Source organism: Comamonas kerstersii (genome assembly GCF_008801935.1).
Classification (GTDB): domain Bacteria; phylum Pseudomonadota; class Gammaproteobacteria; order Burkholderiales; family Burkholderiaceae_C; genus Comamonas; species Comamonas kerstersii.
The window spans coordinates 286576-398859 of the sequence record NZ_VZOT01000003.1 but is presented as its reverse complement, the minus strand read 5'-3'; the positions used below and the strand labels follow the sequence as shown (position 1 = coordinate 398859).

Sequence of the window (112284 nt, the reverse complement as noted above, 5' to 3'; positions counted from 1 at the left end):
ACGTGTTTGACGGCAAGGCATCGGTGGGGCGCAAGTTCCTGCTGGCAGGCAAGGGCGGTCTGAACCTGACGCACTCTGAAGCCTTTGAGCGCTTTGTTGAGCGCTATGGCGAGTCGCAGCCCATGCTGCAGCCACTGCTGCAGGACTTTGGCGCAGACCAGCTGCGCGCCTGGGCCGATGGGCTGGGTATTGGCACTTTTGTGGGTACCTCGGGCCGTGTATTCCCCACGGAGATGAAGGCTGCGCCCCTGCTGCGTACCTGGCTGGCACGCCTGCGTGCGCAAGGCGTGGTGTTCCATATGCGCCATCTGTGGAAGGGCTGGGACGATGCCAAACACCTTCTGATGGAAACGCCTGCCGGTGTGCAGCCTGTGCAGGCCAAGGCTACGCTGCTGGCGCTGGGCGGCGGCAGCTGGGCACGTCTGGGCTCGGACGGCAGCTGGGTGCCGCTGCTGCAGGCCAAGGGTGTGCAGGTGGCAGCGCTGCAGTCCACCAACTGCGGCTTTGATGTGGGCCAGCCTGCGGCCGCCATGCCAGAAACGGCCACCCGCCGCGCTTTCTTTGAGGCGTTGATCGGCAGCAAGTCTGCGCCGCCCAAGGGCTGGAGTGCGCTGTTCACTGAGCGCTATGCAGGCGCGCCGCTCAAGTCAGTGGCGATTCGCTTTACGGACAGTCTGGGGCGCAGCTTTGAGCGCAAGGGTGAGTTTGTGGCTACGGCCACTGGCGTGGAAGGTAGCCTGATTTATGCGCTGTCCAATTTGCTGCGCGATGAGATCTTGCTCACGGGCAGTGCTACGTTGGAGCTGGATCTGCTGCCCGCCTTCTCGCACGACAAGGTGCTGCAGGAAGTGCGCCACCCCCGTGGCTCGCGCAGCCTGTCCAACCACCTCAAGGGCCGACTGGGGCTGGATGGCGTCAAGCTGGCGCTGCTGTATGAAGTGCTGAGCAAGGAATCCATGCAGGACCCCGCCAAGCTCGCGCATGCCATCAAGGCGCTACCCATTACCGTGGTGGCAGCACGCCCCATGGATGAAGCCATCAGCACGGCCGGTGGTGTGATGTGGGCGGCCATGGATGAGCAGTTGATGTGCAAGGCACTGCCTGGCGTGTTCTGCGCTGGCGAGATGATTGACTGGGAAGCGCCCACAGGCGGCTATCTGCTCACGGCCTGCTTTGCCACAGGCGTGCGCGCGGCACGTGGTATTCAGACCTATCTGGCTTCATAACTGATAGCTGCCAGCGCTTGATGTACGGTGTTTTCAAATATATTTCTATATGAAAACCTTATGAATCAAGCGCTGGCAGCTATTTTTATAAAAGTGCTTATTCCGGAAAGCGGCTTGCTGTCTAGCTTGCCAGCAGGTTGTGGAGTGCCTGCTGCAGCTGCGGATACTGCCAGGTAAAACCAGCCTCCTGCAGGCGGCGAGGTGCTAGGTGCTGACCGCCCAGCAGCAGTACAGACATCTCCCCCAAAAGTAACCGCAATGCCCAGGCGGGTGTGGGAATCAGCGCTGGTCTGTGCAAGGTCTGGGCCAGCGTCTGCGCAAACTGCATATTGCGCACGGGCTCCGGGGCGCAGGCATTGAAGACGCCGGAGCAATCTTCACGCTGCAGCAAGCTGTCAATGATGCGGACCTGGTCATCCAGATGTATCCACGGTATCCATTGCTGGCCGCTGCCCAGTCGCCCGCCCAAGCCCATTTTGTAAAGCGGCAGCAGCCGCTGCAGCATGCCGCCATGGGCAGACAGTACCGGCGCAATGCGCAGCAGCACCACACGTACACCGAGCAGGCTGGCTTTGTGCGCCTCCTGCTCCCAGGCATCACACAGCTGGCTGCCAAAGTCTGGCTGGCTGCTGGGGCTGCTTTCATCCAGCAGCTTGTCGCCACCATCGCCATACCAGCCTGCGGCAGAGCCAGAGATCAAGACCCGTGGTGGCGTGCTCTGCTGGCGCATCCAGTCCACCAGCGTGCGGGTGAGGTCTACACGGCTGCGCCAGAGCATGTCGCGCCGCGCCTGTGTCCAGGGGCGGTCGGCAATGGGGGCGCCTGCCAGGTTGATGACGGCATCAAAAGCGGTCTGAGGTAGCTCGCTGAAGGCCTGCACGCCTTGAGCGCCGCTGCACAGCTGTGGCACCTGGCTGGGGCTGCGGCTCAAGACCCACAGCTCATGGCCTTGAGCATGCCAGTACTGGCAAAGGGCGCGGCCTATCAGGCCAGTGCCACCCGTCAGCAAAATACGCATGGGATGTTTCCTTGGAGCACGGAAGGGGGAGTTCTACCAAGCGTGGGGCATTGTTCGCATGGCCCACACAACTTGTTGTCCGTAGTGTGCCTCAGCTGTCGTGGGCGGAATATGCCCTGTGCGGAGCTGTGATCTGCAGTGGTTTGGGTGAGGCTGAAGCTCTCAGGCATTTTTGTGGATACTGCTGCGCTGAAATTTGGTACTGAGGTCTGTTGGAGCTTAAGGCGGCTTGGTTCCCTACCTGATCCGGTTGGCTGCTTCCCCATGCGAGGGGGCCTGTCAGACCCTTTTAGACCAAAGTGACACAGTGAAGTGGCACGTGGAATAGGGCTTGAGTCTCCCAAGGGGAAACTGTTTTTTGGAGGGTGATTGCTGAGCTGCCTTTGATTATGTTTCGCAGGCTATTTTTCCCTCGTGCCCGGAGCGATTGCTTCAAGTAACTCTAGGAGGTGATGGCCGTGTTTGAGGCGACGGGGGGGTGGAGAGTGGATTGGTCTGCTGTGAGCGCTGTGGCAACTGCAGTTGGTACGTGCGTTGCGCTGGGGTCGTTGTAAGCGAGTCTTATATTCGTGGACGTCATCGACGCCGTGCCGCACGCTTGGCAAAAGTTCTTTTGGACGAGGAGCTGTCAAACCTTGCTCGCTACGGGGAGGGGTGGCAAACCGTGGCATACCTAGTTGTGAGCAACTCAGTTGAGCCAGCCTATAAACAAACCCTGGATGAAACGCTGGCAACCCCGCGTCTGAAAGCCTACTTAGATAACCAAACCAATATCTCTGAAGACGTTGTTCAGGCGATGGCGACGGTAGTCTCGTTGGCAATGAGCTACCAAAGAGCTCTTAGGTTGAGGGACGTGTCAATTCTCTATGAGCCAAAGGGGCGCTACAGTTCTCACTTCGTCGCATTAACGGAAGAGATTGAAAACTTGCGTAGCCTTTTAGAGGCTAAGTCCAAAAGTTGTTGGAAATCGGTTGGTTTCTAACCGCCCTCAAACAGCCCTGCTGACATGTCCCAAAAATAGGGTGTTGACTTCTCTGCCCCCATCCACAGGAGCGGTTCAAGGACACCTTGTGTAGTTTGTACTGGCAATGCTTACGCGCCCACCTAGCACCAAGGTCTTTGGGTGCAACGATGCTTAGGTCGTAGATGCCGCTCTGGCGATGCAGTCCAATGAGGGACGCCACAGATGCATCAACGATGTCTGGATAGGACAAAGTGGCACACCAGAGTGATGCAGAAAGAACTGAAGGGGCTTGGGGATAGATAACTCTTTGATTGCCAAAGAAATCCCTGAGAGAAGTTGACAAGCCTTACCTCGGCACTGGTTTCACAGTTAGGGCTGCTTGGTTCCCCACCTGACCCGGTTGGCTGCTTCCCCATGCGAGGGGGCCTGTCAGAGATGGATTATAGGGGTGTTTGCGTCTCGAAGATGTGACATGAGCAGATAAAACTGCCTGCCCAGGGCTTGCCAGGCTGGCAGACCGTAGAATCAGCGCCTATGTCTTATCTCGTGCTCGCTCGTAAATACCGTCCCCGCAACTTCGCCGAAATGGTGGGGCAGGAGCACGTCGTGCAGGCGCTGGGCAACGCGCTGACGCAGCAGCGTCTGCACCATGCGTACTTGTTCACTGGCACACGTGGTGTGGGCAAGACCACGGTCTCGCGTATTTTTGCCAAGTCCGTCAATTGCACCGGGCCAGATGGCAAGGGTGGAATCACAGCTACGCCTTGTGGTGTCTGCCCTGCATGTACTGAAATTGATAGCGGCCGCTTTCCTGACTATATCGAGCTGGACGCGGCCTCCAACCGTGGTGTGGATGAGGTGCAAAGCCTGCTGGAGCAGGCGGTGTACAAGCCCGTGCAGGGGCGCTTCAAGGTCTTCATGATCGACGAGGTGCACATGCTCACCAACACCGCCTTCAACGCCATGTTGAAGACGCTGGAGGAGCCGCCCGAGTACCTCAAGTTTGTGCTGGCTACGACTGATCCGCAGAAGGTGCCGGTCACGGTGCTCTCGCGCTGCCTGCAGTTCAATCTGCGGCCCATGGCACCCGAGACCGTGTTTGAGCACCTGACGCAGGTGCTGGCCAAGGAAAGCATTCCCGCAGAGCCCCAGGCGCTCAAGCTGCTCTCTCGTGCCGCGCGCGGTTCCATGCGTGATGCACTGTCGTTGACGGATCAGGCCATTGCCTTTGGCTGTGGCCAGCTGCAGGAAGCAGCCGTGCGCCAGATGCTGGGCAGTGTGGACCGTGGCTATGTGTTTCGTCTGATTGGCGCGCTGTCGCAGGGCGATGGCCGTACTGTGGTGGAAACCGTGGATGCATTGCGCCACAACGGTATCTCTGCCGCTTCTACGCTGGAAGAAATGGCCAGCGTGCTGCAGCGCATGGCCGTGCTGCAGGCCGTGCCAGATATGGCGGCTGCCACCGATGCCACCGACCCGGATGCCGTGCAGATGCTGGAGCTGGCGCAGGCCATGCCTGCTGATGAAACCCAGTTGCTCTACAGCATCTGTCTGCATGGCCGCCAGGAACTGGGGCTGGCCCCCGATGAATATGCCGCCCTGACCATGGCGCTGCTGCGTCTGCTGGCTTTCAAGCCGCAGGGTCAAGCAGCTGCTACAGCACCGGCTGAAAAAAAAACACTGAATCTGCCTGAACTGCCGCCCAGTCAGCCTAAAACTGCACCACAGCCACAGCCACAGCCACAGCCACAGCCACAGCCACAGCCACAGCCACAGCCACAGCCACAGCCACAGCCACAGCCACAGCCACAGCCACAGCCTGCTGTAGTGGCTGAATCTCATCCGCAGGTGGTGGCGCAGGAGGTCGTGGTGCAGGAAATTCTTGCCGAAGCAGCGCCTGCTGCTGCAGAGCCTGTGGAGGAGGCTGCGCCAGCGGAAGTTGCCCTGGCCAAAATGGCAGCTCCTCAGGATGAACCACCCCCATGGGAAGAACTGCCGCCTGAGGCCATGGATGCGCCGCAGTCCTTCGACAGCCAGGAGCCGCCTGCGTGGGTGGATGTACCCATGGAGGCCGAGCCCTACGCCGCCGCGCCTGTGTCTGCGGCCCAGGTACAGGCATCCGCAGAGCCTGCGGCCAGCGATATGCTGCAGACTACCCCGCTGGGCGATGCCTGGTATGCCGTGGTCAAGCAGCTGGATGAGGCGCAGACCATCGTGGCGCTGGTGCGCCAGCTGGCCATGCAGGCGCAGCTGGTAGCGCGTGAGGGTGGCGTGTGGACGCTGCGTGTGCAGCGCAGCTCGCTGAACCAGACCACCACACGCGAGCGCTTGCTAAAAGCACTGTCGCAGGTGACAGACTGCACCAGCTTGCATGTGGAAAGCGGTCTGGCGACGGATACGCCTGCCCTGCGCGACAAGGCACATGCCGAAGCACGGCAGAAACAGGCCGAGGCCATTGTGCACAGCGACCCGAAGGTCCAGCACCTGGTGCAGAGCCTGGGGGCGAGCATCGTGCCCGGTAGCATTCGGCCGGTATAGGTTTAACAGCGAAGAGGTCGGCCCAAGTCATGGCACTATTGGCCTCTTTGATTTTTACGTGACACGTTCAACAAAAGGAAACCAACCATGTTCAACAAAGGACAACTTGCCGGTTTGATGAAGCAAGCTCAGGCCATGCAGGACAACTTGAAGAAGGCACAGGAAGAGCTGGGCAATATCGAAGTCGAAGGCGAGTCGGGTGCTGGCTTGGTCAAGGTGGTGATGACTTGCAAGCACGACGTCAAGCGCGTGACCATTGACCCCAGCCTGCTGGCAGAAGACAAGGACATGCTGGAAGACTTGGTGGCAGCAGCCTTTAACGCTGCCGTGCGCAAGGCGGAAGAGACCTCGAACGAAAAAATGTCCAAGCTGACCGCTGGCATGCCTGGTCTGCCCGGTGGCATGAAGTTCCCCTTCTAAGACCCGCTCACTTACATATTGCGGCACCGTTGCCCGGCCTGCTCTGAGCGCAGATCTGCGTGTGGCTGGATGGTGTGAACGGTGCCAGTCAAGCGTGCAATACATCTGAAGGGAAAGCTATGTGCTTTCCCTTTTTCTTTGGATAGGGACGATGTCAGATCTGCAACCTCTGGACCCGCTGATTCAGGCGCTGCGCCGTTTGCCCGGCGTGGGCATCAAGTCTGCGCAGCGCATGGCTTTTCACCTCATGCAGCGCGACCAGGAAGGCGCACGCGTGCTCTCGCGTGCATTGATGGAGGCGGTGGATTCGGTACAGCACTGCAGCCGCTGCAACACCTTCACGCACAACACCATCTGCCCGATCTGCGAAGACGTTGGGCGTGATGCCGCGCGCCTGTGCGTGGTGGAAACACCGGCAGACCTAGCAGCCATGGAGCGCACAGGAGCCTATCAGGGCTACTACTTTGTGCTGATGGGGCGGATCTCTCCCATGGATGGGGTAGGGGCCAAGGATATTGGCCTGCCGCAGCTGCTGCAGCGCGTGACCGATGGCAATGTGCAGGAAGTGATTCTGGCCACCAGCTTTACCACCGAGGGCGAGGCCACGGCGCATGCCATTACCGAGCTGCTGCAGGGGCGCCATGTGCAGGTGACGCGCCTGGCGCGGGGCGTGCCTGTGGGCAGTGAGCTGGAATATGTGGATCTGGGCACGATTGCCCACGCACTGGTGGAGCGCAGATAAAAGCCGCAAACGCACGCCTGTGATTTGCTGCCTTGTGTTTGCAGCTCTAAAACAACGCCCCGCGAGGGGCGGGGCGTTGTGGTCAGGTATCAGCGCAGTTCAGCGCTTTTTCTTGGTGGTGCTGCTCTTGGCTTTCTGAGCCACCTTGGCATTGGCAGGCTTCTTGGTCACAGCGGTTGAGCGCGGCTTCTTGGTCGTGCTGGCCTGCCTGTTCTTGCTGGCTTTTTGACCAGAGGTATTGGCAGCCATGCGCACGGTCTTGTAGATGCTCAATGACTGGCCCGCCTTGAGCTGGGAGTTGGTCTTGAGGGAGTTCCAGCGTGCCAGATCGGCCACGCTCACACCATTGCGGCGTGCGACGCGGGCCATGGAGTCGCCCCTGCGGACCTTGACACTGGTGCGTCGGGTGACATTGGTGACTTCGGGCGCAAAGGCAATCTTGCCGTTGTCTGCAATGTGTGAGGCCACATCACCCATGTGCTGCGAGGTGCGAGGCACCATCAGGGCAGACCCCGCCTTGATCATCATGCGCGGTGGAATGCGGTTGACGCTGCGCAGATCGGCCTCGCTCATGCCCACGCGGTCAGCGGCCTGGGCCACTGTCATGGTGCTGGGGGCTACCCATACGGTCCAGCTGGCGTACTGATCGTCGTTATAGGCTTCCAGGTTACGCTGGAAGACTTTGGCGTTGTCCCAGGGCAGCAGAATCTGTGTGGTGCCGCCGGCAAAGATGGTGGGACGATGAAACGAAGGGTTCAGAGCCTTGAAGTCTTCGAGGCGCACGTCTGCCAGACGTGCGACCAGCTCAACGTCCATGTCGCGCTTGATCTCCACCACCTGGAAGTAGGGGTGGTTCTCGATATAGGGCAGCTCAAGCTGGTACTTTTCGGGGTTGGCGATGATGTTCTTGACCGCCTGCAGCTTGGGCACGTAGTTGCGTGTCTCGTTGGGCATATTCAGCTCGGCATAGCTGGTGCCCAGGCCCTGGCGCTGGTTGCGCTTGATGGCGCGCATCACATTGCCTTCGCCCCAGTTGTAGGCAGCAAGTGCCAGCTGCCAGTCACCAAACATGCCGTAGAGCTTTTCCAGATAGTCCAGGGCAGCGCGCGTCGAAGCCAGCACGTTGCGGCGGTCATCGCGGAAGGCATTTTGCGTGAGGTCGAAGTACGAACCTGTCGCGGGCATGAACTGCCAGATGCCTGCAGCCTTGGCACTGGAGACAGCCTGCGGGTTGAAGGCACTTTCGATATAGGGCAGCAGTGCCAGCTCCATGGGCATGTTGCGCTGCTCCAGCTCTTCAACAATATGGAACAGGTACTTGCTCGAGCGGGTGGTCATGCGCTCGATGTACTCGGGCCGTGAGCTGTACCACTTTTCCTGCACCGGCACGAGTTCGTGGTCTAGGTCTGGAATGGCAAAGCCGCGGCGGATGCGCTCCCACAGATCGTGGTTGGACTCCAGGGGGACGACCTTGGAGGTGCCAGTCTTGACAGGGGTGATGGGTTTGAGTGGCCCGTCAAATTTGGCGGGTGGCGAGCTTGCGCAGCCAGCGAGCACGGTCACGCTGATGGCAAGAAGAAGATGGCGCAAGTTCATCAGAATGCGTTTTTCCATTCGCGCAGCGTGGCAAGCACACTGGCGGGGTTTTGAGGGTGGGTGTCGGGTCGAAAGCGCAGTGCGCTTTGCACGACTTGTTTAACGTCACAACGCAGAAAAGGGTTGATTGCCAGTTCCTGAGCCAGTGTGGAAGGCAGCGTGGGCAGCTGCTGCTGGCGCAGGGCTTCGCAATGCGCGCGGTATTGGAGCAGGTCGGCATTGCTTGGTTCCACGGCGCAGGCAAATTTCAGATTGCTCAGCGTGTATTCATGGGCGCAGGCCACGCGGGTGTGGCCCGGCAGCTGTGCCAGCTGCTGCAGTGAGGCATGCATCTGCTCGGGCGTGCCTTCAAACAGGCGGCCGCAGCCGCCCGAAAACAAGGTGTCGCCGCAAAACAGGATGGGAGCTTGGCCTGCAGGTTCGCAATACCACGCAATATGACCAGCGGTGTGGCCTGGCACTTCCAGTACGCGCCAGTTCAGGCCCAGCAGCTGCAGCTCGGTGCTGGCATCCACGCGGATGACGGGCTCGGGCAGGGTTTCGTAGGCTGGGCCGTAAACGGTTGCACCAGTGGCGCTGCGCAGTTTGTCCACCCCTCCTACATGATCGGCATGGTGGTGGGTCACTAGAATGGCTTGCAGTTGCAGGCCATGTGCCTGCAGTGCGGCAAGAACGGGGGCAGCGTCTCCGGGATCTACCACCAGGGCTTGTTTGCCGTTGTGCAGCAGCCAGATGTAATTGTCAGAGAACGCGGACAACGGCAGCAGATTCATGAGTGAGTCAAGTCAGAAAGAGCATCCGTGGATGGCAAAGGCTTTTGGCCGCTATCTGCTGGAATGGGAGCAGCAGCGGTGCGACGAGGCGGTGGCAGACATTTTCGGCTATCACAGTCTGCAGCTGGGCTTGCCGCAGCTGCAGGCCTTGCGGCAAAACCGCATGCCCCATCAGTGGCTGGCCATGCCCAGCATGGATTTAAACCCTGAAAGTCTAGCTTGCCAAGAGCAGTTGCAGGCGCATTTATGCTGCGCGCCTGAGGCTTTACCGTTTGCAGAGGCCAGTCTGGACCTGCTGGTGCTACCGCATACGCTGGAGCTGTGCCAGAACCCGCACGCAGTGCTGCGCGAGGCAGTGCGGGTGCTGGTGCCTGAAGGGCGGCTGCTGCTGTTCGGGCTGAACCCTTTCAGCCTGTGGGGGCTGCAGCACGGCCTGGAGCGCGTTAGGGCACCGTCGCTCAATGCCTGGCAGGGGCTTTCCTATCTGCGGGTGCGCGAGTGGCTGCAGGTGCTGGCCATGGATGTGGAGGCCGTGGACTTTGGCTGCCATGCGCCTGCCGTGGAGTCTGAGGTGTGGCTTGAGCGCTGGCGCTGGCTGGACAAGCTGGGTCACAAGGCGTGGCCTGTGCTGGGCGGTGCATACTGCGTGCTGGCAGTGAAAAAGGTGCATGGCATGCGACTGCTCGAGCCGGCATGGCGCAAGCACAAGACGGCGCCCAAGGCTGCGGCAGCAGCCGCTTGCCAGCAGGCACCACAAAGGAAAGAAATTTGAACCAAGTCGTGATTTACACAGATGGGGCCTGCAAGGGCAATCCTGGCCCTGGTGGCTGGGGGGTGCTGCTGCAGGCAGGGCCCCATCGCAAGGAATTGTTCGGCGGTGAACTGAACACCACCAACAACCGCATGGAGCTGACCGCTGTGATTGAGGCACTGCGCGCACTCAAGCGCCCCTGTGATGTGGCGCTGTATCTGGACAGCGAATATGTGCGCAAGGGTATTACGGAGTGGATCCACGGCTGGAAAGCCAAGGGCTGGAAGACTGCGGCGAAGCAGCCCGTCAAAAATGCCGAGCTGTGGCAGGAACTGGATCACCTGGTCAGCACAGCAGGCCACCGCATTGCCTGGCACTGGGTCAAGGGCCATGCAGGTGACCCCGGCAATGAAAAGGCGGATGAACTGGCGAACAAGGGCGTTGATCTGGCGCTGGGACGCATTTAATATCTCATCCAAGCTGCGGGCTCTAAAAAATAGAGCGGCTAGCGCTCAAAATTAAAGGGATTCAGATGGAAAACTATCTGAATCCCTTTGTTTTTCTGCAGTAGCAGCTTCTTTTTATGAAGCGGCTGGCAGCGTGATGCGGGTTTCCAGGCCTGGCGATGCATTGCACCAGACGATGCTACCCTGATGCAGCTGCATGATGGCGCGCACGCTGGCCAGGCCAATGCCGTGCCCTGGTAGATGCTGATGGCTGCTGGCGCGAAAGAAGTGGCTGCCCAGCCGTGGCAGAACCTCCTCAGGCACACCGAGCCCATGGTCACGCAGCAGCAAGATGACTTGCCCCTGCTGCTGATACAGGCGCACATCCAGCTGCAGCAGGCCTTCTGTATTGCCACCATATTTGAGAAAGTTGTCCAGCAGATTGGACAGCGCATTGGCCAGCAGGTGTGACTCGGCCATGACCCAGCCTTCGCAGTCCCAGTGGGTATGCAACTGTACGCCGCGCTCTACAAAAATAGGCTCGTAATACTCCAGCACGTCCTGCAGCACGGTGCGTATGGCCATGCGCTCAAAGCGCTGCTGGCCGATGCCAGACTCCACCTCAGCCAGCAGCAGCATTTTGGTGAACAGGCGACTGAGTTGCTGCAGTTCGGCCTGCGCCAGCTCCAGTTGTGCCTGGCGCAGGGCCGGTGGCCCATCCGTGGCCGCCTGAATGTGGCGTAGCGTGCGGTTCAGCGGGGTGCGCAGGTTGTGCGCCACCATGTTGGAGACGTGGCGTATGCCATGCACCAGCTGCTCGAGCTGTTCGAGCATGGTGTTGATGTCCTGCTCCAGTCGGCTGAATTCGTCCTGGTGGGCATTGGGCGGCAGGCGAAAGTGCAGATTGCCCTTGCCTGCCTGATGCATGGCGCGGCGCAAGGCAGCGGCGCGCTGGTCCATCAGGCGGCGAAAGCCCAGGGCCGCAGCCAGCGACAGCACGATGACCAGTACCAGTGCTGTGCCAGTGGCTTTGAAGTAGCGGTCGCGAATGTCGGTGAGCGGCTGCAGATCACTGCCTGCAAGCAGGTAGCGGCCATCGTCCAGCAGATGCAGTTGCACCCGGCCCATGAAGCTGCGCGTTTCCTGCTCCAGCGCTACATCCTGCAGGTGAGGGCCAGGCTGCAGTCCTGCCAGGGTGGCTACGGCATTGCCAGCCCAGACCTGGCCGTCAGCGCTTTGCAGAATCAGCACTTCGGTCTGGCTGTCGATGCCATCGGCCAGCAAGGTATCAATTTCGTTTTGCAGGCCCAGTGGACCTTGCTGCGCGTAGGTGCTCAGCAGGCGCTTGCTGGTGCGCATGGCATAGTCATCGAGCTGCTGGCTGACGCGGCCTACGATTTCCACGTAGTACACGCTGAAGATGCCTGCGAGGATGGCGAGCACCATGATGCCAAAGCCCAGTGCCAGCCGGAACGAGCTGGATTGCCAGGTATGCTGCAGGCCGTTAAGGCGTGGGGATGTCAATGCTGTACCCTACGCCGCGCACCGTGCGAATAACAGATGGCCCATTTTTGCCATCTATTTTCTGGCGCAAATGGCTGATATGGACGTCGATAATATTGGTCTCGGGCTGGAAATCATATTCCCAGATATTTTCCAGCACCATGCTGCGCGTAACAGTCTGGCCAGCATTTTTGATCAGATAAGCCAGTAATTTAAATTCACGGGTATTGAGTGGTATTTTTTCTTCGCCGCGATGTACGGTGTGTTTGAGCAAATCTATGCGTAAATTACCAAGTGTCAGTGTGTGTGCCTGCTCCTGCGCGGTGGAGTTGCTGCGGCGCATGACGGCTTCGATGCGTGCTTCCAGTTCTTCCATTAAAAATGGTTTGGGAAGATAATCATCAGCCCCTGCTTTGAGGCAGCGCACACGCTCTTCGGTTTGCCCCAGAGCGCTGACCACAATCACAGGCCACTGGTGGCCCATGGCACGCATGGCTTTCAGAATATCGAGGCCATCCACTTCATTCGGTAGCATGCGGTCAAGCAGTACCACATCCCAGGGTTGAGACAGTGCTGCTTTCAGGCCTTCGCTGCCATCGGTAATGTGGGTGATCGAATATTCAGTCGATAAAAGATTTTCGCAAATATATTGCGCAATCTCGGTATCGTCTTCAATCAATAAAATATTTTTCATGGATTGAAACCCCTGAGCAAAAAAGTGCTGCAGGGGTTGGGGGCTATGGAGCTTGAAGCTTAGCTTGGAATGTATCTTCTGCGCAGCGTGCGCTGTAAAAACTTGAAGAGGGTCCAGCACAGCATGGCGGCCGTAATGGCCAGCAGGGTAGCGCTGATGGGGCGCTCAAAAAAGATGCTGGGGTCGCCACGCGAGAGCAGCAGCGTGCGGCGCAGGTTCTCTTCCACCATGGGCCCGAGGATATAGCCCAGCAGCAGTGGCGCAGCTTCAAAGCGCAGCAGCATGAACAGATAGCCCAGAATGCCGAAGATGGCGACCATGTAGATGTCAAAGTTGTTGTTGTTGACGCTGTACACGCCCAGTGCCACGAACACCAGAATGGCAGGGTAGAGCCACTTGAATGGGATGCGCAGCAGTGACACCCAGATGCCAATGGTCGGAATGTTCAGCAGCACCAGCATGATGTTGCCAATGGCAAAGCTCACGACCAGGCCCCAGAACATTTCGGGTTGCTCGTTGATGAGCGTGGGGCCAGGCTGAATGCCGTGAATGATCAGTGCGCCCAGCATGATGGCCATGACAGCATCGCCCGGAATGCCCAGCGACAGCGAAGGCACAAAGGCAGTCTGCGCAGCGGCGTTATTGGCCGACTCTGGTGCAGAAATGCCCTGTACGGCGCCATGCCCAAACTCTTCGGGACGCTTGGCGACCTTTTTTTCTACGGCATAGGCCATGAAGGCGGCAATCGAGGGGCCTACGCCAGGCAGTGCGCCCAAGGCGGAGCCGATGACAGAACCTCGGAACATGGCGGGGTAACCGCGGTTCATCTCCTGCTTGGCAGGGATCATGGAGCGCAGCGTGACTTTCTCGACCTTCTTGGAGTCATCCTGACCGTGAATGCCGCGCACCACTTCCGAGACGCCAAACAGACCCATGGCCAGCGCCACCAGGTTGATGCCATCCATCAGTTCGGGCACATCCATGGTGTAGCGCGCAGCGCCGGAGTTCACATCTGTGCCTACCATGCCCAGCAGCACGCCCATGACCATCATGGCCAGGCCCTTGACCGGTGAGCCACTGCCCATGGAAGACGCTGCGACCAGGCCCATGACCATCATGGCGAACAGTTCAGCAGGGCCAAACTTCAGGCCTACCTCAGCGATGGTGGGTGAAAACAGAATCAGCAGGGCAAGGCCGAACATGGCCCCAAACAGGGAGGCAATGGTCGTAATGAATAAGGCAATACCAGCCTTGCCTTTCTTGGCCATGGGATAGCCATCCAGACAGGTCACCGCTGCAGCAGGCCCCCCGGGTAAGTTCATCAGGATGGACGCCGTGGAGCCGCCATACTGCGCGCCGTAGTACACCCCGGCCAGCATTACGATGGCTGCAGTGGGTGACATGTGGTAGGTCATGGGCAGCAGCAGAGAAATGGCTGCCAGTGCGCCAATGCCGGGCAAGACGCCTACGGCCGTACCCAGAAACACGCCGAAGAAGCAATACCAGAGTACCGTGGGGTCTGAGGCAACGCGCAGACCTAATAAGAGGTTGTCAAATAATTCCATTTTTTATAATTCTGGGAAAAGGGAAATAGTCATATCCAGCCCTGCCACAAAAATCAGGGAGGTAATGACGGCAATCGCAATGGCAAGCACGCCTCTGACGCCAAAATTCATGCGCTTTGGCATGGTGGCAATCAAGACGGCAATCACGGTGCTGAGGAAAACCCCCAGCATCTGCAGACTAAATGCAAATACCACCAGCGAAGCGGTAGATGCCAGCAGACTGTCCCAGTCAACTTCAATACGTTCCCCTTTTCGGAAAAAAGCGGGAACCATGATAAAAATGCCAAGCACAAATAGCACCCAGCCCAGTACCATGGGCATATAGCCAGGCCCCATACGGGCGGCTGTGCCAAAACTGTAATTCTGTGCGCCTATGGCAAAGAAAAGGCCGACGATGCAGACGAATATACCAGCAATAATGTCTCTGAAATCTCTGTTTAGCATTACACCTCCATTGTGCAGAGTGGCCTATTTTTGAATGGAGGAGAGGTGGTAATCTTTTGTGATACTACGTATACATGCTGAATGTGAAAAATAATTAATGTGGTTGGTTAATTATTTTTAATGTTTGCATGAGATTTGTTGATTTGAGCATGCAGATAATTAACTGTAATTAATGCTGAATGCCTTTGAAGGCATCAGCTTAAAGAAAAAATAATGTGCAAAGACAACAAAAAAGGCCCAACAGGGCCTTGGCGCAAGGTGGCTGCAGCCTGAGTGGCTAGATGCCTACGGGCAGCTGCTCCTCCACTTCCTGTGCGGACTGTGGGCGTGTCACGCGGCCGATTTCTTCGCCGTTGCGCAGCACGACCAGCGTGGGCCAGAGCTTGACCTTGAAGTGGCGGCCCAGCTTGCGCCCGGGGCCGTCTTCGATCTTGATGTGGGTGATGTCGCGGCGATCCTGCAGCGCGTCACGCAGCAAAGGCTGGGCACCCTGGCAGTGGGGGCACCAGTCGACGCCAAATTCCACGGCAACAGTGCCGGGCAGGTCGGCCAGGTCTTCAGGGCTGGGGGCAGGGTCGGTAAAAGCAGTCGCAAAAGGCATGGCAAAACTCCGAAGCTAATGCTGCTTTATCGCCCCATGCGGCACTGCCGTCAATCCGCAGTGTTATTTATTTTGTAGCGCCTGCAGCTCGTCCAGCGTATTGGCGTTGGCAAAGGCCTGTGGATCATCGCCCGGCAGATCAAAGCGGCACAGGGCCTGGCGGTGCTGGCTGGTCCAGGCGTCAATCTTGCGGCCGCCTTCGTGCACAAAGGTCTGCAGGCTGGGCAGCAGGCTGTGGTGCAGCAGGGCAAACACGGGCTGGGGGCGGACTTGCAGTGTGCCATCGCGGCCCACTTCAGGCCCAGCGGCAAGCACGATCTGGGCGCCTTGCTGTGCAGCCACCGCCGTCATGCGGGCAGCAAGGTCCTGTGGAAAGCAGGGGCTGTCGCAGGGCACGGTCAGCAGCCAGTCGGTGCTGCAGTGCGTCAGGCCGGTCAGAAAGCCCGCCAGGGGGCCGGCGTAGTCGGGCAGCACATCGGTGTGTACGGGCACGCCGAACTGGGCGTAGTGCTCCAGGCTGCGGTTGGCATTGAGCATGCAGTGGCCTACTTGGCGCTGCAGTCGCTGCAGGGCATGCAGAGCCAGCGGCACACCGTGAAAGGGTTGCAGCCCTTTGTCCACGCCGCCCATGCGGCTGCCACGGCCGCCGGCCAGCACCATGCCGGTGATGTCTTGGATGGCAATAGAAGCTGTGGTGCTCATGGCTTCAGCCGCCGATGTAGCTCATTTCCACGCGCTTGCGGCCTTGTGTCGCTTCCGGTGGCAGGCTGGCGCGGATTTCGGAGTAGCGGTCATTGCGCTGGCCCCAGATGTGCGCCATGGCGTTGCTGATGGTGGCGTCGTCTGCGCCGTTGCGCAGCAGGTCACGCAAGTCCCAGCCCTGGTCGGCAAACAGGCACAGGTACAGGCGGCCTTCTGTGGACAGGCGTGCACGGTTGCAGTCGCCGCAGAAGGCCTGGGTCACGCTGCTGATGACGCCAATTTCGCCCAGCGCCGGGTCGTGCTTGCCATCGGCACCTGCATAGCCCCAGCGCTTGGCGGTTTCGCCAGGGGCAGAAGGCTCCAGCTGCACCAGAGGCATTTCAGCGTGTATGAGCTGGAGCACTTCGGCCGATGGCAGGACTTCGTCCATGCACCAGCCGTTGGTCGCACCCACATCCATGTATTCAATAAAGCGCAGCGTCACGCCGGTGCCACGGAAATGGCGAGCCATGGGCAGGATCTGGTCTACGTTGGTGCTGCGCTTGACCACCATGTTGACCTTGATGTCCTGCAACCCCGCTTCGCGCGCGGCTTCAATGCCGTCCAGCACATCGGCCACAGGAAAGTCCACATCGTTCATGCGGCGGAAGGTGGCGTCATCCAGCCCGTCCAGGCTGACGGTGACACGCTTGAGACCCGCATCCTTGAGCAGCTGGGCCTTGCGGCGCAGCAGCGAGCCATTGGTCGTCAGGGTGATGTCCAGCTCCTGACCCTCCGGAGTGCACAGAGCAGCAAGCTGGGCGATGAGCTGGTCCAGGTCTTTGCGCAGCAGCGGCTCGCCGCCTGTCAGACGGAACTTGCGCACGCCGTGTGCAATGAACAGGCGTGCCAGGCGGGTGATCTCTTCGAAGCTCAGCAGTGCCTTGTGGGGCAGGTAGGGATAGGCTTTGTCAAAGACTTCCTTGGGCATGCAGTAGGCGCAGCGGAAGTTGCAGCGGTCTGTGACGCTGATGCGCAGATCACGCAGTGCGCGCGCGCGCTGATCCAGCAACTGCCCAGTGGGAGCAATATGTGCTGTATTGAGTGGCGCCTGCAGTACGCCGTACCGTTGTTCCACCACAGGGATTACGCGATCAACCATAGGGGCGAGATTGTGCCGCAAGCGCTTCGGCGCTGCTGGGGAGGGGGTTTGGTGCTGCAGGGATAGTCTTCAGCTCTGCGTGGTTTTGCAATTTTCCTGCGCAGCAGGCGGCATGGGCTGCCCTTTGCCTTCAGGCAGTATCCAGCCCACAAACTGGGGGTAGTACTGTGCGACGGCGGGGCCGTTGAAGTCCCAGCCTTTGCAGCGGCCCAGATAGGCAGGCGGCTGGTCAGGGCCGCTATCAAAGGCAGACACAATGCTTTGAAATGTGGCGGTTGCCATGCTTTGCAGCAGCTCTCGCATATGGGTGCAGCCCGCAATGCCGCCCAGATGGGTCTCAATGGCTTTGCGCCAGCCACGTGCCATGCAGCAGCCCACCATGCCTTGCATGGCATCCAGCGCTGTGGGACAGCCTTGTACAGGATGGGCATCCATCGCCGCTTCAATGGCATGGACGACCAGCTGGGTGTCCACCGTCACGCGAAGCAGCATGTGGTGAATGGGCTCGCCTGCCTTGCGCATGCCTTCTCCATTGACGCGTGGCATGTCCATGGCCTTGCTGTCTATGAGTTCGCCCTCGATGTCCCACAGGCCATCGGCGCGTTCAAAACTGCGAAAGTTCACTTGGCGGATGTGCTGCGGGGTGCGGGCAACAGTGGGTGTGGAAAGCGGCATGGGCGTGGTGTGAAAAAGCATGGTGTGCTGGCAAAGACCAGCGGCAATCTGGCCATCATTGTGGATATGGGCTGGTATGCGGTCAGTCACCAAGGTAACTTTTTATCAGCCAAATTGGCTTCTAGGGCTTATGCTACAAGCGCTGGGTGCTATGCATTTGATTTAGGACTTCGCCCTATGGACAAGCCTGTGGGCAAGCCGGACCATGCCTGCATATGCTTGTCATGTGGAGGCAGTGGCGATGAAAACCCTGGTCGATCAACTCTCGCAGTACGCGGACTATCACCGCGATGCACGCAACATCCTCACGCACTTCTTGGGTGTGCCCATGATTTTGCTGGCCGTGGTCATCGTGCTGTCGCGCCCGGCATGGGAATGGGGCGGTGCGGGGGTAGCGCTCAGTCCTGCGGTGCTGGCAGCACTGGCCGCGAGCATCTACTACATGCTGCTTGATATGCGCTATGGCCTGACCTTGGCGCTGGTGCTGGGCGTCATGCTGGCGCTGGGCGCCTGGCTGGCCCAGCAAAGTACGGCGCTGTGGCTGGGCTGGGGCGTGGGGCTGTTTGTGGTGGGCTGGATCATCCAGTTCGTGGGGCACTACTGGGAAGGGCGCAAGCCGGCTTTCTTTGATGACATCGTGGGGCTGTTGATCGGCCCATTGTTTGTGCTGGCTGAAATGGGGTTTGCGCTGGGGCTGCGCAAGGAGGTGCAGCAGGCCATCGAGCAGCGCTCCGGCCCCGTGCGTACTTCAGCGCGTGCTGCCTTGTAAATGCGGTTTGCGCGGATATTCCAGGGGTTTGAAAGAAGCGCGCAAGGGCATGCCTCTAAAATCTTCAGGTTTTCCCCCAATTGGGGGCATTTGTTTCATAACCTGATCAACCATCATGTCCTTCGAAAAACTGACTCCCGGCAAGAACGCCCCTGAAACTTTCAACGTAGTGATCGAAATCTCCGCGAATGCCGATCCTGTGAAGTACGAAGTGGACAAGGAAACAGGCTGCGTGTTTGTGGACCGCTTCATGGGCACTGCCATGCACTATCCCGTGAACTACGGTTATGTGCCCCAGACACTGGCTGGCGACGGTGACCCCGTGGACGTGCTGGTGATGACTCCCTTCCCCCTGCCTACAGGCGTGGTGGTGCCTTGCCGTGCCATCGGTATCCTGCACATGGAAGACGAAGGCGGCGTGGACGGCAAGGTGCTGGCTGTGCCTACCAAGAAGATCCTGCCTGCCTACGACAAGATCGAAAGCCTGGACGACGTCCATGAACTGACCCTGAACCAGATCGCTCACTTCTTCGAACACTACAAGGATCTGGAAAAGGGCAAGTGGGTCAAGGTGCTGGGCTGGAAGGGTATTGACGAAGCCAAGAAGGAAATCTCCGACGGCATCGCCAGCTACAACAAGGCCTGAAAAATAGATAGCGATAAAGATAAAACCTTGGTCTCAGCCTAAGGCAAACCTTTTTCTCTGTAAAAATTTGTTAATGTGCAGTCCCTGTAAAGGGCTGCACTTTTTTTTGCCTGTGTGCGGCGCGACAAGGTCTTTTTCAGGGAGATGAGATGCTTTTGGCAAACATGCGCATGGCTACCAAGCTGGGCATTGGCTTCGCTTTGGTCAGCATGCTGACCCTGCTGCTGGGTGCGGTTGCTTTATGGCAGATGCGGCACATGCATGCCAGTACGCAACTGGTGGTGCAGAACGCCATGCCCAGTGTTCTTTATCTGAGCAATCTGCGCAGTGACTGGAACCAGTTCAGGCGTGCTGAAGCCGGGGTGCTGAATGTCCAGAGCGTGGCAGAGATTGACGGTTATCAGACGCAGATACAGCGTGTGCTGCAGGAAATCCAGTCGTTGGAGCGTGCCTACCAGGCGCTGGAAGCCGACGCCCAGGAGCAGCAGCTGATGGCTCGCTACGAGCAGTTGCGTGCGCAGTACATGGAAATACACCGCAGCTTCCTGCAAGCTGCGCGTGAGAAAGACTATAACGAGCTGGAAGGCGATCTGCTGCTGGGTGACATGGTCACCAACATCTATGTAGGCGTGGCGGAACCCGTGTTCGTACAGCTGGTAGAGGTGCTGGGTGAGCTGGCGCAGCTGAGCCGAAAGGGCGCAGATGAGGCGGAGCAGCAGGTGCAGCGCAGCTTTCAGTTTGCCAATACCTGGGTGCTGCTCGGCATGGGGCTGAGCACCTTGCTGGCCATTGTGCTGGGCTGGCGCATCACCCGGTCGGTCACTCTGCCCGCCAGGCAGGCTGTCAGCGTGGCGCGTGGCATTGCCGATGGTGACCTGACGCAGCCTATCCCTCAGGCTGGCAAGGACGAAATGGGTGTGCTGCTGCAGGAGCTGGGGCAGATGCGTGACAACCTGGAGCAGGTGGTGGCGCAGGTGCGCTCCAATGCCGATGGTGTCTTCACCGCCAGCGAGCAAATCGCCAGCGGTAACCATGACCTGTCGACCCGCACGGAAGAGCAGGCCAGTGCCTTGCAGCAGACGGCAGCATCCATGGAGCAGATGGCATCGACGGCACGCCACAACGCAGAAAACGCGATGCAGGCCAATCAGCTGGCAGTCAATGCCTCCCAGGTGGCGCAGCGCGGTGGCGAGGTGGTGCAGCAGGTGGTGCAGACCATGCACGGCATTGATGCCAGCAGTCAGAAGATTGCCGACATCATCGGTGTGATCGATGGTATTGCTTTTCAGACCAATATCCTGGCGCTGAATGCTGCGGTAGAAGCAGCACGTGCTGGTGAACAGGGCCGTGGCTTTGCCGTGGTGGCGGGCGAGGTGCGTTCGCTGGCAGGTCGCAGCGCGGAAGCTGCCAAGGAGATCAAGCAGCTGATTGCTGAGAGCGTAGACCGCGTGGGCCAGGGCTCCAGTCTGGTGGCCGAAGCAGGTCACACCATGCAGGAAGTTGTGCATGCCATCCGCCGTGTGGCAGATCTGGTGGTAGAAATCAGTGCGGCCAGCCGAGAGCAGAGTCAGGGCGTGGGACAGGTGAGCGAAGCCATTGTGCAAATGGACCAGAGCACCCAGCAAAATGCAGCCCTGGTGGAGGAAAGTGCAGCTGCGGCCTCTGGTCTGCAGCGTCAGGCCAGGGATTTGGTAGAGTCCGTATCGCGCTTCAAGGTTCAGCAGCAGGCGCTGGTTCGTCAGCCGGCGGTACAGCCCGTGCAGACATCTGCCCCTATGCCAGCACCAGTCAGCATCCAGCCTGCGGCAAAGCCTGTGCAGCAGGAAAAGCCCGCGGAAGCTGTGCAGCCTGCGGTGAAGGCGGTTGCCAGGGCCGCTGCGCCAGCTCCAGCCAAACCACTGGTTACACAGACGGCTTCTGAAGACGACTGGGAAACCTTCTGACGCAGGCCGCAGACCTGCACATTCAAGACACACCCCATGCCGTGCTGGCATGGGGTGTTCTTGCATCTACGCCTGCGAAGCTGCTGGAGCTAGGGCGGTTGTGCATAAGGACTCCTGCTCCCTTGCTGTGGATCTGGGCGGAGGGAGTGATAATCCCCCCTTATTTGTAAACCGGCTGTTCTGCGCAATAGCCGCTGGCGCTGAGGCCGCAGGGCTCACACATTTCATGACCACTTCTATCTGCATCGCTCAACTCAATTTTGTGGCGGGAGACTTGAGCGGTAACGCACAAAAAGTTATCGAAGCCGCGCAGCAGGCACATGCACAGGGAGCCGCGTTGCTGGTAACGCCCGAGCTGGCCCTGTGTGGCTACGCTGCTGAAGACTTGCTGCTGCGTCCCGCTTTTCAGCAGGCCAGTGATGAAGCACTGCAGACCGTGGTGGAAGCCAGCAAGCAGTGGCCAGGGCTGACACTGCTGGTTGGGCATGCACAGGCAGTGGAAGGCAGTACATTGCGCCGCAATGCAGCCAGCTGGATTGCTAACGGACAGGTGCTGGGCACTTACAGCAAGCAGGCATTGCCCAACTATGGTGTGTTTGACGAGAAGCGTTATTTCCTGCCCGGTCAGCAGGCCGGTGTGATGGACCTGCAAGGAGTCCGTGCCGGTGTGCTGATCTGTGAAGACGCCTGGGTGCGAGAGCCTGCACAGGCGGCTAAGGCCGCTGGTGCGCAGATGCTGCTGGTGCTCAATGCTTCGCCTTGGCATCTGGGCAAGCAGTCCGAGCGCGAAGCCGTACTGGCGCAGCGTGCCCGCGAAACTGGGCTGCCGGTGGTCTATGCCCATCTTGTGGGCGGCCAGGACGAGCTGGTATTTGATGGCAGCAGCTTTGCATTGCAGGCGGATGGCACTGTGGCTGTACGTGCTCCGTCGTTCGAGCAGGCACTGGCTGAAGTGCGCTTGCAGCAGACCGCAGGCATTGTGCAGGTATCGGGTGTGGTGACTCCTGTTCAGGAGGACAACGCCTGTCTGTGGAAGGCCCTGGTGCTGGCCGTGCGCGACTATGTGGGCAAGAATCGCTTTCCCGGTGCGCTGCTGGGTTTGTCGGGCGGTATTGATTCCGCACTGGTGCTGGCCATTGCCGTGGATGCACTGGGCAAGGACAAGGTGCGTACGGTGATGATGCCTTCACCCTACACCGCAGACATCAGCTGGAAAGACGCGCAGGAAATGGCAGACCGTGTGGGCGTGCGCCATGAAGTGATTGATATTGCTCCGCAATTTGAAGCATTCAAGGCAGCATTGGCCTCGCAATTTCAAGGTTTACCTGAAGATACAACGGAAGAGAATCTGCAGGCCCGCATTCGTGGTACCTTGCTGATGGCCATGTCCAATAAGTTTGGCTCTATTGTGCTGACAACAGGCAATAAGAGCGAAATGGCTACGGGCTACTGCACGCTCTACGGCGACATGGCAGGTGGCTTTGCCGTCATCAAGGATGTATTCAAGACCCGGGTGTTTGAGCTGGCACGCTGGCGCAATGCCAATGATCCTTTTGGAACGGGTCTGCATCCGATTCCAGAACGCATCATTACGCGCCCGCCCAGCGCAGAGTTGCGTCCTGATCAGAAGGACGAAGACAGTCTGCCTGCTTATCCTGTGCTGGACGATATTGTTCGCCGTTATATGGAAAATGACGAGCCTGTTGAAGCCATCGTGGCCGCAGGTCACGACAGCGGTGACGTCGAGCGCGTGGTTCGGTTGATCCGGGTGAATGAATACAAGCGCAGGCAGGCCCCGATGGGGCCGCGCCTGACGCAGCGTTGCTTTGGTAAGGACTGGCGCATGCCGATTACCAACGGATTCAGACGCTGAAATCTGGTTTCTCGTATTGATTGATTAAGTTAAAAAATTCCACTGGAGCCTGACACCATGAAAATGATTACAGCCATCATCAAGCCATTCAAGCTGGAGGAAGTGCGTGAAGCATTGGCGGAATGTGGCGTCACGGGTCTGACCGTGACTGAAGTGAAGGGTTTTGGCCGCCAGAAGGGCCATACCGAGCTGTACCGTGGTGCAGAGTACGTGGTGGATTTTCTGCCCAAGGTGAAGATTGAGGTGGTCGTTGCTTCCGAAGATGCGGACCGCTGTGTAGACGCCATCGTGACCGCAGCGCGCACAGGCAAGATCGGTGACGGCAAGATTTTTGTATCGCCCGTGGAAAAGGTAGTGCGCATTCGCACCGGCGATCTGGACGGCTCTGCCATCTAATCGCACAGAGGCGTTGCCCATGAAAAAAGCGATCCTTTGGGATCGCTTTTTGTGTGGGTCAGATCACGTGGCGCAGGTCCTTGCTTTCTGGCACCAGTCCAGCGGACTCGACCAGGAACTGCATCAGCGCGGCAATGTCGCTGTCCGCCTTGATCAGATCCATCTGCCAGGCGCCCATGAAGCCTTGTGTGACGGTGGATTGCAGAAACTGCAGCATGCTGGTGTAGTAGTTCTCTACGTTGAGCAGGCCCACGGGCTTGTCGTGATAGCCCAGCTGGCGCCAGGTCCACACTTCAAACAATTCTTCAAAGGTGCCAATACCGCCGGGCAGGGCCAGAAAAGCATCGCTGCGCTCAGCCATCATGGCCTTGCGCTCATGCATGTTGGCGACGATGTGCAATTCAGTGCAGGACTGGTTGGCCAGTTCTTTGTCTACCAGTGCTCGGGGAATGACGCCTACCACGCGGCCGCCAGCTGCCTTGGTGGCTTCGGCCACAATGCCCATCAGACCGGTGCAGCCGCCCCCGTAGACCAGCTGACCGCCACGCTGGCCAATCCATGTGCCTACGGCACGCGCAGCTTCTGCATACACCGGCAACTCGCCAGGGCGCGAGCCACAGTACACGCAGATCGAAAAAGCAGGGGTGAAGTCAGTCATGAGAGGTTCTTGGTAGATGAAGTCAGTGTTCAGCGCTGCGATGAGGGTGTGGGCGCAGGTGCATCAATCAGACGCGTACCAGCTAGCACATCGTGCAGAAACTGGCGCTGTGGGTGAAAGCGGCTGAGCAGGGCCCAGACAGCGATCCAGCCCAGTGTGAGCACCGCCACTTCAGCCATGGGCAGATGAAACGGTGCCAGAGCAGCCAGCGGTGGCAGCAGCCAGACCCAGCATAGCGCATAACGGGCCAGTGCACGCACACGCGTGAGGGGGCGGCCATTGTTGTCTACCACCTGGATGCGCCAGGTTTTCATGGCCAGCGTCTGGCCTTTGCTCCAGAAAAACGCAAAGTACATGCCCAGCACCACGAACAGCACAGCCTGCAGTGTGCGGGGTGACAGCGGTGCGCCAAACAGCACGCCAGCTGTGCCGAGTACGATGCCGCCGACAAACACGACGCCGAACAGCAGCAGACTTTCATACAGCCAGCAGGCCATGCGGCGGCGCAGACTGGGGGCTTGCAGAGGAACGTGGGTGGTGGAAGAGGTAGGGGCAGACATGCAGGCAGGCTTATCCATCAAATGCCCCAGACAGCAGGGGCTGTTTATTGTGCCGGTGCTGGTGCGTGCTCAGGTGCTGGATCTGATTGATGCGCGTCAAGATCTTGCGCAGGTGCAGGATCTTCCGCAGGCAGTGGCGGAAGCTCCATGCTGGGCATGGATTGCGGCACGGTAATGGGCAGAGCCGTCACCTCGGGTGGCGCGGCAAACGCTGGCTGAGGATGCTCAACAGGCGGAAGCTGCAGGGCTGGGGCAGCCTGTGGTGTGGCAATGGGCTGCGTCTCCACAATCACTGGGTGTGACACAGCCGGTGTGCTGGGCGCTGGTGCTGGCTGGGGCTTGGGTACGGCAATTCTGCGCTTGGCTTTTTTGGCGGCACGTGCCTTGCGGGCTTGCTCCGCCAGGCGCTGCTTTTCCGCAGCGCTCAGTGCCTGGTATTCATCCCATTTGGTCTGCAATTCCTGTGCGGACAGGCGCTTGGTGCTCTCAAAATTCAGTCGTGCCTGGTTGCGCTGCTGGGCGCTGAGGCTGGCCCAGGTCGTCATGCGGCTGACCAGCTTGGTGCGCTCGGATTCATCCATCTTAGGGTAGCGGTCCGCCAGGACCAGCCAGCGGCGCTTGGCCAGCGCACCCATGGCGTTCCAGTGCTCGCGCAGCGGCATCAGAATCTGGCGCTGGGTTTCTGAGAGTTCGCGCCATGCGGGGCCGGATGAACTCAGGCGCAGCCGGGGGGCGTGTGTGCTGCTGCTCAAGGAGGCGTGGCTGGTGTTGTCTACCGCCATATAGGCTGGCACGGTGCTGGGGGCCATGGCCACCTGCCCCATGCACCAGATGCCACCTGCTGCCAGACCCAGCAACAGCACGCTCGCCAGACTGATGGCGAAGACAGATGTGCGGGAGCTTGTGGGGTGTTCAGCGGTCAGGGGCATGTAGTGCCAAGTGTAAAGCGGCCCGCGTCCAGTCTGAATGGAACGGGCCGCGATTGCGGTCAAGGTGTGTCGGAAACGGTTGCTTGCAGGTATTGCTGGAAGCCGGGGTCAGTATAGGCGGCAGGGGGCAGTTCACTGGTCAGCAGGGCTGCATCCACTTCGGCAATATCAACAGTGGCGCGGCTGTCCTGGTCGATGCCGATAAAGGTCAGCGCACCAGCCAGTGCCACCAGCGGCAGCGCCGTCAGCAGGCGGCGCAGCCAGATGGGGGTGTTGTCCTGCGTGGGAGCGCCCAGGCTCAATGTGCCGTCGGCATTGCCAAGCAGGCTGCTGGCTGCTTCGGTCTGGCGCACGCGCAGTGGGCTGCTTTCGCGCTTGCGAACAGACAGTGCCTGCATGCGTGCTGCGCGCAGGCGCTCAGTGACCACGTACGGCAGCTCCGCATTGGCCATGGACAGGTGCGCAGTCAGCTTACGGGCAAATTGCTCGGCCGCATGTTCATTCTGGTGCGAAGGTGTGGTCATAACTCAATTCCTTTGGCTTTGAGCGCTTTGCTCAGCGACTGGATGGCCCGGAAACAATGTGTTTTTACACTGCCTTCTGAGCATCCCATGGCCGCTGCTGTCTCGGCAACATCCATGTCTTCCCAATAACGCAGCAAGAAGGCTTCTCGTTGACGCGCAGGTAAAGATTGAATTTCATTTTCAATACTTTTTAACAATTGCATACGCTGCGTCAGCGTTTCGGCGCTTTGTGCAGTTTCTTGCCCACTGTCTGTTGCATAGGTCTGCATCCAGTCAAATTCACTGCTGTCTGGATCATCGTTATGTGCGATGTCACCCATATTTGCAAACAGTGCATTGTGCGTTTTCTGTCGGCGAAACCAGTCCAGCGTGCAGTTAGACAGGATGCGGTGAAACAGCATGGGTAGTTCCGCGACCGGCTTGTCACCATAGTGCTGGGACAGCTTGATCATGCTGTCCTGGACGATATCCAAGGCCGCTTCTTCGTCACGGACGTGGTAGAGCGCGCGCTTGAAAGCACGTTTTTCCACGCTTTTGAGGAAGTCTGAGAGCTCTTGTTCGGTGGCCAAGGCAGTAGTGCTCGATAGGTCTGGAACGCACGAAACTGCAGGTCAGGATAGAGCCCTCTGCAGAATGTGGCAAAGCGGCCATTATCGCATTACGTTGTCAAACCCCCTCAATACCGTTAGCCAAAGTCGATGTTGCAGTGCCATAATGGCTGCTTGCAATTCAAACAAAAAGGCAAACGGGTCAAGGTCCGGCGTTTACCAATTTCGCCCATGTCCTTGGTCTTAAGTCCTGAACCGATCCCACAAGGATTTTGGCAAGGGGCACCCTAGGTTTTTCGTTAGAGAAATTCACAAAGGTTGATCATGGAAATCTCCAAAGCAGAACAAGCCAGCGCAGCGGCAGCTGCTTCTCAGGCTGGTACCCAAGAGTTGATGGGTGCCGAAATCCTTGTCAAATCACTCGAAGCAGAAGGCGTCAAGCAGCTGTGGGGCTACCCCGGCGGTGCAGTGCTGTACATCTACGACGCGCTGTACAAGCAAAACGGCATCGAGCACGTGCTGGTGCGCCATGAGCAGGCGGCGGTGCATGCGGCTGATGGCTATGCCCGAGCGACCGGCGATGTGGGCGTGGCGCTGGTGACATCCGGCCCCGGCCTGACCAATGCCGTGACTGGTATTGCTACTGCTTATACCGATTCGATTCCTCTGGTGGTGATCAGCGGCCAGACTTCCACGGCAGCGATCGGCACCGATGCATTCCAGGAATGCGACACCGTGGGTATCACCCGCCCCATCGTCAAGCACAACTTCCTGGTGAAAGATGTGCGTGACCTGGCCCTCACCATGAAGAAGGCCTTTCACGTGGCGCGCACTGGCCGCCCTGGCCCTGTGGTGGTGGACATTCCCAAGGACGTTTCTTTCAAGAAGGCGCCTTACAGCGGCTATCCACAGTCGGTGGAAATGCGCTCCTACAACCCCGCGAAGAAGGGCCACTCCGGCCAGATTCGCAAGGCGCTGCAGTTGCTGCTGAGCGCCAAGCGCCCCTATATCTATACCGGCGGCGGTGTGCTGCTGGGTAATGCCTGCCAGGAGCTGCGTACCTTGGTGGACATGCTCGGCTACCCCGTGACCCATACCCTGATGGGGCTGGGCGCATACCCTGCCAGCGACCGCAAGTTCCTGGGCATGCTGGGCATGCACGGCACGATCGAGGCCAACAACGCCATGCAGAACTGCGATGTGCTGCTGGCCGTGGGCGCACGCTTTGATGACCGCGTGGTGGGCAACCCCAAGCACTTCATGTCGGTAGAACGCAAGATCATCCACATCGACATTGATCCTTCCTCGATCTCCAAGCGTGTGAAGGTGGATGTGCCTATCGTGGGTGACGTCAAGGACGTGCTGACCGAGCTGATCGCCATGATTAAGGAAGCCACGACCCGCTCCGACGAAGGTGCGCTGGCACAGTGGTGGAGCCAGATTGAAGCCTGGCGCAGCCGTGACTGCCTGCAGTTTGACCGCAGCAAGAAGGATGTGATCAAGCCCCAGGCCGTGGTGGAAACGCTGTGGAACATGACCAAGGGTGAGGATGTGTACATCACGTCTGACGTTGGTCAGCACCAGATGTGGGCGGCACAGTTTTACCGCTTTGATGAGCCACGTCGCTGGATCAACTCCGGTGGTCTGGGCACCATGGGTGTGGGCCTGCCTTACGCCATGGGCATCAAGCTGGCCAAGCCTCAGGCGGAAGTCTTCTGTATCACGGGCGAAGGCTCGATCCAGATGAACATCCAGGAGCTGGCTACCTGCCGCCAGTACAACACGCCTGTCATCATCTGCGCGCTGAACAACCGCTTCCTGGGTATGGTGCGTCAGTGGCAGGAGATTGAATACTCCGGTCGCTACTCCAGCAGCTACATGGACTCGCTGCCCGACTTCGTGAAGCTGGCTGAAGCCTATGGCCACGCCGGCATTCTGGTGGAAGACCCCGCCAAGGTGGAGTGGGCCCTGCAGGAAGCACGCCGCATTGCGCGTGAAGAAAACAAGTGCGTGTTCCTGGACTTCCGCACCGACCCCACGGAGAACGTGTTCCCCATGGTGCAGGCCGGCAAGGGTATCACGGAAATGCTGCTTGGTCCTGATGATCTGTAAAAACCATAGCTGCTAGCGCTTGCTGGCAGCGGTTTTGCAAATCATTTCATACGCAAAAGCAGATTTAATCTGCGCTAAGCGCTCTCAAATTTGACGAATCTATTGTCCACCAAGCCCGCAGCTTACCGGTTGCGGGGGAGGGTGGCGAAAAGAGGAATCTGGACATGAAACACATCATTGCCGTGCTGCTCGAAAACGAGCCCGGAGCCCTGTCGCGCGTGGTGGGCCTGTTCTCGGCCCGTGGCTACAACATCGAGTCCCTGACCGTAGCCCCCACGGAAGACCCCTCGCTGTCGCGCATGACGATTCAGACCACGGGGTCGGATGACATCATCGAGCAAATCACCAAGCACCTGAATCGCTTGATTGAAGTCGTCAAAGTGGTGGACCTGACCGAAGGTGCCTACACCGAGCGTGAACTCATGATGGTCAAGGTGCGCGCCGTGGGCAAGGAGCGCGAAGAGATGAAGCGCATGGCGGACATCTTCCGCGGCCGCATCATCGACGTGACCGAAAAGAGCTATACGATCGAGCTGACGGGCGACCAGTCCAAGAACGATGCCTTCCTGCAGGCCATCGACCGTACTGCGATTCTGGAGACCGTGCGCACCGGCGCATCCGGTATTGGCCGTGGCGAACGCATCCTGCGTGTGTAATGCGCAGACGTCAGACACTGAATTTTCACAACCCTACAACCCCTATAAGCAACTGGAGCCAACTATGAAAGTTTTCTACGACAAAGACTGTGATCTGAGCCTGATCAAGAGCAAGACTGTGGCCATCATCGGCTACGGCAGCCAGGGCCACGCCCACGCACAAAACCTGAACGACAGCGGCGTGAAAGTCATTGTCGGTCTGCGCAAGGGCGGTGCTTCCTGGGACAAGGTGGGCAAGGCTGGCCTGACCGTGATGGAAGTGGATGAAGCGGTGAAGGCTGCAGACGTGGTCATGATCCTGCTGCCCGACGAAAACATCCCCGAGGTGTACAAGAACAACGTTGAGCCCAACATCAAGCAAGGCGCTGTGCTGGCTTTCGCTCACGGCTTCAACGTGCACTACAACCAGGTGGTGCCCCGCGCTGACCTGGACGTGATCATGGTGGCTCCCAAGGGCCCTGGCCACACCGTGCGCTCCGAATACCTGAAGGGCGGCGGCGTACCTTCGCTGATCGCTGTGTACCAGGACCGCTCCGGCAAGGCGCGTGACATCGCTCTGTCCTACGCTTCTGCCAACGGCGGCGGCAAGGGTGGCATCATCGAGACCAACTTCAAGGAAGAAACCGAAACTGACCTGTTCGGCGAGCAAGCCGTGCTGTGCGGCGGTGCCGTGGAGCTGGTGAAGATGGGCTTCGAAACCTTGACCGAAGCTGGCTACGCGCCTGAAATGGCCTACTTCGAGTGCCTGCACGAGCTGAAACTGATTGTGGACCTGATGTACGAAGGCGGCATTGCCAACATGAACTACTCCATCTCCAACAACGCGGAGTATGGCGAGTACGTGACTGGCCCCGAAGTCATCAACGAAGAGTCTCGCAAGGCCATGCGCAACGCTCTGAAGCGCATCCAAAGCGGTGAATACGCCAAGATGTTCATCAGCGAAGGTCGCCTGAACTATCCTTCGATGACTGCACGCCGTCGCCAGAACGCCGATCACGCCATCGAGCAAGTGGGCGGCCAGCTGCGCGCCATGATGCCCTGGATCGCCAAGAACAAGCTGGTGGACCAGACCCGCAACTAATCACCGTTGCCAGGCTGCTTGTCGCAGCCTGCTGCAAAAGGCCACTGCGCAGGCAGTGGCCTTTTTCTTTGTATGGCTGTAAAGCAGTGGCGCTACACTGCATGGCAGTACTCGGTCCCCATGGATGCGGGCTGCGTAAAATACTATGGTTTTAATAGCTGCCCAGCTGCTGCGCTGGCAGCGAACTGGAGGTGCATTGCATGCATGACAGCAAAGACGCCCAAGCAGGCGAAAACGGCGTGGTGGTGCGCAAGCGACGCAAGGGCATTTACATACTGCCGAATTTGTTTACCTTGGCTGCGCTGTTTGGTGGCTTCTATGCCATCGTGATGGCCATGAATGGCCGGTTTGATCTGGCGGCCTACGGCATTTTCTGTGCCATGGTGCTGGATGCGCTGGACGGTCGCGTGGCGCGCATGACCAATACGCAAAGCGCATTCGGCGAGCAGATGGACTCGCTGTGCGACATGGTGTCCTTTGGCGTGGCGCCTGCCCTGGTGGCCTACGAATGGGCGCTCAAGGGACTGGGTCGCTGGGGCTGGATTGCCGCCTTTGTGTACTGCTCGTGCGCAGCGCTGCGTCTGGCACGCTTTAACGTGAATACCGGCGTGGTCGACAAGCGCTGGTTTCAGGGCCTGCCTTCGCCTGCCGCCGCCGCGCTGGTCGTTGGCTTCATGTGGGTGCTCAATGACTTTGGCGTGGTGCGCGGCGAAGACGGCATGATCACCTGGGTGCAGATGATGTGGGTGATGTTCTTCCTGACGCTGTACTCGGGCCTGACGATGGTGACCAACGTGCCTTTCTACAGCTTCAAGGATGTGAACATGAAGCGCAGCGTGCCGTTTGCCGCCATCATCCTGATCGTGCTGGCCATCGCCATCATCAATATTCATGCGCCTACCGTGCTGTTTGCGGTGTTTGCCGTCTATGGCTTCAGTGGTTACGCGGTCTATGTGGTGCGCAAGACACGTGGTCAGCAGACCAGTGTGATCAGTGTTTCCAAGGACGAGCCCGAAGAGCGCGGTCTGCATCATTAGTAATCATGCGTAAAAACGCATATACATCTTGAAGTGAACTGTGCTAGAGTTGTTCGCATGAATTACCTGTCGCTAGCTCTACTACTATCTTCCATGTCCAACGGGCAGGTTTAGTAGCGCGCGCGTACACACACCCTACATCCAAGGCCCGTAGCTCCAGCGACGGGCCTTTTTTTGTTTGGGTTGCTGGGGACCAGGCCAAATTTTCTTGAATCACGAAAGAGAGCTCCTATGTCGATGTTGCAGAACCCCGCAAGCAAGTACCGTCCTTTTGTACCTGTTCGTCTGACTGACCGTACCTGGCCTGACGCAACCATCAGCAAGCCCCCCGTCTGGTGTAGCGTGGACTTGCGCGACGGCAACCAGGCGCTGATCGAGCCCATGGATATCGAGCGCAAGATGCGCATGTTCGAGCAGCTGGTCAAGATCGGCTTCAAGGAAATTGAAGTGGGCTTTCCTTCTGCTTCGCAGATCGAGTTCGACTTCATGCGCAAGCTCATCGAGGAAAAGCGCATTCCTGATGACGTGACCGTGCAGGTGCTGACCCAGGCACGTGAGCATCTGGTGCGCCGCACTTTTGAAGCCCTGGAAGGTGTACCCCGTGCCATTGTTCACCTGTACAACGCGACAGCACCTGTGATGCGCCGCGTGGTGCTGGGCATGAGCGAAGACGAGATCGTGGAGCTGGCGCGCAGCAATGCCCAGCTGTTCAAGGACATCGCAGCGGAATACCCTCAGACGGACTGGACTTTCGAGTACTCGCCCGAGATGTACTCGGACACCGAAGTGGAGTTCTCCAAGCGCGTGATCGACGCCGTGACAGAAGTCTGGCAGCCCACACCTGATAAGAAGTGCATCATCAACCTGCCCACAACCGTCGAGCACTCCAGCCCCAATGTGTTTGCCGACATGGTGGAGTGGACGCACCGCAATATCGAGCGCCGTGACTCCATTGTGCTGTCCGCGCACCCCCATAACGACCGCGGCACTGGCACAGCGACTGCCGAGATGGCCTTGCTGGCCGGCGCAGACCGTCTGGAAGGCTGCTTGTTTGGCAATGGCGAGCGCACCGGCAACCTCGACGTCGTGAACGTGGCCTTGAACATGTACATCCAGGGCGTGCATCCGGGTCTGGACTTCTCGGACATCGACGGCATCCGCGCAACGGTGGAGTACTGCAACCAGCTGCCTGTACACCCCCGTCACCCCTATGTCGGTGAGCTGGTCTACACCTCTTTCTCGGGCTCGCACCAGGATGCGATCAAGAAGGCCTTTGCTGCACGCAAGGAAGGCGACATCTGGGATATGCCTTACCTGCCGATCGACCCCAAGGATCTGGGCCGCAGCTACGAAGCCGTGATTCGTGTGAACAGCCAGTCCGGCAAGGGCGGTATCTCCTACTTGCTCGAAGCTGAGTATGGCCTGCAATTGCCACGCCGTCTGCAGATCGAGTTCTCGCAGGTGGTACAGCAGGAAATGGATGCGCTGGGCACCGAGTTCACGGCCCCTGATTTGTGGAACATCTTCCGCAAGGAATTTGGCCTGGATGCGCAGCAGGCACCTCAGTACCGCATTGAGGAAGCTGATGGTGTAATGAATCTGACGGCCAAGCTCCAATGGAATGGTCAGGAGCGCGTGCTGCAAGGCAAGGGTACCGGCCCTATCGACGCCTTTGTGCAGGCGCTGTCTGAAGCCACTGGCCACAGCGTGCGCGTGATGAACTACTCGGAGCACGCAGTGGGTGAAGGCGCCAGCGCACAGGCCGTTGCCTATGTGGAAGTGCGCGTGGACGACAGTCACACCGTGTACGGCGTGGGCATGGATGCCAACATCGTGTCGGCCTCGATTCGCGCCATTTTGTCGGGTGTGCGTCGCGCGGTGCCTGTGCAGACGCAGGCTGCCTAAACACTCCAGAGCCAGCGGCTTTTGCGCCTGAGGTGCAAGGGCCGCCCGGCTGCAGACTTGCCAGATGGTGCAAAAGATCTGGCCTCCCAGCGGCATCAGACTTGTAAAGTTTGATGCCGCTTGCTTTGTGTGCTCTCAAATAATTGAAAATGAGTGCTAACTACATGATGCAAACGGTACTGTCACGCCTATAATTTCGTGAATTACTGCAAAAAGGTCGCTTTTCCCGTAAATAAAAAGACTTTTTTAAAGTAGGGGTGAACACGTCTTTGTTATTTGTAGTTCGGAGCACCGCTGCATGCACTACCGATCCTTTTTTGCATCTCAACGGATCGCCAGATTGCTGGCTTTCGTCACTTTGAGTTGCGCTCTGGCTGCACCAGCCGCAAACGCAGCCAATACAGCTCCTACCAAGAAGCCAAGCAGCAGCGCATCTGCCAGCAAAGCCAAGAAAACGCCTAACAAGCAAGCGGCTGCCAAAAAGTCGACCACAGCCCAGAAAAAGGCTGCAGCGCAAAAGAAAGCCGTAGCGCAGAAAAAAACTACAAGTACCAAAAAGGCACAGGCTGCACGCTTGAGCAAGGCCAATGCCAACAAGAAAGTCGCGCGCAAGAACGCAACGGCTACGCGTGCAGTGAAGGCTGCTGCTGCCGGTGCTGCTGCGGTGGCGGTGGCGCGGCCTTCCTTTGGTCAGCTGGCGGGCCTGCATAAGGTGTCTGACCCGCTGGAACTGAAGTCCAGCGTGGCACTGGTACTGGATCAGGACACCAAAGAAGTCCTGTTCAGCAAGAATGACCACGCCGTGCTGCCCATTGCCTCCATCACCAAGCTGATGACCGGCTTGCTGATTGCAGAGGCGGGTCTTCCCATGGATGAGGTGTTGACCATCACCCAGGACGACGTGGATACCGAAAAGAACAGCAGCTCACGTCTGCGCGTAGGCGCAAAGCTGACGCGTGGTGAGATGCTGCATCTGGCGCTGATGTCCAGTGAAAACCGCGCAGCGCATGCGCTGGGGCGCACCTATCCCGGTGGCCTGCAGCACTTTGTGCAGTTGATGAACAACAAGGCCAAGCTGCTGGGCATGGCCGAGACCCAGTTCGTGGAGCCAACAGGTCTGTCCAGCCGCAACCAGTCCAGCGCGCATGATCTGGCGACGCTGGTGAATGTGGCGCATGCCAATCCCGTCATGCGTGAGTTCTCCACCACGCCCAGCCGCACAGTCACTGTGGGCAATCGCGTGCTGCAGTTCAACAATACCAACAGCCTGGTCAAGAGTGAGCGTTGGGAGATCGGCTTGCAAAAGACCGGCTATATCTCTGAAGCGGGCCGCTGCCTGGTGATGCAGACCGAGGTTTCAGGGCGCAAGCTCATCATGGTGTTCCTCGACTCCATGGGGAAATACAGCCGCCAAGCCGATGCCGAGCGTGTGCGCCGCTGGCTGGAATCTGGCCATACGCTGACAGCCAGCCGCTGATCCGAAGAGCCGCGTCTCAAAAAAGGGAGCGGCTAGCGCTGATGAATTGAGCTTTTCCGATATGAATATATTGGAAAGCCTGATTTCACAAGCGCTAGCCGCTCTTTTTTATGCAAAGAAAAGCCGCTGAAGGCATGCCTGCAGCGGCTGGAAAGAATTGGCGCGGCGTACTGGGATCGAACCAGTGACCCACAGCTTAGAAGGCTGTTGCTCTATCCGACTGAGCTAACGCCGCCGCTTTCGGTCTCAATCCTCAATCATACCGTGACTGAGACCGACTTTCGGCTTTGTGCTGCTCAGTCTTCGTCAAAAACGATCTGGGGCAGGGCTACGACACGGGCGACTTTGCTCAGGTCTTTGAGGACGCCTGCGCTATAGAAGCTGTAGGGGGTGTCGGGCTCCAAGGCTGCCGCTGCCAGGTAGGCCAGTGGCTGGTTCATGCTGACGTAGTAGCTGCCGGGAGGCGCTTCAAAACTGTTGCGCTGCAGGGCGACGGCGTCATTGGCTTCGCTGGCCTGATACGTTTCCGCATCCAGGCTGGAAAGCTCAGCCACACGCTGCACGTTCACGCCCAGCATGCCCAGTCGCTCGACGGCAGGGATGGCATCGGCAGACAGCCAGTAGCCGCAGGCATGGCTGCGGGCGCGGGACTGGCTCAGCTGCAGGCTGTCGCTCCAGACCACGGGTTGCTGGCGCAGCTGGGCTGTGTCCATGTCCACCACGGTGATGTCACGCTGGCCGATGGTGGGCTGCGCCTGCACGGTCAGCTTGCCACGGCAGGCCTGCGATGCGATGTCGCGCATCACAAAGGTGTCTACTGCCTTCAGATTGTCTGCATGGCTGGCGGCGCTTTGCAGCACGGCATTCATGGCTTGCACATGGCCGTGCACACGGCGCTGCACGTGAATGCGGCGCAGATCACTGCCTCGGCTGTCTGTCACCATGCTGGCCATGTTTTTCAGACTGGAAGCATTGCTCAGCGTGGTTGGGTTGATGCTTGCCATGGCATAGCCGTTGTCAGCGTTCTCGTCGGCAGCCTCAAAAGCCCAGTCCACGCGCAGACCGGCCTGCTCCAGTGCGTGCAGGGCAGGCTGGTGCACCCATTCGCGCGCAGCCTTGGTGATGAATTCGTGGCCGTTGGGAGTCACCGCATATTGCAGCCCCATATCGTTGGCACGCACGGCATTGAAGCGCTGGCGTGTGGGCTCGATGGCGGCAAACTCTCCGGCATCCAGCATGACGCTGGGGTGGTAGTCGCGCGCCAGCTTGGCCAGAAAGCGTGCTTCCGGTGTCTGCAGCGCCAGGTGGTCCTGGGTCAGGTCAGTGCCGTCGGCCGTGGTGGCTGTTCCGTTGGCAAAGCCATCAGGGTTGGCACGGGGCACGAGGATGATGTTGATCTTGTCGAGCAAAGGGGCCAGCAGGCCGCCGTCACCCAGCTCCTTGGCAATGGCCAGGGTAGCTTCGGTGGCTGCTGCATCCGTGCCTTGCTGCGCTGCCACGATCATGACCGTGGGGCGGCCGCTGTCTTCCAGCGCCTGCGGGCTGATGGATGTTCCCTTGGTTGCCACCAGTGCATGAATGGGCGAGCCACTTTGTGCGTTGCCACTACTCAGCAGGCCCAGGCGTACATTGCCGTTGAGGCTGGCTGCGCTGAGCTCGCGCAGCAGTTCGGCCAGTTCGCTGTTTGTGGTGAACTGCAGGCGGCTGTCGGAAAGGCCTGGTGTGCTGTAGCGCTCCGCAGGATCAGGGAAAAGCGCTGCCACGGACGCACTGTAGGGCAGAGCCTGCACATGGGTGTTGCTGGCAATGGGTGCCACGCTGATCACGGGCGCGTCAGGGGCTGTAGCGGTGGGGGCTGGTGTGCTGGTTGAGACAGGTGCAGTGCTGCGTGGCGTCCACTCTGGCAGCGGTGTGCTGGTGCAGGCTGTCAGTGCCAGTACCGAGCCAGCCAGCAGCCAGCGTGATGCGTGTGAGTAGAGAGCGTGACCTGTGCGTTCCAGAGACGGCGCAAAGACGGTGGCGTGGTGCTTGGTCATGGTGCTGTATCCGTAGAAAACCGAGAAAAGAAGCCCTGCGTTCGCGATGGCGCACTGGCTTTGCGGGCGGCGTAGCCCTGATGTGTGCATCTTACGAGGCATGCCACAGCATCAGGGCTGCCGCAGATGTGGCTTAGCGGTTGAAGCCGCCGCCGTTGCCACCACGACGGTTGTTACCGCCGCGGAAGCCTCCGCCGCCATTGCCGCCACGGAAGCCGCCGCCATTGCCACGGCGTGGGCGCTCCATCATCAGGTCAATGCTGGTCAGTGTGGGGTCAGGCTGGCCGCTGCTGTGCGAGCGAGGCGCACGGGTGACAGGGTTACCCAGCTGGGTGCCCAGGTGTGCATTGGGGCGTGGTGGCTGGTCTTCAAAGCGGCTCAGCGGTTCATCGCCATACGCATTGCGTGCGGGACGTGGCGCGCGTGCAGGACGTGCGGGCTGGCTTTCTGCGGGGGCAGCGCTGCGTGGATTGTCACGCGAAGGACGCTGGCGCGAGCGGTTATAGCCCTGGCCATTGCGGCGGCGAGGTTGTGCATCGCGCTCCGTGCGTTCGCCAGCGCCTTGCTCGGCTGGCAGTGCGACGGCTGCATCTGCAGACTGGATGTCTGCTGTCTGCTCAAAGCTGGTGGCATCGCTCTGGCGATGGCGAGGTGCCATGCCTTGGCGAGGTGTGCGGCGAGGGCCGTTGCCGCGACGAGGGGCCTGCTCCAGTGAAGCGCCGTTTTCTGCATCAGGTGCAGCAGCTTCACCACGTGGATTGCGGCGACCACGGCCAGCGCGCTCACCCTGGGCAGCCTTGGTGGAGCGGATGCGTTCCATCATCTCCTGGCGTGCAGCACGTGCGGCAGCCTGCATGACTTCGCGGCTGGGTGGCTTGCCAGCGCCGCCCCAGATCGTCTGGCGGCCCATGGCGATGGGCTCTGCCTTTTCACCAGGCTCAGGGCCAAATTCAGGCATGGGAACGACGGGGATTTCCTGCTTGGTAAAGCGCTCGATCTCCATCATGAAGCCTTCTTCGTCCATGCACACCAGGTTCACGGCATAGCCTTCCCGACCGGCGCGGCCGGTACGGCCAATGCGGTGCACGTAGTCTTCGGGTACGTTGGGGATTTCGTAGTTCACTACGTGTGGCAGCTCGTCGATGTCAATGCCACGTGCAGCAATGTCGGTGGCCACCAGCGCGCGCAGCTCGCCGGTCTTGAAGCCCAGCAGTGCCTGTGTACGTGCACTCTGGCTCTTGTTGCCGTGCAGAGCCATGGCAGAGATGCCGTTCTGGGTCAGGAACTCAGCCACATGGTTGGCGCCGAACTTGGTGCGCGTGAACACCAGTACCTGGCTCCAGTTGTTCTCGCGGATGATGTGCAGCAGCACATCCTTTTTCTTGTTGCGGCCCACAGGGTGGATGACCTGCTTGATGCGCTGCACCGTGGTGTTGCGGGGTGTGACCTGAATGCTCTCAGGGTTCTTGAGCAGGCCGTTGGCCAGGGCGCGGATTTCATCGCTGAAAGTGGCGGAAAACAGCAGGCTCTGCTTGTTCTCGGGCACCAGGGCCAGCACCTTCTTCACGTCGTGGATAAAGCCCATGTCCAGCATGCGGTCGGCTTCGTCCAGCACCAGCACTTCTACGCTGGACAGGTCCATGAAGCCTTGCTGCTGCAGGTCCAGCAGACGGCCGGGTGTGGCCACCAGAATGTCTACGCCCTTGTTGATGCGGTCGATCTGGGGCTTCATGCCGACGCCGCCAAAGATCACGGCAGAGGTGACGTCCAGATACTTGGCGTAGGAGCGGATGTTTTCTTCAATCTGCGCAGCCAGTTCACGGGTAGGAGTGAGGATCAGGGCGCGAATGCCACCTGCTGGGCGCTGTGTGCCGCCCTGTGTGAGGCGATGCAGGATAGGCAGCGAGAAGGCAGCGGTTTTGCCTGTGCCGGTTTGCGCACCGGCCAGCAGGTCTTTGCCTGTCAGCACAGCAGGAATCGCTTGTGCCTGAATGGGGGTTGGGTTTTCGTAACCCTGTTCCAGCACCGCTTTCACAATGGCGGGTGCCAAGTTCAGTTCTTCAAATGTCATTGTTGTCGATTACGCCCATCCGGGCGCAGGGTATCAGCCTTTCGCAGCAACCGGGGGGTGCTGAGCCAGTCGTAGGCGGATGAGATTCACAGGAGTTGGGAGCCGGATCGCTTGGGTTGGCGAGTGGGGTCCCCAGCTGAAATGCTGATGTCAAGGGGTAACTGGAGCCCCTGACTAAGGATATTGTCGCATGCGGAGATAATCAGTGGTTGGGGCGCGTGTGAACTAAGCGCCAAATTTTTATTTTTCACAAGAATTTGTTGACAAAAACATGGCTCAATACGTCTTTTCGATGAACCACCTGTCCAAGACTGTGCCGCCCAAGCGCCAGATCTTGAAGGACATTTCGTTGAGTTTCTTCCCGGGCGCCAAGATCGGCGTGCTGGGCCTGAACGGCTCTGGTAAGTCTTCGCTGCTGAAGATCATGGCGGGCGTGGACAAGGAGTTCGAAGGCGAAGCCATCCCCATGCAGGGACTGTCTATCGGCTATCTGCCGCAGGAGCCACAGCTCAACCCTGAGCACACCGTGCGTGAAGCGGTGGAAGAGGCCATGGCAGAGGTGAACAACGCCCGCAAGCGTCTGGACGAGGTCTACGCCGCCTATGCAGAAGAAGATGCTGACTTCGACGCCCTGGCTGCCGAGCAGGCAAAGCTGGAAGCCATCATTGCTGCTGCAGGTACTGACTCCGAGCACCAGCTGGAAATCGCGGCTGACGCGCTGCGCCTGCCACCATGGGATGCTGTGATCGGCAAGCTCTCCGGTGGTGAAAAGCGCCGCGTGGCCCTGTGCAAGCTGCTGCTGTCCAAGCCTGACATGCTGCTGCTGGACGAGCCTACCAACCACCTGGACGCCGAATCCGTGGAATGGCTGGAGCACTTCCTGCACCGCTTCTCTGGAACTGTGGTGGCTATTACCCACGACCGCTACTTCCTGGACAACGCCGCTGAGTGGATCTTGGAACTGGACCGTGGCCATGGCATTCCCTACAAGGGCAACTACTCCGAATGGCTGATCCAGAAGCAGAACCGTCTGGAGCAGGAGCAAAAGGGTGAAGAAGCACGCGCCAAGGCCCTGAAGAAGGAGCTGGAGTGGGTGCGCCAGAACGCCAAGGGTCGCCAGGCCAAGTCCAAGGCGCGTATTGCACGCTTTGAGGAATTGAGCGATTACGAATACCAGCGCCGCAACGAGACACAGGAAATCTTCATTCCTGTGGCCGAGCGTCTGGGCTCCAAGGTCATCGAGTTCAAAAATGTGTCCAAGGCATTTGGCGATCGTCTGCTGATCGACAACCTGTCCATGAACATTCCTGCAGGCGCGATCGTCGGCATCATCGGCCCTAACGGTGCCGGTAAGTCGACCCTGTTCAAGCTGATCGCTGGCAAGGAACAGCCTGATTCCGGTACGGTGGAAATCGGCCAGACCGTCAAGCTCGCCTACGTGGACCAGTCGCGTGACAGCCTGGCTGACGAAAAGACCGTGTGGGAAGACATCTCCGGTGGTCTGGACATCCTGAACATCGGCAAGTTCCAGATGGCTTCGCGTGCCTACGCTGGTCGCTTTAACTTCAACGGTCAGGACCAGCAGAAGAAGGTGGGCATGCTCTCCGGTGGTGAGCGCGGCCGTCTGCACCTGGCCAAGACCCTGATTCAGGGCGGCAACGTGCTGCTGCTGGACGAACCCTCGAACGACCTGGACGTGGAAACTCTGCGTGCCCTGGAAGATGCGCTGCTGGAGTACGCTGGTACCGTGCTGGTGATCTCCCACGACCGCTGGTTCCTGGACCGTATCGCCACCCACATTCTGGCTGCCGAAGGCGACTCGCAGTGGGTGTTCTTCGACGGTAACTACCAGGAATACGAAGCTGACAAGAAGCGTCGCCTGGGCGAAGAGGGTGCTGCACCCAAGCGCTTCCGCTACAAGGCACTGAAGTAATTCGTGCGATAAGCGCTGACTGACAGAAGGCTCCTTCGGGAGCCTTTTTTGCGACCGGATTGCGCACGAGCAGGGGGCTCGTCAATCCAGTGGTTTGGGAGAAACCCCGAATCGGAAAATGAGACACTGCACCTACATTGAAAAATTGACCTCAATCAAAAACAGATAGGGAGCATTTTTCAATGACAGTGTTTGTTTCACGCCGTCGCCTGGCACAACTGGGCGTTGGCCTGCTGGCTGCCAGCACCATGGCGGTTTTTGCGCAGGACAGCTATCCCACCAAGCCCGTGCGCATTGTTGTTGGTTTCTCTGCAGGTGGCACGACCGACGTGGTGGCACGCATCATGGCCAAGGAACTGACGGAACGTCTGGGCCAGCCTTTTGTGGTGGAAAACCGTCCCGGTGGCGGCAGCAATATTGCGACCGAAGCCGTCAAGGCTGCACAGCCTGATGGTTACACCCTGCTGTTTGTGGCGGTGACCAGTGCCATCAACCAGACGCTGTATCCGAACGTCAAGTTTGATCTGAATCGTGACTTTGATGCGGTGGCGTTGGGTGCCAAGGTGCCCAATATTCTGGTCGTCCACCCCAGCGTGCCGGCGAACAATGTGCCGGACTTCATTGAGTGGGCACGTGCCAATAATGACAAGATTGCCTATGCCTCTTCGGGCAGTGGCACTTCCATCCACATGGCGGCCGAAATGTTCAAGGTGCGCACAGGCCTGAAGACCCAGCACATTCCCTACAAGGGCAGCGCTCCCGCGGTGACCGATCTGATCGGTGGGCAGGTGCAGTTCATGTTTGACAACATGCCCGCCTCCTGGCCGCATGTGCAGTCTGGCAAGCTCAAGGCGCTGGCAGTGACGACCAAGAACCGCTCGGCTTCTGCGCCCGATGTGCCCACGCTGGAAGAAAGTGGTGTGGCGCCGTTTGATGTGACTTCATGGTTCGGTCTGATCGCTCCGAAGGGCACGCCCAAGGAAGTGATTGAGAAACTCAACCAGGCCATGAACGCGGCGTTTGACAAGCCCGAAGTACAGCAGGCCTATGCCAAGCTGGGTGCCGTGGCGCAGAAGAATACGCCACAGGATTTCAGCCAGTTCATCGCGCAGGAAATTGAAACCTGGGCGCCTGTGGTCAAGGCATCAGGTGCGACTGTGGATTGATGCATGTAATGGGTTGATGCTTTATTTTTAGGAGCGGCTAGCGCTTGATACTGCTTGGCTTCCTTATGAAAAACATTGGAAATCAAGGATTTATCAGCGCTAGCCGCTCTTTTTTATGAAGCTTTTTGCCAGTCTGTCCAGCTGGGCAGGCGTGCTTCACCGGCGACTTCCACAGACTGCGCCAGCAGCACGGCACGCGCGGTGGCTACGGCCACGGCTTCGGCCGCCAGTGTGGAGAGCGTCATCATGCCCAGCGTCTTGCCGGACTGGCCGGTGGCCAGGGCAAACAAGGTGTCGCCATCGCTCATGGTGTGTACCGGATTGATGGCGCGGGCCAGTCCATCGTGCGCTGTCACGGCCAGCCGGTGGGCCTGGGCTTTGGTGAGGATGGCGTCGGTGGCGACCACGCCAATCGTGGTGTTGCTGCCAGCCAGTATGGGCAGGGGCTCTTCACCGCGCAGCAGGGCATCACGCGCGTTGAGCAGCTGCTGACCATCGGCCGTGCGCGCACCGGCAATCAGTGCACCGGTGTAGGGGTTGAATACATCACCCAGCGCATTGCAGGCCACAAGTGCCCCGACGGTCACGCCGTGCACGCTGAAGCTGGCAGTGCCAATGCCTGCTTTCATGGCGCGGTGCCAGCCAAAAATCTTGCCGATCACTGCGCCGGCACCCGCGCCCACCGTGCCTTCAGCGGGGTGTGCGTGGCTGGCGGCCTGGCAGGCGGCATAGCCTGCTGCGGCATCTGGGCGGATACGCATATCGCCCAGCTTTACATCAAACAGCACAGCGGCTGGCACCAGTGGAATGCGGCCCACGCCAATGTCCAGACCTGCCCCTTGTTCTTCCAGCCAGCGCACTGCGCCCGTGGCGGCGTCCAGCCCCCAGGCGCTGCCGCCCGAGAGCATGACGCCATGCACCTGCTGCACCAGATTGCTGGGGTGCAGCAGATCGGTTTCACGCGTGCCGGGCGCTGCGCCGCGCACATCGACACCGGCCGCAGCCCCTTCCGGACAGAGCACCACACTGCAGCCAGTAGGGCGGCGCGTGTCGGTGAAATGACCGACGGAGATGCCTTGAACCTGTGCGATATGGCCGCTGTGCTGCAAAAGTACGTCGTGCATGGAGTGACTTCCAAACGGAGGCTGGGTGGATTTATTCGGAATCTGAATAAACAGCTTTCAAAACAGTATTTAGGGTTTGCCTGCACTGCCCCCATACTGCCATACCATCAACAGACTGTGCAGGCCGCCATTGTGGCGCAGGGCACACCATTGTTTTTAAGGGAGTATGCATGTCTGATCGCGTTGCTTTGAAGGCTGGCCGTCGTGCCGTAGTTGCAGGTGCTTTGCTGGCATTGGCTGGTGTGATGGCTGTACCTGCCATGGCGCAGGACGCTGCCAAGAAAAATCTGCTGATCGGTGCGACCGCTGGCTCGAACTATGACCTGCTGCAAGAAGGCATCGTGCCCCAGCTCAAGGCACAGGGCTATACCGTCAAGCTCATTGAATTCAATGACTATGTGCAGCCCAATCTGGCGCTGGCTGATGGCTCGCTGGACGCCAACTTCTTCCAGCACCGCGCCTACTTTGACCAGTTCACCAAGGATCGCAAGCTGGCCCTGACGCCCATCGTGCAAGGCCCTGTGGCTCCTATGGGCGTGTATTCCAAGAAGCACAAGAGCCTGGATGGCGTCAAGACCGGTGCCAGCGTAGCCTTGCCCAACGACCCCAGCAATCTGGCACGTGCCCTGCTGGTGCTGGAGCAGGCTGGCTGGGTCAAGCTCAAGCCCGGTGTGAACCCCGCGCGGGTGTCGGAGCTGGATCTGGCTGAAAACAAGTACAAGCTCAAGTTCCTGCCGCTGGATGCAGCCCAGCTGCCACGCGTGCTGGAAGATGCGGACTTTGTGGTGGTCAACGGCAACTTTGCCATCTCTTCGGGCCTGAAGCTGGAAGAGGCCGTGGTGCTGGAAAAAACGCCTGATCTGTACCTGAACGTGGTGGCCGTGAAGACCGGCAATGAAAACACCCAGTGGGCCAAGGATCTGGCAGCCGCCTACCGCTCTGACGCCTTCAAGCAAGTGGTGGACACCAAGTTTGTGGGCTATATGAAGCCTGCTTTCCTGCAGTAAGCCGCTCTTGCCCAGCCTTGCGCAGCCGTGATTCAGGCTTGGGCAGTGGTTGAGGCGCATGTACCAAGAAGCTGCCTGCGGGCAGCTTCTTTGCTTGCGGGCAGTGTCTGAGGCGGCCTAGTGTCCTGTCCCGCTGATACGTGAGCAAAGTCGATGCAGCTTTTCGAGGATCGAATCTGCGGTGGCGGTCCACTTGAACGGCTGGCAGTTCGCGTTGTGGGTGGCGACGAAGTGATCGATGCGCTGGACGAGTTGCTTGACGCTGGTGAAGCATGGCTTGCTCATGCCTTCGGTGTTCATCCACCATGCCGAGCGCAATGGTCTGATGGCGCCGCTGGGGCAATGGGTGCTGGAGCAGGCATGCCTGCAGCTGAAAAAGTGGCAGAAAGACCCGGTGATGGCGCAGCTGGAACTGGCCGTGAACGTGAGTCAGACGCAGTTCAGGCAGGACAGCTTTACGGCCGATGTGCTGCGTGCTGTGCAGCAGCATGGCATAGAGCCACGGCGTCTGGAGCTGGAACTGACCGAGACGCTGATGGCGCTGAACATGGACGATCTGCAGCACAAGATGCAGTTGCTCGAGCGCAGCGGCCTGCGTTTTTCGCTCGATGACTTCGGAACGGGGTTTTCATCGCTGCACTGGCTGAGGCAGCTGCCCCTGCCCCTGCATACGCTCAAGATTGACCGTTCGTTTGTGTCTGACCTGCCGCATGACAACAACAGTGCGGCCATTGTGAAAACCCTGCTGGGGTTGGCGCAGAGCATGGAACTGAAGGTGGTGGCCGAAGGCATAGAGCAGGATGCGCAGCAGGCTTTTCTGATGGAGCATGGCTGTCCACGCTTTCAGGGGTATCTGTACAGCAAACCGCTGCCGTTGCAGGAGTTCGTGAGCTTTGTGCGCAAGCACAACCTTTCTGCGTCACTGCAGACTTCTCCAGAAGGTATCACCAGCGGCACAGCGCAAGTGAAGTCGCCCGTGACCGCGCCATAAAAAATGAAAAAAGCGCCTGGGCTTGTGGCCTCAGGCACTTTGGGGGATTTGCAGAAGCTTCAGGCTCAGCCGCGCAGGGCGGTCAGCACTTCGTCCAGCATCTTCTTGGCATCGCCAAACAGCATGCGGTTGTTGTCCTTGTAGAACAGCGGGTTGTCCACACCAGCGTAGCCGGACGCCATCGAGCGCTTCATCACGATGGTGTGCTTGGCCTTCCACACTTCCAGCACGGGCATGCCAGCGATGGGGCTGGTGGGGTCTTCGGCCGCCGAGGGGTTCACGATGTCGTTGGCACCAATCACGATGACTACGTCGGCATCCGGGAAGTCCTCGTTGATTTCGTCCATCTCCATGACGATGTCATAGGGCACCTTGGCCTCGGCCAACAGCACATTCATGTGGCCGGGCATGCGACCCGCCACAGGGTGGATGGCGAACTGCACCTGGACCCCTTTTTCACGCAGGGTCTTGGTGATTTCAAACACGGTGTGCTGGGCCTGGGCCACAGCCATGCCATAGCCAGGCACGATGATGACGCGCTTGGCATCGCGCAGCATCTCGGCGGTTTCCTGGCTGTTGATGGGCACTACTTCGCCCTGGGGCTGTGCGGCAGCGCCAGCGGCTGCCTTGGGGGCGCCAGAGCCAAAACCGCCCGCAATCACGCTGATGAAGTTGCGGTTCATGGCGTTGCACATGATGTAGCTCAGGATGGCACCGGAGGAGCCCACCAGCGCGCCGGTCACGATCAGCAGGTCATTGCTCAGCATGAAGCCGGTGGCTGCTGCGGCCCAGCCGGAGTAGCTGTTGAGCATGGACACCACCACGGGCATGTCTGCACCGCCGATGGCCATCACCATGTGAATGCCGAACAGCAGGGCGATCACGGTCATGATGATCAGCGCAGGCATGCCAGCTTCTACGGAAGGCGCGTTGATGAATTCACGGCCAAAGTAGATCACGACCAGCAGCGCCACCAGGTTCAGCCAGTGGCGTGCAGGCAGCAGCAAGGGCTTGCCGCCGATCTTGCCGTTGAGCTTGCCAAAGGCAATCAGGGAGCCGGAGAAGGTCACGGCGCCAATCAGAATACCCACGTAGATTTCCACTTCATGGATGATTTTTTCTGCGCCTTCCAGATGCAGCGATGTGTCCACATAACTGGCAAAACCCACCAGACAGGCGGCTAGGCCGACCAGGCTGTGCATCAGCGCGACCAGCTCGGGCATCTGGGTCATCTTCACGACCTTGGCGGCATAAATGCCAATGCCACCGCCAATGACCAGGGCCGCCACGATCCAGGCAATGCCGTCCGTGGTGACGCGCGGGCCGAACACGGTCGCCAGGATGGCAATCGCCATGCCCAGCATGCCAAAGAGATTACCCCGGCGCGAGGTTTCTGGGTTGGACAGACCGCCCAGACTCAGGATGAACAAAATGGCCGCTCCCAGATAGGCCATGGTTGCAAGACTTTGAGACATTGAAATGCTTCCTTCTTATCGTTCTTCTTACTTGCGGAACATGGCCAGCATGCGACGGGTCACGGCAAAGCCACCGAACATGTTGATGGCCGTGAGCACCAGTGCGGCAAAGGCCAGCCAGGTAATCAGGCTGTCAGGGCGGCCATCGGTGCCTGCGGCGGGCGAAGCAATCTGCACCAGCGCGCCAATGGCGATGATGGAGGAGATGGCATTGGTCACGCTCATCAGCGGCGTGTGCAGCGCAGGCGTGACGTTCCACACCACCATGTAGCCAATAAAGCAGGCCAGCACGAACACGGTGAAGTGGCCCAGGAAGGCCTCGGGCGCATAGGCACCGACGAACCAGAAAGCGACGGCAGCGATGGCGAAAATGATGGCCAGTGTCTTGGCAGGCAGCGGGCCGGTGCTGCCGTGACCATGGGCGGACTTTTTCTCGGCAGCAGCAGGCGCTGTGGCAGGCTTGGGCGCAGGGGCAGGCTGAGTTTTGAGTGGTGGCGCTGGCCAGGTGATGGCGCCGTCCTTGATGACCGTCAGGCCACGGATGGCATCGTCTTCCATGTTCACGAAAGCCTTGCCGTCCTTGGCCTTGCACAGCTCTTCGATCAGGCGCAGCAGGTTGGTGGCGTACAGCGTGGACGACTGCTTGGCCAGGCGCGAAGCCAGGTCGGTATAGCCAATGATGGTCACGCCATGGCGTACTACGGCTTCATCGCGCACCGTCAGTTCACAGTTGCCGCCTTGCTCGGCCGCCATGTCTACGATGACGCTGCCGGGCTTCATGCTCTTGACCATCTCTTCGGTGATCAGGCGTGGCGCAGGCTTGCCGGGGATCAGGGCCGTGGTGATGATGATGTCGGCATCCTTGGCCTGGCTTGCGTACATCTGGCGCTGTGCTGCCTGGAAACCCTCGCTCATCACCTTGGCGTAGCCACCACCGCCGGAGCCGTCTTCTTCGTAGTCCACCTTGATGAACTCGCCGCCGAGCGACTTGACCTGGTCGGCCACTTCGGCACGTGTGTCGTTGGCACGCACGATGGCGCCCAGATTGGCGGCAGTGCCAATGGCAGCCAGACCGGCTACACCGGCACCCGCGACGAACACCTTGGCCGGAGGCACCTTGCCCGCAGCGGTGATCTGACCGTTGAAGTAGCGGCCAAAGGCGTTGGCCGCTTCAATCACGGCGCGGTAGCCTGAGACACCGGCGGTAGAGGTCAGCGCGTCCATCTTCTGCGCGCGGCTGAGCGTGCGGGGCAGGCAGTCCATGGCCAGCACGGTGGCTTGCTTGTCGGCCAGTTGCTGCATCAGCTCGGGGTGCTGGGCAGGCCAGATGAAGCTGATGACGGTGGTGCCAGGTCGAATCAGCGCCACTTCTTCGCTGCTGGGGCCGCGGACCTTGAGCACGATGTCCGCAGCTGCCCACAGCTCGGCGGCGCTGCCCACGACGCTGGCACCTGCGGCGCGGTAGCTGTCGTCGCTGAACTGCGCTGGCTCGCCAGCACCGCTTTCGATGACGACTTCAAAGCCCAGCTTGATCAGCTTTTCCACCACCTCGGGCACGGTAGCTACGCGCTTTTCCAGGGGAAACGTTTCCCGAGGCACGCCAATGCGCTGGGGCGTGGAGTGAGGGGCGTCAGTCATGGGTAGACCTCCAGAATTTTGTAAACGTTGTCAGGTGCGCGTCATGGCGCGCAAGAATCCTGCGTATCGCGGATGCCTTCTTATGCGTAACTCGCATGAAGTCATGCAAGCATTCCTTGGGCGCATCCTACAAGCCTTTGTCACCGTGCTTTCGGATGGTGCCTATCTCGTTTGGATGCACTGTTTTGAGGCGCGACATGCAAAAAATGAACAGGATTTGTGCATTTCTCTCGTAAATGCACTGTTTTGGAAATGCTTTTGGGGTGTTTGCACCATGCATGTGCAAGCACTCGCTTGTGGTGACTGCGATGTATGCATTATCTAAACAAGATGTATCAATGTCTTTGTTGCGACAATTGAAGGCCTTTTGCCGCGTTCGCAGACCTGGGAAATGCCCTGTGTTGGGGCAGGGCGGCAACGACTTAGCTGAGATAGCAAAAAGCTGAGAGTTTTTTATTGGTTGGATTCGCGGGCAGAACACGGGATACTTTGCGCACCATTTTGGTGCTTGGGTTGAAGCACCAGTTTTGCAACGGAAGAAAGTACTTGGGCCGCCTTCGGGCGGCCATTTTTTCAAGTGCGGGCTTTTAAGTCCGGATGCGGGTCTGCACTTCCGCTTCCAGAATGGCGAACGCACGCCACTCCATGGCCTGCAGTTGTTCAGTGACGGTCATGGGCAAATCCCGCGTCAGCACGGCAGCGCCCAGGTCACTGAGCAGTGCGTTGCCCGTGGTGGGTTCATACAGGATGTTGTGGGCGTAGATGTCACCATGCACGATGCCGTGGGCGTGCAGATGGGTGATGGCGCTGTGCACGCACTCCAGCAGGCGGGTGGCAGTCTGTGGGCTGAAATGCGTGTCAGGCGCATAGACATCGCGCGTGCAGCTGGTAAAGCTGGGTGGTCCGGCCAGATTCACATATCCGGTGGGAAGCAGTGGCAGCGCCATGGCAAGCTTGCCTTCAGGGTGGCCATGCACGGCGGCTAGCGGTGTGAGCAAGTGGGGGTGAGCCCCGGCTGCCAGCCCGGCTGCCAGTTCTGACTGCGGCGTGCCATCACTGGTGGCCAATGCCTTGAACACTTTGAGAGCCAGCGGCTGATGGCTGCCTTTGACCGTGGCGCGGTAGATGTGGCCGCTGGCACCTTCACCCAGCAGTTCATGCAGTTGCAGATTTTGATAAAAAATGGCCGTTTGTGCAGATGCAGCAAGCGTTGATAGCTCACTTTTTTGTGTCATGGGGTTGCCTGCCACTGCAGGCCAGGCCAGTGCAGGCAGCGTGAGCAGGCTGTCTGGCAGTGTGGTGAAGCAGTTGCTGGCGATGCGCAGCAGCTCCAGACGCGTGCAGCCAGACAGATCGGGCAGTGCATGCAGCTGGTTGCACGAGAGCATGAGCTTTTGCAGCCGTGGGCGTTGGCCCAGGCTGTCGGGCAGCTGGCTGATCTGGTTGTCGGTCAGAATCAGCCAGCGCAGCCGGGGTGGCAGGCTGTCTGCGGGTACATGCTGAATCTGGCAGGCCTTGAACCCCACCATCTCCAGCTGCGGGCACTGGCCGAGCACACGGGGCAGTTCGGTGAATGGGTTGCAGGAGGCAAACAGAATGCGCAGCTGTGGAAAGTGCGCCAGTTCATTGGGTAGGGCCGTGAGCTGGTTGCCGGACAGGTCCAGGATTTCCAGCGTGTCAGCCAGATCCAGCAACTGGCGGGGGAAGTGGCTGAGGCCCAGATGGGTCAGTCGTACATGGCGCGCACCAGCCAGCGCGCCGCTTTCTAAGTCTTCAAGGGTATGCATGCGGGCGCCAGTGTAGTGCGGGCGCCAGATGGCTTAGCGGTAGCTGGTAAAGACCGAGGTGCTGACGCCGCTGCCCAGCATGCGCTTGGTCACGAGGAGTACGTCATAGGGGTCCTTGCGGCCGCCATAGACGGCGCCGTCCATGCCAGGGCTGCCAATGGGCATGCCAGGCACGGTAATGCCGAGCGCCTTGGGCTTTTGCTGCAGTAGCTTGTGCACATCGGCTGCGGGCACATGGCCTTCGACCACATAGCCTCCCACCAGCGCCGTATGACAGGAACCCAGCTCTGGCGGCAGCCCCAGCTTGGCGCGCACGGCATTGTTGCCGCCGTGGTGGATCTGTACGGCAAAGCCATTGGCTTGCAGATGATCAATCCAGTCTTGGCAGCAGCCGCAGCTGGGGTCTTTCCAGACCTCAACCGGGATGCGTGAGGGGGAGGCAGCCCACAGCGACGGAGCGACCAGTGCGGCTGCAGCAGCCGTGGCATGCAGCAAAGCGCTGCGGCGGGACAGGGATGTGTGTGCAGTCATGAGCGGATTCTCGCAGTTGTGTGCAGGTCTGTACTACGCGGCAGATCAAGCATGGGTAGATATTCAGCCTCCGTAGCGACCAGGGCGATGGTTCATGGAGAGGACCTGGTTCAGCGTCAGTGCTGCTACGACAGACCACAGGGCACGTTCCAGATCCACGATGAAAAAGGCGCTGAGCAGGACCAGGCAGTCCAATGTCATCTGCACATAGCCAGCACGCCAGCCGCAGCGCTCCTGCAGATACAGCGCCATAATGCCAAAGCCACCCAGGCTGCAGCGGTGGCGAAACAGCACCAGCATGCCCATGCCCATGAGCATGCCGCCAACGAGGGCGGCATAGGCGGGCTGCACCATGTCAATGTGGACATAGTAGGACTGCAGTTCAGACGTCAGCGACAGCAGCCCCACCGCGGCAAATGTCTTGAGCGTAAAGGCCAGGCCCATCTTGCGAATCGCCAGCCAGTAAAAGGGCAGGTTCAGCACAAAAAACCACAGACCAAAACTCCAGTCGGTCGCGTAGTCCAGCGCAAATGCCAGACCTGCCATGCCACCTGTCACCAGCCCTGCCTGCTTGAACAGGATCACGCCGACCGAGACCAGCAGCACACCGGTCAGTATGGCTGCCGCATCTTCCAGCGGCGTGTGTGGCAGAGGCTGGGGCGGGGCGGAAGGGGCAGAGGCGGAGCGCATGGTTGGTGGAGTATTTTTTTGAGCGTCAATCGGTAAAAGCGCGAGGATTATGCAACCCCAACTGCGATTGCGCTCGTTTTTTGTGTGCTTATCCGATGCGGCGCAAGCGCAGCCCGTTGGCTACCACCAGCAGGCTCACGCCCATGTCTGCCAGTACCGCCAGCCACATGCTGGCGCTGTCGGCCAGCGCCAGTCCAAAAAATGCAGCCTTGATAGACAGGGCCAGTGCAATGTTCTGCCACAGCACCACGTGTGCGCGGCGAGACAGTTCAATGGTGGCGGGAATGCGGCGCAGGTCGTCGTTCATGAGCACCACGTCTGCGGTTTCCATGGCCATGCCCGTGCTGTGTGCGCCGCCCATGGCAAAGCCCATGTCGGCCTGCGCCAGCGCAGGTGCATCGTTGATGCCATCGCCCACCATGCCGACTGCGCCTTGCTGCTGCAGGGCTTGTAGCTGCTGGAGCTTGTCCTGCGGCAGCAGACCGCCCTGAGCCTGTGTGATGCCTGCCTGCGCTGCAATGGCACGCACCGCATCGGGATGGTCGCCACTGAGCATGACGGGTGTAATGCCCATGGCCTGCAGCTGGGCTACAGCTTCTGCAGCTTCGGGGCGCAGGCGGTCGGCCACGGCAAACAGGGCCAGGACCTCGGTGGCGGTTGCCAGCAGGCTGACGCTGCGGCCCTGCTGGGTGTGGGCGGTGATGGCAGCCTGCAGTGCGGGGCTGTCCAGCTGCTGCTCCTGTGCCCAGCGCAGATTGACCAGGTAATAGGTCTGGCCCTGAATGCGGGCCTGCACACCACGGCCTGGCAGGGCCAGCAGTGCTTCAGCCTCGCTGCTGGCAGTGATCTGCTCTTGCAGCCCCAGCGCAATGGCTCGGGAGACCGGGTGGTCAGAGCGCGATGCCAGGCTCCATGCCAGTTGCATGGCCTGGGGTGCAGGTACGGTGGTCGTCAGCAGCTGCCAGTCCACCAGCGCAGGCTTGCCGGTGGTGAGTGTGCCGGTCTTGTCCAGCGCAACGGTACGCAGCAGGCGTGCAGCTTCCAGGCTGCTGCCGCCTTTGAGCAGCACACCCTGGCGCGCTGCGCTGGTGAGGGCGCTGACCACGGTGACTGGTGTGGACAGCACCAGTGCACAGGGGCAGGCAATCACCAGCAAGGCCAGGGCCTGGTAGATGGCGTTCAGCCAGCCCCAGCCCCAGAACAGCGGTGCGATCACTGCCAGGCCAATGGCCAGCAGCATGACGATGGGGGTGTAAATAGCGGCAAACCGATCGACAAAACGCTGGGTCGGGGCCTTGCGGGCCTGTGCCTGCTCCACGGCGCGGACGATGCGCGCCAGCATGGAGTCCGCCGTGGCGGCTGTGACCTGCACCTGCAGCTCGGCTTCCTGGTTGATGCTGCCTGCCCAGACGGCATCGCCCGGGGCCTTGTCTACGGGCACGCTCTCACCGGTGATGGGTGCCTGGTTCACGCTGCTGTGGCCAGCGGTGATGCTGCCATCCAGCGGAATGCGTGCACCCGGAGCCACGCGTACCGTGGCGCCAGCCGGTACTTCGGCCGTGGGCATGGTGATGCTGCTGCCATCGGACTGCACCACCTGCGCTGTGTCGGGGGCCAGCTGCAGCAGCGCGCGGATGGCCAGCCGTGCGCGGTCCATGGCCTGGTCTTCAATGCGCTCGGCCGCGGCGTACAGGGCCATGACCATGGCAGCCTCGGGCCACTGGCCAATCAGAAAAGCGCCGGTTACGGCCACGGCCATCAGGGCATGGATGCCCAGCTGCAGCCGCCACAGGCTTTGCAGGCCAGATTTGTAGACCCCCAGGCCGGCCAGGCCAATGGCCAGCACGGCCAGTGCCATGCCTGCGTAGTGCAGGGCCGGGTACTGCGGGGTGAACCAGTGCGCCGCTTCGGCCAGCAGCGCCAGCATCAGCGCCGCGCTGATGCGGGGCCAGCCGGGCAGTACGCCGTGGTCGTGGCCGTGGTCGTTCGCATCTGCATGGGAGTGTGCATGTGCATCGTCGTGCGCATGGGCTTGAGAGGTGCAGCAGGGGAGGTGTTTGTCGTTCATGTCATGATTGGAAAGTTGAAAGTCACTTCAAGGTCAAGCCCCATGACAGCATTGCGCATAGGAGAAGCGGCACAACGCACCGGCGTGTCGGCTGCCAATATTCGCTACTACGAAAAACAGGGCCTGCTGGCACCGGCCATGCGGCAGGAAAACGACTATCGCCTCTATACCGAGGCCGATCTGCACCGGCTGCGCTTTATCCGCATGTGCCGAGCCATGGACATGTCGCTGGACGAGGTGCGCATCCTGCTGGCGCTGGACGGGCAAAAGCCTGATGACTGCCATGCTGCCACGGCCACCATCAGCGCCCACCTGCAGCATGTGCGGCAGCGGCTGGCGGAGCTGCGTGCGCTGGAAAAGGCGCTGCAGTCCCTGAAAAACCTGTGCGATGGCAGGCAGCCGCACTGCAATCTGATTGCAGCCCTGCATGCCCAGGCCGAGCAGGACACGCGGCCTGAGCCTGGCACGCAGGTCAAGCGGCATGTGTGAGCGCAGCTTGAATGCTTTCAAAATAAAAGCGCCTTGCGCTTGAAATACGAGCATTTCAAATAGAAAACTATTTCAAATACAGTAGGGGTGAGCGCAAGCCGCTCTACTTTTTAATTTTTGAACCCGTCTGCCTGGCTGGCACGGGAGAAAGAGAAGACATGCAGGACATGGATTGGCGTGGCGTGCGAGCCATGGTGTTTGATATGGATGGCACTTTGCTCAATACCGAGCAGGTCATCGTGCATGCTGCCAGCCAGACCCTGGAGCACCTGGGCCATGGCCCTTTGCCCGAGGGCTATCGCATGCCCAATATGTTTGGCACGGCGGCTGATCTGATGGCCGATGTGCTGATTGACCGTGGCGTGCCGCTGCCGCCCACCGGGCGTGCACAGCTGGGGGCGCTGTTCGAGCGCTTTTATGCCGAGCGCCCAGCGGGCAGTGCACCGCTGTATGAGGGCGTGCGCGAATGGCTGCAGTACGTGCACGAGCGCGGCATTGCCCTGGCTGTGTGCACCAACAAGCAGTACGACCTGGCCATCCATGGTCTGGAAGCAGCGGGCATCTTGCCCTTGTTCGATGCCGTCACCGGGCGTGACACCTGCGGTATACCCAAGCCTGCGCCAGACCCACTGCTGCATACCCTGTCGCAGCTGCATGTGCCGCCGCAGGATGCGCTGTACTTTGGCGACACCCATGTGGATGCAGCCTGCGCGGATGCGGCCGGTGTGCGCTTTGTGTGGTTTTCCGCAGGCTTTGGCACGCCACGGGTGCGTGAGTATCCGCAGGCGCTGGCATTTACGGACTACCCATCGCTGCAGCAGCTGGCCAGCTTTTAAGAACGGCTGCCAGCAGCACAACCCGCGCAAGGCGGGTTGTGTGTGAGGAAAGACCTGAGGCTTTTTTGGGGAGGCTCAGCGCCAGGTTGGCTCAGGACCTCGGTAGCCCAGTGCCTGCGAAATTTCATAGGCCGTGCTCTGCAGCTTGGGCAGCCAGCCTTCGTCCAGGCGATCAGCGGGGGCGGAAATCGACAGGGCGGCAATCAGCTTGGCCTGGTCGTCATAGATGCCAGCGGCCATGCATCGCACGCCCAGCTCCAGCTCCTCGTTGTCGTAGGCGACGCCGGTGTCGCGAATCTTTTGCAGCTCGCGCTCCAGCACAGGCAGCTGGGTGATGCTGTTGTGCGTATTACCCGCCAGACCCGTGCGCATGGCGTAGGCGCGCACACGCTGGGGCTCATCGACGGACAGGAACAGCTTGCCGTTGGAGGTCAGGTGCAGCGGTGCATGACTGCCAATGGCGCGCACCACCTGCATGCCCGAGCGCTCGCTGTAGGCACGCTCCACATAGACGATTTCATCACCCTGGCGCACGCTGAGATTGACGGGCTGCTGGATCAGCTTGTGCAGCTGGCGCATGCCGGGCAGTGCGGTTTCGCGCACGCTCAGGCGGGCCTTGACCAGATTGCCCAGTTCCAGAAAGCGCATGCCCAGGCGGTAGCTGCCGGATTCCGGGCGGTCTACGAAGCGGCCTGCAGCCAGATCATTGAGGATGCGGTGGGCGGTGGAGGGGTGCAAACCCGTCTTCTCGCTGATTTCCTTGAGCGACACGGCTTCTTCACGGGCGGCCAGAACGTCGATCAGGACAAACATGCGCTCTAGCACTTGAACACTGGGTTTGGCGGGCGTGGTGTCGAGATCGTTTTTCTTCATGTGAAATCCAAGACAAGATGGCCGGATTCTAGCCTCGTGCTACGGGTGTTGGATACATCTGTGGCGTTGGGGGTGCACGGCTTGTGCGCAGCTCAGGGTTTGTTCATACGCTGCCACTGCCTGTCGCGCAGCACCTCGTGGGGGTGAAACAGTGCCTTGTAGCGCATCTTGGGGGACTGCTCAATCCAGTAGCCCAGGTAGGCATAGGGCAGGCCCAGGCTGCGCGCATAGGCAATCTGCCACATCACGTTGAAGGTGCCGTAGCTGGCCTGTGCATCAGGCTCGTAGAAGGTGTAGACCGCAGACAGGCCGTCTTCCAGGTAGTCGATGATGGAGACCATGCGCAGCGCGCCATCTGCCGTGGGGTCGCGAAATTCCACCAGCCGCGTCTCGACACGGCTTTGCAGCAGGAACTGCGTGTACTGCTCGGTGTTGTCCTGGTCCATGCCGCCGCCGCTGTGGCGTGCATGCTGGTAGCGCTGGTACAGCGCATAGTGCTCGGGCGAAAAATGCAGGTTGTGCACCGTGGCCTGCAGATGCTGGTGCTGCCTGTAGGCGCGGCGCTGGCTGCGGTTGGGGTGGAATTCCTGCGCCAGCACACGCAGAGGCTGGCAGGCCTGGCACTGGCTGCAGTAAGGCCGGTAGGTAAACATGCCACTGCGGCGAAAACCGCGTGCCACCAGCGCCGAGTAGACCTCTGACTGAATCAGATGGCTGGGCACGGCAACCTGCGAACGGGCCTCCAGCCCTGGCAGATAGCTGCAGGGGTAGGGGGCTGTGGCATAGAACTGCAATTGGTAGTGCGGCAGATCGTTGAGCTGCGTCATGCGTATCAAAGGGAGATACCGAGTCGCTCCCAGTATATGGGGTGCAGTTGCCAGTCCATGGCTGGGTGCTGCTGCTGGCGAGCAGCTTCTGCCAGAAATTCGGCACGGGGGCGCTCGCGGGCACCCAGTGATGCCAGATGTGCTGTCGCCTGCTGGCAGTCGATCTGCGTGGCCCCATGGTGGCGGCACAGGGCCACCAGTGCAGCAAGGGCGATTTTGGATGCATCGCTCACATGGGCAAACATGGACTCCCCATACACGGCCTGGCCGAGCGCCACGCAGTACAGGCCGCCGACGAGCTGGCCATCGATCCAGGTTTCTACGCTGTGGGCCAGACCCTGCGCGTACAGACCGCAATAAGCGTCGATGATGCTGGGCACGATCCAGGTGCCATCCTGCCCCGGGCGTGCGGTGTTTGCACAGTGCTGCATGACCTGGCGAAAGCTGGTGTCGATGCGCACTTCACAGCCGGGTGTGCGCAGAAACTTGCGTAGCGTCCTGCGTAGTGAGGGGTGCAGGCGGAATTCCTCGGGGCACAGCACCATGCGTGGGTCGGGTGACCACCAGAGGTTGGGCTGTCCGGGGCTGAACCACGGAAAAATACCGTTGCGGTAGGCCTCCTTCAGGTGCTCAGCATCGAGTGTGCCGCCGGCTGCCAGCAGGCCAGGCATGGGGCTGTCATCCCCCCAGGCAGCTTCGACGGGAGGGAAGGGATCATCGGCATCGAGCCAGGTCAGTGCTTGCATTACTTGATAGAAAATCTTGGTAGAGAGCGTTGATAGGTGTGTACTTACATCAATGGATAAGGTCATTGCTGCGTCAATGCAGAGCAGTTCCTACAGTGGGTGCTGTCCTATGGGGACATGGCAGCAAATCAAAAATAGCTATGGTTACAGCAGTGACAACACATTATGTGGAATGGCAGTGTTGCCAGCGGATACCAAGGAGGTTTAGCCATGGGTTGGAAACATCTTTTCAGCAGAGAGCCGCGCTATATCCGGCGTACCCGTGGCTATTTGCAGGAAGCGCGACTGGCCATGCTCGAGCACCGCATCGCTGCCGAGCATTACCAGGCGTCGGCTGATATGTATGCAGAACGTGCCCGCCGCCTGGAAGAAGAAATCGCAGCCTGGGAAGCAGAGCACCAGTCGCATGATGAGGTGGCTGAAAGCGCATCGGTTGGGCTTGGCAAGCAGGTCAGTACAGCGTGTACAGAGACGGAAGGCGCTGGTGCCAGCAGCACGCCTGCCAGCGTTGGCATGATCCGGGCTGCGTAGACCACCGAGCAGCTGGAGTGCTGTGTGCGCTGCTGGCAAAGGGCGGCTTCAGGCCGCCCTTGTGTTTTCTGGACTGCTGCTTGCTGTTAGATGACCGCAGGGGTGCGGCGCATGCGCTCGGCAGCCTCTTTGCTGCAAAGGGCTTCACTGTACAAAAAGCCCTGTCCTATGGTGCAGCCCGCTTCCAGCAGCATGCGGCGGTGTGTGGCTGTTTCCACGCCTTCGGCCATCACGTCCAGACCCAGGTTGGGGCCCAGCTGGGCAATGGCCTGAACGATGGCGTAGATGGTGCTTTCCTGCTCCATGCGGTGGACAAACTCGCAGTCAATCTTCAAGGCGTGGACAGGGGAGTCGCGCAGGTGGGTGAATGAGGAGTGGCCGGTGCCAAAGTCATCGAGCGCAATGCGCACGCCTGCCGCTTTCAGCTGCTGCGCTGCACGCACCACAAAGGCTGCACCGCGGTTTGCCAGCATGTGCTCGGTGATTTCTACTTCTATCCAGTGCGGAGCGACGTTGTATCGGGCCATGCGGCTGAGCAGACGTTCTGCATAGTCATCCGGCAGAAATTCCACGGGTGCGGCATTGATGGCCACAGGCACCAGCGGCAGGCCCTGCTGTGACCACTGCGACAGATCGCTCAGCACCTGGTTCTGGGTAAAGTCTGCAAGCTGTGTGGCCAGCTCATAGTCGCCGAAGGCCTCAGCGTGTCGTTGACGTGCTTGAAGTGGTCCAGGTCCAGCAGCAGGCCGAGCATGTGGTCGTCAGCATGTGACTTGTTCAGCAGGTAGGCCAGGCGCTGCTTGAGCGCGCGGCGATTGGGTAGCCCGGTGAGTTCGTCGTGGTCTGAAGCAAATCGCAGGCGTTTTTCTGCCTCGCGCTGCAGGGTCACATCACGCGAGACGCACAGAATGCCTATGGTCCTGCCGTCCTCACCCTTCATGGGGGTGAGGATGTTGTCCCAGTGCTGAGGCTTGCCGCCAGCCACACTCAGGCCTGCAAAGCGCGCATTCTTGCCCTGGCGTGCTGCCTGGAGTGCACGCATGCCGCGTGGCCGTATCTCTGGTGGCAGCAGATCCAGCCACTTAATACCAAATTGGCTCTCGTTTTCAGCCTCTCCAAGCGCAATACAGCCCGAGCGGTTCATATGCTTGGGGGAGCCATCGGGGCGCAAAATCTTGATGCAGTCCACGCTCACGTCGAGCATGCAGGTTTGCAGCATGCTGCTTTCGTGCAGGATGGCCTGGCGCAGCACGCGCTCGTGGATGTCGGTAAACGACAGCAGTGGCACTGCCTGTGCGTGCTATGAGGGATAGCGGCACAGCGCCAGCACCCAGCGGTAGTGCTCGTCATGGCGGCGCAGGCGCAGCTGCGCTTCAAAGGTTTTTTGCGCTTGAACGCTTTGCTGCCATTGCTGGCGTGCTGCGGCCTGGTCTTCGGGGTGCACCAGCTCCAGCCAGTCCTGTGGAGCATGTCCGCCGGTGTACTCACGCCAGGCCAGGTTGCCGTGCGGCTGCCCATCCTGGCGCATCCAGACCATGTGCGGCAGTTCATCCAGCACAGCGAGGTGATCTGCGCCAGAGCGGGCAGACACGCTGGCGCTGTGGCTCGATGACTGCGCTGCGTCATCAGTGTGCGGTGTCGGGGGAGTGCTTGAAGTACATGCCTGGTTCCATCGTCTCAGGGTGCGCTGCAGGGGGTGCAAGCTTTGCACAACAGTCGTCTGGAGTATCGGCGACTGTGCGGGTGGGCATTGTCAGCCAAGAGGCAAAGCGATTTACCAAGAAAAAAGCCAAGCATTGTGAACAATGCTTGGCTTTATCTTTTGGCTCCCCGACCTGGGCTCGAACCAGGGACCTGCGGATTAACAGTCCGTCGCTCTACCGACTGAGCTATCAGGGAATATTTCGGTGTTGCCTTGGTTTTTGAATTGCAAGGCTAGCAATTGTGGCTCCCCGACCTGGGCTCGAACCAGGGACCTGCGGATTAACAGTCCGTCGCTCTACCGACTGAGCTATCAGGGAACATTTTGGTGTTGCCTTGGTTTTTGAATTGCAAGGCTAGCAATTGTTGGCTCCCCGACCTGGGCTCGAACCAGGGACCTGCGGATTAACAGTCCGTCGCTCTACCGACTGAGCTATCAGGGAACATCTCGGTGTTGCCTTGGTTTTGAAATTGCAAGGCTAGCAATTGTGGCTCCCCGACCTGGGCTCGAACCAGGGACCTGCGGATTAACAGTCCGTCGCTCTACCGACTGAGCTATCAGGGAATATTTCGGTATCAACCTGCACCTGACAAGGCAAGTGCAAATCAAAGCAAATTGTTGGCTCCCCGACCTGGGCTCGAACCAGGGACCTGCGGATTAACAGTCCGTCGCTCTACCGACTGAGCTATCGGGGAACAAGACCGAGATTATATACGTGGATTTTTGACTGTTTGCCTAGTTTGCAAAAAAAGTGAAGCGGAATGCGCTCAGACAGGCTCGGGGCGCAGCCATAGCCAGACCAGCACCACCGCCATGCAGCTGCTGGCCAGCACCTGTGCCCACAGGGGGGCGGGTGCAATCCACAGGATGATGGCGCACAGTGCCATCATGGCTGCCGCACTGTATTTGGCGCGCCGGCTGACATAGCCGCCTGCCGCCCAGTTCTGCAGCATGGGGCCAAACAGGCGGTGCTGCCACAGCCAGACATGCAGGCGCGGAGAGCTGCGCATGGCGGCCCAGCTGGCAATCAGAATAAAGACCGTGGTCGGCAGGCCCGGGATGAAAACGCCTGCGATGCCCAGCCCCAGTGAGGTGACGGCCAGTGCACGCAGCAGCCAGCGGGTGTACCAGCGCCGGGCGATAGCGGGCGCGGGAATGGGCGTAGGGCTGGCAGTGGTTGCAGGCTCGGGAGGCTGAGGCATGCAGCTATTGTGCCTGTGCAAGGCTTGAAGGGGCGGAGGCGCTTTAGAATTGCTCCTGAAATGCAAGCTGTTAGCGCTCGCAATACAAGGGATTGCTATTCATAGATATTGAAAATTCAGCAGGGATAAGCGCTGGCAGCTATGAAGTTGTGAGTTTCGCCGACAAAAAAGGCCTGCAAAGCAGGCCATGATAAGCAAGGGAGTGTGCCTCTACTGCTTGCTGGCAGCGGCAGTCTCTGCGGATTTTTTGGCTTGCTCGGCGCTGCTCTTGCCGATCTTTCCCATAAAGAGTGTGGTGAAGTAGCCTGCCATGATGATGATAATCAGGATCACAACCAAGCTCATCAGACCATAGTCGGTGGAGATCAGTTCGTTCAACAACTTCATAGCCAAATCCTTCGCAAACAGTCGTAGGTGGATGGGATGTGGTCACTATTGCGTGTGCAGGCAGGTTGGCGTTTGCGAAACATCAAAGGTGAACGGCCTGCACTTTGCGCTAGCGCAAGCACCTGGGCGTAATGCCTGCACACTTCTTGCTGGGCAGATGCCCATTGGCTTTCAATCGTGTGAGATTTATTGATGCTTGAACCTTCCAACGTGACCCATGTCGTGCAACTGGCGGTAGCCCCTGTGTTTTTTCTGACGGCGGTGGCCGGCATGATCAGTGCCGTCGCTGGACGCCTGGCGCGCATCATTGATCGCGCACGGGTGCTGGAGGACAGGGTGCGCTCCAGCCAGGACGAAGCTGTGATTGAGCGCGGCCTGCGCGAGCTGGAATATCTGAGCAAGCGCGGCCGTATCTCCAACTGGTCCATCGGGCTGCTGACCCTGTGCGGTTCTCTGATCGGGCTGACCATCGTGCTGCTCTTTGTGGGGCAGGCGTGGATGGCGGCAGGCCACCACGTGGCGGTGGTGTCCTTTCTTGCGGGGGTTGTGTCTTTTATTGCGGCGCTGGGCTGCTTCATGTGGGAGACGGTGCTGGCCACCCATTTGCTGAACTTCAATGTGCTCAAGGCCGGGCGCGAATTGCGGCCATGACGCAGTAGCTGACCCCAATGAACCAGGGCCTGACAGTGTGTCAGGCCCTTGTTGTTTGCAGCTGCGCTTTACGAGCGGGTGTCGGTCTTGGGGTCTATGGGGTCCAGCCAGGACTGGGCCGCATTGATCACGCATTGCGTCAGGCGCTCCAGCCCGGCCTGGGCATTGCGTGCATGTGCCCAGTACAGTGGCACAGAAATACCGCTGTGAGGTACCAACTCCACCAGCGTGCCGTTTTCCAGGTGTTCCTTGATCAGCACCGTAGGGTGCATGCCCCAGGCAATGCCGGAGAGACTTGCGCGCACAAAGGCGTGGGCGGAAGGTACCCAGTGGCGTGGCGGTGTATTGCGTGCAGCAACGCCTTGCTGGTGCAGCCATTTGTCCTGCATGGCGTCTTTGCGGTCATAGGTCAGCATGGGGGCTTGCGACAGCGTCTGCGGGGTCACGCCAGTTTCCCCAAAATAGCGGGCCATGAATTCCGGGCTGGCTGCAGCCACGTAGTGCATATTGGCCAGTGGCCAGATATTGCAGCCGGTGATGTGGCTGGAGGTGGCCGTCACGGCAGCCATCACATCGCCTTCCTTGATGCGCTTGGCGGTGTGGTCCTGGTCGTCAATGCTGATGTCCAGCAGCTCATTGCCACCCTGGGTGAAGTCGGCCATGGCATCCACAAACCAGCTGTTGAGCGAGTCGGCATTGACCGCGAGCTTGAGCGTGGGGCGTGCCACCTGACCTTCGGGAACAAGTTCGGGGTTGTTGCGGCGCAGCTCGTTTTCCAGCAGGGCGACCTGCTCCACATGCAGGCACAGGCGGCGGCCGGCTTCCGTGCCCGTGCAGGGGGAGCCACGCATGACCAGCACCTGACCCACGCGCTCTTCCAGCAGCTTGATGCGCTGGGAGATGGCCGAAGGGGTGACGTGGAGTTTGCGCGCCGCGCGCTCGAAGCTGCCTTCGCGCAGCACAGCGGCCAATGCTTCCAGTCCAGCGTAGTCGAGCATGTTAGTAAAACTTAATTTGATAGAGGTTTTTTAATTTTACTTATGTTTGCAAGCCTTTGAGAATCAGGGGCATGTGGAATGCAAATATGACGGCTGCGTGGCTGGCTGGATTTACCGTATGTTTTTCGCTGATCATCTCGATCGGTGCGCAAAACCTGTATGTGCTGCGTCAGGCCGTCAAGGGCCAGCACGTGCGTGCCTGCGTGGCCTGGTGTGTGATCTCTGACGCTGTGCTTATTGGCCTGGGTGTGGCGGGCATGGCCAGCTTGCTGGCGCGCCACCCAGACTGGGCCTGGTGGCTGGGCATGGGAGGCGTGCTGTTTTTGCTGGGCTATGGCCTGTTTGCCCTGTGGCGCATGGTTACAGCGCCTGATGCGCAGGTGGTGGCTGATGGTGGCCAGGTCGCATCGCGCGGGCTGCTGGGCGTCATCAGCACGCTGGCCGTCATTACCTTGCTTAATCCCCATGTCTATCTGGACACTGTGCTGCTCGTGGGCTCCATTGGTGCACGCCAGGAAGGGCATCTGAAGTGGCTGTTTGTGCTGGGAGCAGCCTGCGCCAGCCTTGCGTGGTTCGGATTGCTGAGCTTTGCGGCCCAGCGCATGCGCAGTCTGTTTGCCAGACCAGCGGCGTGGCGGGTGCTCGATGGCCTGACCGGCGTGATGATGTTGACCCTGGCCTGGTGGGTCTGGCAGGGGCTCTAAAGCCGCAGCACAGCAGAGCGCTTAGTTCAGGCGCGCCAGCACTTCCAGCAGATTCCACTGGTTGCCCAGGATCTGGTAGTGCGCGGTTTCGCCGCTCTTCTGGCTCACCCCTTCAATGATGACGATATTGCCCTGAGTGATGGCCTTGGTCAGCAAGGGCTTGATCTTGTCGTACTGGTGGCGCTCTGCCACATCGCCACGAAACGCCAGCAGGCGTTCACTGTTGGTTTGAACGTGTTGCTGGTATAGCGCCAGGGTGCGGCTGCGCGTGACTTCGCTCATGCCTTGGGTGATGGCCTTGTCCAGAGGAATGGGGGTGTCGCTCATAGGGCGGTGGGTGTCTGCAAAATTTGAATAAGAAGCCTGAATCATGACAGCATAAATTTGCTGCAAATTAAACTTCTTGTTTCAAATTTGGCATGTTTGCCATGTCTCAAAGGGCAGGCTGTTTTCGCCACAAAAAAGCGCTGCCCGTGGGCAGCGCTGGGTGTCAGGAACGGTGTGCGTGCGGATCAGAACGCAGGTACTACAGCGCCCTTGTACTTTTCTTCGATGAACTTCTTGGTCTCGGGCGAGTGCAGCGCCTTCATCAGCTTGGCGATGTCGGCACCATCCGCGCGGTCCTTGCGGGCGGCCACGATGTTGGTGTAGGGCGAATCAGCGTCTTCGATGAACAGCGCATCCTTGGTGGGGTTGAGCTTGGCTTCGATGGCGTAGTTGGTGTTGATCAGGGCCAGGTCCACATCATCGAGTGCGCGGGGCAGCAAAGGCGCTTCCAGTTCTTTGAACTTGAGCTTCTTGGGGTTCTTGACGATGTCCAGCGCCGAAGCGGTCAGGTTGCTGGGGTCCTTGAGCTCGATCAGGCCTTGCTTGGCCAGCAGCAACAGGGCGCGGCCACCGTTGGAGGGGTCGTTAGGAATGGCGATGGTGGCGCCGTCCTTCAGCTCAGCCGCGCTCTTGACCTTCTTGGAGTAGGCGCCAAAGGGCTCTACGTGCACCTTGCCGTTAGGCACTTGCACCAGGCTGCTCTTGCGGTCCTTGTTGTAGCTGTCCAGATAGGGCTGGTGCTGGAAAAAGTTGGCGTCCAGCTGCTTGTCTTCGACGGCGGCATTGGGCTGTACGTAGTCACTGAATTCACGCACCTGCAGTTCAATGCCTTCGGCCTTGAGCTGGGGCTTTACGAAGTTCAGGATTTCTGCGTGGGGCACGGCAGTAGCGGCCACCTTCAGAACGTCAGCAGCGTGGGCAGAGAGGGCTAAAGTGGCAATGGCCACGGCAGTCAGGGTCTTCTTCAACATGATGGTTTTCAGTTCCTGTGACAGAAAAAAAGCGCGTTACACCAAGCCCTGAAAGCACAATGACGCTAGCAGGGAAGGCTTCAAGTGTAGCGGCGCAGCGCAGCCTGCCAACTAATTTTTGTGAATTTGGTTATAAGGAAAGTGGTTTTTATGCGATATCTGGCGATTGGAGCGCGGAGTGACGCCTGAAGATCTGGAAAAACTGGTCACCACCCGCATGCCTTTTGGCAAGTACCAGGATCGGCTGATCTGTGATCTGCCCGGCAACTACCTGGCATGGTTTGCACGTGAAGGCTTTCCGCCGGGCTCTGTGGGCCGTCTGCTGGCGTTGATGCATGAGCTCGATCACAACGGCCTCAAGGGGCTGCTGGAGCCACTCAAGCGCAGGCCTTGAAACCACAACGCCCCGCGGCGTATGCCTGCGGGGCGTTGTGGTTGGAGCTTGTGGCGCCAGCCAGATTACATGGCAGCAGCGCGCGCAGCTTCAGCCTTGGCCTTGGCTTCGTCCAGCTTCTTCTGCAGTTCGGCAGCTTCGGCTTCAGCAGCCTTGGCTTCGGCTTCCGCCTTGGCCTTGGCTTCTGCTTCGGCCTTTGCCTTGTCGTCAGCATCGCTGCCGCTGAAAGCGCCAGCAATGGCGTTACCAGCCACGGTACCCACAACAGCACCGGCTGCGGTGGCAGCCATGGTGCCCATCAGGCCAGAGCCTGCGGGTGCAGCAGCAGCGGCGGGGGCAGCAGGTGCTGCGGCGGCTGCAGGAGCACTTGCGGGGGTGGCAGGAGTAGCAGGCTTGGCAGCAGCTGTGGGTGCAGGTGTTGCTGGCTTGGCTGGGGCCTTGTTGATGGCAGCGGGACGCACCGACTTGCCACCACCCATGCGTTTGGCATGGGCCAGGCTAGGCGCGGCCAGTGCGGCGATGGTTACGGCGATCACAGAAGCGGTGGTGCGGAAAGAAGTGTTCACTGCAGTTCCTGAAAAGAGGAGATCGAAAAAAAGTGATGTCATGGACCGGACCATGCATGGCATGCCGGAGGTCTTTGTGACATGGGGGCTCAGAAGTCAATTGCAAGCCAGAAGTTCCCAAAATTTTGCAGGTCCGTCTGGCTGAAAAGATCTCGCACAGGTGTGATATGAGTGTTTATTAGCGGTGCGAGCGATACATTGTAGACACAGCCTATGGCCGCTCCATAAAAAATAGCTGCCAGCGCTTGAGAATCAATACTTTGAATATGATTAATGTTCAAAGTCCAGTATTCATCAGCGCTGGCAGCTATTGTTTTAGGTGTTTCAGTAGCAGGCTTACTGCAGGATTTCCAGCAGACGGTCCAGGCCACCTTCATTGATGCAGACCTTGGCTTCCGCACGCACGCGGGGCTTGGCGTGGTAGGCCACGGACAGGCCCGCAGCCTGCATCATGGGTATGTCATTGCTGCCGTCGCCCACGGCAATGCACTGCTCAGGCTGGATGCCCAGCAGGCAGGCGACTTCCAGCAGTGTGCGGCGCTTTTCCGCACCGTCGCAGATATCGCCCCAGGGCTGCTCGACCAGGCCACCGGTCAGCACGCCGTCCTTGATCTCCAGCACATTGGCGCGCACAAAGTCGATGTCCAGCAGGCCGCGCACATGCTCTGCAAAGAAGGTAAAGCCACCAGAGACCAACAGCACCTTCAGGCCTGCGGCCTTGGCTGCCTTGACCAGTGTTTCAGCGCCGGGCGAGAGCTTCAGGCGCTCGGTCAGCACGCGCTGCATGTCTGCCTCGGTCACGCCAACCAGCTTGCCCACGCGCTGGCGCAGACTGTCCTTGAAGTCGGTGATTTCGCCGCGCATGGTGGCTTCGGTAATGGCTGCGACTTCTTTCTTCTTGCCAGTGGCATCTGCGATTTCGTCGATGCACTCAATCGTGATCAACGTGGAGTCCATGTCAAAAGCAATCAGCTTGTAGTCGCTGAGCTTCTGGGGCGCAGTGATGTTCTGGATGGTCAGACCGGGGGCAAATTCGGTGGAAGCAGGCATGGAGGGCAAAGAGCTATGGGTTGCACAAGCAGCCCCGGGCCTTGTGGAACGGGGCAACGGAAGAATTATCAGCCGGATTGCAGTGCCAGGAAGTGCAGCGGTGCATAAGCTGCTGCATCCCAGCTTTGCTGGCGCGCCGCAAGGTGCTTCTCTACCGCCTTGCAGTTCGACGCAGGTCACAAAGGCAGGAGAAAACCGCCTATATCCAGCCACTCCCGGAGAAAGACGAACTGTATCTGACCGTAAACTCGCGCCCTCAGAAAAAATCTCTGGCGTTTGGTCCAGAGAGTGCTACGGTTTCACAAGGACACTGAATGCGGCCTGCTTCATTACCTGCAGACGAAGAACAACGCGTACAAGCACTGGTCAGCACCGGGTTGCTCGATAGCGCTGAAGAGAAGCGGTTTGAGCGGCTTACCAAGCTGGCGCAGCAGGTGCTGCATGTGCCAGTGGCGCTGGTTTCCCTGGTAGATGCGAAACGGCAGTGGTTCAAGTCCCATCAGGGGCTGGAGGTGTGTGAAACACCGCGTGATGTGTCTTTCTGTGCCCATGCCATTCTGGATGGCGAGATTCTGGAAATTGAAGATGCCCGCGCTGATGAACGCTTTGCGGACAACCCCTTGGTCGTTGGCCCGCCGCACATCAGGTTCTATGCCGGAGCGCCGTTGTCCACACAGGATGGCTACCGGATTGGCACGCTGTGTGTGATTGCTGATACCCCCCGCCGGCTGACGGCTGAAGAGCGCTGCATTCTGCGAGGCCTGGCTGATTGCGTGGAAGCCGAAATTCACAACATCGACCTGCTACGCCAGAGCCAGGCGCTGCAGATGACCCAGAAGCTCAATGAGGTCATCAGTCAGGCGCAGTCACAGTTCATTCAGGAGGATGCACGCCGCCAGGCTTTTGACAGTCTGCTGCATGGCCTGCTGCAGCTGACAGACAGCGAATATGGCTTTATTGGCGAAGTGCGCTATCACGCGGATGGCACGCCTTTTCTGAAGACCTACGCCATCACCAATATTGCCTGGAGCGAGGAAACACGTGCTTTCTACGAAAAGCACGCACCGCAGGGCCTGGAATTTATCAATCTGCAGTCACTGTTCGGTGCTGCACTGCTGCAGCGTGAGCCGGTGATTGTGAACCACCCCAGCACAGACCCCTGGCGTGGAAAACTGCCCGCAGGGCACCCGGCACTCCATGCTTTTCTTGGTGTGCCGGTCATGCAGGGCAGTGTAATGCTGGCCATGTTTGGCCTAGCTAACCGGCCAGGCGGCTACAGCAAGAAGCTGCTGGACTACCTGGAGCCGCTGGTACGCACCATCGGGCAGCTGGTCACGGCAATGCGCATTCACCAGAAGCAGCACCAGGTGGAGGCTGAGCTTTCGCGCCTGTCCCGTGTGGCCAGCGAAACCACCAACGGTGTGGTCATCACCGATACCGCAGGCAATGTGCAATGGATCAACGATGGCTTTACCCGCATGACGGGCTATACGCTGCCGGAGCTGATTGGCAAGAAGCCTGGCCAGATACTGCGGGATCCGGCCGTCGAGACAGAAGCTGCCGCCACCATGCGTGACGCGCTGGCGCGTGGCGAAGGCTTTGAAGTGGAAGTGCAGAACTACAAGAAAGACGGCAGCGCTTACTGGGTACGCATCAGCTGCTCGCCCATGCGCGGTGACAGTGGGCAGCTGCAAGGCTTCATGGCCATTGAGTCCGACATTACGGCGCAGAGAAAAGCCGAGCAGGAGCTGCGCCAGTTCCGCGACACGCTGGACCAGACGCTGGACTGCGTCTACATGTTTGATGCCGAAGATCTGACCTTCTTCTATGCCAACGAAGGGGCCTTGAAACAGGTGGGCTATGACAAGTCAGCGCTGTTCACCATGCACCCCTACGACATCAAGCCCTATTACACAGAAGCGGATCTTCGCGAAGCATTGCAGCCCTTGCTCGATGGCAGCCAGCGCGTGGTGAGGCTGGATACCATGCACAGCCACAAAAATGGCCAGCTCGTGCCGGTGGAGGCATTTGTGCAGTACGTGGTCAACGATGAGCGGCCGCACTTTGTGGCGATTGTGCGTGACATTACCGAACGCAAGCAAAACGAAGAACGTCTGCGCCATCTGGCCACGCACGATGCACTGACTGGCCTGCCCAACCGCAGCCTGTTTCTGGAACGTCTCACACAAGAAATTCAAAGCGCTGAAAGCGAGCATTCCTGCTTTGGCGTGCTGCTGCTGGACCTGGACAACTTCAAGGTGGTCAATGACAGCTTTGGCCACCATCAGGGCGACTACCTGCTCAATGAACTGGCCCAGCGCCTGAGCCGATCCCTGCGCGCAGGGGACACGGTGGCGCGGCTGGGCGGTGATGAATATGCAGCCATTTTGGTGAATGTGCATGAGGAGGAGCCGCTGCGGCTTGCCGCCGAGCGCATGCTTCAGGTGGTCAGTGAGCCCGTCTTGATCCATGGCCAGGAATTTACGCCCTCGGCCAGTATTGGCTACCGCATGTACTCGGAGGATGTGAAAGACGCTGCCACCTTGCTGCGCCATGCCGATGTCGCCATGTACGCGGCCAAAGCTGCCGGGCGCGGCACAGGCATGGCTTACTGCGTGGATATGGGCGCTGTCTCGAACGAACACATGCACATTCAGGCGCGCCTGCGCTCTGCGGTGGAAAAAGGTGCATTCAAGCTGTTCTACCAGCCGCAGGTAGAGACGGCGACAGGCCGCATCGTTGGTGCCGAAGCCCTGCTGCGCTGGGATGACCCGGAGCTGGGTCCTGTCTCACCAGGCCGCTTTATTCCGGTGGCAGAAGCCTCGGGCCAGATTCTGCCGCTGGGGGAATGGGTGCTGGAAACCGCATGCCGCCAGATTGCACAGTGGCATGCAATGGGTATGGACCTGCAGGTGTCCATCAACCTGTCTCCCTACCAGTTCCGGCAGGAAGACCTGGTGCAAAAAATCCGTTCTGCCTGTGAGCGCCACCACTGCCCTGTGCACTTGCTGGAGCTGGAAATCACCGAAAGCGCCGCCATGCAAAGCCCGGAGCTGACCAACTACCAGCTCTGTACGCTGGCGCAGGCGGGCTTTTCATTGGCGCTGGATGACTTTGGTACCGGCTATTCCTCGCTGGCCCGCCTGGGGCGGCTGCATGTGAACAAGCTGAAAATCGACCGCAGCTTTATTGTCGAAATTCCGGGCAGCAAAATGTATGAAACCCTGGTGCGCACCACCATCAGCCTGGGTCAGGAAATGGGGATGCAGCTGATTGCGGAAGGCGTGGAAACCGAAGCGCAGCGCCAGTTTCTGGAGGCCAATGGCTGCTTTGCCTATCAGGGCTGGCTATTTAGCAAGGCCGTGCCCGCTGACGAGTTTGTGGGTCTGGTGCAGAAGGTCAATGGCGGGCGGGAGTTATTGCAGGAGGGGTAAGGCAGGGGATTTTTGAGTGTTGAGTGTGGTGAGGGGCGGGAATCGAACCTCTGCAGTCTTTTTTGAGGGCAGAGGCCGGTTCGTCGCACCGGCGGGCGAGGTACTTTTTGTGCGCGACAAAAAGTACCCTTCGCGCTTGTGCGGGGCGGAACTCATATTGCGAAGCAATGTGAGTGGAGACCAAAAAGCGCGTCTGCGACACTGCCCGGCGAAACTCTCTTCGCTCCTACGTCGCTCCGCTCAGGCAGCCGCCGGAAATTTGATTTTTTATTTTGATCACGCGCGACGCTTGCGCGCGCGGGGTGGTAGCAAGCGGCGTCGCTCTGTTTGAAAGCCTGCTCTCGACCCAAACCGGAAGTTCGTCTTGCACCAAAGCGGTCATTCAGCCCGTACCCGGTGCCCACAAAAAAGCACCAAGGACATGACTCCCTAGTGCTCTAAAAAGCCAGCGGCCATCAATTACTGCCAGCTATAGGCGCAGCTTTCGCTGCATTGCAATCGTCACGCCATCACTAGCGGCGCATGTACAGGCCGAGCGCTGTAAAGCCCAGCCCCATCACCGACAACAGCAGCCGCTCCCACAGTTCGCCAAACAGCGGCACCGGTGTGGGAGTTGCAGGAGCCTCCAAGCCGCTGTCACGTTAATGCTTTAAGTCTGTACCACTGTGGGCACTCATGGTGAACTAAGCCGCCTCCGGCATGAAGACTGCCTACGTCCAAGTTATTGTTCTGGCCTCGTTATGGGCAAACGCATTGCCACTCGCCGCTCGACTGGGAGACCGTGAGCAGCCTCGGCACTCAGCGCATCTCGAAGATGCAGGACGGGGTTCATCACGGGTTTGAACCCGAATTTTGCATACGCCGGCGCACACCACGGAACATCTTTAAAAGTCGTCAGCGTCAGCGCAGCCAAGCCGGTCTCCACCGCATATTGGTAAGCGCTGCGAAGCAGTCCCGTGCCAACACCTTGTCGTTGCCAATCGCCATGAACAGAAAGCTCCCATATGTGAAGCTCATGATTCAAAACTTCGGCATTCAAAAATCCGACCAGGTTGTCCTGCGATGTCTCAGCGACCCAAACGCTTCTCTTGAGAATGAGCCGCTCATGTTCAGCCCGCGCGATGACCTGGCCAGCTGCCAGCCAATCCAAATGGGGGATAGCTCGATAGAGCTCGCTGGCGGACTTTTCGATTCGCGGCAAATATGCCGCGTCCTCAAGGGTGGCAACACGAATGAACATGTGGGCGGAAATGACCGGTCAATTGGAAGGCTGCACCCGCGCCAGTGAACCAGGCACTTTAGTGAGGTGCAGTCCTCCACAACGATTGTGGGGTAGCATCTGCACGCAAACTGTACAGATGCTCTTGGTCAGTCTATCGCTTGACCGCACTCAGATAACGGAAGCCGCCGCCTGCAATCTGAAAGCCATCTCTGCGGCCCGCGAAATAGCGGGCGTTGAGTTCTGTCGGCCCCAAGTCTTCATCGACTTCAAAGCCCGCAAATGACAGCAGTTCACGCATGCGCTCCGGCGTGCAAGATGATTGCCACGGCTCGCCTCCCGCAGCCATCATGCTGGCCGTGAACTGCATCATGACTCGCTCCACAGGATGCAGTTGGGCCTCATCCAGGCGGTAGTCCAGCGTAACGGTGGAGCCTGGAGCAAGTTGCTGTAACGCAGCAATCTCGCGCTCAACCACATCGTTGCAAAGGTAGACGAGCACCCCCAGCACAGACAGGCTGACAGGCTTGGCAAGGTCTGCTCCACCTGCGAGAAGACCATCAACACTGGTCATCTCCCGCAAATCGGTGGCTACATAGCGCAGGCTTGCGGGCTGAGCCCATCCGTTGTCTGTATAAAGGTCTGTCTTCCATTTCTGCATTGAAGGCTGGTCCAGTTCAAACGTGGTGACGGCAGGAAGCGTGGACGCACTGCGCAGTGCCCATGTATCCAGACCTGCCCCGACTACGCCGTATTGCACAGTCCCGTTGGCAATGGCTTTCAGCAAATAGTCTTCCGCGAATCGTGAGCGGGCTACGATGCCCGCCCGCATGGAGCGTGACGGGACATCGTTTTGCACCATTGGTTCGCGCATCAGTGATGCAGCATTGGCGCTTCCCAAAGACGCTATGGCGAAGGGGTCCTTGAATACCAGGTCGCTTTCGAGAATCTGGTGCGCTGCTCGTGAAGTGGCGACACGCATGGCCGAGGGGCTTGGACAGCCAGTGAATTTCATTGGAATACTCCTGTTGTTAGTTCAACGAAAGGAGTACTTTCAGGCCTGACGTAACGTCAGGGTCAAGAGGCAGCAGCTTCGAGGTATGCCCTCAGCTGTGGACCAACAAAGTGACCGAGCGCCAATATGGGCTCCGAGGTATAGGCCTGCTTCAGCTTGACCGCAAGCGACATATCCTGCGCTACGGTTCTAAGAGCGTGTTTGCGATCTTGTTTGTCCCGACAACCTGGTGTGTGAAAAGACAGAAATACGCCAGCGACATTAGCCGTGAGAAGTTTGCAGAAATTGAGCCAGAGTTGCGCAAGGTACGCCGCAGGACCAAGCCTGCCACGCTTGATTTGTATGAGGTGTTTTGCGCAGTGCTGTACTTGCTGAGAACCGGTTGCCAGTGGCGCTATTTACCCCCTGACTTTCCCAAATGGCAAAGTGTTTATGCCTATTGGCGCAAATGGAGCAAGCCCGACGAACATGGCATCAGTGCCTTGGAGCGGGCACTTAAAAAATCGGGTTGGCGTGGCCCGACGCAGGCAGGGGCGCAGCGAATCGAGCACGCTCGTGATTGTTGATGCGCAAAGCGTCAAAAACACGGACACTGCGGGCTTTAAGGGCTATGACGCGGGCCAGAAAGTCTCGGGCATCAAGCGCCATATTGCGGTGGACACACTTGGCCTGCCTCATGCCATTGCGGTGACGACAGCCAATGTGACAGATCGCCAAGGTGCTTTGCAAGCGTTTGAGCGCTGCAAGGCTTCTTTGAGTGCAGTTCAGGGGGGACTCACCGATGCGGGCTATACCGGCAACCCCTTTGCCATGGGCGTCAAGCAGTTGTTGGGCGAGCATGTGCAAGTGCAGATTGCAAAGCGCAGCGAGCTTCACAGATTTGAGGTAATGCCCAAACGCTCGATAGTTGAGCGAAGCTTTGCATGGCTAGAGAAGAATCGACGGTTATGGAAGAACTGCGAACACTGGCTCAACACCAGCTTGCAGTTCATTCACTTGGTCTTTGTTGCTCTGCTTCTACGAAGATCGTAAACACGTTCTGACAGCGTTCGTTCTACAGCGGTCACCAGTTCCCGCAAGGGTTTTTCTCCTGCCAGTCTAAGAATGGGGGCTGTTTGCTCGCTAAGCCAACGTTCATGCTGCGCACGGCTTCTCCCACTAAATAGGGGATCGTCATAACTCGATGACCATTCTCGAAACTCCAAATGTGTCTTGTGCATGTCGCCTCGCGGACATATGCGATTTCCGTGCCGTGTAGCTTCACGCTCATCCAGGCGTTGAAGACGGATATGCGCAGGGGTGTAAATGAACACAATCAAATCCACGGCATGGATCAGTGTGTCTCCCCATCCCATAAACGAGCCGGTCAACACCCATCCTTCAGCTTCCTTTTGGCGAGTTGCTATCAACCTCACTCGGTCTTCGGGAGCACGCTTGACCGTGTACGGCGGATCGGTAGGCATCCAATAGAAGTCATCTACGTCTATTTGCGGTACTTCCATTCGCCGCGACAATGCCGCCCCAAGGGTTGAAACCCCCGAGCAGGATGCACCGACTATGTAGATCTTAGGTGTATCAATCATCCTTTCTCCTTCACTACTAGTTGCTGCGGTATGACTTGGCCGACGCTTTGCTCTGGCTAGGTCATACCACCTTGGCGCCTGTCGTCACTGCACAGCCCTTACGGGCTTATCCATCCGCATCCCTCCTCCGCCCTTTTCTACGGTAAGGGAACGAGACTCTTTCTGTCGTCAGGGCCAACACGTTTTCCGTTGCAGGAGAAGAAATGCATGCAGAGCAACAAAAGAGCAGATCAGACAGTTTCTCCGAAGACTCTGGCTGTCGTCACCGCAATGGCATGAGGCAGGCCAAGTGTGTCCACCGCAATATGGCGCTTGATGCCCGAGACTTTCTGGCCCGCGTCATAGCCCTTAAAGCCCGCAGTGTCCGTGTTTTTGACGCTTTGCGCATCAACAATCACGAGCGTGCTCGATTCGCTGCGCCCCTGCCTGCGTCGGGCCACGCCAACCCGATTTTTTAAGTGCCCGCTCCAAGGCACTGATGCCATGTTCGTCGGGCTTGCTCCATTTGCGCCAATAGGCATAAACACTTTGCCATTTGGGAAAGTCAGGGGGTAAATAGCGCCACTGGCAACCGGTTCTCAGCAGGTACAGCACTGCGCAAAACACCTCATACAAATCAAGCGTGGCAGGCTTGGTCCTGCGGCGTACCTTGCGCAACTCTGGCTCAATTTCTGCAAACTTCTCACGGCTAATGTCGCTGGCGTATTTCTGTCTTTTCACACACCAGGTTGTCGGGGCAAACAAGATCGCAAACACGCTCTTAGACGCCACATGCCAGATTTCTTCGTGCCAATGCGGCCCGATGGGATCGAAGGAATCTGCGGCCCTTTCACATGAGCTGACGTCGGCATTGCACTGAGTAGCCTCGAAATTTCCTCAGGCACTAGTTCGTCACCCATGATGCGCAACGTTGCCACAGACCGTTCGAGATGAACCATTAGTGAAGCCTATTCAGATTGACGAAGGACCGCTGTTGGCTCCATTGTGCCCGTGGAGCGAATGTCGGGTCATGGCCGAACGCAGACACTCCCCCAATCACCACCGCACCCCAACCTATTTCTTCCCATACAAATACAAATCATCCGACCAGGTCGCCAGCCATTCCGGCTTATAGGCCACAAATACGGCGCAGAGCATGCCGGTAATTACGGCATCCCCCCAGGCCATCAGCCAGCGGGCAATCTGGCTCAGGTCTTCGTGCACACCGGGCAGGGCGTGGCCCAGTGCGGCAGAGAGCAGGCCAGCGGCAAACAGGCTCAGCAGCGTGCCCACAAAGCCACGGCCAAAGATATAGACAAAGATGCGTGTGCCCAGCCAGCGGCGCAGCAGCACGCCCCAGAGCATGGCGAAGGTGGCGGGGATAAGGCCGTGCCACACGGTCAGGCGCAGGGCTTCCGTGGCTTCCAGCGCAGGTGAAGCCAGCCAGGCAATGGCTCCGACAGCGCACAGCGTGGGGATGGCCAGCGGCCAGCCCAGGCACAGCATGACCAGGCATGCACCGGACCACTGCATCTGCAGCGGCATCTGGTGCAGCGTAGGCAAGGCCCATAGCCAGGGCAGCATGACCAGCGTGGCCAGCAGCGGCGTCCATAGTGGGGAGATATCGCCATGCGCTTGCGTGACCAGTGGCTTGCGGTGGGCCAGCAGCCGCCAGGGGCGCATGAGCAGGGCAGTCAGCAGGGCAATAACAAGAAGGGCAATTTCCAGCATGAGGCGATTGTGCGCGCGCCGCAGTGGTTTGCACCACCTGTGGCCACAGGTGGTGCATGTCTTGCATCAAGCCTTCAGCGGTGTGCCCAGGCTGCGCAGCACATCGCGCACCATCTGGGCGCGGGCCTTGGGGTCGGGCAGCTCGCGCTCAATGCGCAGCTTGTCATTGCCTGCCAGTTTGATGTGCTTGTTCTTCTGAATCAGGCTGATGATCTGCATCGGGTCAATCGGCGGATTGGGCTTGAAGGTGATGTTGATCACCCCTGGCGCTGCATCCACCTTGGCAACGCCATAGGGCTCAGACAGCACACGCAGGCGGTGGGTGTCGATCAGGGTCTGCGCCTGTGGGGGCAGCTTGCCAAAGCGGTCCACGATTTCTTCGAGCAGGTGGTCAATCTGGTCTGTGGTCTTGGCGGTGGCCAGCTTTTTGTAGAGCGACAGGCGCAGCTGCACATCGCCACAGTAGTCGTTGGGCAGCAGGGCTGGCGCGTGCAGATTGATTTCCGTGGTGGCTGCCATGGGCGAGAGCAGATCAGGCTCCTTGCCGTTCTTGAGGCTGCGTACGGCTTCGGCCAGCATTTCGTTGTAGAGCTGAAAGCCGATTTCCATCATGTTGCCACTCTGGTTTTCGCCCAGCACTTCACCCGCGCCGCGAATTTCCAGGTCATGCATGGCCAGGTAAAAGCCACTGCCCAGCTCTTCCATCTGCTGGATGGCTTCCAGGCGCTGCTGGGCCTGCTTGGTCAGGCCTTCTACGTCCGGCACCATCAGGTAGGCATAGGCCTGGTGGTGGCTGCGGCCCACGCGGCCACGCAGCTGGTGCAGCTGGGCCAGACCGAACTTGTCGGCACGGCTGATGACGATGGTGTTGGCCGTGGGCACGTCAATACCGGTTTCGATGATGGTGGAGCACAGCAGCACGTTGTAGCGCTGGGCCACAAAGTCACGCATGACGCGCTCCAGCTCGCGCTCGGGCATCTGGCCGTGGGCCACGGCAATGCGTGCCTCGGGCAGGATGGCTTCCAGCGCCTGGCGGCGGTTTTCGATGGTCTCCACCTCGTTGTGCAGAAAGTAGACCTGGCCGCCACGCTTGAACTCACGCAGCACGGCTTCGCGGATGACGCCCTGGCTTTCGCTGCGCACAAAGGTCTTGATGGCCAGGCGGCGCTGCGGTGCAGTGGCAATCACGGACAGATCGCGCAGGCCTTCCAGCGCCATGCCCATGGTGCGCGGAATGGGGGTGGCTGTGAGCGTGAGCACATCCACCTCGGCACGCATGGCCTTCATGGCCTCCTTGTGGCGCACGCCAAACCGGTGTTCCTCGTCAATGATGAGCAGGCCCAGATCCTTGAACTTCACGGAGCTGGACAGCAGCTTGTGCGTGCCAACCACAATGTCCACCGAGCCTTCACCCAGCCCCTGGAGTGCGGCATTGACCTCCTTGGTGGTGCGAAAACGCGAGACTTCCGCCACCCGGATGGGCCACTTGGAGAAACGGTCCACCAGCGTCTGGTAGTGCTGCTCGGCCAGCAGGGTGGTGGGGGCAAGGAAGGCCACCTGCTTGCCGCCCATGGCAGCCACAAAGGCGGCGCGCAGGGCGACCTCGGTCTTGCCAAAGCCTACATCGCCGCAGACCAGACGGTCCATGGGCTGGGGGCTGAGCATGTCGTGAATCACGGCATGGATGGCCGCCTTCTGGTCAGCCGTTTCTTCAAAGCCAAAGTCTTGGGCGAACTGCTCGTAGTCCTGCACATTCAGACGGAAGGCATGGCCTTCACGCGCAGCGCGGCGGGCGTAGATGTTGAGCAGCTCGGCGGCTGCATCGCGCACCTGCTCGGCAGCCTTGCGCTTGGCTTTTTCCCACTGGTTGCTGCCCAGGTTGTGCAGGGGTGCAGATTCGGGGGTGACGCCGGTGTAGCGGCTGATGTGGTGCAGCTGGCTGACGGGCACATAGAGCACGGCATTCTTGGCGTATTCCAGGTGCAGAAACTCCTGCAGCGCAGGCGTGCCGTCTTCGTTCTTCTGCCCCACATCCATGTTCACCAGGCCGTGGTAGCGGCCGATGCCATGCTGGCTGTGTACGACCGGGTCGCCGACTTTCAGCTCGGACAAGTCCTTGATCAGCGCGTCCACATCGCTGACCTGTTCCTGCTTCTTGCGCCGGCGCGTGCTGCCGGAGGTAGAGGCAAACAGCTCGGTCTCGGTAACAAAGTCAATGCCCGTTTCCACCCATGCAAAGCCGCGCATCAGGTTGGAGGTGGCAATGCCCAGGGGTTCGCTGTCTTCACCCTGAAATTCCGCCAGCGAGTCAAATGCAGGCGGGTTCAGGTGCGAAGAGCGCAGAAAGTCCAGCAGGCTTTCACGGCGACCATCGCTTTCAGCCAGCACCAGCACACGGCGGCCTGCGCTGCGCACATGGGCCTGCAGGCGCTGCAGCGGGTCTTCCGCACCGCGTACCACGGACAGGTCAGGCAGGGTCTGGAACCAGGCGCTGTCTGGCACATCGTCTACCTTGGGGCGCAGGGCCAGCTGTGGGTAGGGCTTGGCGCAGGCGTAGAACTGCTCGGCGTTCAGAAACAGGGTTTCGGGTGGCAGTGCAGGGCGCTCCGGGTCGCCCTGCACCAGGCGATAGCGTTCCCTGGTGTCCTGCCAGAAGCGCTGGAAGGCAGGCTCCAGCTCGCCATGCAGCACCAGGGTGGCATCCTCGCCCAGGTAGTCGAACACCGTGGCGGTGTCGTCAAAGAACAGCGGCAGGTAGTACTCAATACCGGCCGTGGCAACGCCCGCACCCATGTCCTTGTAGATGCGGCTGCGTGTGGGGTCGCCTTCCAGCAGTTCGCGCCAGCGGTGGCGGAATTTGGCGCGGGCATCCTCATCCATGGGGAATTCGCGCCCGGGCAGCAGGCGTACCTGAGGCACGGTGTCCTGGCTGCGCTGGGTGTCCGGGTCAAAGGTGCGGATGGTGTCGATCTCGTCATCGAACAGATCCACACGGTAGGGCACGGGCGACCCCATGGGGAAGAGGTCAATCAGCCCGCCGCGCACGGCATATTCGCCGTGGCTGACCACTTGCGAGACATGCTGGTAGCCCGCCAGCGTCAGTTGGGCCTTGAGCTTGGCTTCGTCCAGCTTCTGGCCTTGCTTGAACTCAAAGGTGTAGCCCGCCAGAAAAGACGGAGGGGCCAGTCGGTACAGCGCCGTGGTCGCAGGCACCAGCACCACGTCGGCACCGCTTTCATGGTCACGCTGGCGAATGCGCCACAGCGTAGCCAGGCGCTCACTGATCAGATCCTGGTGTGGAGAGAAAGTGTCGTAGGGCAGGGTTTCCCAGTCAGGGAACAGGGCCGTGCGCAGCTCGGGCGCGAAGAAGGCCATTTCGTCGATCAGGCGCTGCGCATCGCTGGCATCAGCAGTGACGATGACCGTCAGGCGGCCAGCGCTTTTTTCGCGTTCGGCAAGACGTGCCAGCAGCAGTGCATCGGCACTGCCAACGGGCATGGGCAGGGCAAAACGTTTACCGGGCGAGAGTTTGGGCAAGTCCATGGGCGCAGAAGTTTCTGAGTGCGACAGGCGCAGAGCCTGCAAAAAGCGCGGGAATGTGACCAGCTGCCGCTGGAGCGAAGCCGTCGATTTTAGAATGCGGCGCATGACTGACTTGCTAGCCGCCGCCAATGTGCCATGGTCCGCGCAGGGGCGTTTCTGGGGCCTGATTCCGTGTGCCGGTGTTGGTGCACGCGCCATTCCTGCGGGTGCGCCCACGCCCGATCTGCCCAAACAGTACCACCCCGTTGCCGGGCAGCCTCTGGTGCTGCATACGCTGGCGGCGTTCGCTGGTGTGCAGCGTCTGGCGGCAACGCTGGTGGCGGTGGCTCCGCGCGACCAGTTTCTGGACAGCTATGCCAGTCCATCCTGGTTTCATGTGCCGTGCGGTGGCGCAACCCGGGCCGACACCGTCATGGGTGGCCTCAAGGTGTTGCTGGCGCGTGGTGCCGCAGAAGAGGACTGGGTGCTGGTACACGATGCAGCGCGTTGCCTGGTCACCTCGGAGCAGATTAACCAGCTGATCGATGCCTGCCAGAGCGACAGCGTAGGCGGCCTGCTGGCACACAAGCTGCCTGATACGCTCAAAGCTGCCATGATGGAAGACGGCAGCGCACGTGTGGCAGCCACCGTAGACCGCAGCGACAAATGGCTGGCACAGACGCCGCAGATGTTCCGCATTGGCGTGCTGCTGCAGGCGCTGCAGCGCATGGGGGCTGCAGCGACGGATGAGGCCAGTGCCATGGAAGCCATGGGCCTGCGGCCCAAGCTGGTACCTGGCGGTGCGCAGAACTTTAAAGTGACCTATCCCGATGACTTTGCCCTGGCCGAAGCCGTGCTGCAGCAGCGCAGGCAGGTGGCGGAGCAGGTTGTTTCGAATTAATCATCAAATTGGCCGCAAACCCGCAAGGGTACTGCGCAAATAGCTATGAATTTTCGTATTGGCGAAGGCTGGGACGTACATGCTCTGGTGGAGGGGCGCAAGCTCATCATTGGTGGTGTAGAGATTCCCCACGACAAGGGGCTGCTCGGTCACTCCGATGCTGACGTGCTGCTGCACGCCATCACAGATGCCATCCTCGGTGCGGCCGGAATGGGTGATATTGGCCGCCACTTTCCGGACACGGCCGTGGAGTTCAAGGGGGCAGACTCGTTCGTGCTGCTGCAGGAAGCCGCGCGCCGCGTGCGTGAAAAAGGCTGGGAGTTTGGCAATATCGACAGCACTGTGATTGCCCAGAAGCCCAAGCTGGCACCACACATTCCCGCCATGCAGCAGCGCATTGCTGAGGCAGTGGGGATCAGTGTGGAGCAGGTCAACGTCAAGGCCAAGACGGCAGAGAAGATGGGTCCGGTCGGTGAGCTGCAGGCCATGGAAGCCAATGCCGTGGCGCTGATCTACAAGCCCTGAAAAATATAGCTGTCAGCGCTTGCTGTATCTTTCCTGGAGGCACTTTTGATGCATAAAAAAGCCCTGTGTGCCAGATGGCATGCAGGGCTTTTTGTTGGGTGAGCCTGGCTCAGATGGTGTTATCAGGCGGCAGGTGGCGCTTGACCTGGGGGCGCTGCAGGCGGTGCTTGGGGTCCTGGCCGGTGGGCACATCGGTCACACGCTGCAGCTGGATGTTGGCTGCAAGACCGCCGCCGTTGGCATTGGTGATGGTGAAGATGCCGCCCATGCGCTGCACGGTGCGGTCCACGATGGACAGGCCTAGACCCGCACCCGCTGCCGCCGTGCGTGCAGAGTCACCACGGAAGAAAGGCTGGGTCAGCCGTGCCAGCTGGTCGGGCGGCACACCGGGGCCGTGGTCGCGGATGCGCATCAGCACCCAGTTTTCACGGGTCTTGAGCGTGATGTCCACATAGGTGGTTTCGGTGTCCACGGTCTTGCCGTAGCGGCGGGCGTTTTCCAGCAGGTTGGAGATCACGCGGGCCAGTTCGATCTCGTCCGCCATGACATAGATGTCATCCGGAATCGACATGCTGATCTGCAGCTCGCGGTGGTTCTGCACGGCATAGACGCAGGACGACACCACAGCATGCAGGTTCACCACGGTGAGCGAGACAAAGTCAGGCCGTGCGTAGTCCAGGAATTTGTCGATGGTCGCATCCAGTTGCACGATGTCGGCCACCATGTGCTGGCGGGCAATATCGTCATGCACGCTCATTTCCGTTTCCAGGCGCAGGCGTGCCAGCGGGGTGCGCAGGTCGTGCGAGATGCCGGCCAGCATCACGGCGCGTTCCTGCTCCAGCTGCGCCAGTTTTTGCGCCATGCGGTTAAAGCCGATGTTGACCTCGCGAATCTCACTGGTCACCGCCTCTTCGTCGAGGTGGCTGGCCGCAAAGTCGCCATCACGCACGCGGTTGGCGGCATAGCTCAGCTGCTTGAGGGGACGGTTGATCAGTCGGGCAATCACGGCTGCGCCTGCCAGCGACAGAATGCCCGCCGTGCTCAGCCAGATCAGCCAGGTGCGGCTGCTGGCGGTGGTAAAGCGTGATTGATCGAGCAGCAGCCAGTTGGGGTCGTTGTCGATGGTGAAGCTCACCCACAGGCCAGGTTCGCCATTGACGCTGCGCGCCAGAATGGTGTCTTCGCCCAGGCGTGAGGTCAGCAGCTCATCCAGGCGCAGGTTCAGTTGCGTGGGCGGCAGCTCTTCAAAACTGTCGGAAGGCTCACGGGGGCGAATAAGCACGCCTTCCTGGTCTGCCATGGTCTTGATCAAGGAGACGCGGGCGATGGCATCCGAGTGCTGCAGCGCTGCGCGGCTCAGACTCACCAGAGAGGCAATCTGCTGTGCCGTCTGCAGCGTGCGCGGGTCAAACTCCAGGGCGCGCAGGGTCTGCAGCCAGGCCAGGATGCTGCCCAGCAGCAGCAGTGCGAGAAGGAAAAAAGTGCGCCAGAAAAGGTTCAGGCCCACACGAGCGTGTTTGCTGGACTTTTCCGGTGCGTCACTGCTTTCACTGGCTGGAGTGCTTTCAGCAAACATAAAGAGACGGGAGAAGAGGGCAGAGGGCGCACGAGGCGCCTTGGGAGAGAACAAACCAGAAAGTTTAGTTGGTGCCGTCTGGAACGAACACGTAGCCTACACCCCAGACAGTCTGGATGTAGCGTGGAGCGGCAGCGTCTTCTTCGATCAGCTTGCGCAGGCGCGAAACCTGTACGTCCAGGCTGCGGTCGAAGGGCTCAAACTCACGGCCACGGGCCAGCATAGCCAGTTTTTCGCGCGACAGTGGCTGGCGGGGGTGGCGCACCAGTGCCTTGAGCATGGCGAATTCGCCTGTCGTCAGTGGCAGCTCTTCGCCGTTCTTCTGCAGCACGCGGGTGCCCAGGTCGAAAGTGAAGGGGCCAAAGCTGACCACTTCGTTGTCGCCCGAGGGTGCGCCTGGCGCTTCCACCGGGGGGCGGCGGCGCAGCACGGCGTGAATGCGCGCCAGCAGTTCGCGTGGGTTGAATGGCTTGCCCAGGTAGTCGTCAGCGCCGACTTCCAGACCCACGATGCGGTCCACATCTTCGCCCTTGGCTGTGAGCATGATGATGGGCGTGCGGTCGTTGGCGGAACGCAGACGGCGGCAGATGGACAGGCCGTCTTCACCGGGCATCATCAAATCCAGCACGATGAGGTCCACGGTCTCGCGCAACAAAATGCGGTTGAGCGCCTTCCCGTCTTCTGCAATCATGACCTCAAAGCCTTCCTGCGTCAGATAGCGGCGCAGCAGATCACGGATGCGTGCATCATCATCAACGACGAGGATCTTGTCGGTACGGTTTGTGGTTGTGGGCATGGATATTCCCCCTTGTCCAATTTGTAACAGAGCTAATTCTGACCAGCTTGGCGCAAAAAATTCCGCTTTTTGTCATTGTTTGACACAGTGTTACATGTCTTTCGAAAAGACGAAAACAGATTTCGCGGAAAAAAAGCCTTTGTCTGTCATGCTTTAGCGGTGTTTGCAGGCGTTTGAGTGCCTGCTTCCATGAAAAGGAGTTCCTCTATGTCTTTGGGTCGAATGTCCGCAAGTTTTTTGCGCCAGCCACGCCGTGTGCTGATGACCGGAGTGATCACGATGGCCGCTGCAGCGGGCGCAGGTACTGCAGCCCATGCCCAGCAGGCAGAGCCATTGCGCAATGTGGTGCAGCTGTCGGCATCGGGCAGTGTGGAAGTGGATCAGGACTGGCTGCAGATGCAGCTGTCTGCTGTGCGTGAAGGCAGCAGTGCTGCGGTTGTGCAGCAGCAGCTCAAGCAGGTGGTGGAGGCGGCGCTGCGCAGCCTGCAGCCTCAGGCGCAGGGTCAGGACATGCAGGTACACAGCGGCAGCTTCGGCGTGTACCCACGCCAGGATGATCAGGGCAAGATCAAGGGCTGGCAGGGTCGCGCCGAGGTGGTGCTGGAGGGCAGAGACTTTGCCCGCATCAGCCAAGCTGCGGCACAGGTGCAGGACATGGCGGTCTCCAGCATGGGTTTCGGACTTTCCAGAGAAGGTCGCCAGAAGGTGCTGGAGCAGGCACAGGCCGATGCTATTGGCCAGTTCAAGCAGCGCGCGAGTTTTTTGGCCAAGCAGTTTGGGTTTTCAGGCTACACCCTGCGTGAGGTCAATGTGAACACGCAGGACGGCTTCTACGCCCCCCGCATGCAGCGTGCAGGTCTTGTCATGGCCGTGGCGGAGAAAGCCGACATGGCCTCTCCCGTGCCTGTAGAGGCAGGCAAGGAACAGGTGACGGTACAGGTGTCTGGCTCCATCCAGTTGCATTAAAAAACATAGCTGTCAGCGCTTGCTGAACGGGCGCTGGAAGCCAAAAAGCCTCTGAATTGCTTCAGAGGCTTTCTGTCATGGATGCAGGTTGGGCGTGCGGTGAGGGCCTTACTGCGCGGCCCAGCCGCCATCCATATTCCATGCTGCGCCGCGCACATTGGCGGCTGCTTCTGAGCAGAAGAACACGGCCAGTGCACCCAGCTCCTCGGGCGTTGTGAAGCGCATGGAGGGTTCTTTTTCACCCAGCAGCTGTTCGGTCGCGGCTTCTATGCTGATGCCGCTGGCAGCTGCCTTGGCCTCGACCTGTTTTTGCACCAGCGGCGTCAGCACCCAGCCGGGGCAGATGGCATTGCAGGTAATGCCGGTGGTGGCGGTCTCCAGTGCAGTCACCTTGGTCAGGCCGACCAGGCCGTGCTTGGCAGCGACGTAGGCAGATTTCTGGGCAGAGGCAACCAGACCATGGACGGAGGCGATATTGATGATGCGCCCCCAGTTGGCTGCTCGCATGGCAGGCAGGGCCAGGCGTGTGGTGTGAAAGGCGCTGGAGAGGTTGATGGCCAAAATGGCATCCCACTTCTCGGGGGGGAAATCTTCCACGGCGGCGACGTGCTGGATGCCTGCGTTGTTCACAACAATGTCGATGCGCCCGAAGCGCTCGGCACCAAAGGTCATCATGGCTTCAATCTCGGCAGGCTTGCTCATGTCTGCTCCGTGGTAGTCCACGGCAATGCCGTGCGCGGCTCCTGCTGCCTTGACTTCTGCAATGGCTGCCTCGCTGTCTCCAAAACCGTTGAGAAGAATGCTGGCACCCTGGGCTGCCAGCGACCGGGCAATCCCCAGGCCGATGCCGCTGGTGGAACCTGTGACCAAAGCAGTTTTGCCTTTGAGCATATGAAAGCCTCCGCTGAATATGAATTAGGATGGATGTATCCATTTTCATGGCACCACCGGAAATCGCCTACCCATGATTGAACCTACGCTGAAATACGTAACCTGCCCTGGCGCGGCAGCGCAAGGCGGCGGCAGCCATGAAATGGCGTACTGGGAGTGGAACCAGACCGAAAATCCCGCGCATCCGCATGTGATCATGTGTGTGCACGGTCTGACACGCCAGGGCCGCGACTTTGATGTGCTGGCGCGCAGTCTGAGTCAGCATGCCCGCGTGATCTGCCCGGATGTGGCAGGGCGCGGCAAAAGTGACTGGCTGGCGGATCCCGTGCAGTACGGCATGGCGCAATATGCGCAGGATATGCTGGCCTTGCTTACGCAGCTGCATGCCCAGGCTCCGGTGCTGCGGCTGGACTGGGTGGGCACCAGCATGGGAGGGTTGATTGGCATGGTGATCGCAGGCAGTCCAGAGCTACCCCTGCCTGTGCCAGTGCGGCGTCTGCTGCTCAATGATGTAGGCCCTGTGCTGGCCTGGCCTGCCTTGCAGCGCATTGCCTGCTATGTAGGCAAGACGGGGAGCTTTGACAGCCTGCAGCAGGGCGCAGATGCGCTGCGTACGATTTCCGCAGGCTTTGGACCGCACACGGATGCAGACTGGCTGGCGCTGTCGCGCCCCATGCTGCGCCAGAGGGAGGATGGGCGCTGGACGCTGCACTACGACCCCGCCATTGCAGTACCGTTTCAGCAGCTCACACAGCAGGCCTCTGAGCAGGGCCAGGCACTATGGTGGTGCCTGTATGACCGTATCAAGGCACAGACTTTGCTTGTTCGTGGTGCACAGTCAGACTTGCTGACATCTGAAACAGCACGGGACATGCAGCAGCGTGGACCTCTTGCACAATGTGTGGAACTTGAAGGCGTGGGTCATGCCCCCACCTTTGTGGCGAATGACCAGGTGGTCATCGCACGGAATTTCTTGTTGGGTGATGAATGAAAAAAGAGCAAAAACAATGGTTGCGTAAGCTGCAGGCGCTTACGTCTCGAATGGACGGAGGACTGACATGCGCAGCGTGACATCATTGCCCCCAACAACTGGAGAAGACGGAGCCGTACCAGCGACACTTCAGCCCTCTGCCATCAGTGGTGAGCTGCCTCATCTGCTGGCTGCAACGGCCGGAGCCATTCCTGACCAGGTAGACGCGCTGCGCCGCGCCCGTGCGTTTGCCGAGCCGTTGCTGGTTGGGGAAGAGCTGGCATCGGGCGAGAACACGCTGGCCCACGCAGACGCCACGGCGGCCATTGTCAAAGGCATTGGTGGCTCGGAAGCCATGCAGGCCGCCTGCTATCTGGTCTATGCCAGCATGCACCTGAACAAGCCTCTGGAGGTACTGACCAAGGCCTTTGGTGCCAACTTTGCGCAGCTGGCGGTGGAAACCACCAAGCTCATGCACTTTCAGCAGCAGGCGCGCGCCGGTGACAGCAGCCTGCGCGTGGATGACCCCGCCACGCAGACCGAAACCGTACGCAAGATGCTGCTGGGCTTTTCGCGTGATGTGCGTGTGGTGCTGCTGCGCCTGGCTTCGCGCCTGCAGACGCTGCGCTGGTATGCCGCCAGCAAGCGGCCAGTTTCGCCCAGCATGGCCTATGAGGCGCTGCATGTGTTTGCGCCGCTGGCCAACCGTCTGGGGATCTGGCAGATCAAATGGGAGCTGGAAGACCTGTCCTTCCGCTTTCTGGAGCCAGACACTTACCGCGACATTGCCAAGCTGCTCGACGAAAAGCGCGCCGAGCGTGAGGTCTACATGGAGCAGCTGCGCATGCGGCTGGAAGCCGATCTGTCTGCCTATGGCATCAAGGCCACGGTGTCTGGCAGACCCAAGCACATCTACAGCATCATCAAGAAGATGCGTGGCAAGTCGCTGAACTTCGACCAGCTGTTTGATATTCGCGCCCTGCGTGTGGTCGTGCCTACGGTCAAGGATTGCTATACGGCACTTTCCTGGGTGCATGAACATTTTCAGCCCATTGAGTCGGAGTTTGACGACTACATCGCCAAGCCCAAGCCCAATGGCTACCAGTCGTTGCACACGGTGGTGCGTGACCCGCAGGGGCGGGCGATTGAAATCCAGATCCGTACCCAGGCCATGCACGACCATGCAGAAAACGGGGTGGCGGCACACTGGGCATACAAGGAAGCAGGCACCAAAGGCTATGCAGGTGTCAGCGCCACGGGTGAATACGATGCCAAGATTGCCGTGCTGCGCCAGCTGCTGGCCTGGGGCAAGGATTTGTCGGAGACGCCTTCGCACCGCAGCCTGTTTGACGACCGCATCTATGTACTCACGCCGAATGCGGCGGTGATCGAGCTGCCGCAGGGCGCAACGCCTGTGGACTTTGCCTATTCCGTGCACACCAACCTTGGCCACCGCTGCCGTGGTGCACGCGTGGATGGCAATATGGTGCCGCTCAATACCGCGCTGCAAAGTGGTCAGACCGTGGAAATCACCACGGTCAAGGAAGAGCGCCCCTCACGCGACTGGCTCAACCCCGAGCTGGGCTACCTGGTCAGCAACCGCGCCAAGGCCAAGGTTCGCGCCTGGTTCAATGCCCAGGCCACACACGAAACCATCACGCGTGGCCGCGAGTCGGTAGAAAAACTGCTGCAGCGTGAAGGCAAGACGGCCATCAAGCTGGAAGACCTGGCCACGCAGCTGGGCTTCAAGTCGGCCGATGCGCTGTTTGAAGTGGTGGGCAAGGACGAATACTCGCTGCGCAATATCGAAGCCGTGCTGCGCCCGGCCGAGCCTGAGCAGCCCGAGGAAAGCATTCAGGCCATGGTGCGCAAGCCTCGCGCCAACAATCCTGCGCACAAGGGCAGCGTGCTGGTGGTCGGGGTGGATTCGCTCATGACGCAGCTGGCCAAATGCTGCAAGCCTGCACCGCCTGACGATATCCGGGGCTTTGTGACGCGCGGCAAAGGCGTGAGCGTGCACCGCAGCGATTGCAGCAACTTCCGCGAAATGGCAGCGCGCAATGAAGAGCGTGTGATTGATGTGGCCTGGGACAGCCCCAAGAGTGAAAAGCACACCGCTGTCTATCCGGTCGACGTATCGGTGGAAGCCACCGACCGCCAGGGCTTGCTGCGCGATATCTCGGATGTGTTTGCCAAGGAAAAGACCAATGTCATTGGTGTGCAGACCCAGTCCGTCAAGGGTACGGCGTGGATGACATTCACGGTGGAGGTCTCGGATTCCGGTCGCCTGAACAAGGTGCTGGGCATTGTGGCCACCGTTCCCGGTGTGCGTGCAGCGCGCAGGCGCTAATTTTTGTACTTTTTCTGAAACGTCAGAAAACGGTGCTACAATCGCAGCTTCTGATGATTCAGGCGCGTAGCTCAGTTGGTTAGAGCACCACCTTGACATGGTGGGGGTCGTTGGTTCGAATCCAATCGCGCCTACCAAACAACGCAGGCATTAACCAAGCCTGCAAAAAGAAGTGCCACACTGCAAAGTGTGGCATTTTTTTTCCGTCTCAGAACTTCACACCTGCAAGCAGTGCCTGTTCTGCGGAACAGCACGGGCATTTGCGCATGGGCTGGCCGCATGCCCTGAGCGGCCAGCCAGTCTTTTAGTGACTCTCAATCCCCAGAAATTGAAACGGCGCCGTTGCCTGGAACTGTGGCGTTGCATTGCCAGCGTAGGTGTGGCTCTGGTTGTGGCCCAGGTCCAGTTTCATGACCTTGCCGGTTTTTTCGCTGAAGTCCAGGGACTTGAGGTCTACCCAGAAGGTGTTCGGGGTGAGGGCGGAGTCAAAGAAATACAGCTTGCGCTGGTGGTCAAACACGGTACGCCAGCGTGTAGACGAGATGTTGGGCTCTTCCGGCGTGGTCAGGCCGTAGGGCACGGAGACATTGCGGATCACGCTCAGCACGCTGGCCAGCGCCAGATTGGGATCTTCGCTTTTAGGCACTGCATTCACATAGAAAGAGGCGCGTGCAAAGCGGTCAGCGGCGCGGTTGGTGCCGGGTAAGAACGTGGTGCCACCTACCGCCTGCCAATATTTGTTGACGGCCAGCTGCTGATCAAAGGTGGGAGAGTTGGTCATCACCTGATAGTCACGGCTGTGGTGTATGACCTGCTTGCCATCGATGTATTCAATGATGGCGCTGTCCCCGCTGGAGTCGGACATGGACAGGTGCAAGGTGGTCAGCCGATTTTCACCGGGGATATTGTCGGTGACGATGGTGAAAGGTTCTTTGGCCAGTGCATCGACTGCTTCCCGCACCGTGGCAAAGTTGTCCAGCACATACTGCGCCCAGGCTGCAATCGTCAGGCCTGGTTTGCTACTGGCATCGAATGCGGGGTATTGAGACTCCACGAGCCACAGCAAGTTGGCGTTCAGTCCGGCTTCATTGACGCCATCGGTGGTGGAAATGTCGTAGCCAGAGGTGATGACACTGCCATATCTGGAGGTCCACTGCAGCGAGTTGGCACCTGTCTGCCCATTGCGCTGCATGCCGCGAGGCAGTACCCAGAGGTTGCTCACAATGTCAGTCTTCCAGTCCATGGAGCGGGCTGTGACGATGTGCCCGTTGACACCGTGGTAGACAAGGCGGGTACAGGCCCAGGCGCTGGAAGCGGCTGCGGTGCATGCAATGCCAAGAAGACAGGCAGCAAGCTGTGGGCGGATGGTTGGCATTTTCATGGCGCGGCTTTGGTCATTGATGGGATGAGAGTGCGTCACGATAGCTGAATCTGCCCGCAACTACCGCAGCAACTGCCGCGATCTGGTGTAAGACGCCGTGCGCTTTGGGGCTGTGCAGGATGCTCGAGCGGGCCACCTGCGGCCGAAAGCGGCACGCAGGCCAGTTGGTCCGGCTCACATCTTGGATGGCAGGGCTGTGACGATTTGCGGGAAGTACCACAGCATGACCAGCGCCAGCACCATGAGCAAAAAGTAGGGAGCGCAGACCTTGGCGATGTAGGTGATCTGCTTGCCCGTCATGCTTTGCAGCACAAACAGGTTAAAGCCCACGGGTGGGGTGATCTGGGCGGTTTCCACGGTAATCACGAGGAAGATGCCAAACCACAGGGGGTCAATGCCTGCGGCCTGAATGATGGGCAGCACCACGCTCATGGTCAGCACAATGGTGGAGATGCCATCGAGGAAGCAGCCAATGAGAATGTAGAACAGGCCCAGCACCACGATGAGCATGGCAGGTGACAGGTTCAGGCTGCCCACATATTCCGCCAGCTGGCGTGGCAGGCCAATGTAGCCCATGGACAGGGTCATAAAGGCAGCGCCCGCCAGAATCAGGGCGATCATGCAGTACAGGCGCGTAGCGCCAAACAGCGAGGCCTTGAAGCTGTCCCAGGTCAGCGCCTTTTGCGAGGCAGATACCACCAGCGCACCAACCACACCAATCGCAGCCGCTTCGGTGGCCGTGGCAAAGCCGGTATAAATGCTCAGAATGACACTGCCAATGAGCAGCACTACGGGGATCAGATGGCGGGCTTCATACAGCTTCTGGCGCAGGCTGGTGCTGGCATCGGCCTTGGGCACTTTGTCGGGGTTGAGCAAGGCCCAGACCATGATCCAGCCGCCAAACAAGGCAGCCAGCAGCAGGCCTGGCAGTACACCAGCCATGAACAGCTTGGAAATCGACAGCTCGGCAGATACGCCATAGACGATCAGGATGATGGATGGCGGAATCAGCAGCCCCAGCGTGGCAGGGCCGCCCAGTGAACCAATGATCTGCGCCTCGGTGTAGCCGCGCTTTTTCAGCTCTGGAATATTGATCTTGCCTACGGTGGCGCAGGTGGCGGCCGACGAGCCTGAGACCGAGGCAAAAATGGTGCAGCCAATCACATTGGTGTGCAGCAGTCGGCCGGGCAGAGCGTTGACCCAGGGCGCCAGCCCCCGGAACATGCTCTCTGACAGGTTGGTGCGGTAAAGAATCTCGCCCATCCAGATGAACAGGGGCAAAGCCGTGAGCGTCCAGCTGCTGGCAGAGCCCCAGATGGTCATTGCCATGGCATCACCTGCCGCACGGGACGTGAAGAACTCCATGCCAAACCAGGCTACGCCTGCCAAAGTCAGACCGACCCAGACACCACCGCTGAGCAGCACCAGCAGCACTACGACCAGAGCCACACTGGCGAAAATTTCATTCATGGTGGGCATCCTCCAGGCTGCGAGGCTTACGCTGGCCGGTGACTTCCAGCACCAGCTCGTCGCAGAAGGCGATAAAGAAAATCACGGTGCCTACGGCCATGAGCATCTGGGGAATCCACAAAGGGGTGGCATCAATGCCGATGGAGATGTCATCAATCTCCCAGGATTGCCACACCAGGCGGCAGGCATAAAAGGCCAGAAAACCAGCAAGCATGGTGGCAATCAACAGGGCGGCGACTTCGAGTGACTTCAGAGCTTTGCCCTTGAGCATGCCCAGAAACAGGGTGACGCGAATGTGCTCGCCAGCCTTGAGCGTGCTGGCCAGGGCCATAAAGCCCGCTCCGGCCATGGCATAGCCTGCATAGGCATCGGTGCCGGGTGCAGAAAAACCGAAGGCGCGGCTCAGAATGGTCAACAGCACCATCAGCAGCACGCCAACCATGGAAATACCTGCCAGCCAGGCGCTGGCCGCATACAGACCGTCAAGGAATCTGCGCATCAAAACCATCCTTCCATAGCCTGTGGGGGCTATGCCATGTGACGCAGCAGTGCACGCGTCACATGGCTGCCTTCATTACTTGCCGGTTTTGTAGGTGTCCAAAATGGCCTGGCCGTCTTTGCCAGCCTTTTCCAGCCATTCCTTGATGACCACTTCACCGACCTTGACCAGATCGGCCTTGAACTCAGGAGATCCTTCCTCCACGATCATGCCGCCAGCCTTGAGGGTTTCAATGGACTTGGCATCCACTTCGCGCGAGGCTTTCCAGCCGCGCTCCTCGGCTTCGGTAGCTGCCTTGAGCACGGCTTCCTGCTCTTCTTTGCTCAGTGCATTGAAAGCCTTTTTGCTGACGGTGACAGCATTTTTTGGAATCCAGGCCTGCACGTTGTAGTAGTGCTTGAGGTTTTCAAACAGCTTGTTGTCAGCACCTGTGGCGCTGGACGTGATCAGCCCTTCGATGACGCCAGTGGCCAGAGCCTGAGACAGCTCGGCTTCCTGAATGGTCACAGGCTGGGCGCCGACCAGTTCACCAATGCGTGCGGTGGTGGGGGAGTACACGCGCCACTTCATGCCCTTGAGGTCTGCGGCCGAGTTCACAGGCTTTTGGGTGTAGATGCCTTGCGGAGGCCAGGCCACGGAATACAGCAGGACTTGCCCCTGCTTGTCCAGCAGCTGCTGCAGCGCAGGCTTCTGGGCCTGGTAGAGCTTGTAGGCATCGTCATAGCTGCCGACCAGGAAAGGCAGGCCATCGGCGCCAAAGATCGGGGCTTCGTTCTGGAAGCTCACCAGAAAGAACTCGCCCATCTGCGCATTGCCAGTCTGCACGGCACGCTTGATCTCGGGCATCTTGAACAGCGAGGCACCAAAGTGCGGGGTGATCTTGAGTTTGCCCTGTGTGGCTGCTTCCACATCCTTGACGAACTGTTCATTGTTCTTGGAGTGAAAGTTATGGGCTGGGTAGGCAGTTGCGAAATCCCACTTGGTCTGGGCTGCTGCAGTGCCTGCAAAGCCCACGCTGGCAGCCAGCGCAGTGGTTGCGATAAAGATTCGACGCTTCATGGATGACTCCTTTCGGGGTGGATGAAGGTGGTCGGACGCAACGCTGGGCGCAATGGCAGTCCACCACGGGTTCTCAACACTCAGGCAAATCGCGTGCCAAAAGTAGCACCCTCTTTGAAAGCCAGTCATCAGGGATTTCAACGATATGAACTATTTGTGGGTGATGTAGTTTTATGTTGTTGGTTTGGAGTTGAAAGATTGTTCAACCAGATTTGGTGCATTGTTCGGTTTTTGCCAGCTTCTGGTGCATGGAATGCACTGTGCTGGCTCAGCTCATCTGGCGGGCATAGACCGCCAGCACCATGCGTTCGGACTGCACCAGATAGGTTTCCAGTTCACGCGCTGCGGCGGCAGTCTGGCCTTCCATGAACATTTGCAGCAGCCGTGCGTTCAGATCGACGTACGGGGCATGCAGATATTCCGGGTCGTCCAGCATGCCAAAGGCCAGGCGCAGTTCAGCGGCCAGGTCTTCGAACATGGCGGACAGGCGTTCACTGTCGCTGAGCCCCACGATGGCGGCATGGAAGGCCATGTTGGCTGAGCCCACGCTGCGCCAGTCCTTGGTATCGCGGGCCTGCTGGGCACTGGCTACGGCATCGCGCATGCGCTTGTGGGCGGGGTGCAGCGGCCAGGCTTTTTCCAGGGACTGGCATTCGATGAGGCGGCGCACGCGGTAGATGTCGATGATGTCGGCAATGGACGGAACCACCACGGACACACCACGGTTGGGCTCGTGATGCAGCAGCCCTTCCTTGATGAGGATGCGAAACACCTCTCGCAAGGTGTTGCGGGAGATGTCCAGCTGCTGGCTCAGCGCGGCCTCAGACAGGCGCTGACCGGCCCGCAGCTCACCCTGGATGAGCATCTGGCGCACAGTGTTGGCCACGGTGTCTGTCAGGCTGGTGGCAGTGGTTCGGGTGGTGAAGTGGCGGGATGGCATAGGTGAGCTGGTAAGAAACTTGCTTTTTGATTGTTGAACAATCAGTGGAAGCTGATGGACGGAAAGGATACAAGATGGACATCAACAGCGATCTGGGTGAAAGCTTTGGCGCGTGGCGCATGGGCGACGATGCCGCCATGCTGGACATCGTGACCAGTGCCAACGTGGCCTGTGGTTTTCATGCCGGAGATCCCGCCGGCATTTTGCAGACCCTCAAGCACGCGGCGGCCAGAAATGTGGCTGTAGGTGCGCATGTGGCCTATCCCGATCTGGTGGGCTTTGGCCGCCGCAATATGGACCCCAGCAGTGCCGAACTGGTCGGTGATGTGATCTACCAGATTGGTGCGCTGCAGGGGCTGGCACGGGCGGCTGGCACGCAGGTGCGCTATGTGAAGCCGCATGGCGCGCTCTACAACACCATTGCCCACGATGCGCGGCAGGCGGGTGACGTGATTACGGCGATTCAGGCCATTGACCCTTCGCTCACCTTGCTGGCACTGGCCGGTGCGCCCCTGATTCAGTGGGCGCGTGAACGTAGTCTGCGCGTGGTGGCAGAGGCTTTTGCAGACCGGGCCTATAACGACGATGGTTCGCTGGTCTCACGCCGTCTGCCTGGGGCTGTGCTGCATGACCCGGATCAGATTGCCGAGCGCATGCTGCGGCTGGTGGAGACGGGCGAGCTTGTCTCCATCACCGGCAGGCGCATTCAGCTGCAGGCAGACTCCATCTGTGTGCATGGCGACAGCCCCGGGGCGGTGGACATGGCGCGCCGCATCCGTGCGCGCCTGCAGCAGGCTGGTGTGGCGCTGCAGCCCTTTGTGAGCATGGCATAAGGGGCGGCGCATGCGTTTTCTGCCAGCCAGCGACCGTGCCCTGCTGCTTGAACTGCAGGATCTGCAGCAGACCATGTCGGTCTATCGCCATGTGGCCGCGCAGCAGCTGCCGGGTATGGAGGACCTGGTGCCTGCAGCGCGGACGCTGCTGGTGCAATTTGACCCGTACACCATGTCGGCAGCTGAGCTGCGCACGCAGCTGCAGCTATTGGCCGAGCAAGCATTGCAGCGCGAACAGCTGGCTGTAACGGGGCAGGGGCGGCTGGTGGAAATACCCGTGCACTACACCGGCGAGGATTTGCCCGAAGTGGCCGAGCTGCTGGGAATGACGGTGGCGCAGCTCATTGAGTGCCACACCGCCCAGCCTTATGACGCAGCCTTTGCCGGTTTTGCACCGGGTTTTGTCTATCTGTCGGGCGGAGCCAATCTGCAGGTGCCACGCCGCAAGTCGCCGCGCACACGGGTGCCTGCAGGCGCTGTGGCGCTGGGCGGCAGCTTCAGTGCGGTCTACCCCAGTGCCAGCCCCGGCGGCTGGCAGCTGATTGGTGTGACCGATGTTCCCATGTGGGACTTGCAGCGTGCCGAGCCTGCTTACATCCAGCCCGGCTTTCGCGTGCAGTTTGTCGATGCGGCGCGCAGCCCGGTCACAGTGTCTTTGCCTGCGGCCAAAAAATATGAACAAAAACAGCCTCTAGCGCAGATACAGCAAGCGCTGCCAGCTATAGAAATTGTTTCTATAGGTCTGCAGACGCTCATGCAGGATGCGGGGCGGCAGGGCCTGTCGGGCTTGGGCATCTCTGCGTCTGGTGCACTGGATCTGCCCGCCATGCACGCGGCCAACCGGCTGGTGGGCAATCCGGTGGATGCGCCCGTGCTGGAAAACCTCATGGGTCAGCTGCAGCTGCGCAGCCACGGCGTGACCACGCTGGCGGTGACGGGGGCGCAGGTAGATGTGACCGTGCACAGCGCACAGGGCGCGAGCTGGCCGGTCAGCAGCCATGCGCCCATCGCGCTCAATGATGGCGATCGCCTGCAGCTGCATGCACCTGCTGCCGGTATGCGCTGCTATGTGGCGGTGCGCGGTGGTTGGCAGGTCGAGCCGGTGCTGGGCAGCTGCGCCACAGATACGCTGGCCCAGGTGGGGCCGCCTGCATTGCAGGTCGGGCAGCATATCGCTGTGGGCCATGCTATTGCTGCGAATCAGTTGTGTGCGGTAGAGCTGGGCGGCTTAGCGCAGCCTGCACTGCCACGTGCGGGAGAGCTGGTCACGCTCGATGTCGTACTGGGCCCGCGCACGGACTGGTTTACGCCTGCTGCAGTGCAGACCTTTCTGGCGCAGGAATGGAGCGTCACACCGCAGAGCAACCGTGTCGGCATTCGCCTGCAGGGTGCACAGGCGCTGGAGCGTGCACAGCACCAGGAATTGCCCAGCGAAGGCACGGTCACTGGAGCCATCCAAGTGCCAGTCAATGGCCAGCCCGTCTTGTTTCTGGCAGACCACCCGCTGACGGGAGGCTATCCCGTGATCGCGGCCGTCGCCAGCTATCACCTGCCACTGGCCGCGCAGATTCCCGTGGGCTGCCGCATTCGCTTTCGGGTGGTGGAAAGCTGCCTGGCAGCCGCTGAAAGAAAGGATTTGGAATGATTCGCAAAGTGTTGATTGCTCATCGGGGTGTTCATCGCAATGGCTGCGCAGCAGCCTGCGATGTCGCGCGCCCTTCACTGGCACTTCCTTCCCAGGATAAGGAGCGCACATGATCCGCAAAGTGTTGATTGCTAACCGGGGAGAAATCGCAGTACGTGTCGCCCGTGCCTGCCGTGACTATGGTGTGGCCTCGGTCGCGGTCTATGCAGACCCTGATGCCGATGCCCTGCATGTACGCGCGGCCGATGAAGCCTGGGCGCTGCACGGCGTGCGCCCGGCTGATACCTATCTGGACATCGCCAAGCTGCTGGACATTGCCCGGCGCAGCGGGGCCGATGCCGTACATCCTGGCTACGGCTTTCTGTCTGAGCGGGCGGAGTTTGCACGCGCCGTGATGCAGGCGGGGCTGACCTGGATTGGCCCGCGGCCTGAAACCATAGAGGCGCTGGGCGACAAGGTGGCGGCACGCAAGATTGCACGGCAGGTGGGCGCGCCGCTGGTGGCTGGCACGGCAGAGCCTGTGCAAAGCGCCGAAGAAGTCATGGCCTTTGCCAGAGCGCATGGCCTGCCCATTGCCATCAAGGCCGCGTTTGGCGGCGGTGGTCGTGGCCTGAAAGTGGCCTGGAAGATGGAGGAAGTGGCCGAGCTGTATGACTCTGCCGTGCGCGAGGCCACAGCAGCTTTTGGCAGAGGGGAGTGCTTTGTGGAGCAGTTTCTCGACCGCCCGCGCCATATCGAAGCCCAGGTGCTGGCCGACCAGCATGGGCAGGTGGTGGTGCTGGGCACGCGCGACTGTTCGCTGCAACGCCGCAACCAGAAGCTGGTCGAAGAAGCGCCTGCCCCTTTCCTGACCGATGCGCAGCGCACCAGCATCCACCGTGCGGCCCAGGCTATCTGCGCTGCCGCAGGCTATGTGAGCGCGGGCACGGTGGAGTTTTTGCTCAGCCGCACGGGGCAGGTTTCCTTTCTGGAAGTCAATACCCGGCTGCAGGTGGAGCACCCCGTGACGGAGGAAACCACGGGTGTGGATCTGGTGGTGGAGCAGCTGCGCATTGCCGATGGCCTGCCGCTGTCTTTGACCGAAACGCCTGTGCCGCGCGGGCACAGCATTGAGTTCCGCATCAATGCCGAAGACCCGGGGCGCGGCTACCTGCCCACGCCGGGGCGCATCGAGCACTTTGCAGCCCCCAGCGGCCCCGGTGTGCGGCTGGACAGTGGCGTGGCCGCTGGCAGCGTCATCCCCGGCAGTTTTGATTCACTGATGGCCAAACTCATTGTGAGTGGTGCCACGCGCGAGCAGGCTTTGCAGCGCGCACGCCGGGCACTGGCGGAGTTTCAGATCGAGGGCGTGGCCTCTGTGCTGCCGTTTCACCGGGCCGTGGTGCAAGACCCCGCCTTTACGGCTGAGCAAGGCTTTGGCGTACACACGCGCTGGATAGAAACCGAGATGCAGCAGGACTTTACCGCCGCCCTGCGCCCTGTGCCTGTGCAGGAGCAGCCACTGCAGCGCACCTGGGTGGAAATTGATGGCAGGCGCGTCACGCTGGGCCTGCCTGCCAGCCTGCTGCAGGGTGTGGCGCAGACGGCTACCTCGGCACCTGTGAGTACCACAGCAGCAGCCGTGCAGGATGGCGATGTACTGGCCCCCATGGCGGGCAGCCTGATTGCCTGGAAAGTGGCAGAAGGGGAGACCGTAGACGCCGGGGCCGTGATTGCCGTGATGGAGTCCATGAAGATGGAAAGCCCCATCACCGCGCCACGTGCTGGGCGTGTGGCGCAGCAGGTCGTAGCTGGCAGCAGTTTGCAGCCGGGACAGGTGATTGCGCGGATGGGCTAGACCGAAAAGTTGCCGTGCTACTGCAGCGTAGTGCGTGCCAGCGGGAAGGCCTGCAGCAGGTGCTGTGCGCCTTCAATTTCCTGCAAGTCAGGGAAAGGGCGGACATGGCAGGTACGGCGGCCATCGGGCAGTTCGCGGATCAGGTGAAAGACGGGCAGCACAAAGTTGCGTGCGCGAATCAGCACCAGCAGGGCCGGGCGGGGCAGGGTCTGGCTGTCTGCATTGGGCAGCCGTGTCTCCTGCACACAGACGGTGTAGTGCGGCAGCAGCCCGTGCTCGCGTGCAATGTGCTGCTGGATCTTGGAGCCTTCCTGCAGCGCATCCGTGAGGTATTGCGCCAGCAGCTGATCGGCATCACTGCGCCCCAGCAGCTCGGCCATGAATTCACCATCCACCTCGGCCACATGCATCTGGGCCAGGCAGTCGTCGGCCGCTGCGGGGCTGACCAGGTAGGCTGCTGCAGGCACGCTTTCGCCTGCATCAATACGGCTGGCAGCCTGAGCCGCCAGGCTGTGATGCAGGTGTTTGAGGATGTACCAGGTGTTCCTGTCGAGCAGGGGCATAGTGAGGCCAGGGAAAAGACAAGGAGCGAAATTACACAACGAATGTGAGGGTGGTGCAGACAGGGGGCTGAGATAACGTGGTGCGCCGTGCAAGTTTGCTGACCAAGATCATGTGAAAAATATACGCAAATGCACGTGGTTTCTGCGTTGATAGCTCATCTTTTTAATAAGATGGAGGACAGTTGGTGGCTAGGGTTAGTGCTGCAATGCAGCCCTGAGGCCGCTCTCTACAATGGAACCCTCGCATCCGCCCCGTACTTCTTGATTCAGCCACGAGAAATTGCCGATGACCGCACAAGACACCACTTCTTCTTCGACTCCCAGCAATCAGCGTGTCATCAAGAAATACCCCAACCGCCGCCTGTATGACACTGCCACTTCGACCTACATCACACTGGCCGAGGTCAAGCAGCTGGTGATGCAGCATGAAAACATCGTGGTCAAGGATGCAAAGACGGGTGAAGACCTCACGCGGTCGATCTTCCTGCAAATCATCTTGGAAGAAGAGGCCGGTGGCGCCCCCATGTTCACCGAAGCCATGCTGGCCAACATCATTCGCTTTTACGGCCACACCATGCAGGGCCACATGGGCAGCTTTATCGAGAAGAACGTGCAGATGTTCACGGACTTCCAGAACAAGATGGCGGACCAGGCCGGGGGCGTGGATGCCTGGGCCAAGATGGTGCAGATGTCCAACCCGCTGATGAACGCGAACTACGCCGAGCAGATGCAGAAAATGCAGGAGCAGATGCAAAAGCAGACCGAACAGATGATGAGCATGTTTGGCCTCAAGCGCTGAAGGCGGGGGCCAGCACCAGCCACGGGCCGCAAGGCCCGTTTTTTATGCACTGCAAACGCTGCGTGCCGGGCTATGGGCTCTGGTGCAGGCATGAAAACATGGGGCTGGCTAAAATCGCCCTTTGATTTCGCCGGCCGGAGCAACTTCAGGCATCCGCGCGCAGGCCCTGCGCATCAGGCGCAATCCCCACACGCATTCACACAATGACAACCGAAAACAGCGCCCCCAAGGTGGGCTTTGTGTCTCTGGGCTGCCCCAAGGCACTGACTGACTCTGAACTCATCCTCACGCAGCTCAGCGCTGAGGGCTACCAGACCTCCAAGACCTTTGAAGGCGCGGATCTGGTGATCGTGAACACCTGCGGTTTTATTGACGATGCCGTCAAGGAAAGTCTGGACACCATTGGCGAAGCCCTGTCGGCCAACGGCAAGGTGATCGTGACCGGCTGCCTGGGTGCCAAGGCAGGCAAGGAAGGCGGCTCCATGGTCGCCGAAGTACACCCCAGCGTGCTGGCCGTGACCGGCCCCCACGCCACGCAGGAGGTGATGGATGCGGTGCACCAGCACCTGCCCAAGCCCCATGACCCCTTTGTGGATCTGGTGCCTGGCAGCTTTGGCGATGCAGGCATCAAGCTCACGCCCAAGCACTACGCCTACCTGAAGATTTCCGAAGGCTGTAACCACCGCTGCACTTTCTGCATCATTCCTTCGATGCGCGGCGATCTGGTCTCGCGCCCGATTGGTGATGTACTCAAGGAAGCCAAGGCGCTGTTTGAAGGTGGCGTCAAGGAACTGCTGGTCATCAGCCAGGACACCTCTGCCTACGGCGTGGACGTGAAGTACCGCACGGGCTTCTGGGACGGCAAGCCTGTCAAGACCCGCATGCTGGAACTGGCCGACGAGCTGGGCAAGCTGGCGCAGCAGCACGGCGCCTGGGTGCGTCTGCACTACGTCTATCCGTACCCCACCGTGGATGCACTGATCCCGCTGATGGCCGAAGGCAAGATCCTGCCTTATCTGGACGTGCCACTGCAGCACAGCCACCCCGATGTGCTCAAGCGCATGAAGCGCCCCGCCTCCGGTGAGAAAAACCTGGACCGCATCCGCGAATGGCGCAAGATGTGCCCTGAGCTGGTCATTCGCTCCACCTTTATCGCAGGCTTCCCCGGCGAGACCGAAGAAGAATTCCAGCACCTACTGGACTTCATCCGTGAAGCCGAAATTGACCGCGCGGGCTGCTTTGCCTATAGCCCCGTGGAAGGCGCTACAGCCAACGAGCTGCCCGGCATGCTGCCCGAGGAAGTGCGTGAAGAGCGCCGCGCCCGTTTCATGGCCGTGGCCGAAGAAGTCTCCACCCAGCGCCTGCAGCGCCGCGTGGGCCAGGTCATGAAGGTGCTGGTCGACAAGGCCGTGGGCCTGGGCAAAAAGGGCGGCGTGGGCCGTACCTATGCCGACGCGCCTGAGATTGATGGCGTGGTGCACATCCAGCCCCCTGAGAAGGCCAGCAAGACCTACAAGACGGGCGACTTGATCAGCGTGCGCATTCTGGGCGTGCAAGGCCACGATCTGGTGGGTATTCCTGTCTAAAAATATAGCTTTTAGCGCTGGTAAAACAAAGGTTTGAAGATGATTTATATCTGAAACTGTTTATTTACAAGCGCAAAGCGCTATCAAAACAAAGGCTTCCTGTGGGAAGCCTTTGTTGTTTCTGACTGCGGTAAAGCCCAGGTGGAGCGTGGTTGTACCTTGAAGGCACAAAGCGTAAATTGATAACAATTGTAAAATTTTGAGCCTGTGAGGCACTCACGACAAAAGCCAACACATCGCGCTTATTCGCAAATCCAGCAGACGCACTGTCCGCTGCCTCTGGACAGACAGGCTCGTACGCCAGCAGCGCGTGTCCATGGTCTGTCTGTGCCCTGTCTTCTCCACGCTAGATGCATCAAGGAGCTTTCCTTCAGGGAAAGCACCGTGGCACAGCTGGATCAGGTGACCCAGCAAAATGCAGCGCTGGTGGAAGAGGCTGCCTCTGCCGCAGACAGCCTGAACCATCAGGCCCGTCAGCTGGTGCAGGCGGTTTCTACCTTCAAGCTGGCCTCATAAAGCCCATCTGCTCTATTGCAAAGAAAGCTCCCTTGTGGCGCTTTCTTTTTGCCCGTCATGTGAGAAAGCGAGCAACTGGCGGGTAAACATTGGGCTATTCGTCATGGCTTTGACATAACTACAACGCCTGTGTAGGACAGCATCGTTCACTGTGCACCGTGCCTGCCGTTGGGACAGGCAGCATCCCATAATCGAGAACAGCAACTTTGATTCGGAAGGAGTGGAAGATGGAAATGAATAACTCACCTGTGAACATGCTGCAGCAAGCCGTGGGGCGCAGCTGGTGGCTGATTTTGCTGTTCGGCGTGGTGGCTGTGCTGTTTGGCATCATGGCCATCGTCAACCCTGTGGGCATGGGGGCCAGCCTGACCTGGGCCATTGGTGTGCTGGCCATTGCTGAAGGCGTGGTGGGGCTGATTGGGCTGTTCACCAGAGATGCCCCGGCGTCCAAGGGCTGGATGCTGATCTACGCGCTGATCTCTCTGGCCTTTGGTGTCATGGCCGTGCTCAACCCCGTGTCGATGGCAGAGGCCATGGTCTGGGTGGCTGCCGTGTGGTTTGTGGTGTTTGGTGTAATGCGCATCGTGTTTGCTATCCGCGTGCGCAAGGAAATCGACAACGAATGGATGCTGATCATCAGCGGCTTCATGGGCGTGGCGCTGGGCGCATTGCTGCTGATTGCACCGATCGCCGGTGTCATCGTGGGCGTGATCTGGATTGGCGTGGTCGCCCTGATCTACGGCGTGCTGCAGATTGTGGCGGCGCTGAAGCTGCGCAAGCTGGTCAAGGCTTGAATATGGTTTTGATAGCTGCTAGTGCTTGATACATAAGCCCTGGTGCCACTTTTAATCATAAGGATCTGCACCTTGCTGTGCAGATCCTTTTTCTTTGGTGGCGGCATGACCGTAGTGCCATGCCCATGCGCAATGTGCTGATGAAACAATCAGTAGCCGCGTAGCTGGTTGTACGCAGCAATCTGCTCTGCAGTCAGAACGTCCATCATCGAGAGGTGGTAGCGCAAATGGGTCTCTCGCAGCTTGCCCTGTGCAAGCGCTGCCTTGGTCACTGCGGCAGAAACCGCTTCAGGCGTGGCCTGCTTGTCGCGGAACAGGGTGTCCAGTGCTCTTTCCGCTTCAATGACTTCCAGCCCCGCAGCCTTGGCCTGGGCTTCCATGTCTGCAAACAGCTGCTGGGTACGTGTGGCCTGCTCGTCAGTGAGTTGCAGCTCGGCAGCCAGTTCCAGGGTATGTGCAGGGCCGGGGTAGCCATTCAACTCGGCAGGCATGGCCAGTGCCATGCACTTGCCTGCTTGGAGGCCTGCTATCTGCTCCTCTGAAAGCGCTTTAATGGCGCGGTTTTGCATGCCTGCATAAGGACTGCTGTGTGCAGCATGGTGGCCGTGATGCCCATGGTGCTGCGCCATGGCAGGCGTGCTCAGTGCAGCCAACAGTACCAGGGAAAGGGCGGGGATGATTTTCATAAGAACCCGCTTTCAGAATGGATGAGCAGCTTATATGACAGCCAGCCTGCAAGGATGTTCCCGTAAGCTTCTTTGCAGAAACGTTCCGTGCCTGAAGGCCGTGATTGCAAACCGACTGAGTCAGGGTGACTGTTGTGGCATGTGTTGAAACTTCCCGGACCTGCCAATGCAGAACTATGCTTTTTTCAAGACTTTGCTATGGACAGTCAGCACGACCACAGAAAGTATCAAAAGCATGGCAATCACAATGCTGGTTACTGCAGTGAATGACGATTCAAACGCCTGCATGGCACCGATGAGCATAGTTTGCAATCCGTCGTGTTTCATCGCAAAGGCCAATGCTTCGTCAAGACTGCTGCCCGCCATGGCTCCAATGCCGTTGCTGCTGGTATGAGCGACATACACCGCAGTCATCAGAGAGCCAAAAATGGTCACCCCAAAGCCTCCCCCAAACTCATAGGCCACACCTTCTACAGATCCAGCCATCCCTGCACGGTCCTCAGAGACGTTGCTCATCACCATTGCGCCTGATGCAGTCAGGCTTGCGCCGATTCCAACTCCACACAAAGCAAGGGATGCGATTTGAATCAAGGTATTGGTGTTGTCGATGATGAGGTATCCGAACATGCCAACGGCACACATGACTAATCCAGCAGCAATGACGCGTAGAGCACCGATACGCCCAACAAGAGCGCCTGCCAGTGGGCCCGCTATGAAGGAACCTAAAGAAATGGGCAGCACAAAAGCGCCGGCTTCTAAAGGACTTTTTTCAAGTACCAACTGCAGACGTTGGCTGAGCACAAGCTCAAAACCAACGAGGGTCATGGAAGCCACAAAGGCAATCAAGATGCCTGTAGCGATAAGGGGAGTCGAAAGTAGTTGGAAGTCAATCAGAGGGCGCTCAAGACGCAGCTGACGGCGCACGAATATGGCCAAAGTGACAACTCCAAAGACCAGTGTGCTGAACGCTAAGGGTGCATGGCTATCCGGCTTGGCGAACTCTTTGATTCCATATGCCAAAGCGATAATGCCAACCATGCTCAGCAGGCAGCTTGGAATGTCAATGGTGATGCTGGAATTGCCGGCCTTGCGAGGAACCAGATACCAAGCCAGTACAACACCTACTGCAATGATGGGGACATTGATAAGAAAGACAGATCCCCACCAAAAAAACTCCAACAAAGCGCCTCCGAGCAATGGGCCAACCGCAGCTCCGCTTGAGGCGACAGATGCCCAGATGCCGATAGCAAATGCCAGCTCTTTAGGATCTTGAAAAGTGGTGCGGACAATGGCAACGGTCGACGGCATCATCGCGGCACCGCCAACTGCAAGCAATGCGCGTGCAGCAATCAAGACATTTGCACTTGGTGCAAAGGCAGCTATCAATGAAGCGACTCCAAATATCACCATGCCAAAGATAAATACCCGCCGATGGCCTAGACGATCACCGAGTGCCCCCATGGCAGGCATCAGTCCAGCCATCACCAAAGAGTAAGCATTAAGAATCCACAGCTTTTCCGAGGCGGTGGTGTGCAAAGCCTGAGCCAAACTTGGCAATGCGGTGTAGAGCACCGTCATGTCGATGACGACCAAGAATAAGGCTGTGGACACTACTGCAAGCGTCAGCCACCGAGCTTGTGACTTCATTCAAACCTCTGAAACAATTAAAATACGATCGTATTGTAATGCGGTCGTATTTTAATTGCATGGAGTTAGCGCATGGGAAGAAAGCCATCTATTGAAAAGACACAACTCCTGGAGGCTGCAGAGCAGATCATTCGCACACGCGGAGCTGCAGCACTCTCATTTGATGCAATCGCAAAAATGGCGGGAGTCAGCAAGGGAGGGGTGCAAGGCGCTTTTGGAAGCAAAGAAGCACTGATACATGCACTCTTTGAGTACCTTGATGGAGAGCATGATGCACTTTTCAAAGCTTCGGTCAGCCGGGGAGCGTCAGCAGTTGACGCCTATGTAGACGCGGTATTGAGTGTTGATAGCAGCATTTCTCAGCGCGTCGCATCACTGTCGTTAGCCATTACGCAAGAGCCGGAAAGTCGAACTTACGTAAAGAGCTGGTACGCAGAGACTTTCCAAGGGCTTTCGGCTGAAACGATTGAAGGGCGCGCAGAGATTCTGAAACTGTGCGCCCTGGAAGGTGCCATGATGATGAAATCTATGCAGCTCCTGCCACTGACAGAAGCTGAATGGGCTTCAGTTCTGGCTGAACTAAAGAACGGTTAATTGCTATGGAGGCTGATCAGTCCAGCTGACTGTATATTGCCCTGTGCGCCATGGAATCAATACCTGTTCAATAGACAGACGCCTTTTTACGCAACGTAATCAACCATCAAAAAGGCCTCCACATGGGAGGCCACAGAACAGATCGTTAAATCTGGCTATTCCCCCAGATACGCCGCCCGCACCTTGGGGTCATGCAGCAGTTCATGCGCTGGGCCTTGCAGCGTGAGTTCGCCGGACTCCAGCACATAGCCGCGCTGGCTGGCTTCCAGGGCCAGGCGGGCGTTTTGCTCAATCAGCAAGATGGTCACGCCCTGGGCGGAGATGTCCTGAATCACTTCAAAGATCTTGTCCACCATGATGGGGGCCAGGCCCATGGTGGGCTCGTCGAGCAGCAGCAGCTTGGGCTTGGAGAGAATGGCACGACCCATGGCCAGCATTTGCTGCTCGCCGCCAGAGAGCGTGCCTGCGGTCTGTTTGCGACGCTCGGCCAGGCGCGGAAAGCGCGCATAGACCTGCTCGACATCCTGCGCAATGGCAGCTTTTTCGCTGCGGCTGTAGGCGCCCATGTGCAGGTTTTCTTCAATCGTCAGCTGCGGGAAGATGCCACGCCCTTCGGGCACCATGACCAGCCCCTGGCGCACCATGGCGTGTACGGGCTGGCCAGCCAGGCTCTGGCCCTGGTAGTGGATGCTGCCAGCGGCCAGCGGAACCAGTCCGCAGATGGCACGCAGCGTGGTGCTCTTGCCTGCGCCATTGGCACCGATCAGGGCGACCAGTTCGCCCGGGTACACCTGCATGCTGAGCTGGCGCACGGCACGGATGCCGCCATAGGCGACATCGACATGGCGTACGTCCAGCATGGGGGTGGAGGAGGGGGCTGCTGTCATCTTGCACTGCTTTCCTGGTTGGGCTGGGACAGTTCGGGGTGCAGTACCGGGTCTTGCGCCGCACCTTTGCCCAGATAGGCTTCAATCACGCGCGGGTCGCGCTGTACTTCGTGGGGCTGGCCGTAGGCCAGCACCTGACCGTATTCGAGCACCAGCACGCGGTCGCACATGTTCATGACCAGCTTCATGTCGTGCTCGATGAGCAGCACGGTGATGCCGTCACCGCGGATTTTTTCAATCAGGTTGCGCAGCACCACGGTTTCGGACGGGTTCATGCCTGCGGCAGGTTCGTCCAGCGCCAGCAGCGAGGGGCCGGTCGCCAGCGCACGGGCAATTTCCAGACGCCGCTGGTCGCCATACGACAGTGAGGATGCCACCTCATTGGCCACATGGGCGATGCCCACATACTCCAGCAGCTCCAGTGCACGCGCTTCGATGCGGGCCTCTTCCTCACGGGTAGCGCGGTTGTGGCTGATGGCTCCCCACAGCCCCGCCTTGGTGCGTAGATGCTGGCCGACCATGACGTTTTCCAGCGCGGTCAGGGCCGAGAACAGGCGAATGTTCTGGAAGGTGCGGGCCAGGCCTTTTTCTGCAATCTGGTGGGGCTTCAGGCGCGTGAGCTCCACCCCACCAAACAGGCAGCTGCCGGATTCGGGGATGTACAGCGCCGTCATCACATTGAACAGCGTGGTCTTGCCTGCACCATTGGGGCCGATGAGCCCAAAGATTTCGCCCTTGCGGATTTCAAAGCTCACATCCTTGAGGGCCTGCAGCCCGCCAAAGCGTTTGCTCAGCCCCTGGGCGATGAGCAGGGGCTCGCGTGGGGTGGTGGTCTGGGGGGCAGCGGTCATGCTTGTTGCTCCTTCACAGATTTGACTTCACGCTTGCGCACCTGCGAGGGCCACAGGCCTTCGGGGCGGAAGATCATCACGGCCACCAGGGCCACGCCAAACAGCAGCATGCGTATGGCGTCAGGGTCTACCAGCACTTCACCAAACAGGGTTTGCTGAATGGGCACGACCACGTTGCGCAGCACCTCGGGGAAGATGGATAGCAGCAGTGCCCCAGCCACCACACCCGGCACATGGCCCATGCCGCCCAGCACCACCATGCACAAAATGGCGATGGACTCGCTCAGGCCAAAGCTCTCAGGGCTGACAAAGCCCTGCATGGAGGCAAACAGGCAGCCCGCTGCACCGCCAAAGCTGGCCCCCATGCCAAAGGCCATGAGTTTGATGGTTCGGGTGTTGATGCCCATGGCCTTGGCGGCGATTTCATCCTCACGCACAGCCTCCCAGGCGCGGCCTACGCGCGAGTTCTGCAGACGTATGCAGATAAAGATGATGAGCAGCACCAGCGCCATGAGCACGTAGTAGTACTTCTCAGGCCCGGTGATGCGAAAACCCAGAATGGTCTCTGGCCTGCCCAGTGCCCACTCGCCGATCTTGATGGTGTCGATGCGGTTGATGCCTTGCGGGCCGTTGGTGATGTTCACGGGTGCATCGAGGTTGTTCATGAAGATGCGGATGATCTCGCCAAAGCCCAGTGTCACGATGGCGAGGTAATCCCCCCGCAGCTTGAGCACCGGAAAGCCCAGTGCTATGCCAGCCATAGCAGCCAGGGCAATACCCACGGGCAGAATCACCCAAAATGGCAAATGCAGATTGAAGTGCGGGGAGGCCAGCAGTGCCCACACATAGGCACCTACGGCGTAGAAGGCGATGTAGCCCAGGTCCAGCAGACCGGCAAAGCCCACGACGATGTTCAGCCCCAGCGCCAGCATCACATACAGCAGGGCAAAGTTCAGAATGCGAATCCAGCCTTGCCCGGCCGTAGCCCCCAGCAAAAAGGGCATGACCAGCAGCACCAGGCCGATGGCAAAGGCGCCCACCCAGACCTTGGCAGGTGTGCGTTTCTTGGAAGCAGTGATGTGGCTCATGCGCGGTCTCCTTGGCGCTCGCCGAGCAGGCCGGAGGGGCGGAAAATCAGCACTACCACCAGCACGATGAAGCTGAATACATCCTGGTAGTGGCTGCCAAAGACGCCGTTGGTCAGGTCGCCCACATAGCCGGAGCCCAGGGCTTCAATCAGCCCCAGCAGCAGACCGCCCAGTACGGCACCACCCAGATTGCCAATGCCGCCCAGCACGGCGGCAGTAAAGGCTTTGAGGCCCAGCATGAAGCCCATGGTGTACTGGGCTACGCCGTAGTAGCTGGTAATCATCACGCCTGCGATGGCGGCCAGGGCCGAGCCAATCAGAAAGGCGGCAGAAATCACGGTGTTGATGTTCACGCCCATCAGACCTGCCACTTCACGGTTCTGTGCTGTGGCGCGCATGGCCATGCCCAGACGGGTTTTGTGCACAAGCAGCAGCAGCGCGACCATGATCAGGGCCGAGCCCAGCATGATGGTGATCTGCAGCAGGCTCAGGCGTGCATCACCGATCTGGTAGACCACGGGCTCGATGATGTGCGGAAAGTTCAGATAGTTGCGGCCCCAGAACATCATCGCCACGTTCTGGATGATGATGGACACGCCAATCGCGGTGATCAGCGCAGCGAGCCGGGGCGCACGGCGCAGCGGACGGTAGGCAATGCGCTCTGCCGTCCAGCCCAGGGCCATGCAGACGGGAATGGAGATCAGCAGCGCCGCAGCAATGGCGACAAAGGCGGAAACGTCACCATAGTGACCTACCAGTGCCACCACCACGCTGGTGGCAATCATGGCGCCCACCATGACTACGTCGCCGTGGGCAAAGTTGATCAGGCCGATGATGCCGTAGACCATGGTGTAGCCCAGCGCCACCAGCGCATACACGCTGCCAGCGGTCAGGCCGTTGATGATTTGTTGGAGAAAGATGTCCATGACGGTCGCGCCTTGCGGCGAGGTCAGATGGAGAAAGCAAGTGCGTTGGCCGCGCATGCCGAAAAACAAACCGACCAACCCTTCGTTCACAGGCAGTGAAGTGTTGGTCGGCAGAAGCCTTGTTTATTTGGCGGAATCCACAATGGTCTTGACCTCTTCCCACTTGCCGTTCTTGACGGTGTAGATGGTCACAGCCACTTCGTTGAGGTCGCCGTTCTTGTCGTAGGCAATATTGGCGCTGGTGGCACCGCTGCGCTTCAGACCGGCCAGCTTGGGCAGGTACTTGTCGGTCTTGGCGGAGCCGGCCTGCTCCATGGCAGTGATCATGTTCCAGGCACCGTCATAGGCGTAGGGCGCATACACGCCGGGCTCAGCCTTGAAGCGGGCCTTGTAGGCCTGGGCAAACTGTTCGCCCTGGGCCATGGTCTTGAGCGGCACACCAGCCAGCGAGGCATAAGTACCGTTAGCGGCTTCACCAGCCAGCTTCAGGAAGGTGTCGCTGCGGGTCATCTCGCCGGACACCAATGGCAGGGTCAGGCCCAGTGTGGCCATCTGGCGGCGCATGGGGCCAGACTGTGCGTCCAGGCCACCAAAGAAGATGGCGTCCGCTCCCTTGGCCTTGATGCTGGTCAGGATGGCAGTGAAGTCATTGGCCTTGTCGGTGGTGTATTCACGGGCCACGATTTCGCCCCCGGCGCGCTTGACAGCGGCAATCACCTGATCGGCCAGGCCCTGACCGTAGGCCGTGCGGTCATCAATGATGGCAATCTTCTTGGCCCCCAGGTCCTGAACCATGAACAGGCCCACGGCAGCACCCTGCTGGGTGTCGCTGGTCATCATGCGGAAGGTGGTGTCGTAGCCCTGCAGTGTGTATTCGGGCGAGGTGGCCATGGCGATCTGGGGAATGCCAGCTTCGTTGTACACGCGCGAAGCAGGAATCGTGGTGCCGGAGTTGAAGTGGCCCAGCATGCCGTTGACGCCTTCGTCTGCAATCTGCTGTGCCACCTGCACGGCGGTGCGGGGGTCCGCCTGGTCGTCCTTGGAGACCAGTACAAACTTGGCGGTGTCACCGTCCAGCTTGATGCCCTTGGCATTGGCTTCTTCCAGCGCCAGCAGCAAGCCGTTGCGCATGTCTTCGCCGTAGTGGGCCTGGGGGCCGGTCAGTGGTGCTGCAAAGCCCAGACGGACGGTGGTTTCAGCCTGTGCTGTGCCCATCAGGCCGCCAAAGGCGCAGGCCAGTGCCACGGTCTTTGCCAGCGTCTTGAGATGATGTTTTTCTTGCATGCTGCGTTCTCCTTGGATCGGTTAGGGGGAAGCCGGACTGTAGAGAGACAAGCCGGCCAGAGGAATGCGGACTTAACCCACCATCATCAGACTGGCGTTGCCGCCTGCCGCCGTGGTGTTGGTGGAGATGCTCACTTCTCGCAATAAATGTTCCTGCCGGTAGTGCTCTCCGTGGCGAATTTCTTCCGTGGTCAGTCCCTGCACCAGCAGCAGTGGGCCATTGCGTGTGCTCAGCTGCTGCTGCAGGGCCAGCAGGGCGTCGGTATCGCTCTCTACGAGCGCCGCCTGCACAGGCAGCTCGGCCAGCGTCTGTTCTGTCGCCCAGTGCAGTGCGGCCTGCTGTGCCTGCGCGTTGTCCGCTTGCCAGTTGCACACCAGGGTGTGCAGGAAAGGGCTGTCCTGCAGCAGCATGGTGTTGCCCGTCTTCTGGCAGGCCTGCCACTGGGCTTGCAGACCGTCTACGGTCTGGGGCATGCACCAGACCAGGCCACGGGGGCGCAGCAGGTACTGGTCGGTTTCGCCCGTGGGACCGTCGAGCATGAGCTGTTGCCCGGCCTCTATCTGCAGGCTGTGTGTGCCCTGTGCCGTGGGAATGGGCAGCTGCTCCAGCGCAGGTGCCTGGGCCAGCATGCGGAACAGGTACAGCGGGCCGCCCGCCTTGGGGCCGGTGCCTGACAGGCCTTCGCCGCCAAAGGGCTGCACACCAACCACGGCGCCGACGATGTTGCGGTTCACATAGATGTTGCCGGCATGGATGCGGCCAGACAGGCGGGCCACGGTTTCATCCAGGCGCGTATGCACGCCGAAAGTAAGGCCAAAGCCCAGGGCGTTGATCTGGTCGATGAGCGCATCCACGTCTTCCCGTGCATAGCGCAGCACGTGCAGCACGGGGCCAAAGACTTCGTGGCGAAGATCCTGTACCTGGCTCACCTCAATCAGCGTAGGGGCCACAAAGTAGCCATTGCGGCATTCCGGTGGCAGCTTCAGGCGGATGACCTTATGGCCCTTGTCCTGCATGGCAGCTACGTAGGCTTCAATGTCGGCCATGGCCTGCGGGTCAATGACGGGGCCTACGTCGGTGCACAGCTGGTCCGGGTTGCCTGTGCGCAGCTCCTGCATCGCGCCTTGCAGCATGTGCAGCACATGGTCTGCGCTGTCTTCCTGCAGGCACAACAGGCGCAGGGCAGAGCAGCGCTGACCTGCCGAGTCATAGGCAGACTGCAGTACATCGCCCACCACCTGCTCGGCCAGGGCCGAAGAATCCACCACCATGGCGTTGATGCCGCCAGTCTCGGCAATCAGTGGCACAGGCTTGCCATGGCTGCCCAGGCGCTGAGACAGCGTGCGGTGAATGTGCTGGGCCACGGGGTGGGAGCCGGTAAACACCACGGCGTCGGTATCAGGATGGGCCACCAGTGCCTGGCCGACGGTTTCGCCTTCGCCGGGCAGCAGTTGCAGCGCATGGGCAGGAATGCCAGCCTGGTGCAGCAGCTCCACGGCCTGCGTGGCAATCAGGCAGGTCTGCTCGGCAGGCTTGGCAATCACTGCATTGCCCGCAGCCAGCGCCGCGGCAATCTGGCCGGTAAAGATGGCCAGCGGGAAGTTCCAGGGGCTGATACAGACCACCACGCCGAGCGGGCGGTGTGAGTCGTTGTTGAGGTACTGCTCGGCCTGGCGTGCGTAGTAGCGCAGAAAGTCAATGGCTTCGCGCACTTCGGCAATGGCATTGGGCAAGGTCTTGCCTGCCTCGCGGCACAGCAGGGCCATGAGCGGCTGCATCTGTGCCTGCATCAGATCGGCTGCGCGGCTCAGTGCCTGTGCACGGGCGGTCACGGGCGTGGCCTGCCAGATCAGGGCGGCGTGCCGGGCCTGCGCCATGGCGGTGGCCACTTCGGCAGCCGTGGCCATGCGCACCTCGCCGATGACATCCTGCACATGGGCCGGATTGCGCACGGGCTGGGCGGGCAGGTGGGAGCCGTGGGGAGCGGCTGCGTGGATGGGCTTGACGCTGCTGAGCAGCGCTGCAGACAGCGAAGCCAGGCGCTGCTCATTGCTCAGATCCAGCCCGCTGGAATTGCTGCGGCCCTGCGCAGCGTAGAGCGCAGCTGGGCTGGGGATGCGGTCATGCGGACGGCCCAGTGGTGTGATGGCCTGTGCGGCAGCCACAGGGTCTGCCACCAGCTGGGCAATGGGCACGCTGTCGTCGCCAATCTGATGCACAAAGGAGCTGTTTGCACCGTTTTCCAGCAGGCGGCGC

Annotated in this window: 103 protein-coding genes, 7 tRNA genes, 1 other RNA gene and 3 pseudogenes (2 of these 114 cut by a window edge); 44 read left to right on the top strand and 70 right to left on the bottom strand. The window is 59.6% G+C overall.

Annotation, left to right across the window (positions count from 1 at the left end):
- On the top strand, positions 1-1226 hold the 3' portion of the coding sequence (locus F7P80_RS07220) for a TIGR03862 family flavoprotein (protein ID WP_151043643.1). The gene continues 109 nt to the left of window position 1, outside the view; the window shows 1226 of its 1335 coding nt (coding positions 110-1335); its start codon lies off the left edge, out of view; the stop codon is at positions 1224-1226.
- A 121-nt stretch (positions 1227-1347) separates the two neighbouring features.
- Here F7P80_RS07220 and F7P80_RS07215 read toward each other — a convergent pair whose 3' ends face one another.
- Positions 1348-2244, bottom strand: coding sequence for a TIGR01777 family oxidoreductase (locus F7P80_RS07215; protein WP_077344525.1), 897 nt, complete (start codon positions 2242-2244; stop codon positions 1348-1350).
- Between the two features lie 598 nt (positions 2245-2842).
- Here F7P80_RS07215 and F7P80_RS07210 point away from each other — a divergent pair.
- Positions 2843-3226, top strand: coding sequence for a hypothetical protein (locus F7P80_RS07210; RefSeq protein ID WP_151043641.1), 384 nt, complete (start codon positions 2843-2845; stop codon positions 3224-3226).
- 317 nt (positions 3227-3543) lie between these two features.
- Here F7P80_RS07210 and ffs read toward each other — a convergent pair.
- An RNA gene (gene ffs, locus F7P80_RS07205) (signal recognition particle sRNA small type) lies at positions 3544-3639 on the bottom strand.
- A 103-nt stretch (positions 3640-3742) separates the two neighbouring features.
- Here ffs and dnaX point away from each other — a divergent pair.
- The 3 genes from dnaX (at position 3743) to recR (ending at position 6908) form a co-directional block, all read left to right on the top strand.
- Complete coding sequence (gene dnaX, locus F7P80_RS07200; protein WP_151043639.1) at positions 3743-5746, top strand: DNA polymerase III subunit gamma/tau; 2004 nt, start codon at positions 3743-3745, stop codon at positions 5744-5746.
- A gap of 87 nt (positions 5747-5833) precedes the next feature.
- Positions 5834-6166, top strand: coding sequence for a YbaB/EbfC family nucleoid-associated protein (locus F7P80_RS07195; RefSeq protein ID WP_054064915.1), 333 nt, complete (start codon positions 5834-5836; stop codon positions 6164-6166).
- A 151-nt stretch (positions 6167-6317) separates the two neighbouring features.
- Entirely contained in the window at positions 6318-6908 is a 591-nt protein-coding gene (gene recR / locus F7P80_RS07190) for a recombination mediator RecR (RefSeq protein ID WP_151043637.1), read from the top strand.
- 99 nt (positions 6909-7007) lie between these two features.
- On the opposite strand, the gene F7P80_RS07185 is transcribed toward recR, so the two are convergent.
- Together F7P80_RS07185 and gloB are read right to left on the bottom strand one after the other, a co-directional pair.
- Positions 7008-8504 carry a transglycosylase SLT domain-containing protein gene (locus tag F7P80_RS07185; RefSeq protein ID WP_151043699.1) on the bottom strand — a complete coding sequence of 499 codons (1497 nt, stop codon included), beginning with the start codon at positions 8502-8504 and terminating at the stop codon, positions 7008-7010.
- Positions 8504-9277: a hydroxyacylglutathione hydrolase gene (gene gloB / locus F7P80_RS07180; RefSeq protein WP_058879600.1), complete on the bottom strand. Its 774-nt coding sequence runs from the start codon at positions 9275-9277 to the stop codon at positions 8504-8506. Before gloB ends, F7P80_RS07185 begins: the two co-directional genes overlap by 1 nt.
- A 31-nt stretch (positions 9278-9308) precedes the next feature.
- Here gloB and F7P80_RS07175 point away from each other — a divergent pair, with 31 nt between their 5' ends.
- Both F7P80_RS07175 and rnhA read left to right on the top strand, forming a co-directional pair.
- Positions 9309-10049, top strand: coding sequence for a class I SAM-dependent methyltransferase (locus F7P80_RS07175; protein ID WP_151043697.1), 741 nt, complete (start codon positions 9309-9311; stop codon positions 10047-10049).
- Entirely contained in the window at positions 10046-10495 is a 450-nt protein-coding gene (rnhA, locus tag F7P80_RS07170) for a ribonuclease HI (protein ID WP_054064919.1), read from the top strand. The genes F7P80_RS07175 and rnhA overlap by 4 nt, the downstream gene beginning before the upstream one ends.
- A gap of 114 nt (positions 10496-10609) precedes the next feature.
- Here rnhA and F7P80_RS07165 read toward each other — a convergent pair whose 3' ends face one another.
- From F7P80_RS07165 to F7P80_RS07130, 8 genes are all read right to left on the bottom strand, one after another.
- Positions 10610-11998 carry a sensor histidine kinase gene (locus F7P80_RS07165; protein ID WP_151043635.1) on the bottom strand — a complete coding sequence of 463 codons (1389 nt, stop codon included), beginning with the start codon at positions 11996-11998 and terminating at the stop codon, positions 10610-10612.
- The gene (locus F7P80_RS07160) at positions 11979-12671 is read right to left on the bottom strand and encodes a response regulator transcription factor (RefSeq protein WP_151043633.1); all 693 of its coding nucleotides are present in this window, start codon (positions 12669-12671) and stop codon (positions 11979-11981) included. The genes F7P80_RS07165 and F7P80_RS07160 overlap by 20 nt, the downstream gene beginning before the upstream one ends.
- 59 nt (positions 12672-12730) lie before the next feature.
- Positions 12731-14236, bottom strand: a complete 1506-nt coding sequence (locus tag F7P80_RS07155; RefSeq protein WP_058879602.1) for a tripartite tricarboxylate transporter permease — start codon at positions 14234-14236, stop codon at positions 12731-12733.
- 3 nt (positions 14237-14239) lie between these two features.
- Positions 14240-14680: a tripartite tricarboxylate transporter TctB family protein gene (locus tag F7P80_RS07150; RefSeq protein WP_151043631.1), complete on the bottom strand. Its 441-nt coding sequence runs from the start codon at positions 14678-14680 to the stop codon at positions 14240-14242.
- A gap of 277 nt (positions 14681-14957) precedes the next feature.
- The gene (locus F7P80_RS07145) at positions 14958-15281 is read right to left on the bottom strand and encodes a thioredoxin family protein (protein WP_151043629.1); all 324 of its coding nucleotides are present in this window, start codon (positions 15279-15281) and stop codon (positions 14958-14960) included.
- A gap of 63 nt (positions 15282-15344) precedes the next feature.
- Complete coding sequence (gene mobA / locus F7P80_RS07140) at positions 15345-15983, bottom strand: molybdenum cofactor guanylyltransferase MobA (protein WP_151043627.1); 639 nt, start codon at positions 15981-15983, stop codon at positions 15345-15347.
- Between the two features lie 4 nt (positions 15984-15987).
- On the bottom strand, positions 15988-17124 hold the full coding sequence (gene moaA, locus F7P80_RS07135) for a GTP 3',8-cyclase MoaA (RefSeq protein WP_151043625.1): 1137 nt from the start codon (positions 17122-17124) through the stop codon (positions 15988-15990).
- A gap of 69 nt (positions 17125-17193) precedes the next feature.
- On the bottom strand, positions 17194-17799 hold the full coding sequence (locus F7P80_RS07130) for a DUF2889 domain-containing protein (RefSeq protein WP_054064927.1): 606 nt from the start codon (positions 17797-17799) through the stop codon (positions 17194-17196).
- Positions 17800-18040: 241 nt separating this feature from the next.
- On the opposite strand from F7P80_RS07130, the gene F7P80_RS07125 reads away from it, so the two are divergent.
- The 5 genes from F7P80_RS07125 to F7P80_RS07105 all read left to right on the top strand — a co-directional run bounded on the left by F7P80_RS07125 (position 18041) and on the right by F7P80_RS07105 (position 23426).
- Positions 18041-18568 carry an Mpo1 family 2-hydroxy fatty acid dioxygenase gene (locus tag F7P80_RS07125; RefSeq protein ID WP_054064928.1) on the top strand — a complete coding sequence of 176 codons (528 nt, stop codon included), beginning with the start codon at positions 18041-18043 and terminating at the stop codon, positions 18566-18568.
- A 115-nt stretch (positions 18569-18683) separates the two neighbouring features.
- Positions 18684-19214 (top strand): inorganic diphosphatase, encoded by a 531-nt coding sequence (gene ppa, locus F7P80_RS07120; RefSeq protein ID WP_151043624.1) that lies wholly within the window; start codon positions 18684-18686, stop codon positions 19212-19214.
- 149 nt (positions 19215-19363) lie between these two features.
- On the top strand, positions 19364-21157 hold the full coding sequence (locus F7P80_RS17280; protein ID WP_151043622.1) for a methyl-accepting chemotaxis protein: 1794 nt from the start codon (positions 19364-19366) through the stop codon (positions 21155-21157).
- A gap of 226 nt (positions 21158-21383) precedes the next feature.
- Positions 21384-23030, top strand: a complete 1647-nt coding sequence (locus F7P80_RS07110) for an NAD+ synthase (RefSeq protein WP_151043620.1) — start codon at positions 21384-21386, stop codon at positions 23028-23030.
- Positions 23031-23087: 57 nt separating this feature from the next.
- Positions 23088-23426 carry a P-II family nitrogen regulator gene (locus tag F7P80_RS07105; RefSeq protein WP_054064932.1) on the top strand — a complete coding sequence of 113 codons (339 nt, stop codon included), beginning with the start codon at positions 23088-23090 and terminating at the stop codon, positions 23424-23426.
- A gap of 58 nt (positions 23427-23484) precedes the next feature.
- On the opposite strand, the gene F7P80_RS07100 is transcribed toward F7P80_RS07105, so the two are convergent.
- The 5 genes from F7P80_RS07100 to F7P80_RS07080 all read right to left on the bottom strand — a co-directional run bounded on the left by F7P80_RS07100 (position 23485) and on the right by F7P80_RS07080 (position 26666).
- On the bottom strand, positions 23485-24084 hold the full coding sequence (locus tag F7P80_RS07100; protein WP_151043618.1) for an LOG family protein: 600 nt from the start codon (positions 24082-24084) through the stop codon (positions 23485-23487).
- Positions 24085-24113: 29 nt separating this feature from the next.
- Complete coding sequence (locus tag F7P80_RS07095) at positions 24114-24581, bottom strand: RDD family protein (RefSeq protein ID WP_054064962.1); 468 nt, start codon at positions 24579-24581, stop codon at positions 24114-24116.
- A gap of 107 nt (positions 24582-24688) precedes the next feature.
- On the bottom strand, positions 24689-25573 hold the full coding sequence (locus F7P80_RS07090) for a DUF3106 domain-containing protein (RefSeq protein WP_151043616.1): 885 nt from the start codon (positions 25571-25573) through the stop codon (positions 24689-24691).
- Between the two features lie 59 nt (positions 25574-25632).
- Positions 25633-26097 (bottom strand): DUF3619 family protein, encoded by a 465-nt coding sequence (locus F7P80_RS07085; RefSeq protein ID WP_151043614.1) that lies wholly within the window; start codon positions 26095-26097, stop codon positions 25633-25635.
- Positions 26094-26666, bottom strand: a complete 573-nt coding sequence (locus F7P80_RS07080; RefSeq protein WP_151043612.1) for an RNA polymerase sigma factor — start codon at positions 26664-26666, stop codon at positions 26094-26096. The genes F7P80_RS07085 and F7P80_RS07080 overlap by 4 nt, the downstream gene beginning before the upstream one ends.
- 303 nt (positions 26667-26969) lie before the next feature.
- Between F7P80_RS07080 and F7P80_RS07075 the strand changes: the two genes are divergently transcribed.
- The 6 genes from F7P80_RS07075 to pbpG all read left to right on the top strand — a co-directional run bounded on the left by F7P80_RS07075 (position 26970) and on the right by pbpG (position 34913).
- Positions 26970-28757 carry an acetolactate synthase 3 catalytic subunit gene (locus F7P80_RS07075; RefSeq protein ID WP_151043610.1) on the top strand — a complete coding sequence of 596 codons (1788 nt, stop codon included), beginning with the start codon at positions 26970-26972 and terminating at the stop codon, positions 28755-28757.
- A gap of 164 nt (positions 28758-28921) precedes the next feature.
- Positions 28922-29413: an acetolactate synthase small subunit gene (gene ilvN, locus F7P80_RS07070; RefSeq protein ID WP_042413352.1), complete on the top strand. Its 492-nt coding sequence runs from the start codon at positions 28922-28924 to the stop codon at positions 29411-29413.
- A 64-nt stretch (positions 29414-29477) separates the two neighbouring features.
- The gene (ilvC, locus tag F7P80_RS07065) at positions 29478-30494 is read left to right on the top strand and encodes a ketol-acid reductoisomerase (RefSeq protein ID WP_054064937.1); all 1017 of its coding nucleotides are present in this window, start codon (positions 29478-29480) and stop codon (positions 30492-30494) included.
- Between the two features lie 200 nt (positions 30495-30694).
- On the top strand, positions 30695-31531 hold the full coding sequence (pssA, locus tag F7P80_RS07060; RefSeq protein WP_054064938.1) for a CDP-diacylglycerol--serine O-phosphatidyltransferase: 837 nt from the start codon (positions 30695-30697) through the stop codon (positions 31529-31531).
- Between the two features lie 237 nt (positions 31532-31768).
- On the top strand, positions 31769-33436 hold the full coding sequence (gene leuA, locus F7P80_RS07055; protein ID WP_151043695.1) for a 2-isopropylmalate synthase: 1668 nt from the start codon (positions 31769-31771) through the stop codon (positions 33434-33436).
- A 298-nt stretch (positions 33437-33734) separates the two neighbouring features.
- Positions 33735-34913: a D-alanyl-D-alanine endopeptidase gene (gene pbpG, locus F7P80_RS07050; protein WP_054064940.1), complete on the top strand. Its 1179-nt coding sequence runs from the start codon at positions 33735-33737 to the stop codon at positions 34911-34913.
- Positions 34914-35071: 158 nt separating this feature from the next.
- On the opposite strand, the gene F7P80_RS07045 is transcribed toward pbpG, so the two are convergent.
- The 3 genes from F7P80_RS07045 to F7P80_RS07035 form a co-directional block, all read right to left on the bottom strand.
- Positions 35072-35148, bottom strand: a tRNA-Arg gene (locus tag F7P80_RS07045).
- A 61-nt stretch (positions 35149-35209) separates the two neighbouring features.
- Positions 35210-36949, bottom strand: a complete 1740-nt coding sequence (locus tag F7P80_RS07040; protein WP_054064941.1) for a M14 family zinc carboxypeptidase — start codon at positions 36947-36949, stop codon at positions 35210-35212.
- Positions 36950-37082: 133 nt separating this feature from the next.
- Entirely contained in the window at positions 37083-39020 is a 1938-nt protein-coding gene (locus F7P80_RS07035) for a DEAD/DEAH box helicase (RefSeq protein WP_151043608.1), read from the bottom strand.
- Between the two features lie 271 nt (positions 39021-39291).
- Between F7P80_RS07035 and ettA the strand changes: the two genes are divergently transcribed.
- Together ettA and F7P80_RS07025 are read left to right on the top strand one after the other, a co-directional pair.
- Positions 39292-40953: an energy-dependent translational throttle protein EttA gene (gene ettA / locus F7P80_RS07030; RefSeq protein ID WP_054064943.1), complete on the top strand. Its 1662-nt coding sequence runs from the start codon at positions 39292-39294 to the stop codon at positions 40951-40953.
- A gap of 248 nt (positions 40954-41201) precedes the next feature.
- Positions 41202-42119: a Bug family tripartite tricarboxylate transporter substrate binding protein gene (locus tag F7P80_RS07025; protein WP_428840857.1), complete on the top strand. Its 918-nt coding sequence runs from the start codon at positions 41202-41204 to the stop codon at positions 42117-42119.
- 113 nt (positions 42120-42232) lie between these two features.
- On the opposite strand, the gene F7P80_RS07020 is transcribed toward F7P80_RS07025, so the two are convergent.
- Complete coding sequence (locus F7P80_RS07020) at positions 42233-43243, bottom strand: P1 family peptidase (RefSeq protein WP_151043604.1); 1011 nt, start codon at positions 43241-43243, stop codon at positions 42233-42235.
- 170 nt (positions 43244-43413) lie between these two features.
- Between F7P80_RS07020 and F7P80_RS07015 the strand changes: the two genes are divergently transcribed.
- Positions 43414-44250 carry a MetQ/NlpA family ABC transporter substrate-binding protein gene (locus tag F7P80_RS07015; protein ID WP_151043602.1) on the top strand — a complete coding sequence of 279 codons (837 nt, stop codon included), beginning with the start codon at positions 43414-43416 and terminating at the stop codon, positions 44248-44250.
- A 117-nt stretch (positions 44251-44367) separates the two neighbouring features.
- On the opposite strand, the pseudogene F7P80_RS07010 reads toward F7P80_RS07015, so the two are convergent.
- Positions 44368-44520: pseudogene (locus F7P80_RS07010) on the bottom strand (IS630 family transposase); the annotation flags it as partial.
- Here F7P80_RS07010 and F7P80_RS07005 point away from each other — a divergent pair.
- Complete coding sequence (locus tag F7P80_RS07005; RefSeq protein ID WP_151043600.1) at positions 44489-45241, top strand: EAL domain-containing protein; 753 nt, start codon at positions 44489-44491, stop codon at positions 45239-45241. The pseudogene F7P80_RS07010 and the gene F7P80_RS07005 sit on opposite strands and share 32 nt — an antisense overlap.
- Before the next feature lie 65 nt (positions 45242-45306).
- On the opposite strand, the gene pntB is transcribed toward F7P80_RS07005, so the two are convergent.
- The 6 genes from pntB to F7P80_RS06975 form a co-directional block, all read right to left on the bottom strand.
- Complete coding sequence (pntB, locus tag F7P80_RS07000; protein ID WP_151043598.1) at positions 45307-46716, bottom strand: Re/Si-specific NAD(P)(+) transhydrogenase subunit beta; 1410 nt, start codon at positions 46714-46716, stop codon at positions 45307-45309.
- 27 nt (positions 46717-46743) lie between these two features.
- Positions 46744-48354, bottom strand: a complete 1611-nt coding sequence (locus F7P80_RS06995; protein WP_151043596.1) for a Re/Si-specific NAD(P)(+) transhydrogenase subunit alpha — start codon at positions 48352-48354, stop codon at positions 46744-46746.
- A 587-nt stretch (positions 48355-48941) separates the two neighbouring features.
- Positions 48942-50141: a leucine-rich repeat-containing protein kinase family protein gene (locus F7P80_RS06990; RefSeq protein ID WP_151043594.1), complete on the bottom strand. Its 1200-nt coding sequence runs from the start codon at positions 50139-50141 to the stop codon at positions 48942-48944.
- A 33-nt stretch (positions 50142-50174) separates the two neighbouring features.
- Positions 50175-50672 carry a DUF411 domain-containing protein gene (locus tag F7P80_RS06985; protein ID WP_054064951.1) on the bottom strand — a complete coding sequence of 166 codons (498 nt, stop codon included), beginning with the start codon at positions 50670-50672 and terminating at the stop codon, positions 50175-50177.
- Between the two features lie 63 nt (positions 50673-50735).
- Entirely contained in the window at positions 50736-51362 is a 627-nt protein-coding gene (locus F7P80_RS06980; protein ID WP_151043592.1) for a YitT family protein, read from the bottom strand.
- Between the two features lie 88 nt (positions 51363-51450).
- Entirely contained in the window at positions 51451-53430 is a 1980-nt protein-coding gene (locus tag F7P80_RS06975; RefSeq protein ID WP_151043590.1) for a heavy metal translocating P-type ATPase, read from the bottom strand.
- Positions 53431-53472: 42 nt separating this feature from the next.
- Here F7P80_RS06975 and F7P80_RS06970 point away from each other — a divergent pair, with 42 nt between their 5' ends.
- Both F7P80_RS06970 and F7P80_RS06965 read left to right on the top strand, forming a co-directional pair.
- Positions 53473-53919: a MerR family transcriptional regulator gene (locus F7P80_RS06970; RefSeq protein ID WP_054064953.1), complete on the top strand. Its 447-nt coding sequence runs from the start codon at positions 53473-53475 to the stop codon at positions 53917-53919.
- Between the two features lie 158 nt (positions 53920-54077).
- The gene (locus F7P80_RS06965; protein WP_054064954.1) at positions 54078-54755 is read left to right on the top strand and encodes an HAD family hydrolase; all 678 of its coding nucleotides are present in this window, start codon (positions 54078-54080) and stop codon (positions 54753-54755) included.
- Between the two features lie 75 nt (positions 54756-54830).
- On the opposite strand, the gene F7P80_RS06960 is transcribed toward F7P80_RS06965, so the two are convergent.
- The 3 genes from F7P80_RS06960 to aat all read right to left on the bottom strand — a co-directional run bounded on the left by F7P80_RS06960 (position 54831) and on the right by aat (position 57201).
- Complete coding sequence (locus F7P80_RS06960; RefSeq protein ID WP_151043586.1) at positions 54831-55628, bottom strand: IclR family transcriptional regulator; 798 nt, start codon at positions 55626-55628, stop codon at positions 54831-54833.
- A 92-nt stretch (positions 55629-55720) separates the two neighbouring features.
- Positions 55721-56455, bottom strand: a complete 735-nt coding sequence (locus tag F7P80_RS06955; RefSeq protein WP_054064956.1) for an arginyltransferase — start codon at positions 56453-56455, stop codon at positions 55721-55723.
- Positions 56456-56460: 5 nt separating this feature from the next.
- A complete protein-coding gene (gene aat, locus F7P80_RS06950; RefSeq protein WP_151043584.1) occupies positions 56461-57201 on the bottom strand; it encodes a leucyl/phenylalanyl-tRNA--protein transferase in 741 nt (246 codons plus the stop codon).
- A 210-nt stretch (positions 57202-57411) separates the two neighbouring features.
- On the opposite strand from aat, the gene F7P80_RS06945 reads away from it, so the two are divergent.
- Complete coding sequence (locus F7P80_RS06945) at positions 57412-57732, top strand: hypothetical protein (protein ID WP_151043582.1); 321 nt, start codon at positions 57412-57414, stop codon at positions 57730-57732.
- An 86-nt stretch (positions 57733-57818) separates the two neighbouring features.
- Here F7P80_RS06945 and F7P80_RS06940 read toward each other — a convergent pair whose 3' ends face one another.
- The 10 genes from F7P80_RS06940 to F7P80_RS06895 form a co-directional block, all read right to left on the bottom strand.
- A complete protein-coding gene (locus F7P80_RS06940) occupies positions 57819-58376 on the bottom strand; it encodes an EAL domain-containing protein (protein ID WP_249041403.1) in 558 nt (185 codons plus the stop codon).
- Entirely contained in the window at positions 58370-59020 is a 651-nt protein-coding gene (locus tag F7P80_RS06935; RefSeq protein ID WP_151043578.1) for a PAS domain-containing protein, read from the bottom strand. The genes F7P80_RS06940 and F7P80_RS06935 overlap by 7 nt, the downstream gene beginning before the upstream one ends.
- 12 nt (positions 59021-59032) lie before the next feature.
- Positions 59033-59323: a PAS domain-containing protein gene (locus F7P80_RS06930; protein ID WP_151043576.1), complete on the bottom strand. Its 291-nt coding sequence runs from the start codon at positions 59321-59323 to the stop codon at positions 59033-59035.
- A 232-nt stretch (positions 59324-59555) separates the two neighbouring features.
- A tRNA-Asn gene (locus F7P80_RS06925) sits at positions 59556-59631 on the bottom strand.
- 46 nt (positions 59632-59677) lie between these two features.
- Positions 59678-59753: transfer RNA gene (locus F7P80_RS06920), tRNA-Asn, on the bottom strand.
- Between the two features lie 47 nt (positions 59754-59800).
- Positions 59801-59876 (bottom strand) — tRNA-Asn (locus F7P80_RS06915).
- 46 nt (positions 59877-59922) lie between these two features.
- Positions 59923-59998: transfer RNA gene (locus tag F7P80_RS06910), tRNA-Asn, on the bottom strand.
- 55 nt (positions 59999-60053) lie between these two features.
- Positions 60054-60129: transfer RNA gene (locus tag F7P80_RS06905), tRNA-Asn, on the bottom strand.
- A gap of 72 nt (positions 60130-60201) precedes the next feature.
- Positions 60202-60636 (bottom strand): YbaN family protein, encoded by a 435-nt coding sequence (locus F7P80_RS06900; RefSeq protein ID WP_151043574.1) that lies wholly within the window; start codon positions 60634-60636, stop codon positions 60202-60204.
- Positions 60637-60846: 210 nt separating this feature from the next.
- Positions 60847-61023 carry a DUF3149 domain-containing protein gene (locus F7P80_RS06895; RefSeq protein WP_077344541.1) on the bottom strand — a complete coding sequence of 59 codons (177 nt, stop codon included), beginning with the start codon at positions 61021-61023 and terminating at the stop codon, positions 60847-60849.
- A gap of 192 nt (positions 61024-61215) precedes the next feature.
- Here F7P80_RS06895 and F7P80_RS06890 point away from each other — a divergent pair, with 192 nt between their 5' ends.
- The gene (locus F7P80_RS06890) at positions 61216-61674 is read left to right on the top strand and encodes a DUF2721 domain-containing protein (RefSeq protein ID WP_054066251.1); all 459 of its coding nucleotides are present in this window, start codon (positions 61216-61218) and stop codon (positions 61672-61674) included.
- Positions 61675-61742: 68 nt separating this feature from the next.
- Here F7P80_RS06890 and F7P80_RS06885 read toward each other — a convergent pair whose 3' ends face one another.
- Positions 61743-62672: an HTH-type transcriptional regulator ArgP gene (locus F7P80_RS06885; protein WP_054066252.1), complete on the bottom strand. Its 930-nt coding sequence runs from the start codon at positions 62670-62672 to the stop codon at positions 61743-61745.
- Positions 62673-62743: 71 nt separating this feature from the next.
- On the opposite strand from F7P80_RS06885, the gene F7P80_RS06880 reads away from it, so the two are divergent.
- On the top strand, positions 62744-63376 hold the full coding sequence (locus F7P80_RS06880) for a LysE/ArgO family amino acid transporter (RefSeq protein WP_054066253.1): 633 nt from the start codon (positions 62744-62746) through the stop codon (positions 63374-63376).
- 21 nt (positions 63377-63397) lie between these two features.
- Here F7P80_RS06880 and F7P80_RS06875 read toward each other — a convergent pair whose 3' ends face one another.
- Complete coding sequence (locus tag F7P80_RS06875) at positions 63398-63703, bottom strand: hypothetical protein (protein WP_151043572.1); 306 nt, start codon at positions 63701-63703, stop codon at positions 63398-63400.
- A 185-nt stretch (positions 63704-63888) separates the two neighbouring features.
- Positions 63889-64674 carry a MetQ/NlpA family ABC transporter substrate-binding protein gene (locus F7P80_RS06870; RefSeq protein WP_054066255.1) on the bottom strand — a complete coding sequence of 262 codons (786 nt, stop codon included), beginning with the start codon at positions 64672-64674 and terminating at the stop codon, positions 63889-63891.
- A 178-nt stretch (positions 64675-64852) separates the two neighbouring features.
- On the opposite strand from F7P80_RS06870, the gene F7P80_RS06865 reads away from it, so the two are divergent.
- Positions 64853-65068, top strand: a complete 216-nt coding sequence (locus tag F7P80_RS06865) for a DUF3820 family protein (RefSeq protein WP_054066274.1) — start codon at positions 64853-64855, stop codon at positions 65066-65068.
- A 65-nt stretch (positions 65069-65133) separates the two neighbouring features.
- Here the strand turns inward: F7P80_RS06865 and F7P80_RS06860 are convergent, their stop codons facing one another.
- The 3 genes from F7P80_RS06860 to serB are packed head-to-tail and all read right to left on the bottom strand — an operon-like array spanning position 65134 to position 66684.
- A complete protein-coding gene (locus tag F7P80_RS06860; protein ID WP_151043570.1) occupies positions 65134-65676 on the bottom strand; it encodes an ABC transporter substrate-binding protein in 543 nt (180 codons plus the stop codon).
- A gap of 47 nt (positions 65677-65723) precedes the next feature.
- Positions 65724-66005: a hypothetical protein gene (locus tag F7P80_RS06855; RefSeq protein WP_151043568.1), complete on the bottom strand. Its 282-nt coding sequence runs from the start codon at positions 66003-66005 to the stop codon at positions 65724-65726.
- Positions 65971-66684 (bottom strand): phosphoserine phosphatase SerB, encoded by a 714-nt coding sequence (gene serB, locus F7P80_RS06850; protein ID WP_151043566.1) that lies wholly within the window; start codon positions 66682-66684, stop codon positions 65971-65973. Before serB ends, F7P80_RS06855 begins: the two co-directional genes overlap by 35 nt.
- 314 nt (positions 66685-66998) lie before the next feature.
- Between serB and F7P80_RS06845 the strand changes: the two genes are divergently transcribed.
- Complete coding sequence (locus F7P80_RS06845; RefSeq protein ID WP_151043564.1) at positions 66999-70118, top strand: EAL domain-containing protein; 3120 nt, start codon at positions 66999-67001, stop codon at positions 70116-70118.
- Positions 70119-70839: 721 nt separating this feature from the next.
- On the opposite strand, the gene F7P80_RS06840 is transcribed toward F7P80_RS06845, so the two are convergent.
- Together F7P80_RS06840 and F7P80_RS06835 are read right to left on the bottom strand one after the other, a co-directional pair.
- Positions 70840-71358 (bottom strand): GNAT family N-acetyltransferase, encoded by a 519-nt coding sequence (locus F7P80_RS06840; RefSeq protein WP_151043562.1) that lies wholly within the window; start codon positions 71356-71358, stop codon positions 70840-70842.
- A gap of 133 nt (positions 71359-71491) precedes the next feature.
- Positions 71492-72352 carry a class I SAM-dependent methyltransferase gene (locus F7P80_RS06835; RefSeq protein WP_151043560.1) on the bottom strand — a complete coding sequence of 287 codons (861 nt, stop codon included), beginning with the start codon at positions 72350-72352 and terminating at the stop codon, positions 71492-71494.
- A gap of 233 nt (positions 72353-72585) precedes the next feature.
- Between F7P80_RS06835 and F7P80_RS06830 the strand changes: the two genes are divergently transcribed.
- Positions 72586-73384 (top strand): IS5 family transposase gene (locus F7P80_RS06830; RefSeq protein ID WP_428840856.1). Its coding sequence is split into 2 segments (ribosomal slippage): positions 72586-72857 and positions 72856-73384, totalling 801 coding nucleotides; the frame shifts between segments, so codons are not numbered across the junction.
- On the opposite strand, the gene F7P80_RS06825 is transcribed toward F7P80_RS06830, so the two are convergent.
- The 4 genes and pseudogenes from F7P80_RS06825 to mfd all read right to left on the bottom strand — a co-directional run bounded on the left by F7P80_RS06825 (position 73345) and on the right by mfd (position 79188).
- Complete coding sequence (locus F7P80_RS06825) at positions 73345-73935, bottom strand: ATP-binding protein (protein ID WP_151043558.1); 591 nt, start codon at positions 73933-73935, stop codon at positions 73345-73347. The genes F7P80_RS06830 and F7P80_RS06825 overlap by 40 nt on opposite strands.
- Positions 73936-74183: 248 nt before the next feature.
- A pseudogene (locus tag F7P80_RS06820) lies at positions 74184-74655 on the bottom strand (IS5 family transposase); the annotation flags it as partial.
- Between the two features lie 333 nt (positions 74656-74988).
- Positions 74989-75645: a hypothetical protein gene (locus F7P80_RS06810; RefSeq protein ID WP_151043554.1), complete on the bottom strand. Its 657-nt coding sequence runs from the start codon at positions 75643-75645 to the stop codon at positions 74989-74991.
- 66 nt (positions 75646-75711) lie between these two features.
- Complete coding sequence (gene mfd, locus F7P80_RS06805; RefSeq protein ID WP_151043691.1) at positions 75712-79188, bottom strand: transcription-repair coupling factor; 3477 nt, start codon at positions 79186-79188, stop codon at positions 75712-75714.
- 103 nt (positions 79189-79291) lie between these two features.
- Between mfd and ispD the strand changes: the two genes are divergently transcribed.
- The gene (gene ispD / locus F7P80_RS06800; RefSeq protein ID WP_151043552.1) at positions 79292-80068 is read left to right on the top strand and encodes a 2-C-methyl-D-erythritol 4-phosphate cytidylyltransferase; all 777 of its coding nucleotides are present in this window, start codon (positions 79292-79294) and stop codon (positions 80066-80068) included.
- 45 nt (positions 80069-80113) lie between these two features.
- Positions 80114-80593: a 2-C-methyl-D-erythritol 2,4-cyclodiphosphate synthase gene (ispF, locus tag F7P80_RS06795; RefSeq protein WP_151043550.1), complete on the top strand. Its 480-nt coding sequence runs from the start codon at positions 80114-80116 to the stop codon at positions 80591-80593.
- Positions 80594-80702: 109 nt separating this feature from the next.
- On the opposite strand, the gene F7P80_RS06790 is transcribed toward ispF, so the two are convergent.
- Both F7P80_RS06790 and ompR read right to left on the bottom strand, forming a co-directional pair.
- Positions 80703-82169: a sensor histidine kinase gene (locus tag F7P80_RS06790; RefSeq protein WP_151043548.1), complete on the bottom strand. Its 1467-nt coding sequence runs from the start codon at positions 82167-82169 to the stop codon at positions 80703-80705.
- 64 nt (positions 82170-82233) lie between these two features.
- Positions 82234-82965 carry an osmolarity response regulator transcription factor OmpR gene (gene ompR, locus F7P80_RS06785; protein WP_054066264.1) on the bottom strand — a complete coding sequence of 244 codons (732 nt, stop codon included), beginning with the start codon at positions 82963-82965 and terminating at the stop codon, positions 82234-82236.
- Between the two features lie 207 nt (positions 82966-83172).
- Here ompR and F7P80_RS06780 point away from each other — a divergent pair, with 207 nt between their 5' ends.
- Positions 83173-83931, top strand: a complete 759-nt coding sequence (locus F7P80_RS06780) for an SIMPL domain-containing protein (protein ID WP_249041402.1) — start codon at positions 83173-83175, stop codon at positions 83929-83931.
- A 108-nt stretch (positions 83932-84039) separates the two neighbouring features.
- On the opposite strand, the gene F7P80_RS06775 is transcribed toward F7P80_RS06780, so the two are convergent.
- Positions 84040-84822 carry a 3-hydroxybutyrate dehydrogenase gene (locus tag F7P80_RS06775; RefSeq protein ID WP_054066265.1) on the bottom strand — a complete coding sequence of 261 codons (783 nt, stop codon included), beginning with the start codon at positions 84820-84822 and terminating at the stop codon, positions 84040-84042.
- 73 nt (positions 84823-84895) lie between these two features.
- On the opposite strand from F7P80_RS06775, the gene F7P80_RS06770 reads away from it, so the two are divergent.
- From F7P80_RS06770 to F7P80_RS06760, 3 genes are all read left to right on the top strand, one after another.
- Positions 84896-85813 (top strand): alpha/beta fold hydrolase, encoded by a 918-nt coding sequence (locus F7P80_RS06770; protein WP_151043546.1) that lies wholly within the window; start codon positions 84896-84898, stop codon positions 85811-85813.
- Positions 85814-85880: 67 nt separating this feature from the next.
- Positions 85881-88142 (top strand): RelA/SpoT family protein, encoded by a 2262-nt coding sequence (locus F7P80_RS06765; RefSeq protein ID WP_151043543.1) that lies wholly within the window; start codon positions 85881-85883, stop codon positions 88140-88142.
- Positions 88143-88202: 60 nt separating this feature from the next.
- Positions 88203-88279, top strand: a tRNA-Val gene (locus F7P80_RS06760).
- Between the two features lie 167 nt (positions 88280-88446).
- Here the strand turns inward: F7P80_RS06760 and F7P80_RS06755 are convergent.
- From F7P80_RS06755 to F7P80_RS06735, 5 genes are all read right to left on the bottom strand, one after another.
- Positions 88447-89517 carry a linear amide C-N hydrolase gene (locus F7P80_RS06755; protein WP_417034212.1) on the bottom strand — a complete coding sequence of 357 codons (1071 nt, stop codon included), beginning with the start codon at positions 89515-89517 and terminating at the stop codon, positions 88447-88449.
- A 180-nt stretch (positions 89518-89697) separates the two neighbouring features.
- Entirely contained in the window at positions 89698-90993 is a 1296-nt protein-coding gene (locus F7P80_RS06750) for a TRAP transporter large permease (RefSeq protein WP_077344565.1), read from the bottom strand.
- Positions 90986-91492 carry a TRAP transporter small permease gene (locus F7P80_RS06745; RefSeq protein ID WP_151043539.1) on the bottom strand — a complete coding sequence of 169 codons (507 nt, stop codon included), beginning with the start codon at positions 91490-91492 and terminating at the stop codon, positions 90986-90988. The genes F7P80_RS06750 and F7P80_RS06745 overlap by 8 nt, the downstream gene beginning before the upstream one ends.
- A 75-nt stretch (positions 91493-91567) precedes the next feature.
- Complete coding sequence (locus F7P80_RS06740) at positions 91568-92551, bottom strand: TRAP transporter substrate-binding protein (RefSeq protein ID WP_151043537.1); 984 nt, start codon at positions 92549-92551, stop codon at positions 91568-91570.
- Positions 92552-92819: 268 nt separating this feature from the next.
- The gene (locus tag F7P80_RS06735) at positions 92820-93491 is read right to left on the bottom strand and encodes a GntR family transcriptional regulator (RefSeq protein ID WP_151043534.1); all 672 of its coding nucleotides are present in this window, start codon (positions 93489-93491) and stop codon (positions 92820-92822) included.
- A 74-nt stretch (positions 93492-93565) separates the two neighbouring features.
- On the opposite strand from F7P80_RS06735, the gene F7P80_RS06730 reads away from it, so the two are divergent.
- From F7P80_RS06730 to F7P80_RS06720, 3 genes are all read left to right on the top strand, one after another.
- Positions 93566-94324 carry a LamB/YcsF family protein gene (locus tag F7P80_RS06730; protein WP_151043532.1) on the top strand — a complete coding sequence of 253 codons (759 nt, stop codon included), beginning with the start codon at positions 93566-93568 and terminating at the stop codon, positions 94322-94324.
- A 10-nt stretch (positions 94325-94334) separates the two neighbouring features.
- A complete protein-coding gene (locus F7P80_RS06725; protein WP_151043530.1) occupies positions 94335-95969 on the top strand; it encodes a 5-oxoprolinase subunit B/C family protein in 1635 nt (544 codons plus the stop codon).
- A gap of 112 nt (positions 95970-96081) precedes the next feature.
- Positions 96082-97806, top strand: a complete 1725-nt coding sequence (locus tag F7P80_RS06720; RefSeq protein ID WP_151043687.1) for an acetyl/propionyl/methylcrotonyl-CoA carboxylase subunit alpha — start codon at positions 96082-96084, stop codon at positions 97804-97806.
- Between the two features lie 17 nt (positions 97807-97823).
- Here the strand turns inward: F7P80_RS06720 and F7P80_RS06715 are convergent, their stop codons facing one another.
- On the bottom strand, positions 97824-98369 hold the full coding sequence (locus tag F7P80_RS06715; RefSeq protein ID WP_151043528.1) for a hypothetical protein: 546 nt from the start codon (positions 98367-98369) through the stop codon (positions 97824-97826).
- A gap of 286 nt (positions 98370-98655) precedes the next feature.
- Here F7P80_RS06715 and phaR point away from each other — a divergent pair, with 286 nt between their 5' ends.
- The 4 genes and pseudogenes from phaR (at position 98656) to F7P80_RS06700 (ending at position 102064) form a co-directional block, all read left to right on the top strand.
- A complete protein-coding gene (gene phaR, locus F7P80_RS06710; protein ID WP_151043526.1) occupies positions 98656-99168 on the top strand; it encodes a polyhydroxyalkanoate synthesis repressor PhaR in 513 nt (170 codons plus the stop codon).
- Between the two features lie 203 nt (positions 99169-99371).
- A complete protein-coding gene (gene rimO / locus F7P80_RS06705) occupies positions 99372-100754 on the top strand; it encodes a 30S ribosomal protein S12 methylthiotransferase RimO (protein ID WP_151043524.1) in 1383 nt (460 codons plus the stop codon).
- 384 nt (positions 100755-101138) lie between these two features.
- A pseudogene (locus tag F7P80_RS17275) lies at positions 101139-101270 on the top strand (hypothetical protein); the annotation flags it as partial.
- A 227-nt stretch (positions 101271-101497) separates the two neighbouring features.
- Entirely contained in the window at positions 101498-102064 is a 567-nt protein-coding gene (locus F7P80_RS06700) for an HdeD family acid-resistance protein (protein ID WP_207291223.1), read from the top strand.
- A gap of 149 nt (positions 102065-102213) precedes the next feature.
- On the opposite strand, the gene F7P80_RS06695 is transcribed toward F7P80_RS06700, so the two are convergent.
- Positions 102214-102750 carry a Spy/CpxP family protein refolding chaperone gene (locus F7P80_RS06695; protein ID WP_151043522.1) on the bottom strand — a complete coding sequence of 179 codons (537 nt, stop codon included), beginning with the start codon at positions 102748-102750 and terminating at the stop codon, positions 102214-102216.
- A gap of 174 nt (positions 102751-102924) precedes the next feature.
- Complete coding sequence (locus F7P80_RS06690; protein ID WP_151043520.1) at positions 102925-104397, bottom strand: MFS transporter; 1473 nt, start codon at positions 104395-104397, stop codon at positions 102925-102927.
- Between the two features lie 72 nt (positions 104398-104469).
- Between F7P80_RS06690 and F7P80_RS06685 the strand changes: the two genes are divergently transcribed.
- Complete coding sequence (locus F7P80_RS06685; protein WP_151043518.1) at positions 104470-104991, top strand: TetR/AcrR family transcriptional regulator; 522 nt, start codon at positions 104470-104472, stop codon at positions 104989-104991.
- Between the two features lie 155 nt (positions 104992-105146).
- Here F7P80_RS06685 and F7P80_RS06680 read toward each other — a convergent pair whose 3' ends face one another.
- The 6 genes from F7P80_RS06680 to putA all read right to left on the bottom strand — a co-directional run.
- Positions 105147-105878, bottom strand: coding sequence for an ABC transporter ATP-binding protein (locus F7P80_RS06680; RefSeq protein WP_151043516.1), 732 nt, complete (start codon positions 105876-105878; stop codon positions 105147-105149).
- Complete coding sequence (locus tag F7P80_RS06675; protein ID WP_054065534.1) at positions 105875-106729, bottom strand: ABC transporter ATP-binding protein; 855 nt, start codon at positions 106727-106729, stop codon at positions 105875-105877. Before F7P80_RS06675 ends, F7P80_RS06680 begins: the two co-directional genes overlap by 4 nt.
- Positions 106726-107817, bottom strand: coding sequence for an ABC transporter permease subunit (locus F7P80_RS06670; RefSeq protein ID WP_058880262.1), 1092 nt, complete (start codon positions 107815-107817; stop codon positions 106726-106728). The genes F7P80_RS06675 and F7P80_RS06670 overlap by 4 nt, the downstream gene beginning before the upstream one ends.
- Entirely contained in the window at positions 107814-108665 is an 852-nt protein-coding gene (locus tag F7P80_RS06665; RefSeq protein ID WP_428840855.1) for a branched-chain amino acid ABC transporter permease, read from the bottom strand. The genes F7P80_RS06670 and F7P80_RS06665 overlap by 4 nt, the downstream gene beginning before the upstream one ends.
- Positions 108666-108866: 201 nt before the next feature.
- A complete protein-coding gene (locus F7P80_RS06660; protein ID WP_420809988.1) occupies positions 108867-109958 on the bottom strand; it encodes a branched-chain amino acid ABC transporter substrate-binding protein in 1092 nt (363 codons plus the stop codon).
- A gap of 141 nt (positions 109959-110099) precedes the next feature.
- Positions 110100-112284, bottom strand: the 3' portion of a protein-coding gene (putA, locus tag F7P80_RS06655) for a trifunctional transcriptional regulator/proline dehydrogenase/L-glutamate gamma-semialdehyde dehydrogenase (protein WP_151043512.1). The gene runs 1652 nt beyond the window's last position; only the last 2185 of its 3837 coding nucleotides appear in the window; the start codon falls outside the window, past its right edge; its stop codon occupies positions 110100-110102.

Bases quoted from the DNA above. Each gene is read 5' to 3' on its own strand.
- F7P80_RS07215 (WP_077344525.1), bottom strand. From the start codon at position 2,244: ATGCGTATTTTGCTGACGGGTGGCACTGGCCTGATAGGCCGCGCCCTT.
- dnaX (WP_151043639.1), top strand. From the start codon at position 3,743: ATGTCTTATCTCGTGCTCGCTCGTAAATACCGTCCCCGCAACTTCGCC.
- F7P80_RS07195 (WP_054064915.1), top strand. From the start codon at position 5,834: ATGTTCAACAAAGGACAACTTGCCGGTTTGATGAAGCAAGCTCAGGCC.
- recR (WP_151043637.1), top strand. From the start codon at position 6,318: ATGTCAGATCTGCAACCTCTGGACCCGCTGATTCAGGCGCTGCGCCGT.
- F7P80_RS07185 (WP_151043699.1), bottom strand. From the start codon at position 8,504: ATGAACTTGCGCCATCTTCTTCTTGCCATCAGCGTGACCGTGCTCGCT.
- gloB (WP_058879600.1), bottom strand. From the start codon at position 9,277: ATGAATCTGCTGCCGTTGTCCGCGTTCTCTGACAATTACATCTGGCTG.
- F7P80_RS07175 (WP_151043697.1), top strand. From the start codon at position 9,309: ATGGCAAAGGCTTTTGGCCGCTATCTGCTGGAATGGGAGCAGCAGCGG.
- F7P80_RS07160 (WP_151043633.1), bottom strand. From the start codon at position 12,671: ATGAAAAATATTTTATTGATTGAAGACGATACCGAGATTGCGCAATAT.
- F7P80_RS07155 (WP_058879602.1), bottom strand. From the start codon at position 14,236: ATGGAATTATTTGACAACCTCTTATTAGGTCTGCGCGTTGCCTCAGAC.
- F7P80_RS07150 (WP_151043631.1), bottom strand. From the start codon at position 14,680: ATGCTAAACAGAGATTTCAGAGACATTATTGCTGGTATATTCGTCTGC.
- F7P80_RS07145 (WP_151043629.1), bottom strand. From the start codon at position 15,281: ATGCCTTTTGCGACTGCTTTTACCGACCCTGCCCCCAGCCCTGAAGAC.
- mobA (WP_151043627.1), bottom strand. From the start codon at position 15,983: ATGAGCACCACAGCTTCTATTGCCATCCAAGACATCACCGGCATGGTG.
- moaA (WP_151043625.1), bottom strand. From the start codon at position 17,124: ATGGTTGATCGCGTAATCCCTGTGGTGGAACAACGGTACGGCGTACTG.
- F7P80_RS07130 (WP_054064927.1), bottom strand. From the start codon at position 17,799: ATGCCGCTTTCCACACCCACTGTTGCCCGCACCCCGCAGCACATCCGC.
- F7P80_RS07125 (WP_054064928.1), top strand. From the start codon at position 18,041: ATGAAAACCCTGGTCGATCAACTCTCGCAGTACGCGGACTATCACCGC.
- ppa (WP_151043624.1), top strand. From the start codon at position 18,684: ATGTCCTTCGAAAAACTGACTCCCGGCAAGAACGCCCCTGAAACTTTC.
- F7P80_RS17280 (WP_151043622.1), top strand. From the start codon at position 19,364: ATGCTTTTGGCAAACATGCGCATGGCTACCAAGCTGGGCATTGGCTTC.
- F7P80_RS07110 (WP_151043620.1), top strand. From the start codon at position 21,384: ATGACCACTTCTATCTGCATCGCTCAACTCAATTTTGTGGCGGGAGAC.
- F7P80_RS07105 (WP_054064932.1), top strand. From the start codon at position 23,088: ATGAAAATGATTACAGCCATCATCAAGCCATTCAAGCTGGAGGAAGTG.
- F7P80_RS07100 (WP_151043618.1), bottom strand. From the start codon at position 24,084: ATGACTGACTTCACCCCTGCTTTTTCGATCTGCGTGTACTGTGGCTCG.
- F7P80_RS07095 (WP_054064962.1), bottom strand. From the start codon at position 24,581: ATGGCCTGCTGGCTGTATGAAAGTCTGCTGCTGTTCGGCGTCGTGTTT.
- F7P80_RS07090 (WP_151043616.1), bottom strand. From the start codon at position 25,573: ATGCCCCTGACCGCTGAACACCCCACAAGCTCCCGCACATCTGTCTTC.
- F7P80_RS07085 (WP_151043614.1), bottom strand. From the start codon at position 26,097: ATGACCACACCTTCGCACCAGAATGAACATGCGGCCGAGCAATTTGCC.
- F7P80_RS07075 (WP_151043610.1), top strand. From the start codon at position 26,970: ATGGAAATCTCCAAAGCAGAACAAGCCAGCGCAGCGGCAGCTGCTTCT.
- ilvN (WP_042413352.1), top strand. From the start codon at position 28,922: ATGAAACACATCATTGCCGTGCTGCTCGAAAACGAGCCCGGAGCCCTG.
- ilvC (WP_054064937.1), top strand. From the start codon at position 29,478: ATGAAAGTTTTCTACGACAAAGACTGTGATCTGAGCCTGATCAAGAGC.
- pssA (WP_054064938.1), top strand. From the start codon at position 30,695: ATGCATGACAGCAAAGACGCCCAAGCAGGCGAAAACGGCGTGGTGGTG.
- leuA (WP_151043695.1), top strand. From the start codon at position 31,769: ATGTTGCAGAACCCCGCAAGCAAGTACCGTCCTTTTGTACCTGTTCGT.
- pbpG (WP_054064940.1), top strand. From the start codon at position 33,735: ATGCACTACCGATCCTTTTTTGCATCTCAACGGATCGCCAGATTGCTG.
- F7P80_RS07040 (WP_054064941.1), bottom strand. From the start codon at position 36,949: ATGACCAAGCACCACGCCACCGTCTTTGCGCCGTCTCTGGAACGCACA.
- F7P80_RS07035 (WP_151043608.1), bottom strand. From the start codon at position 39,020: ATGACATTTGAAGAACTGAACTTGGCACCCGCCATTGTGAAAGCGGTG.
- ettA (WP_054064943.1), top strand. From the start codon at position 39,292: ATGGCTCAATACGTCTTTTCGATGAACCACCTGTCCAAGACTGTGCCG.
- F7P80_RS07025 (WP_428840857.1), top strand. From the start codon at position 41,202: ATGGCGGTTTTTGCGCAGGACAGCTATCCCACCAAGCCCGTGCGCATT.
- F7P80_RS07020 (WP_151043604.1), bottom strand. From the start codon at position 43,243: ATGCACGACGTACTTTTGCAGCACAGCGGCCATATCGCACAGGTTCAA.
- F7P80_RS07015 (WP_151043602.1), top strand. From the start codon at position 43,414: ATGTCTGATCGCGTTGCTTTGAAGGCTGGCCGTCGTGCCGTAGTTGCA.
- F7P80_RS07005 (WP_151043600.1), top strand. From the start codon at position 44,489: ATGCGCTGGACGAGTTGCTTGACGCTGGTGAAGCATGGCTTGCTCATG.
- pntB (WP_151043598.1), bottom strand. From the start codon at position 46,716: ATGTCTCAAAGTCTTGCAACCATGGCCTATCTGGGAGCGGCCATTTTG.
- F7P80_RS06995 (WP_151043596.1), bottom strand. From the start codon at position 48,354: ATGACTGACGCCCCTCACTCCACGCCCCAGCGCATTGGCGTGCCTCGG.
- F7P80_RS06990 (WP_151043594.1), bottom strand. From the start codon at position 50,141: ATGCATACCCTTGAAGACTTAGAAAGCGGCGCGCTGGCTGGTGCGCGC.
- F7P80_RS06985 (WP_054064951.1), bottom strand. From the start codon at position 50,672: ATGACTGCACACACATCCCTGTCCCGCCGCAGCGCTTTGCTGCATGCC.
- F7P80_RS06980 (WP_151043592.1), bottom strand. From the start codon at position 51,362: ATGCGCTCCGCCTCTGCCCCTTCCGCCCCGCCCCAGCCTCTGCCACAC.
- F7P80_RS06975 (WP_151043590.1), bottom strand. From the start codon at position 53,430: ATGAACGACAAACACCTCCCCTGCTGCACCTCTCAAGCCCATGCGCAC.
- F7P80_RS06970 (WP_054064953.1), top strand. From the start codon at position 53,473: ATGACAGCATTGCGCATAGGAGAAGCGGCACAACGCACCGGCGTGTCG.
- F7P80_RS06965 (WP_054064954.1), top strand. From the start codon at position 54,078: ATGCAGGACATGGATTGGCGTGGCGTGCGAGCCATGGTGTTTGATATG.
- F7P80_RS06960 (WP_151043586.1), bottom strand. From the start codon at position 55,628: ATGAAGAAAAACGATCTCGACACCACGCCCGCCAAACCCAGTGTTCAA.
- F7P80_RS06955 (WP_054064956.1), bottom strand. From the start codon at position 56,455: ATGACGCAGCTCAACGATCTGCCGCACTACCAATTGCAGTTCTATGCC.
- aat (WP_151043584.1), bottom strand. From the start codon at position 57,201: ATGCAAGCACTGACCTGGCTCGATGCCGATGATCCCTTCCCTCCCGTC.
- F7P80_RS06945 (WP_151043582.1), top strand. From the start codon at position 57,412: ATGGGTTGGAAACATCTTTTCAGCAGAGAGCCGCGCTATATCCGGCGT.
- F7P80_RS06900 (WP_151043574.1), bottom strand. From the start codon at position 60,636: ATGCCTCAGCCTCCCGAGCCTGCAACCACTGCCAGCCCTACGCCCATT.
- F7P80_RS06895 (WP_077344541.1), bottom strand. From the start codon at position 61,023: ATGAAGTTGTTGAACGAACTGATCTCCACCGACTATGGTCTGATGAGC.
- F7P80_RS06890 (WP_054066251.1), top strand. From the start codon at position 61,216: ATGCTTGAACCTTCCAACGTGACCCATGTCGTGCAACTGGCGGTAGCC.
- F7P80_RS06885 (WP_054066252.1), bottom strand. From the start codon at position 62,672: ATGCTCGACTACGCTGGACTGGAAGCATTGGCCGCTGTGCTGCGCGAA.
- F7P80_RS06880 (WP_054066253.1), top strand. From the start codon at position 62,744: ATGTGGAATGCAAATATGACGGCTGCGTGGCTGGCTGGATTTACCGTA.
- F7P80_RS06875 (WP_151043572.1), bottom strand. From the start codon at position 63,703: ATGAGCGACACCCCCATTCCTCTGGACAAGGCCATCACCCAAGGCATG.
- F7P80_RS06870 (WP_054066255.1), bottom strand. From the start codon at position 64,674: ATGTTGAAGAAGACCCTGACTGCCGTGGCCATTGCCACTTTAGCCCTC.
- F7P80_RS06860 (WP_151043570.1), bottom strand. From the start codon at position 65,676: ATGACATCACTTTTTTTCGATCTCCTCTTTTCAGGAACTGCAGTGAAC.
- serB (WP_151043566.1), bottom strand. From the start codon at position 66,684: ATGCCTGCTTCCACCGAATTTGCCCCCGGTCTGACCATCCAGAACATC.
- F7P80_RS06845 (WP_151043564.1), top strand. From the start codon at position 66,999: ATGCGGCCTGCTTCATTACCTGCAGACGAAGAACAACGCGTACAAGCA.
- F7P80_RS06840 (WP_151043562.1), bottom strand. From the start codon at position 71,358: ATGTTCATTCGTGTTGCCACCCTTGAGGACGCGGCATATTTGCCGCGA.
- F7P80_RS06835 (WP_151043560.1), bottom strand. From the start codon at position 72,352: ATGAAATTCACTGGCTGTCCAAGCCCCTCGGCCATGCGTGTCGCCACT.
- F7P80_RS06825 (WP_151043558.1), bottom strand. From the start codon at position 73,935: ATGATTGATACACCTAAGATCTACATAGTCGGTGCATCCTGCTCGGGG.
- F7P80_RS06810 (WP_151043554.1), bottom strand. From the start codon at position 75,645: ATGCTGGAAATTGCCCTTCTTGTTATTGCCCTGCTGACTGCCCTGCTC.
- mfd (WP_151043691.1), bottom strand. From the start codon at position 79,188: ATGGACTTGCCCAAACTCTCGCCCGGTAAACGTTTTGCCCTGCCCATG.
- ispD (WP_151043552.1), top strand. From the start codon at position 79,292: ATGACTGACTTGCTAGCCGCCGCCAATGTGCCATGGTCCGCGCAGGGG.
- ispF (WP_151043550.1), top strand. From the start codon at position 80,114: ATGAATTTTCGTATTGGCGAAGGCTGGGACGTACATGCTCTGGTGGAG.
- F7P80_RS06790 (WP_151043548.1), bottom strand. From the start codon at position 82,169: ATGTTTGCTGAAAGCACTCCAGCCAGTGAAAGCAGTGACGCACCGGAA.
- ompR (WP_054066264.1), bottom strand. From the start codon at position 82,965: ATGCCCACAACCACAAACCGTACCGACAAGATCCTCGTCGTTGATGAT.
- F7P80_RS06780 (WP_249041402.1), top strand. From the start codon at position 83,173: ATGTCTTTGGGTCGAATGTCCGCAAGTTTTTTGCGCCAGCCACGCCGT.
- F7P80_RS06775 (WP_054066265.1), bottom strand. From the start codon at position 84,822: ATGCTCAAAGGCAAAACTGCTTTGGTCACAGGTTCCACCAGCGGCATC.
- F7P80_RS06770 (WP_151043546.1), top strand. From the start codon at position 84,896: ATGATTGAACCTACGCTGAAATACGTAACCTGCCCTGGCGCGGCAGCG.
- F7P80_RS06765 (WP_151043543.1), top strand. From the start codon at position 85,881: ATGCGCAGCGTGACATCATTGCCCCCAACAACTGGAGAAGACGGAGCC.
- F7P80_RS06755 (WP_417034212.1), bottom strand. From the start codon at position 89,517: ATGCCAACCATCCGCCCACAGCTTGCTGCCTGTCTTCTTGGCATTGCA.
- F7P80_RS06750 (WP_077344565.1), bottom strand. From the start codon at position 90,993: ATGAATGAAATTTTCGCCAGTGTGGCTCTGGTCGTAGTGCTGCTGGTG.
- F7P80_RS06745 (WP_151043539.1), bottom strand. From the start codon at position 91,492: ATGCGCAGATTCCTTGACGGTCTGTATGCGGCCAGCGCCTGGCTGGCA.
- F7P80_RS06740 (WP_151043537.1), bottom strand. From the start codon at position 92,551: ATGAAGCGTCGAATCTTTATCGCAACCACTGCGCTGGCTGCCAGCGTG.
- F7P80_RS06735 (WP_151043534.1), bottom strand. From the start codon at position 93,491: ATGCCATCCCGCCACTTCACCACCCGAACCACTGCCACCAGCCTGACA.
- F7P80_RS06730 (WP_151043532.1), top strand. From the start codon at position 93,566: ATGGACATCAACAGCGATCTGGGTGAAAGCTTTGGCGCGTGGCGCATG.
- F7P80_RS06725 (WP_151043530.1), top strand. From the start codon at position 94,335: ATGCGTTTTCTGCCAGCCAGCGACCGTGCCCTGCTGCTTGAACTGCAG.
- F7P80_RS06715 (WP_151043528.1), bottom strand. From the start codon at position 98,369: ATGCCCCTGCTCGACAGGAACACCTGGTACATCCTCAAACACCTGCAT.
- phaR (WP_151043526.1), top strand. From the start codon at position 98,656: ATGACCGCACAAGACACCACTTCTTCTTCGACTCCCAGCAATCAGCGT.
- rimO (WP_151043524.1), top strand. From the start codon at position 99,372: ATGACAACCGAAAACAGCGCCCCCAAGGTGGGCTTTGTGTCTCTGGGC.
- F7P80_RS06700 (WP_207291223.1), top strand. From the start codon at position 101,498: ATGGAAATGAATAACTCACCTGTGAACATGCTGCAGCAAGCCGTGGGG.
- F7P80_RS06695 (WP_151043522.1), bottom strand. From the start codon at position 102,750: ATGAAAATCATCCCCGCCCTTTCCCTGGTACTGTTGGCTGCACTGAGC.
- F7P80_RS06690 (WP_151043520.1), bottom strand. From the start codon at position 104,397: ATGAAGTCACAAGCTCGGTGGCTGACGCTTGCAGTAGTGTCCACAGCC.
- F7P80_RS06685 (WP_151043518.1), top strand. From the start codon at position 104,470: ATGGGAAGAAAGCCATCTATTGAAAAGACACAACTCCTGGAGGCTGCA.
- F7P80_RS06680 (WP_151043516.1), bottom strand. From the start codon at position 105,878: ATGACAGCAGCCCCCTCCTCCACCCCCATGCTGGACGTACGCCATGTC.
- F7P80_RS06675 (WP_054065534.1), bottom strand. From the start codon at position 106,729: ATGACCGCTGCCCCCCAGACCACCACCCCACGCGAGCCCCTGCTCATC.
- F7P80_RS06670 (WP_058880262.1), bottom strand. From the start codon at position 107,817: ATGAGCCACATCACTGCTTCCAAGAAACGCACACCTGCCAAGGTCTGG.
- F7P80_RS06665 (WP_428840855.1), bottom strand. From the start codon at position 108,665: ATGGTCTACGGCATCATCGGCCTGATCAACTTTGCCCACGGCGACGTA.
- F7P80_RS06660 (WP_420809988.1), bottom strand. From the start codon at position 109,958: ATGGGCACAGCACAGGCTGAAACCACCGTCCGTCTGGGCTTTGCAGCA.